At 68.6% G+C, this 115343-nt stretch carries 88 protein-coding genes and 1 pseudogene (2 of these 89 running past the window's edge); 45 read left to right on the top strand and 44 right to left on the bottom strand.

Annotated features, from left to right (window positions below; translation table 11 throughout):
- Together D7Y04_RS20410 and D7Y04_RS20405 are read right to left on the bottom strand one after the other, a co-directional pair.
- Positions 1-1068: the 5' portion of a hypothetical protein gene (locus D7Y04_RS20410; protein WP_120598605.1), read on the bottom strand. 207 nt of this gene lie to the left of the window's left edge; 1068 of the gene's 1275 nt are visible here — the first part of the coding sequence; its start codon is at positions 1066-1068; its stop codon lies off the left edge, out of view.
- Entirely contained in the window at positions 1050-2096 is a 1047-nt protein-coding gene (locus D7Y04_RS20405) for a hypothetical protein (RefSeq protein ID WP_147454746.1), read from the bottom strand. Before D7Y04_RS20405 ends, D7Y04_RS20410 begins: the two co-directional genes overlap by 19 nt.
- A 216-nt stretch (positions 2097-2312) precedes the next feature.
- Between D7Y04_RS20405 and D7Y04_RS20400 the strand changes: the two genes are divergently transcribed.
- The 5 genes from D7Y04_RS20400 (at position 2313) to D7Y04_RS20380 (ending at position 8948) form a co-directional block, all read left to right on the top strand.
- Positions 2313-4649 carry a DUF1588 domain-containing protein gene (locus D7Y04_RS20400; RefSeq protein ID WP_121760410.1) on the top strand — a complete coding sequence of 779 codons (2337 nt, stop codon included), beginning with the start codon at positions 2313-2315 and terminating at the stop codon, positions 4647-4649.
- Between the two features lie 5 nt (positions 4650-4654).
- Positions 4655-6052 (top strand): DUF1552 domain-containing protein, encoded by a 1398-nt coding sequence (locus D7Y04_RS20395; RefSeq protein ID WP_121760409.1) that lies wholly within the window; start codon positions 4655-4657, stop codon positions 6050-6052.
- A 160-nt stretch (positions 6053-6212) separates the two neighbouring features.
- A complete protein-coding gene (locus tag D7Y04_RS20390) occupies positions 6213-6677 on the top strand; it encodes a hypothetical protein (RefSeq protein WP_121760408.1) in 465 nt (154 codons plus the stop codon).
- 29 nt (positions 6678-6706) lie between these two features.
- Positions 6707-8155 carry a carotenoid oxygenase family protein gene (locus D7Y04_RS20385; RefSeq protein ID WP_121760407.1) on the top strand — a complete coding sequence of 483 codons (1449 nt, stop codon included), beginning with the start codon at positions 6707-6709 and terminating at the stop codon, positions 8153-8155.
- A 241-nt stretch (positions 8156-8396) separates the two neighbouring features.
- On the top strand, positions 8397-8948 hold the full coding sequence (locus D7Y04_RS20380) for a DUF1993 family protein (protein WP_121760406.1): 552 nt from the start codon (positions 8397-8399) through the stop codon (positions 8946-8948).
- 28 nt (positions 8949-8976) lie between these two features.
- On the opposite strand, the gene D7Y04_RS20375 is transcribed toward D7Y04_RS20380, so the two are convergent.
- From D7Y04_RS20375 to D7Y04_RS45150, 3 genes are all read right to left on the bottom strand, one after another.
- Positions 8977-9624: an RICIN domain-containing protein gene (locus tag D7Y04_RS20375; RefSeq protein ID WP_147477164.1), complete on the bottom strand. Its 648-nt coding sequence runs from the start codon at positions 9622-9624 to the stop codon at positions 8977-8979.
- Between the two features lie 6 nt (positions 9625-9630).
- The gene (locus D7Y04_RS20370; RefSeq protein ID WP_121760404.1) at positions 9631-9936 is read right to left on the bottom strand and encodes a hypothetical protein; all 306 of its coding nucleotides are present in this window, start codon (positions 9934-9936) and stop codon (positions 9631-9633) included.
- Between the two features lie 73 nt (positions 9937-10009).
- Positions 10010-11524 carry a Cof-type HAD-IIB family hydrolase gene (locus D7Y04_RS45150; protein ID WP_233601515.1) on the bottom strand — a complete coding sequence of 505 codons (1515 nt, stop codon included), beginning with the start codon at positions 11522-11524 and terminating at the stop codon, positions 10010-10012.
- Positions 11525-11730: 206 nt separating this feature from the next.
- Here D7Y04_RS45150 and D7Y04_RS20360 point away from each other — a divergent pair, with 206 nt between their 5' ends.
- The gene (locus D7Y04_RS20360; RefSeq protein WP_121760403.1) at positions 11731-12795 is read left to right on the top strand and encodes a class I fructose-bisphosphate aldolase; all 1065 of its coding nucleotides are present in this window, start codon (positions 11731-11733) and stop codon (positions 12793-12795) included.
- A gap of 12 nt (positions 12796-12807) precedes the next feature.
- Positions 12808-15276, top strand: coding sequence for a phosphoketolase (locus D7Y04_RS20355; protein WP_171809947.1), 2469 nt, complete (start codon positions 12808-12810; stop codon positions 15274-15276).
- A 62-nt stretch (positions 15277-15338) separates the two neighbouring features.
- On the opposite strand, the gene D7Y04_RS20350 is transcribed toward D7Y04_RS20355, so the two are convergent.
- The 4 genes from D7Y04_RS20350 to D7Y04_RS20330 form a co-directional block, all read right to left on the bottom strand.
- Positions 15339-17177: a glycoside hydrolase family 15 protein gene (locus D7Y04_RS20350; RefSeq protein WP_121760402.1), complete on the bottom strand. Its 1839-nt coding sequence runs from the start codon at positions 17175-17177 to the stop codon at positions 15339-15341.
- Between the two features lie 377 nt (positions 17178-17554).
- Entirely contained in the window at positions 17555-17848 is a 294-nt protein-coding gene (locus D7Y04_RS20345; RefSeq protein WP_120598457.1) for a hypothetical protein, read from the bottom strand.
- Positions 17849-17940: 92 nt separating this feature from the next.
- Entirely contained in the window at positions 17941-21762 is a 3822-nt protein-coding gene (xopAJ, locus tag D7Y04_RS20340) for a XopAJ/AvrRxo1 family type III secretion system effector zeta toxin (protein WP_158627565.1), read from the bottom strand.
- Positions 21763-21927: 165 nt separating this feature from the next.
- The gene (locus D7Y04_RS20330; protein WP_121760399.1) at positions 21928-22791 is read right to left on the bottom strand and encodes a hypothetical protein; all 864 of its coding nucleotides are present in this window, start codon (positions 22789-22791) and stop codon (positions 21928-21930) included.
- Positions 22792-23248: 457 nt separating this feature from the next.
- On the opposite strand from D7Y04_RS20330, the gene D7Y04_RS20325 reads away from it, so the two are divergent.
- A complete protein-coding gene (locus tag D7Y04_RS20325; protein ID WP_158627564.1) occupies positions 23249-25162 on the top strand; it encodes a DUF4157 domain-containing protein in 1914 nt (637 codons plus the stop codon).
- A gap of 150 nt (positions 25163-25312) precedes the next feature.
- On the opposite strand, the gene D7Y04_RS20320 is transcribed toward D7Y04_RS20325, so the two are convergent.
- On the bottom strand, positions 25313-25645 hold the full coding sequence (locus tag D7Y04_RS20320) for a hypothetical protein (RefSeq protein WP_147477161.1): 333 nt from the start codon (positions 25643-25645) through the stop codon (positions 25313-25315).
- Positions 25646-25837: 192 nt separating this feature from the next.
- On the opposite strand from D7Y04_RS20320, the gene D7Y04_RS20315 reads away from it, so the two are divergent.
- The 3 genes from D7Y04_RS20315 (at position 25838) to D7Y04_RS20305 (ending at position 28780) form a co-directional block, all read left to right on the top strand.
- Positions 25838-26491 carry a hypothetical protein gene (locus tag D7Y04_RS20315; protein ID WP_121760396.1) on the top strand — a complete coding sequence of 218 codons (654 nt, stop codon included), beginning with the start codon at positions 25838-25840 and terminating at the stop codon, positions 26489-26491.
- 103 nt (positions 26492-26594) lie between these two features.
- Positions 26595-27836: a hypothetical protein gene (locus D7Y04_RS20310; protein WP_121760395.1), complete on the top strand. Its 1242-nt coding sequence runs from the start codon at positions 26595-26597 to the stop codon at positions 27834-27836.
- Positions 27837-27946: 110 nt separating this feature from the next.
- Complete coding sequence (locus D7Y04_RS20305) at positions 27947-28780, top strand: hypothetical protein (RefSeq protein WP_121760394.1); 834 nt, start codon at positions 27947-27949, stop codon at positions 28778-28780.
- On the opposite strand, the gene D7Y04_RS20300 is transcribed toward D7Y04_RS20305, so the two are convergent.
- Genes D7Y04_RS20300 through D7Y04_RS20280 form a run of 5 tightly spaced genes read right to left on the bottom strand, consistent with a single transcriptional unit; the run spans position 28752 to position 34814 of the window.
- Positions 28752-29732, bottom strand: a complete 981-nt coding sequence (locus D7Y04_RS20300) for an ABC transporter substrate-binding protein (protein WP_126936247.1) — start codon at positions 29730-29732, stop codon at positions 28752-28754. The genes D7Y04_RS20305 and D7Y04_RS20300 overlap by 29 nt on opposite strands.
- A complete protein-coding gene (locus D7Y04_RS20295; RefSeq protein WP_120598466.1) occupies positions 29729-30781 on the bottom strand; it encodes a hypothetical protein in 1053 nt (350 codons plus the stop codon). The genes D7Y04_RS20300 and D7Y04_RS20295 overlap by 4 nt, the downstream gene beginning before the upstream one ends.
- Positions 30778-32841: an MFS transporter gene (locus D7Y04_RS20290; protein WP_121760393.1), complete on the bottom strand. Its 2064-nt coding sequence runs from the start codon at positions 32839-32841 to the stop codon at positions 30778-30780. Before D7Y04_RS20290 ends, D7Y04_RS20295 begins: the two co-directional genes overlap by 4 nt.
- Positions 32838-33596 carry a cache domain-containing protein gene (locus D7Y04_RS20285; protein WP_120598468.1) on the bottom strand — a complete coding sequence of 253 codons (759 nt, stop codon included), beginning with the start codon at positions 33594-33596 and terminating at the stop codon, positions 32838-32840. The genes D7Y04_RS20290 and D7Y04_RS20285 overlap by 4 nt, the downstream gene beginning before the upstream one ends.
- A gap of 15 nt (positions 33597-33611) precedes the next feature.
- Positions 33612-34814: an OprO/OprP family phosphate-selective porin gene (locus D7Y04_RS20280; RefSeq protein WP_158620774.1), complete on the bottom strand. Its 1203-nt coding sequence runs from the start codon at positions 34812-34814 to the stop codon at positions 33612-33614.
- A 162-nt stretch (positions 34815-34976) separates the two neighbouring features.
- Between D7Y04_RS20280 and D7Y04_RS20275 the strand changes: the two genes are divergently transcribed.
- From D7Y04_RS20275 to D7Y04_RS20260, 4 genes are all read left to right on the top strand, one after another.
- Positions 34977-37292 (top strand): MFS transporter, encoded by a 2316-nt coding sequence (locus D7Y04_RS20275; RefSeq protein ID WP_121760391.1) that lies wholly within the window; start codon positions 34977-34979, stop codon positions 37290-37292.
- Positions 37285-38469: an ABC transporter substrate-binding protein gene (locus D7Y04_RS20270; protein WP_121760390.1), complete on the top strand. Its 1185-nt coding sequence runs from the start codon at positions 37285-37287 to the stop codon at positions 38467-38469. Before D7Y04_RS20275 ends, D7Y04_RS20270 begins: the two co-directional genes overlap by 8 nt.
- Entirely contained in the window at positions 38466-43202 is a 4737-nt protein-coding gene (locus tag D7Y04_RS20265; protein WP_121760389.1) for a CHAT domain-containing protein, read from the top strand. The genes D7Y04_RS20270 and D7Y04_RS20265 overlap by 4 nt, the downstream gene beginning before the upstream one ends.
- Positions 43203-43299: 97 nt before the next feature.
- Entirely contained in the window at positions 43300-43911 is a 612-nt protein-coding gene (locus D7Y04_RS20260) for a glycoside hydrolase family 19 protein (protein WP_121760388.1), read from the top strand.
- A 61-nt stretch (positions 43912-43972) separates the two neighbouring features.
- On the opposite strand, the gene D7Y04_RS20255 is transcribed toward D7Y04_RS20260, so the two are convergent.
- Together D7Y04_RS20255 and D7Y04_RS20250 are read right to left on the bottom strand one after the other, a co-directional pair.
- The gene (locus D7Y04_RS20255; protein ID WP_120597973.1) at positions 43973-44395 is read right to left on the bottom strand and encodes a hypothetical protein; all 423 of its coding nucleotides are present in this window, start codon (positions 44393-44395) and stop codon (positions 43973-43975) included.
- A 122-nt stretch (positions 44396-44517) separates the two neighbouring features.
- Entirely contained in the window at positions 44518-44823 is a 306-nt protein-coding gene (locus D7Y04_RS20250; RefSeq protein ID WP_120565777.1) for a hypothetical protein, read from the bottom strand.
- A 183-nt stretch (positions 44824-45006) separates the two neighbouring features.
- Between D7Y04_RS20250 and D7Y04_RS20245 the strand changes: the two genes are divergently transcribed.
- Positions 45007-46458 (top strand): hypothetical protein, encoded by a 1452-nt coding sequence (locus tag D7Y04_RS20245; protein WP_120597974.1) that lies wholly within the window; start codon positions 45007-45009, stop codon positions 46456-46458.
- 73 nt (positions 46459-46531) lie between these two features.
- Here D7Y04_RS20245 and D7Y04_RS20240 read toward each other — a convergent pair whose 3' ends face one another.
- Positions 46532-46858: a hypothetical protein gene (locus D7Y04_RS20240; RefSeq protein ID WP_120576498.1), complete on the bottom strand. Its 327-nt coding sequence runs from the start codon at positions 46856-46858 to the stop codon at positions 46532-46534.
- A gap of 36 nt (positions 46859-46894) precedes the next feature.
- On the bottom strand, positions 46895-48037 hold the full coding sequence (locus tag D7Y04_RS20235) for a patatin-like phospholipase family protein (protein ID WP_158627563.1): 1143 nt from the start codon (positions 48035-48037) through the stop codon (positions 46895-46897).
- A 221-nt stretch (positions 48038-48258) separates the two neighbouring features.
- On the opposite strand from D7Y04_RS20235, the gene phbB reads away from it, so the two are divergent.
- The gene (gene phbB, locus D7Y04_RS20230) at positions 48259-48984 is read left to right on the top strand and encodes an acetoacetyl-CoA reductase (RefSeq protein WP_120576496.1); all 726 of its coding nucleotides are present in this window, start codon (positions 48259-48261) and stop codon (positions 48982-48984) included.
- Between the two features lie 12 nt (positions 48985-48996).
- Entirely contained in the window at positions 48997-50814 is a 1818-nt protein-coding gene (locus D7Y04_RS20225; protein ID WP_121760386.1) for an alpha/beta hydrolase, read from the top strand.
- A gap of 51 nt (positions 50815-50865) precedes the next feature.
- Here D7Y04_RS20225 and D7Y04_RS20220 read toward each other — a convergent pair whose 3' ends face one another.
- On the bottom strand, positions 50866-51399 hold the full coding sequence (locus tag D7Y04_RS20220) for an RNA polymerase sigma factor (RefSeq protein ID WP_158620752.1): 534 nt from the start codon (positions 51397-51399) through the stop codon (positions 50866-50868).
- A 164-nt stretch (positions 51400-51563) separates the two neighbouring features.
- Here D7Y04_RS20220 and D7Y04_RS20215 point away from each other — a divergent pair, with 164 nt between their 5' ends.
- Both D7Y04_RS20215 and D7Y04_RS20210 read left to right on the top strand, forming a co-directional pair.
- A complete protein-coding gene (locus tag D7Y04_RS20215; protein WP_158627562.1) occupies positions 51564-52850 on the top strand; it encodes an SET domain-containing histone-lysine N-methyltransferase in 1287 nt (428 codons plus the stop codon).
- 35 nt (positions 52851-52885) lie between these two features.
- A complete protein-coding gene (locus D7Y04_RS20210; protein WP_199749704.1) occupies positions 52886-53845 on the top strand; it encodes an NmrA/HSCARG family protein in 960 nt (319 codons plus the stop codon).
- 48 nt (positions 53846-53893) lie between these two features.
- Here D7Y04_RS20210 and D7Y04_RS20205 read toward each other — a convergent pair whose 3' ends face one another.
- From D7Y04_RS20205 to D7Y04_RS20195, 3 genes are all read right to left on the bottom strand, one after another.
- Entirely contained in the window at positions 53894-54397 is a 504-nt protein-coding gene (locus D7Y04_RS20205) for a hypothetical protein (RefSeq protein ID WP_121760384.1), read from the bottom strand.
- A 77-nt stretch (positions 54398-54474) separates the two neighbouring features.
- Positions 54475-55269, bottom strand: a complete 795-nt coding sequence (locus D7Y04_RS20200; protein ID WP_120599434.1) for an alpha/beta fold hydrolase — start codon at positions 55267-55269, stop codon at positions 54475-54477.
- Positions 55270-55279: 10 nt separating this feature from the next.
- Complete coding sequence (locus D7Y04_RS20195; RefSeq protein ID WP_121760383.1) at positions 55280-56182, bottom strand: sigma-70 family RNA polymerase sigma factor; 903 nt, start codon at positions 56180-56182, stop codon at positions 55280-55282.
- A 126-nt stretch (positions 56183-56308) separates the two neighbouring features.
- On the opposite strand from D7Y04_RS20195, the gene D7Y04_RS45745 reads away from it, so the two are divergent.
- From D7Y04_RS45745 to D7Y04_RS20185, 3 genes are read left to right on the top strand one after another with little or no spacing between them, the layout of a single operon-like run.
- A complete protein-coding gene (locus D7Y04_RS45745) occupies positions 56309-56500 on the top strand; it encodes a hypothetical protein (protein ID WP_233601514.1) in 192 nt (63 codons plus the stop codon).
- Entirely contained in the window at positions 56461-57264 is an 804-nt protein-coding gene (locus D7Y04_RS20190; protein WP_233601513.1) for a hypothetical protein, read from the top strand. The genes D7Y04_RS45745 and D7Y04_RS20190 overlap by 40 nt, the downstream gene beginning before the upstream one ends.
- Positions 57264-58667, top strand: a complete 1404-nt coding sequence (locus D7Y04_RS20185) for a UdgX family uracil-DNA binding protein (RefSeq protein ID WP_121760382.1) — start codon at positions 57264-57266, stop codon at positions 58665-58667. Before D7Y04_RS20190 ends, D7Y04_RS20185 begins: the two co-directional genes overlap by 1 nt.
- A 194-nt stretch (positions 58668-58861) precedes the next feature.
- Here D7Y04_RS20185 and D7Y04_RS44075 read toward each other — a convergent pair whose 3' ends face one another.
- The 6 genes from D7Y04_RS44075 to D7Y04_RS20160 form a co-directional block, all read right to left on the bottom strand.
- Positions 58862-59428 (bottom strand): hypothetical protein, encoded by a 567-nt coding sequence (locus D7Y04_RS44075; protein WP_147477157.1) that lies wholly within the window; start codon positions 59426-59428, stop codon positions 58862-58864.
- Positions 59425-59733 (bottom strand): PadR family transcriptional regulator, encoded by a 309-nt coding sequence (locus D7Y04_RS20180; RefSeq protein WP_158627561.1) that lies wholly within the window; start codon positions 59731-59733, stop codon positions 59425-59427. Before D7Y04_RS20180 ends, D7Y04_RS44075 begins: the two co-directional genes overlap by 4 nt.
- 273 nt (positions 59734-60006) lie before the next feature.
- On the bottom strand, positions 60007-60450 hold the full coding sequence (locus D7Y04_RS20175) for a ribosomal protein L7/L12 (protein ID WP_121760380.1): 444 nt from the start codon (positions 60448-60450) through the stop codon (positions 60007-60009).
- A gap of 24 nt (positions 60451-60474) precedes the next feature.
- Positions 60475-62226, bottom strand: a complete 1752-nt coding sequence (locus tag D7Y04_RS20170) for a hypothetical protein (RefSeq protein WP_121760379.1) — start codon at positions 62224-62226, stop codon at positions 60475-60477.
- Between the two features lie 196 nt (positions 62227-62422).
- Positions 62423-63232 (bottom strand): class I SAM-dependent methyltransferase, encoded by an 810-nt coding sequence (locus D7Y04_RS20165; RefSeq protein ID WP_121760378.1) that lies wholly within the window; start codon positions 63230-63232, stop codon positions 62423-62425.
- Between the two features lie 58 nt (positions 63233-63290).
- A complete protein-coding gene (locus D7Y04_RS20160) occupies positions 63291-63848 on the bottom strand; it encodes a hypothetical protein (protein ID WP_120595805.1) in 558 nt (185 codons plus the stop codon).
- Between the two features lie 114 nt (positions 63849-63962).
- Here D7Y04_RS20160 and D7Y04_RS20155 point away from each other — a divergent pair, with 114 nt between their 5' ends.
- Positions 63963-65861, top strand: coding sequence for a DUF5829 family protein (locus D7Y04_RS20155; protein ID WP_121760377.1), 1899 nt, complete (start codon positions 63963-63965; stop codon positions 65859-65861).
- A gap of 199 nt (positions 65862-66060) precedes the next feature.
- Here the strand turns inward: D7Y04_RS20155 and D7Y04_RS20150 are convergent, their stop codons facing one another.
- Positions 66061-67635, bottom strand: coding sequence for an SAM-dependent methyltransferase (locus tag D7Y04_RS20150; RefSeq protein ID WP_120595803.1), 1575 nt, complete (start codon positions 67633-67635; stop codon positions 66061-66063).
- Complete coding sequence (locus D7Y04_RS20145; RefSeq protein WP_147477156.1) at positions 67632-69353, bottom strand: hypothetical protein; 1722 nt, start codon at positions 69351-69353, stop codon at positions 67632-67634. Before D7Y04_RS20145 ends, D7Y04_RS20150 begins: the two co-directional genes overlap by 4 nt.
- Here D7Y04_RS20145 and D7Y04_RS20140 point away from each other — a divergent pair.
- Positions 69352-69636, top strand: a complete 285-nt coding sequence (locus tag D7Y04_RS20140) for a hypothetical protein (protein ID WP_120595801.1) — start codon at positions 69352-69354, stop codon at positions 69634-69636. The two genes, D7Y04_RS20145 and D7Y04_RS20140, sit on opposite strands and share 2 nt — an antisense overlap.
- A 49-nt stretch (positions 69637-69685) precedes the next feature.
- Here D7Y04_RS20140 and D7Y04_RS20135 read toward each other — a convergent pair whose 3' ends face one another.
- The 3 genes from D7Y04_RS20135 to D7Y04_RS20125 all read right to left on the bottom strand — a co-directional run bounded on the left by D7Y04_RS20135 (position 69686) and on the right by D7Y04_RS20125 (position 71855).
- Positions 69686-70345, bottom strand: coding sequence for a hypothetical protein (locus D7Y04_RS20135; protein ID WP_147477155.1), 660 nt, complete (start codon positions 70343-70345; stop codon positions 69686-69688).
- Between the two features lie 5 nt (positions 70346-70350).
- Positions 70351-71139, bottom strand: a complete 789-nt coding sequence (locus D7Y04_RS20130; protein ID WP_147477154.1) for a hypothetical protein — start codon at positions 71137-71139, stop codon at positions 70351-70353.
- A 233-nt stretch (positions 71140-71372) separates the two neighbouring features.
- Complete coding sequence (locus tag D7Y04_RS20125) at positions 71373-71855, bottom strand: hypothetical protein (RefSeq protein WP_120595798.1); 483 nt, start codon at positions 71853-71855, stop codon at positions 71373-71375.
- Positions 71856-71977: 122 nt separating this feature from the next.
- Between D7Y04_RS20125 and D7Y04_RS20120 the strand changes: the two genes are divergently transcribed.
- From D7Y04_RS20120 to D7Y04_RS20100, 5 genes are all read left to right on the top strand, one after another.
- Positions 71978-73591, top strand: a complete 1614-nt coding sequence (locus D7Y04_RS20120; protein WP_120595797.1) for an LVIVD repeat-containing protein — start codon at positions 71978-71980, stop codon at positions 73589-73591.
- 63 nt (positions 73592-73654) lie between these two features.
- Positions 73655-77803, top strand: coding sequence for an MG2 domain-containing protein (locus tag D7Y04_RS20115; RefSeq protein ID WP_121760373.1), 4149 nt, complete (start codon positions 73655-73657; stop codon positions 77801-77803).
- A 42-nt stretch (positions 77804-77845) separates the two neighbouring features.
- Positions 77846-79675: a hypothetical protein gene (locus D7Y04_RS20110; protein ID WP_147477153.1), complete on the top strand. Its 1830-nt coding sequence runs from the start codon at positions 77846-77848 to the stop codon at positions 79673-79675.
- 57 nt (positions 79676-79732) lie between these two features.
- Positions 79733-81025 (top strand): hypothetical protein, encoded by a 1293-nt coding sequence (locus D7Y04_RS20105; protein ID WP_121760371.1) that lies wholly within the window; start codon positions 79733-79735, stop codon positions 81023-81025.
- A gap of 66 nt (positions 81026-81091) precedes the next feature.
- On the top strand, positions 81092-82126 hold the full coding sequence (locus tag D7Y04_RS20100) for a hypothetical protein (RefSeq protein ID WP_121760370.1): 1035 nt from the start codon (positions 81092-81094) through the stop codon (positions 82124-82126).
- Here D7Y04_RS20100 and D7Y04_RS20095 read toward each other — a convergent pair whose 3' ends face one another.
- The 3 genes from D7Y04_RS20095 to D7Y04_RS20085 all read right to left on the bottom strand — a co-directional run bounded on the left by D7Y04_RS20095 (position 82127) and on the right by D7Y04_RS20085 (position 84522).
- Positions 82127-82636 carry a GNAT family N-acetyltransferase gene (locus tag D7Y04_RS20095; RefSeq protein WP_121760369.1) on the bottom strand — a complete coding sequence of 170 codons (510 nt, stop codon included), beginning with the start codon at positions 82634-82636 and terminating at the stop codon, positions 82127-82129. It abuts the gene before it with no gap.
- Positions 82633-83622: an alpha/beta hydrolase gene (locus D7Y04_RS20090; protein WP_121760368.1), complete on the bottom strand. Its 990-nt coding sequence runs from the start codon at positions 83620-83622 to the stop codon at positions 82633-82635. The genes D7Y04_RS20095 and D7Y04_RS20090 overlap by 4 nt, the downstream gene beginning before the upstream one ends.
- Positions 83623-83724: 102 nt before the next feature.
- Positions 83725-84522, bottom strand: coding sequence for an endonuclease/exonuclease/phosphatase family protein (locus tag D7Y04_RS20085; RefSeq protein ID WP_121760367.1), 798 nt, complete (start codon positions 84520-84522; stop codon positions 83725-83727).
- Positions 84523-84758: 236 nt separating this feature from the next.
- On the opposite strand from D7Y04_RS20085, the gene D7Y04_RS20080 reads away from it, so the two are divergent.
- Both D7Y04_RS20080 and D7Y04_RS20075 read left to right on the top strand, forming a co-directional pair.
- Positions 84759-85304, top strand: coding sequence for a hypothetical protein (locus D7Y04_RS20080; protein WP_121760366.1), 546 nt, complete (start codon positions 84759-84761; stop codon positions 85302-85304).
- A gap of 103 nt (positions 85305-85407) precedes the next feature.
- Positions 85408-85944 (top strand): DinB family protein, encoded by a 537-nt coding sequence (locus D7Y04_RS20075; protein WP_121760365.1) that lies wholly within the window; start codon positions 85408-85410, stop codon positions 85942-85944.
- Positions 85945-85949: 5 nt separating this feature from the next.
- Here D7Y04_RS20075 and D7Y04_RS44070 read toward each other — a convergent pair whose 3' ends face one another.
- Positions 85950-86585, bottom strand: coding sequence for a collagen-like protein (locus D7Y04_RS44070; RefSeq protein ID WP_147477152.1), 636 nt, complete (start codon positions 86583-86585; stop codon positions 85950-85952).
- A 190-nt stretch (positions 86586-86775) separates the two neighbouring features.
- Here D7Y04_RS44070 and D7Y04_RS20070 point away from each other — a divergent pair, with 190 nt between their 5' ends.
- From D7Y04_RS20070 to D7Y04_RS20060, 3 genes are all read left to right on the top strand, one after another.
- Positions 86776-87105, top strand: a complete 330-nt coding sequence (locus tag D7Y04_RS20070; RefSeq protein WP_120595786.1) for a helix-turn-helix transcriptional regulator — start codon at positions 86776-86778, stop codon at positions 87103-87105.
- Positions 87102-89552, top strand: coding sequence for an excinuclease ABC subunit UvrA (locus tag D7Y04_RS20065; RefSeq protein ID WP_121760364.1), 2451 nt, complete (start codon positions 87102-87104; stop codon positions 89550-89552). Before D7Y04_RS20070 ends, D7Y04_RS20065 begins: the two co-directional genes overlap by 4 nt.
- A 77-nt stretch (positions 89553-89629) precedes the next feature.
- Entirely contained in the window at positions 89630-90382 is a 753-nt protein-coding gene (locus D7Y04_RS20060; RefSeq protein ID WP_121760363.1) for a bifunctional 2-polyprenyl-6-hydroxyphenol methylase/3-demethylubiquinol 3-O-methyltransferase UbiG, read from the top strand.
- Here the strand turns inward: D7Y04_RS20060 and D7Y04_RS20055 are convergent.
- Entirely contained in the window at positions 90369-90947 is a 579-nt protein-coding gene (locus tag D7Y04_RS20055; protein ID WP_121760362.1) for a hypothetical protein, read from the bottom strand. The two genes, D7Y04_RS20060 and D7Y04_RS20055, sit on opposite strands and share 14 nt — an antisense overlap.
- A gap of 86 nt (positions 90948-91033) precedes the next feature.
- Between D7Y04_RS20055 and D7Y04_RS20050 the strand changes: the two genes are divergently transcribed.
- A complete protein-coding gene (locus D7Y04_RS20050) occupies positions 91034-91537 on the top strand; it encodes a hypothetical protein (protein ID WP_120595782.1) in 504 nt (167 codons plus the stop codon).
- 295 nt (positions 91538-91832) lie between these two features.
- Here D7Y04_RS20050 and D7Y04_RS20040 read toward each other — a convergent pair whose 3' ends face one another.
- Positions 91833-93017 (bottom strand): serine/threonine-protein kinase, encoded by a 1185-nt coding sequence (locus D7Y04_RS20040; protein WP_158627560.1) that lies wholly within the window; start codon positions 93015-93017, stop codon positions 91833-91835.
- Between the two features lie 154 nt (positions 93018-93171).
- On the opposite strand from D7Y04_RS20040, the gene D7Y04_RS20035 reads away from it, so the two are divergent.
- The 5 genes from D7Y04_RS20035 to D7Y04_RS20015 all read left to right on the top strand — a co-directional run bounded on the left by D7Y04_RS20035 (position 93172) and on the right by D7Y04_RS20015 (position 105450).
- Positions 93172-94062: a sigma-70 family RNA polymerase sigma factor gene (locus tag D7Y04_RS20035; RefSeq protein WP_120598157.1), complete on the top strand. Its 891-nt coding sequence runs from the start codon at positions 93172-93174 to the stop codon at positions 94060-94062.
- A 268-nt stretch (positions 94063-94330) separates the two neighbouring features.
- Complete coding sequence (locus D7Y04_RS20030) at positions 94331-95722, top strand: S8 family serine peptidase (RefSeq protein WP_120598158.1); 1392 nt, start codon at positions 94331-94333, stop codon at positions 95720-95722.
- Between the two features lie 60 nt (positions 95723-95782).
- Positions 95783-97636 carry a Hint domain-containing protein gene (locus D7Y04_RS20025; protein WP_120598159.1) on the top strand — a complete coding sequence of 618 codons (1854 nt, stop codon included), beginning with the start codon at positions 95783-95785 and terminating at the stop codon, positions 97634-97636.
- 135 nt (positions 97637-97771) lie between these two features.
- Positions 97772-101401: a choice-of-anchor A family protein gene (locus tag D7Y04_RS20020; RefSeq protein WP_121760360.1), complete on the top strand. Its 3630-nt coding sequence runs from the start codon at positions 97772-97774 to the stop codon at positions 101399-101401.
- A gap of 89 nt (positions 101402-101490) precedes the next feature.
- Positions 101491-105450: a M36 family metallopeptidase gene (locus D7Y04_RS20015; RefSeq protein WP_158627559.1), complete on the top strand. Its 3960-nt coding sequence runs from the start codon at positions 101491-101493 to the stop codon at positions 105448-105450.
- A 20-nt stretch (positions 105451-105470) separates the two neighbouring features.
- Here the strand turns inward: D7Y04_RS20015 and D7Y04_RS20010 are convergent, their stop codons facing one another.
- From D7Y04_RS20010 to D7Y04_RS20000, 4 genes and pseudogenes are all read right to left on the bottom strand, one after another.
- Entirely contained in the window at positions 105471-106646 is a 1176-nt protein-coding gene (locus tag D7Y04_RS20010) for a hypothetical protein (protein ID WP_233601512.1), read from the bottom strand.
- Positions 106647-106802, bottom strand: a pseudogene (locus D7Y04_RS46815) (DUF4236 domain-containing protein); the annotation flags it as partial.
- A 702-nt stretch (positions 106803-107504) separates the two neighbouring features.
- The gene (locus D7Y04_RS20005) at positions 107505-109472 is read right to left on the bottom strand and encodes a discoidin domain-containing protein (protein ID WP_121760357.1); all 1968 of its coding nucleotides are present in this window, start codon (positions 109470-109472) and stop codon (positions 107505-107507) included.
- A gap of 53 nt (positions 109473-109525) precedes the next feature.
- Positions 109526-110302, bottom strand: coding sequence for a hypothetical protein (locus tag D7Y04_RS20000; RefSeq protein ID WP_120598164.1), 777 nt, complete (start codon positions 110300-110302; stop codon positions 109526-109528).
- Positions 110303-110461: 159 nt separating this feature from the next.
- Between D7Y04_RS20000 and D7Y04_RS19995 the strand changes: the two genes are divergently transcribed.
- The 4 genes from D7Y04_RS19995 to D7Y04_RS19980 all read left to right on the top strand — a co-directional run.
- Complete coding sequence (locus tag D7Y04_RS19995) at positions 110462-111280, top strand: class I SAM-dependent methyltransferase (RefSeq protein ID WP_121760356.1); 819 nt, start codon at positions 110462-110464, stop codon at positions 111278-111280.
- Positions 111281-111313: 33 nt separating this feature from the next.
- Complete coding sequence (locus tag D7Y04_RS19990; RefSeq protein ID WP_147477150.1) at positions 111314-111928, top strand: hypothetical protein; 615 nt, start codon at positions 111314-111316, stop codon at positions 111926-111928.
- A 129-nt stretch (positions 111929-112057) separates the two neighbouring features.
- Positions 112058-114808 (top strand): TonB family protein, encoded by a 2751-nt coding sequence (locus tag D7Y04_RS19985; RefSeq protein WP_121760354.1) that lies wholly within the window; start codon positions 112058-112060, stop codon positions 114806-114808.
- A 1-nt stretch (position 114809) separates the two neighbouring features.
- Positions 114810-115343, top strand: partial view of a hypothetical protein gene (locus D7Y04_RS19980; protein WP_121760353.1) — the 5' portion only. The gene runs 390 nt beyond the window's last position; 534 of the gene's 924 nt are visible here — the first part of the coding sequence; the start codon lies at positions 114810-114812; its stop codon lies off the right edge, out of view.

Below are 115343 nucleotides of genomic sequence, written 5' to 3'. Positions count from 1 at the left end.
GAAATGCTTGTCCATCCGTCCCAGGTAGGTGACGACGAGCGTGTTCGTCCGGGGCTCGGCGATGAGCCCGGGACGCGCGTGCTTGCGCAGCACCCGCGCCGGTGCGAGCCGGGCCACCGCCATGCACTCCAGCGCCGTCGTCCAGTGCACGCCCTCATCGAGCACCCGCTGCACCTCGGAGCGGAGGAAGCGGGCCAGCTCGCGCGGGGCCTCCAGCCGGGCGCGGACCTCCTTCAGGGAGATCTCAATCGGCACCGCGGAGCAGCCATTGCCCAGCGTCCGCCCGAGCCCCAGCATCCGCCGCAGGTCCACCGGCATGCGCAAGCGGATGAGTCCGTCCGCCGGGGACTCTCGCAGCGCCACGCCCGCGAGCAGCGCGGAGAAGAAGACCTCCGACGCCTGGAGGTCCGTGTCTCCTTGGGAAAGCGTGAGCCGTGCCGTGGCCGATAGCGCGTGTCCGGCGGTGTCCCCACTGCGGCGCAGCCCCATTCCCCGCTGTGCCAGGAGCCGCCGGCGCGGACTCGTGAGCCCCAGCACCCGGCCAGGCTGGCGCAGCGCCGCGAGCAGCACCTTGCCATCCGTGAGCGTCGAGGGCTCCAGCGGGCGCGACTCCGACCCGCGTCCCGCGCAGAGCAACCACAGCCGCTCCAGCAGGTGCGCCAGCGCCTTCGCGTCCCCGATGGCGTGGTGCAACTGGATGCCCAGCAGCCAGGGCCCCTGGGCCGCGTCCACCATGGGATGCAGGTGCAGCCGCAGCGGCACGTCGCGCGTGAGGTCCACCCGCGTGTTGATGATTCGCGCCACGGCGTCGGGCTCGGACAGGGGCGCTGCGCCTTCCACCAGGGCCGCGTCCACCTCCGCGTCCCCGCGCACCGCGGGCACCCATGCGCGGCGCGCGTCGTTCCACGCCACGTTGAGGCGTTCGCTCTCCCGCACCAGCGCGCGCAGCCCCCGGCGCAGGAGCGCCACGTCGGGCCTGTCCTCCAGCCGCAGCAGCACCGTGGCCCAGATGGTGGCGACCTCGCCGTCCAGCCGCGCCATCACCGTGTCTACGAAGTTCGCGCGCATCGCTCCATCCATCCCGCGAAGAGTTCCCGGGCCCGCGCGCAGTCCAGCCGGGCGCGGCTCACGACCTCGCACGCGGCCCTCGCGTCCGCCACGTATTGGAAGACGAGTTCATCAGGCTCGTGCTGGCGGAGGCGGATGCCTGTTGGAAGAAAGCCGGCCGCGAGGAGCACCGGCGTCCCCTCGGCCACCCACTGGGGCTCGCCCATGGGCAGGTGGATGAGGTCCACGCGCGCCCGCTCCGACGTGAGCGCCGGGGTGCCCTCCGCGCTGAAGCCCACGAGGACCCGCCGCTCCAGGCGCAGCGACGCGTTCCAGTCGAGCGGACGCAGCACTGCGCCCTCCTTCCATACCCGGCGCTCCAGCGGCGTGAAGACCACCGACTCCGCGAGCCCCACCCCGGCCAGGATGGACGCGAGCCACTCCCCCCAGGGGCCCTCGGGCAGGTGGCGCCGGCGTGGCGGCGGGGGCGCGAGCACCGTCGTCATCGCCAGTGCCTGCATGGGCACGCCCAAGCCCTCCTCCACGCCAATCACCGTCTCGCCCCGCGTGTAGTTGACGACGAGGCCCATGGGCCTCGCCCGCATGAAGCGCGAGGCGTAGCGCTGCGCCATGACGTGCAGCGTGGAGGTGTTCTGGTGCAGGAAGCCCACCCAGCGCCCGAGCCGTTCCAGCAGCGAGCCCCACAGCGCCTCGTGCTCGGCGCGGCCCATGATGGTGCGGCGGCTCCGCAGCGCCACGGAGAGCCCCGAGTCCAGCGAGTCCCGCCCCGGTTTGCTCCACAGGCCCGTGTGCCACAGCAGCGCCCCCCGCGCGTCGAACTCGCCGAGGCTCAGCAGCGCCCCGTCCCTCCAGAGCCGTCCGGCGCCGCCGGGCTCGTAGAGGAACGGGTAGGAATACGTCTCCGCATAGCGCGCGTGAAGCAGCTCGCGGAAGGCCGGCTCATCGGGCTCGGCCAGCCAGCGCGTGTGCTCGCTGGGGTTGGCGGCGCGAAGGTCGTCCATCAGGGAAACAGCTCGGTCCCGGCCCATGTGCATTAGCAATGCATCCTTGAGGCCAGCCGGGAAGGCCCCGCTCCCGCCCGGACGCAACCTCGCTCGCCCAGCCCCCCGTGCAGCGCCTGGCACACGGGTGTGAAGCCCCCTGCACAGCCGAGGCGCATAAGAGGGATGGGGGCCAGTCCCGGCTGAGCCCGTTTGGCAGGACCCGCTTGCTGTTTCACCCGCCGTCCGTGCCAGACTGGCCGGATGAACCGCGTCCTCCTGCTGGCCGGACTGCTGAGCCTCGTTGCGTGCAAGGGCAACATCGGGCCAAACACCAACGACGGAGGCCCCAACAAACCAGTGGATCCAGTTGATCCAGTGGATCCCGTTGAGCCCGTGGGCGCCGCGTGCGTGGTGCAGTCGGTGCTCACCCATCGCTGCGCCAGCTGTCACGGCGCGCTGCCGACCCAGGGGGCGACGATGCCGCTGCGCACCCTGCACGACATGCGGGTGAGCTCGGCGATGGATGGGAAGCTCAGCAACGCCCAGCGCGCGCTCACCCGCATGCGCGACGACGCGTCGCCGATGCCGCCAGCCCCGCATGAGCGCGCGAGCGCGGCCGAGCGCACCGCGCTCGAGACCTGGATCAAGGAGGGGATGCCCCTCTGCAGCGGCACGGACGGGCCGCCCGTGACCGTCGTGCCCGAGCCCAACCTGCTCGAGCAGTCCTCGCTCTTCACCTGCACCGAAGGAGTGCGCTCGGATGCGCCGACGCGCCTCCGCCGCATGAACCGGCGCGAGTTCACCCGCAACGTCGGTGGCTCGGTCGAGCGCAGCTGGACCGGGTTCAGCTTCTACGACAACCCGCTCGATCCCAGCGCCATCGAGCAGTACAGCTCCTGGGCCACGGACGAGACGCTGGACGAGTCCTCGGTGGAGCTCTTCCTGCCGGTGGTCGGCGAGGCCGCCTCGCCGTGGACGATGAACTACCCGGACGGCAACCGGATGGAGCGCGTCTTCACCAACAACCGCTTCAGCTGCATGTTCAACGACGCGAACCCGAGCGACACCTGCAAGCGCTTCCACCTCGGCCAGATGCTCGAGTTCGGCGTCTTCTTCCGCCCGCCCACCGAGGATGAGCTCACCCGCCTCACCGCCTTCGCGACCTCGGTCATCGCGCAGGAACCGAGCCAATCCCCACGAAACCGCGCGGACTCCATCACGCGGATCTCCAACGCCGCGTGGATGATGACCGGCGCCATGTTCCGCCGCGAGATGGGCGGCGATCCGGCAGACGGCCGCGTGGAACTGACCAGCCTCGAGCTGGGCTCGCAGCTGGCCTACGCGCTGGCAGGGCGCGCGCCCTCGGCCACGCCGAGCTTCGTGTGGCCGTACTACTCCGCGCCCCTCGAGGGGCATCTGGCGGACGTGGCCATTGCCGCGAAGGATGGCTCGCTCACGCAGGATGCGACGACCACCGCCCTGCTCAAGAAGCACCTGGGCGGCGTCGACGCCAGCCAGAACGGGACACCGCGCTTCGATCTGGTGCAGGACTACAACGAGGAGCAGCGCTCCAAGCGCGGGCAGTACTGGCTGGGTGACGGCGTCGCGGGCTTCTTCCGCGAGTGGCTCGGCTACGGGCACGTGTCCGCGGTGTTCAAGGAATCCCCGGCGGCGACCTCGCGCTTCGAACTCGAGGGGCTCGGCTACATCAGCTCGGTCTCGTACGACAACCTGCTCACCAACTTCCATCCGCTGGAGCCGACCTTCATCCAGCAGTTCGACGATCTGATCGCGCGGGTGGTGGTCGAGGATCAGAACGTGCTGGCGAACCTGCTCACCACGCGCACCTTCTACGTGCCCTCCATGCAGAACGCGGCATACGACTCGCATAAGGGCCTCTCGCACCCCTACAACGTCAGCGAGATCCTCCCGGCGACCGTCGCGGGCCGCTGGAAGTCGCTGCCTGCCACGGAGCGCGCGGGAGTGCTGACCCACCCGGTGTGGCTGGCCGCGCACGGCGGCAACTTCGAGGACGATCCGTCCATCGTCCACCGCGGCAAGTGGGTGCGCGAGAACCTCCTGTGCGGCTTCGTCCCGCCGCTCAGCAGCGTGCAGGTGGCAGCCCAGGTCGGCGCTCACGCCGCCGACAAGAACGCGCGCCGCCGCCTGCAGGAGGCGACCGCCGGTGCGCAGTGTCAGGGCTGCCACCGTCTGATGGAACCGCTCGGCCTGCCCTTCGAGATCTACAACCACGCGGGCTTCCTGCGCGCGCGGGATCGCTCGCCCAGCGGAGGCTGGACCACGCCGGACGGAAGCTCGACGCTCACGTCGATGCCGGACCCCGCGTTGGACGGTCCGGTGCGCGACGCGGTGGAGTTGAGCGAGCGCCTGGCGACCTCGCGGCACGTGAAACGCTGCTTCGTGCGACAGGCCTTCCGCTACTTCATGGGACGCCCGGAGAACGTGAGCGACGCCTGCACGCTGACGCAGATGGAGCAGTCGTATGATCAGAACAACGGCTCGTTCTCCAAGATGCTGACCACGCTGATGACAAGCGACACCTGGAAGACGCGGCGTGTGCCGCAGGCTGGAGAGTGACTGCCATGTTCTCGCGACGAACCGTCCTGAAGGGCATGGCCGCCGGCCTCTTCGCGCCCTACTTCCACGACGTCTACGCCCAGTCGTCAGCGTTGCCGGCGCGCGTGGTGCTGGTCCTCGAGTGCAATGGCGTCTACCCCCGCGCGCTCCTGAGCACGGGCACCCGCACGGCGCTGGGGGGACGCGCCAACACCTCCGACCGCCTCTTCTGGGACGCGTACAAGGACACGCCGCTGGTGCGTGAGGGCGACAATCTCGCCAGCGCGATCAGTCTCGGGCCGCTGGCGGCGTCTTCCGGCAACCTCGACCTGGTGAACCGCTCCGCCGTGCTGCTGGGGCTCTCGAACCTCATCGCGGGCGGCGGGCACTCCAGCGGGACGGGCGGGCTGAGCTGCGCGGTGAACGGCGCGGGCGCGACCTTCGACGCGGTGATCGCACCTCGCCTGCGCCGGGGTGCACCGTTCGACGTGCTGCGCCTGGGCACCAGCTCCGCGCGCGTGTCGATCGTGTACGAAACCTGCGCGCTCGGACCCCGCAAGCCCGCGGGCATCATCGTCAACCCGTCGCTCGCGTTCGACAGCACCTTCGGCTCGCTGCTCGGCGGCTCGACGAATGGGCGCGATCGCAAGATGCTCTTCGACTTCGCGCTGGCCGACTCGCGCAAGGCGCTGGCGGAGTTCAAGGGCAACTCCAACGAGCGGCTGAAACTGGAGCGATACCTCTCCTCGCTCGAGTCGCTGCGCACGCGGGAGGATCAGCTCGCGGGCATGGCGGACCGCGTGCGGCCCTTCCTGCCGCTGGCGCCGAAGGACAACCCGCTCCTCACCGGCGCGGGCTCACCGCCCGACTCGCTGAAGTGGTTCGAGGCGCAATTCCAGATCGCCACGGCGGCCCTCCTGGGGGGGCTGACGAACACGGTCGTGCTGGCGACGGGCACCTCGGGCTTCGACGTGGCCTACGGCCCGGACGTGAGCGACGTCCCGCGACACAGCTTGCAGCACGGCCTGGATGCGGGGCAGAACTGGGAGAAGGTCGCCGAGGTCACCCGCCGCCACGTGCAGCTGGTGGCGAACCTGGCGAGGACGCTGGCCGCCACGCCCGAGGTCGGCGCGAGCGGCTCGATGCTGGATCACACGGCGATCGTCTTCATGTCCGACAACGGCGAGCAGCACCACTCCACCTCGCGGGAGTGGCCGAAGCTCGTGGTGGGCGGCAACGCGCTGGGCCTGAAGACCGACGGGCGCACGGTCGTGTACCCGAAGTACGACGCGGCCCGGAACCGGCAGGTCTCCAACCTCTTCAACACGCTCGGCCACGCGTTCGGAGACGCGGACTTCAACACCTTCGGGCAGGAGGGCAGCACGCGCATCGCGCCGGGACCGCTGAGCGAGCTGTACGGCTGAGCCGCGAGGGCGGGCCGCGGAAACCTGTCCATGTGAACGAGACAGTCAGGCGCTGTGTCAAGAGAGGGGTTGGCGCACCCCCGGTGCGGGATGCGTGCCGCCTGTGCTTTCCTCTACGCTGCCGTTACCGCCTCAAGCCTGACCGCCGGAGTCCGTCCACATGATGCTGTTCGCCCCGAAGGTGTTCCCCAAGCTATCCACGCTGAGCCACGCGGGCCGGTCCATGTACGTGTGGGTCTTCTACACGTTCCCACTGGCCTTCACGCTGCTGCTGGTGCCGGGCCTGTTCCTCCAGGTGATGGGCATCTCGCCCGGGGCGGCGGATGGGAACCTGTTCTTCATGCGCATGGCGGGCGGACTGCTGGTGTCCATGTCGTTCATGTCCCACCAGGCCGCCGTCCTGAACATGCGCCAGTTCTTCATCTGGGCGGTGATGGGGCGCACCTTCATCACGCTGGTGCTGATCGTCTGCACGGTGCTGGGCCTGTGCGAGCCCATCATCATGTTCTTCGGATGCATCGACTTCAGCGGGGGCATGTGGACGCTGATGGGGATTCGCCGTGACGAGGCCGAGGAGCAGGCCCGGGCGCTCGGACCGCAGGTCATCGCCCAGCCCTCGCCCTGACCCTTCGCCCTGCTCTTCCCGGACCCGCCATGACCACCGCGCTCCCTCCGCCGGTCGCTGCTCCCCTTCCAGCCTGGAAACGGGCCTTCCGCAACATCTCCCGTCAGCATGACTTCCAGCCCCTGCGGGTGGAGGGACGGATTCCCGAAGGACTGCGCGGGACGCTGTTCCGCGCGGGCGCGTGGACATTCGACGTGCACGGGCTTCCGGTCCAGCACTGGTTCGACGGCGACGGCGGCGTGATGGGCGTGCGCTTCGGGCCAGACGGTGTCCAGGGCGCGGCGAAGCTCCTGGACACGCGCACCATGGTCACGGAGCGCAAGGCGGGTCGGCACCTCTACGGCAGCTACGCCATGCCCACGCCGCTGCGCAACAAGCTGCTCAACCCCCAGAAGAACAACGCGAACACGGCGGTGATGCCGTGGAACGGCCGGCTGTACGCGCTGCACGAGCCGAACCTCCCCGTGGAGCTGTCCCCGGACGACCTGTCCAGCCTGGGCGAGACGAACCTCGACGGCGTGGTGATGAAGTCGTTCTCCGCGCACCCGCGCCGCGTCCACTCGCGCAAGACCCTCTACAATTTCGGCCAGCACCACGGCCGGGTGAACACGCTGGAGCTGTACGCCCTGCCGGACGGCGCCGGAGCGCGGCACCTGGGGTCCGTGCCGCTGCCCGGCGCGACCATGGTCCATGACTTCATGGCCACGGACCGCTACCTCGTCTTCTTCCTGCCGGCCATGCGCATCGACGTGCTGAAGATGCTGCTGCGCATCGGGGCATTCTCGGACAACGTCTCCTTCCGGCCAGGGGCGGCGGCGGAGGTGGTGGTGGTGCCCATCGACGACGTGGCGCACCCCATCCGCATCCCCGCCGACTCCTTCTTCAACTGGCACTTCTGCAACGCGTACGAGGAAGGCGACACGCTGGTGGTGGACTACGTGCGCTACCCCGACTTCGCCTCCAACCAGTGGCTGGGAGAGCTGGTGCGCGCCACCCCGTCCATCGAGGCCGACGGCATGCTCCACCGCGCGATCATCGACCTGAAGGCCCGCACGTTCCGCAGCGAGCAACTGATGGACCTGAGCTGCGAGTTCCCCCGCGTGGCCCCCAGCGTGGAGTGCCGGCCGTACCAGGCGGCCTACATGGGCGCGCACTCCACCCGCGCGGCCCGGCGCGGCATGTACGACGCGATGGTGCGCGTGGACGTCACCACCGGCCGCGTGACACGCGCCGAGCTGGGCGAGAGCCAGTACCCCTCCGAGGGCGTCTTCGTACCCCGCCCCGGCTCGAAGGCCGAGGACGATGGCTGGGTCCTCACCCAGGTCTACGACACGAAGACGGACACCACCCACGTGGCCGTGCTGGACGCCGAGCGGCTGGACGCGGGGCCCGTGGCGCGCTGTCACTTCGAACACGGCCTGCCGCCCACGTTCCACGGCGAGTTCCTGCCCCCCAGGAACGGCGCGGCCCACGGTTAGGGGCCGCACGCCGGGCTGGCGCAGAAGCCTTTCATCTCCAGCAGACACACGCCTGCCCAGCCACACCACGCGCTCTGGGGCGGCCCTCGCGCAGGGGCCAGGTGCGCACTCGCCGTGGGCAAGCGAACCTCGTTTTCAGCAGCCCGGCCCGGTCCTCTCCGCGGGCTTCGCGGCGGAGCGCGCGCCCAGACCTGATCGAATAGCATCAGCACCGTCGCATGAAGCAAATGAAAGGTGCGCCATGTCTATGAATGTCTATGATTCATCTGCTGGCCTGTTCATCCGCGGTCTGACCAACTTGAAAACGTTATTGACGAAGGCGGAAGCCCATATCGCCGCCAACGGCAGCGGTGAAACCGCGCTGCTGGACGCACAACTCGACACAGAAGGTCGCGTGCGCGGCGTTGCAGGTCATCCGAATGACGTGCACATGTACACGCTCGCGGCTCAAGTCCACTGGGCTGCGGAGGGAGCCAGGTTGGCGGTGGCGAACCTGATGGGTGCGGCACCGGTGCCGGCCGCAAGCGATGAAAAGAGCTTTGCGGATCTGTACCAACGCCTTGATGCGACGATCGCATCTCTCCGAGAGATCGCGCCGAGCGACCTCGAAGCGGGCATTGAGCGAGCGATCGTGATCAAGAACCGCGGTGGCTCAATGAGCTTCAGCGGCAGCCAGTTTTTGATCGAATTCGCGATCCCCCACTTCTTCTATCACGTGACCACCGCCTACGGCATCTTGCGCAACCACGGCGTGCACCTCACCATGGGCGACTTCCTGGGCGGCAAGGGGTGAATTGAACGGGACGAGACATGTTCCTGGCTCACGGCGAATCCTTCACTTCAGGATCAGGGTTCGCGGGGACGGGGGTCACCTTCCACAGTTGCCCCGAGTCATTGCAGCCTGTCTTGGCGAGGATGGGGACGTTGTTGGCCCTGCTGTCATTGACGATGTCCAGTGACAGCGCGTCGCCCTGCGCCTGGGTCGTCAACCGGTAGTAGCAGCGGGCATCGAAGGCGGCGGACACCGGCGGCGGGGTGGGTGTCGTGGGCGGGGTGGGTGTCGTGGTCGTGGTCACCTGCCACTCCTGCTGGAGCAGCGCGAGCATGCCTGGGTCGTGCTTTCCCAGCTCTTCACGTGTGAAGGGATAGAAGTCGTTGCGGCCGAAGAGCGCCTCCGAGTTCTCCGCGAAGTACTCCCCCACGTCGGTCATGGCATAGGCACGCTCGAACGTGTGGGCCAGCTTGGGCCCACGCGAGCGCTCCACGCAGTCATAGCCTTTGCTTGTCATCGCGCGCGCATAGACAGCCGCGAGGCCGGCGTGCTCCCAGCCGAGCACCAGGTCATGATAGGCGTGGCTGAGCTCGTGGAGCACGAACACGGGCATCCGCTTGGATTCCTTCTCGAAGATGAAGACGTTCGAGAATTCGACGCTCTTCAACATCGCCAGGTTGCGACCATTCTGTCTCATCCAGGATTATGAAACATGGTACGTCGCCCTCGGGTCCTCGTTGGGATAGGGCGGCGACAGCCACAGCGTCACCTTGCGGAGCTGAGCCACGGGGCCCGCAGGGACGATCCGGACGACATCCTTGAGCTGCGCCGCCAGGAGCACCAGGGCCTTGTTCGTCGCGGGCTTGTTCGCCGATGTCAGCAGGCGCTCATCGATGCGAACCGTCCAGCCCTCGAGGATCTGGGTCTGGTAGGTGGGAACGGGGCTGGCCGCGGAGGCGCCACAAGCGAATGCCAGGGCGGCCAGGAGGAGCCATTTGGCAGAGGACATGCCTCATCGTACTCCCCGCGTGGCAGCCAGCGCCCACCCTCCACGACGCCCCGCGCCGGGACGAGGCGCGCCTTCAGGAGGCTTCGTCCTGCCCGAGGAGGGCGGCGGGGTCCGCCACCACGAGGTCCGCACCGTGGCGGCGCAGTTCGGCGGGCCGCCCCACCCTGTCGACGCCAATGACATAGGCGAAGTGGGCTGCCCGCGCGGCCGCGACGCCGGCGGGCGTGTCCTCGAAGATGACCGCTTCCTCGGCGTCGGCACCCAGGGCCCGAACGGCCGCGAGGTAGAGCTCGGGGGGCTGCGTGGCGTCCAGCCGCGCGTCGAAGAGGTCTGGGATGCCGGCTGACTGGAGCAGCTCCGCGCCGTGCCTGCTCGCGGAGACGGCCGCGGTCCGGAGTCCCGCGGCGCGCGCCGCCTGGACGTAGCGGACCGTCCCCTCATACGTCTCCACCCGCTCCTGCCGGAGCAGCTCCACCAGGAGCTCTCCCTTGCGGTCGTTCAGCGCGTGGACCGTGCTCTCCGGCAATTCGATGCCGCGGGCGTCGAGGAACGCATGGAGGCCTTCCAGGGGCGGCTTGCCGTCGAAGTCGCGGCTGTAGTCGCGCACCAGGTCAAAGGGGATGAAGGGCTGCCGCGAGGAGCGCGCCCGCTGCCGCAGGTAGTAGTCGCACAGCTGCTTCCAGGCCCGGGCGTGGAGGCTGGCGGTCTGGGTGAGGACGCCGTCGAGGCCGAAGAGGCAGGCGCGCGCGCGCGGCGGAAGCCCCAGCTTCGTTCGCGCGAGGGGCGGCTGGCCCAGGATGAAGGTGTCCACCGCGTGGGCGAACCCCTCCTCGTCGTTGGTGCGCGTGACGTGGCGCGCGGGCCGTTGGACCTCCGGGCTGGCGTTGCCCATGGCGATGCCCATGCCGGCGATGCTCAACATGGGCAGGTCGTTGGCCATGTCCCCGATGGCCGCTATCTGCTCCAGGGGAAGCCCGAGCAGACGCGCGGCCTCGCGCACGACCATCCCCTTGTTCGCTTCTGGGTGCGTGACGTCGACATAGTAGGGCGTCGAACGCGCCGCCGACGCATCGGTGCCCAGCCGCAAGGCGAGCTCCGCCTCGCAGCGCGCGACCCGCGCCGTGTCCTCGCTCACCCCGACGAGCTTGATGACTGCATCGAGCACGCCGTGCAGGTCCGCGATGACGACCGGGTCGAACCCGACGTTGCTCCGCTCGCGCGCCACGCGGAAGGCCTCGGGGACGCGGAGGAACCACTCCGCCCCCTGGTAGACCCAGACATCCAGGCCTGCCTGGAGCATGAAGTCGACGGCCTGTCTGGCAATGGCGGGCGGCAGGGTCCGCTGCGCCAGCACCGTCGTGAGATCGGGTTTGACGTACACGCCGCCGTTGAAGGCCGCCAGGGGTGCGGTGAGCTTCAGCGGGGCCACCAGCGCTGCCATCCCACGCGGCGGCCGCCCGCTCGTCAGGGTGAACTGGATGCCGCTGGCGCGCAGCCGGGCGACAGCCTCGCAGGTTCGCGGGGTGAGGATCTTGTCCCGCGTCACCATGGTCCCGTCGACGTCCGCGATGAGCAACTTGATGGTCATGGCCGTCTCCGCCCGCCTGCCCGCTCGCCGCCTCCGAACACCGGGCGTCATCCGTGACAGTGGGGGCCTGCATCAAGATGGCATCGCGACGAGGGCCGCACCATCCAGCCCGGTGCGCAAAGGCAGACCCGTTGCCAAGCGCCCCACCGCCAGTTGTTGGTGCACCGGTGCGCCCTCACGTTTCCCTCCGGGGATGGGAGGAACACATGCCGACGAGGCCAGGGCTCGGTGAAACCGCGCGAGCCATCATTGCAGACGGAATGGGCATCCTGGCGGCGGATGAGACGGTCTCCACGATCACGAAGCGCCTGACCGCGCGCGCAATCGAGTCGACCGCGGACAGCCGCCGCGCCTACCGGGAGCTGCTCTTCAGTACACCCGATGTCACCGAGTTCATCGGCGGTGTCATCATGCAGGATGAGACGATCCATCAACGCAGCGCGGCTGGCATTCCGCTGGTCAAGCTGCTGGCGGACCGAGGCATCATCCCCGGCATCAAGGTCGACGCCGGCGTCCACCCCCTGGCTGGCGCGCCGGGAGAGTCCGTCACGGAAGGGCTCGACGGGCTCCGCGAGCGGCTCGAGAAGTACCGCGAGCTGGGCGCGCGCTTCGCCAAGTGGCGCGCGGTCTTCGTCATCCGCGCCGGGCTACCCACCGCGGCATGCATCCACGCGAACGCGCACGCGCTCGCGCGCTATGCCGTCCTCTGCCAGGAGCAGGGCCTGGTGCCCATCGTGGAGCCCGAGGTCCTGATGGAGGGCGCGCACGCACTCGAGCAGTGCGAGGACGTGACGGGGCGCGTGCTGCAGGCGGTCTTCAATGAGCTCTTCGCCGCGGGGGCGTCCCTGGAAGGGATGTTGCTCAAGCCGAACATGGTCACCGCGGGCCACGGCTTCGCGAGGCACGTCCCGGTGACGGAGGTGGCGGAGGCGACGTTGCGTGTCCTGACGCGACACGTGCCGCCCGCGGTCCCCGGAATCGTCTTCCTGTCCGGCGGACAGGACGCGGTCCTGGCCACGGAGCACCTCAACGCCATCAACGCGATGGAAGGCCCGAAGCCCTGGACGCTGAGCTTCTCCTACGGACGCGCGCTGCAGGACGAGGCGCTCGACGCCTGGCGGGGCCAGAGCGCGCAGGTGCCCGCCGCCCAGCAGGCGTTCCACCACCGCGCCTGGTGCGACAGCGCGGCGGTCCAGGGCGCGTACAGCGCGGACATGGAGGGCGAAGCGGGTTTCGCCCCATCCGAATCCACACTCCACACCCACCACTGATGGGAGACACGCATGGCACACCCCGAAGGAACGGAAGCGTCGGAGTATGGGTCGCCGTTGTCCGCCAGGGAGCACGGCCAGGGGCCCTCCGCTCCAGGCCGCGAGCAGACCCGCGGAGGAGGACCGCTCACCGCCAGGGAAGTGGAGTTGATGAACGCGTACTGGCGGGCGTGCAACTACCTGGCGGTGGGGATGATCTACCTCCAGGACAACCCGCTGCTGCACCGGCCCCTGGTGCCGAAGGACGTGAAGCACCGGCTGCTCGGCCACTGGGGCGCGAGCCCGGCGCTCTCGTTCACCTGGGTCCACCTGAACCGGCTCATCGTAGAGCAGAACCTCGACGTCATCTTCGTGGCCGGGCCGGGCCACGGCGCCCCGGGCGTGCTCGGGCCGGCGTACCTGGAGGGCACCTACTCGGAGGTCTATCCAGACAAGAGCATGGACGCGGAGGGGATGCGGAAGTTCTTCAAGCAGTTCTCCTTCCCCGGGCACATCGGCAGTCACGTCACCCCGGAGACGCCAGGCTCCATCCACGAAGGCGGCGAGCTGGGCTACAGCCTCTCCCACGCGTACGGCATGGCCTTCGACAACCCGGACCTCATCGTCGCCTGCGTCGTGGGTGACGGCGAGGCCGAGACGGGGCCGCTCGCGACGGCCTGGCACTCGAACAAGTTCCTCAACCCCGTGCGGGACGGCGCAGTGCTGCCCATCCTGAACCTCAACGGGTACAAGATCGCCAACCCGACCATCCTCGCCCGCATCAGCCCGGAGGAGCTGGAGGCGCTGTTCGTCGGCTACGGCTACAAGCCCTACTTCGTCGAGGGCAGCGACCCCGCCCAGATGCACCAGAAGATGGCGCAGACCCTGGAGCAGGCCGTCGAGGAGATCCGCGCCCTGCAGAAGACGGCACGGCTGACGGACACCCCGACGCGTCCGCGCTGGCCCATGATCATCCTGCGCTCGCCCAAGGGCTGGACCGGTCCGAAGGAGCTGGACGGACACAAGCTGGAGGGGACGTGGCGCTCACACCAGGTCCCCTTCGGCGACGTGCGAGGCAACCCGGCGCACCTGAAGGCGCTCGAGGACTGGATGCGCAGCTACCGGCCCGAGGAGCTGTTCGACGCGGAGGGACGGCTGATGCCAGAGCTCCGGTCGCTCGCGCCCAAGGGGGCCCGGCGGATGAGCGCGAACCCCCACGCCAACGGCGGACTGCTCCGCAAGGCGCTCAGGCTGCCTGACTTCCGCGACTACGCGGTCAAGGTCGGCTCGCGCGGCACCACGCTGCATGAGAACACGAAGCCGCTCGGCGAGTTCCTGCGCGACATCATGCGCGACAACCCGACGAGCTTCCGCGTCTTCGGTCCGGACGAAACCGCCTCCAATCGGCTCCAGGCCCTCTACGAGGTGAGCGGAAAGACGTGGATGGCCAACCTGGTGCCGGAGGATGCCGACGGGGGCTACCTCGCGCGGGACGGCCGCGTCATGGAGATGCTGTCGGAGCACACGCTGCTGGGCTGGCTGGAGGGGTACCTGCTCACGGGGCGCCACGGCCTCTTCCACACCTACGAGGCGTTCGCCCACGTCGTGGACTCCATGTTCAACCAGCACGCCAAGTGGTTGGACATCAGCAAGAACCACGTGAGCTGGCGGGCACCCGTTGCCTCGGAGAACATCCTGCTGTCCTCGACCGTGTGGCGTCAGGACCACAACGGGTTCTCACATCAGGACCCGGGCTTCATCGACCTGGTGACGAACAAGTCCGGCTCGGTCACGCGCATCTACCTGCCGCCGGATGCCAACACGCTGCTGGTGGTGGCGGACCAGTGCCTGCGCAGCACCGACTGCGTCAACGTCATCGTCGCGGACAAGCAGAAGCACCTGCAGTTCACCAGCATCGACGAGGCCGTCGCCCACTGCGCCAAGGGGTTCGGCATCTGGAAGCGGGCCAGCACGGACGAGGACGCGGAGCCGGATGTCATCCTGGCCTGCTGCGGTGACGTCGCGACGCAGGAGGCCCTGGCCGCCGCCTCCATCCTGCGCGCGCGCGCACCGAACCTGAAGCTGCGCTTCGTCAACGTCGTCGACCTGTTCAAGCTCCAGTCGTCGGCGGATCACCCGCACGGGTCCACGCAACGCGAGCTCCAGAGCCTGTTCCCGCCGGGCAAGCCCATCATCTTCAGCTTCCACGGCTATGCGTCACTCATCCACAAGCTGGCCTATCGCTTCATCGACCACGAAGACCTGCACGTGCATGGCTACCGGGAGAAGGGCAACATCAACACGCCCTTCGAGCTGGCGATCCTCAACGAGACGTCCCGCTACCACCTGGTCATCGACGTCATCGACCGCGTGCCGGAGCTGCACGCGAAGGCGGGGCACCTGAAGGAGGAGATGAAGAACGCCATCCTCGACAACCTGGCCTACGCGCACGAGCACGGCCGGGACCGGCCTGAGATCGCGGACTGGACCTGGCCGGACTGAGGTTCGCGCCATGAAGAGGGCCCCTCAGCCTTGATGGATGAGGGGCCTTCTCGCGCACAGGGTCAGGCGCGGGGCTCGGTGAGGGTGTAGGCCGCGTTGACGAGCGAGAAGTGGCTGAACGCCTGCGGGAAGTTGCCCAGCTGCGCGTGCAGCTTCGGCATGTACTCCTCCGCGAGCAGGCCCAGGTCGTTGCTCAAGGACAGCAGGTGTTCGAACAGCCGCCGTGCGTCCTCGAAGCGCCCCATCATCTGGTACGTGTCGGCGAGCCAGAACGAGCACGCGAGGAAGGTGCCCTCCTCCCCGCTGAGCCCGTCCACGGAGCCGGTGGCGTCCGGCTTGAAGCGGAGCACCAGCCCGTCCTGGAGCAGTTCGCGCTCGATGCTCTCCACCGTGCCCACCACCCGTGGGTCCGTTGCCGGAAGGAAGCCGGTCAGCGGGATGTAGAGCAGGCTCGCGTCCATGTCCTTGCCGCCGTAGTACTGCGTGAAGCTGTTCAGCTCGCGATTGAACCCCTGCGCGCAGACCTCCTCGAAGATGGTCTCCCGGGCTTCCAGCAGCCGCTCCATCGGGGCCGCCATCTTCGTCTCATCCGAGGCCTTGATGGCCCGGTCGAGCGCCGCCCACGCGGCCACCTTGGAGGCGGTGAAGTGGCGATTGGGTCCGCGCATCTCCCAGATGCCCTTGTCGGGATTCTGCCAGACCTTCATCGCGTGCTCGGCGACGTTGAGCAGCGCGCGCTGCGCGACGGGGCCGACCTCGCCGAAGTATTTCGCGCCCGCGTAGAGCACCGCGGCTACCTCGCCGAGCACGTCGAGCTGGAACTGGTTGTAGGCCCCGTTGCCGATGCGCACGGGCTTCGCGCCACCGTAACCGTCGAGCCAGTCCAGCGAGGACTCCGTGAGGCGGCGCTCGCCTCGGATTCCGTACATGATCTGCATCTGGGCGGGGTCTCCCGCGATGGCGCGCATCACCCACTTCCAGAACGAGGATGCCTCGTCGCGCAAGCCCGCGCGTGACAGGGCGTTGTGCGCGAGCACGGCGTCGCGCAGCCACGTGAAGCGGTAGTCCCAGTTGCGTTCGCCTCCCGGCGTCTCCGGGAGCGACGTGGTGGGCGCGGCCACGATTCCGCCCGTGCTCTCGTAGCTGCAGGCCTTGATGGTGATGAGGGAGCGGACGACCTCGTCGCGGTACCTCGGCGGCGGGACGATTTTCGACGCCCACTGGGTCCAGTAGCGGTCGGTCTCCTGTTCGGCATGGTCCGCATCCAGGTTCGGCGGGACCTGATCCAACCACGAGTAGTTCCAGCTCATCACCCAGGAGAACCGCTGCCCCTCGGTCACCTCGAAGTTCGAGACCAGTGGGGACGCGGTATCCCGGTCCGTGCGCCGGAGGAAGATGGCGTCCGGGCCGGCGAACGCACGGAGCGAGCCGCCCACGCTTTCTACCTTGGGGATGGAGCGGCCAAAGGCGAAGCGTGGCGTCAGCTTCGAGTGCATCGCCACCGTCCCCTTCACTCCCACGACGGTCCGGACGATCCTGGGGAACTCCTGGCCGACAGGCATGAAGTCGATCAACCGGACGGAGCCCGAGGCGCAGGTGAACTCCGTCTCGAGGATCAGGGTGTCCTTCCGATAGCGGCGGGTGATCTTCTGGATGGACTCCCTCGGTGCGAGCGCCCACTCGCCGTTCTCCTCCGTCCCGAGCAGGCTTGCGAAGCAGGCGTCCGAGTCGAAGTCTGGCAGGCACAACCAGTCGATGGTCCCGTCCCGGGCGACCAATGCCGCCGAGCGCATGTTTCCGATGAGCGCGTGGTCCTCGATCCTGCGGTTCGTCTGGATTCCCAGCTGCGCCGGGACGACAGGCTTCTGGGCCTTCTGTTTCTGCGTGATTTGTTCCGCCATTGCGTTGGCTCCCCTATGCCTCACGTTCAATCCTTGACGCTGGCGCCCGGGGCGCGGAGGCGCAACCGCCACGGCGGAGGGAGAGCGACCGCCTGGTGCTCCGGGGGCGAGGAGCCACTGTCGCGGGTAGGTGGGTGCGCAACCGTTTCGCCCCCAGGCGCTGCTCGAGCAGCACGGGGGACATGCACGGGCGGCGCTGCGCTAGAAGCGAGCGGCTTTACGTCCGCGATGAGAGCATCGGCGCCATCGAGGTGCCGCCGCCCGACTGCCCACCACCGGCCGCAGGCGCTGCGGGACGATCCCCTGCCCTCCGGCCCCTGAGCGCGGTCCCCCGCCCGGCACAAGACCCGGGCGGAGGAATGCCATGCCTGGGAGCGTCAGGTCGCGTCGTTGTCGCGCAGGAAGGCCAGGCGCTCCGCGAACTGCTGGAGCGTCTTCACCTGGGGCGACTCCAGGTAGTACCGCCGCTCGTAGTCTTCGATGGCGGAGGGCGTGAGGGGCGCGTCACCGCGATCCCACGCGGGGTTGTAGAGGGCGCTGAGCTTCTCCATGTCGAAGGGCTCCTTGCCAGACGTGGCCCGGGCCTTCGCGACCTGCTCCCGCTCGGTCGCCTTGCGCTGCTGCTGAGCGGCGCGGAGTTGCTTCAGGGTGTCTTCGGCGGATGTCGGCATGCGAGTTCCTCGAGGGTACAACACTCTTTTTCAGGCTAGGGCCGCGAGCGGCCCGCTTCAACCCATGGATGAAGCGGGCACGCGCCGCGGGCTCACTCTGTCTTCTTCGAGTGTTGTTCCAGGGCCTCTCCCAGCGTCTTGCCTTTGTACTCGGTGAGGCGGGCCCGCATCTTCTGCGCGAACCCGGGGTCGGTGATGGCGCCCACCTGCCGGTCGATGAAGGCATCGTCGATGACCGTGTTCTTCACGCGCGCGGCCTCGGCGACGGGGCTCTCCGTGACGGCCCTGTCGAAGAGCGCCTGCTTCTCCGCCGTGTCCGGCCCGTGCCACACGCCGTTGCGCTTCTCCGCCACCAGCACCTGCTTGCCGGTGTTGTCCGTCACCATCAGCTTGTAGTCGGTGATCTTCGGGTTGTTGATGACGCCCTGGAACTCACCCTCGCGCCCCATGAGCAGCTCGAGCCGGTTCTGGCGCACGCCCTTGAAGCCACCCTCCACGGCCTCGAACGGGACGAGCGGGTCCGCGGTGCCCGGGTTGCGCATGAGCACGCGGACGCTGGACGTCTCCAGCGGGACCTCCAGGTCGACGATCTTCACGTTGCGGCCTTCCACGGCCTTCAACATGCGCGGGATGTCGCTCTCACCCGCGAAGCGCTTGTCGTAGACGACCGAGCTGCCCGGCCGGGAGAGCATCTCATTCTCCACCCGCTGCGAGATGATGGAGCCTTCCACGTGCGCCTGGGACGTGGAGATCTTCCCGTCGTGCGCCTCGGCGATCTTCGCCTTGATGGGGTCCGGGTTGAGGGCGCCGCTCAGCTCGCCGTGCTCGTCCAGGACCTTGGACTTGAGGTGCGGGTCGCTCTTCACGGCCGTCGTCTTGCCCGCGGCGGTGTTGCCGCGCAGCGCGTAGACGGTGTTGGGCTCCAGGCGGTCGGAGAGCGTCTGCGCCTTGTCCAGCTCCGTGTTGAGCAGCTTCTGCTGGAGCTCGCGCCGCTCCGGGACCCAGTTCTTGGGCTCCTCCAGCCACGTCCACAGCGAGCCGTCCTTGGGGGGCTCTCCGACGGTGAAGGCCTCGAAGGTGCTGACCTTTCCGCCCGAGCGCTCCAGGATGGCCTGACGGACCTCGTAGCTGCCGGCCGTCTTCCCCGTGCGCAGGTCCGCGGCCTTGACGAGCTTGAGGACGTCCTTGGCGTTCTCCGGCGTCACCGTGCCTTCGAAGACGCGGCCCTCGGAGGTCGTGAAGCGGATGTTCGGGCCGTTCGTCTCCAGGGTACCCTTGGCCCGCACCTCGCGGATGAGCTGACCGGCCTTGGCCGTGCCCGCGCCCACCACGCCACCGGTCACCGCGCCCGCCGTGCCGTCGATGGCGGCCCGCTTGCCCACCTCGACGAAGCCGTCGACGACGCCGTTCTCCCACGTCTCGCTCCGCGTGGCCGCGTCGAAGGCACCACCCGCGGCGCCGCCCACCGCGCCTTCCTTCGCGCCCTGGATGGCCGCGGCCTTGACGGACGTCTCCACCGTCTCGCGCACCGCGGTGCCCGCGACCTCCTTCGCCGCGGTGGTGGCGCCCGTGCGGGCCCCGGCCGTCACGGCCCCGGCGCCCTTGCCCACGGGCAGCACGGCCGTGCCGCCCTCCACCGCGCCAATGCCGGCCTGGCGCAGGAGCTCCTGGCCACCGGCCGCGTCACCCTGGAGGGCCGCGTACGTTCCCACGCGCGTCGCCGCGCCCAGGGCCGCGTAGCCCGCGATGGCCAGCGGCGTGGCCGCGCCACCCGTGCCGATGACGGCCGCGGTGGTGACCACGACGACGGCGGCGCTGGCCGCGCCGTCCGCCAGCGAGTCCTTGCTCGTCTGGAGCGACTTCACGTCGTCCGCGGCATAGCCGGTGAGCGTATTGGCCCGCTGCGTGTCGCCGGCCTGGATGGCGGTCTCCGCCCGCGCCAGGTTGTTGTTGATGCGGTCGTTGTCGGACTCGCCCTTGATGGTGCGCTGGACGCCACCGAGCACCCAGGAGCCGAAACCCGACTCGTTCGACTGCTGTTCACGCAGGCGGCGCGTGCGCTCCTGCGCGGCGTTGGGATCGTTGGCATCCACCGCGCCCAGGTCGTAGTTCTGCTTGAGCAGCTCCAGCTCGTCGCGCCCATCCAGCTCCGAGTCCAGCTCCGCGCGCAGGTCCTTGCCGTACTTCTCCTTGTAGGCCGCGGCGATGTCGTCGAGCTCGGGCTTGGACTTGCCCTCCAGCGTCTGGCGGATGGCGTCCTCGTCGGTGCCCAGGCCGTCCATGGCGAGGTGGAGCTTCTCGGCGGCGGCCTCGGCCTGCGCCTTCTTGTCACCCGGCGCGGGAGGGTTGAGCAGCCGCAACGTCACGTCCGCGTCAGCGCCGCCCCAGCCGCGGATCTCGCTCTCCAGCGACTTGCCGGTCTGCCGCTGGTATTCGCTCTTGATGGCGTCGAGCTGGGCGGGCGTCTTGCCCTCCAGCACCTTGCGGACGCCCTTTTCGTCCGCGCCCGTCCAGCCGCTCATGGCGTCGCGGATGCGCGCCGCGTCCGCCTGGCCGGGGGTGCCCTGGAGCAGGCCCATGGCGCGGTCATAGTCCTCGCTGCCCAGTTCGTCCTTGAGGCGGGCGGCGACGGCGGGGTCCTTGGCCAGGAGGGCGCGCTGTTCGGGCGTCGCCTTCTCCAGGCGCTCGAAGATGCGGTCCTCGTCGGTGCCCAGGCCGTCCATGTCCCGCTTCAGGCCGTCCTTGAGGGCCTGGGTCTCCAGCTCCAGCTTCTGCTGGGGCGTCTGGGCCTGGCTGGCGCCGAGCAGGCTCCGGGCGCGCGACATCTCGTCCGAGTCCAGGTCCTTGCCCAGCTTGGAGAGCATGAAGTCCTCGGCGGACTGGCCCGCCGGGGCGCCGCCGTTCTGCTCCGCGAACTTCTGGGCAATGGCCTTGCGCTCCTCGGGCGAGCGCTTCTCCAGCGTCTTGAGGACCGCTTCCGAGGAGCCGAACACGCCGTCCAGTTCGGACTGGATGACGACCGCGTCGTTCTTCGCGGTGTCCCCCTTCAGCATCGCCTGGGCGCGCGTCCAGTCGTCTCCGCCCAGTTCGTCCTGGAGCTTGGCGTCCAGGTCCTTGTTGTAGTGGTCCTTGTAGGCCTGGCGGATGAGGTTGACCTGCTCGGGCGTCTTGCCCTCGAGCGTCTGGAAGATCTTGTCCTCGTCCGTCCCCCACCCGGTGACGCCACCGTCCGTGGCCTCGTAGAGCGCGGTGGCGTCCTTGCTGGCCTGCTCGGCGGTGTACGCGGGGGCCGCGGGCGCCTTCGCGGGGCTGGCGGTCGTCGTGCCCGGGGGCGAGTCCGCGACCATCATGCGCTGGAGCTCGGGCGAGACCTTCGCGTCCGCGATGGCCTTCTGACGCTCCGGCGAGCCCGGGGGCGCGGAGAAGATCTTGTGGGCCGAGGTCCCCGACAGCGTCCCCGACTGCTTGTACTGCGGCTGCTCCTTCAGGAAGGCCTGGAGGTTGTCGTAGCTCTTGCCGCTGGAGGGGTCGACGACGCGCTCACCCTGCCGCACGATGACGTGGCCGGTCTGCCCCTCCTGGCCGGGACGCGTGTCCTTGAGGAACACCAGCTCCGAGCGGGCCCGCAGCGCGGGGGTCGCCGTGTCCACCCAGTCCGCGGCCTTGTCCAGGCAGTTGGCCTGCGAGTCCTGGGTGTTCTCCGTCAGCAGCGAGCTGGCCGGCGGGGCAATCTGCGGGCCTTCCCGGGGCGCGGTCCGGTCGAAGGTGGACTGCTCGTTCGCCGCGGGCCGGGTCGCGACGTTCGCGGGCGGAGCTGGAGGAGGAGGAGGAGGCGGCGGCGGTGGCGCCACCACGGGAGGCTGTGCCGTGACCGGCTGCCGAGGACGATTGTTACCAGTTCCGTCGATACCCATGCGCTTCCCCCAATCGGGCGCAGCGAAAATAAAAGAGGGCCGCATACCTCGGGCCCACAAAACCCCTCTGCTGATTATCCAGCAAAGGGGCTCGCGGTTGCGTCCCCTGTCGCGGCCGAACAGAAGCCCTGGAATTACGGGAGGTTGGACACCCTCAGGCCCCGCTCAACGCCGGCTGGCGCGGGTGGCGGCGGCCTGAGCCTTGGGGGGACTGAACGACAGCTCGCGCAGACGCATCTGGAGCGTCGCGAAGCTGTCCATGCGACGCGGTGAGTCCTTGTCCTCCGCGCGCAATGCCAGACGCGTCTCGACGTCCAGCTCGAAGCGCGTGGGCCACAGCCGGTCCAGGCTGAACGTGCAGCCGCCCTGACCTCGCACGTAGGTAATGAGGGATTCGCCGCCCTTCTTCGTGCGGAGGTTCCCCGGCGCGGGCTGGGGCTTCGAGGTGGAGTCCAGCTCCAACCGCAGGCCGAAGCCCGTGGCCTCCCGCTTCTTGAGCTCCAGGGTGGTCCGAGCCCCGGAGAGGGGCCCCTTGCCGGGCAAGGGAGGCGACCAGCGAGCCCCCAGCCCCACGGCTTCAGCAGGGAGCAGGCGCCCGAGGCCCGCGAGGGTGGCCGTCACCTGCTGGAGCTGGTCGCGCACGGGGGCGGCCATGTCCTTGGGCAGCTTCAGCGTGAAGCCCTGGGAGCGTCCATCCGAGCCCACGCGTCCCTCGCCTGTCAGTCCGGGCAGGGGTTCCAGCTGCGCGTGGAGCTTCTCCACGGCCTGGGGCGGCGTGCCGGGCTGGATGAGGAGCGCAGCGCTTTCGAGCGTGAACTGGAAGCGCACCTCCCCGGAAGCGGACACGCTGAGCACCTCCGCGGCGAGCACCATCTGGACGCCTGGAACCGGAGGGAGCGGCGTCTTCTGGCCCGCGTCCTTGATGGCGCCCTGGCTTTCGGAGCGGACGCGGATGCGTTGCACGCTCCCCACGAGGGGGCTGAGCCGCAGCGGCGCATGGGGAGCACTGCCTCGTTCGAGGACTTTCATGGGAGCGGGAGGATAGCCCTTCTGGAGTCTCCGCTGGCGAGCGTTGTCCTGGCGGAGGCCCTTCCCTCCCGGTCAGGGGTGAGACGCGGCTCTCTTTCCTGCCATGGGCATACAACGCCGCCACTCCAAGAAGCCCCTAACACGACCCACATGTTTGTCATTTCTTCCGCACCCATGAGAGGATGTCTTTCCCATGAACGCTGCGCCACCGCGTGTCATTCAAGCAAGCTTCCTCGATGATTCCACTGCCGGGGGGCCGATTATTCAAGGCCCGGGGCGGACGGTTCCCAATGCCTATCTCCTGACAGGTAGGGTCAAGCCCTCACCCTTTCCTCCAAGCAAGCGCACGCATTCACTGGAGCCTACACGGCTTGCACCCACTCCACAGGTCAAGCTGCTGACGGAGGCGGTGCTTGGTGCATTGCACCACAAGACAGGCAGGATGCTTCCGCCCCTGGTGAAGCGAAAGCTGGAGGCGATGCTGGGAGCGGATTTCTCTGACGTGCGCGTGCATGTTGGCTCCCAACCCGGCGCCATCGGGGCGGTTGCCTTCACCAGTGGCTCAGACCTCTACTTCGCGCCGGGCTATTTCCAGCCGGAGACCGCTGTCGGCACGCAGCTCCTGGTGTGCCAGTTGCGTCGGGTCTTGCAGCAGCGAACGGGCCGCGTGACCAACCCATTTGGTCGCGGGGTGGCGCTCGTACCAGACCTTCCGGAGACGCCTCCCTCGATGAAGTCCTCCTCGCGCGGACGCGTGGAAGGACAGTTGCGCGTGCAACCCAAGACGTTGCCTCCGCGACTCCAGCCCTTGTCTGGAAATGAAAAAAACACGGGGCGTGGCAGGCTGGGAAGCGCAGGGCCAGGCCGGATTCGCGCGCCTCTTCCCGGCTGGGCGAGCGGCACCACCAGGATGAGCGGACGCGCGGGTGGAACGTCGGGGGGCCAGGGCTCCTTGAAGCTCACCTTTCGCCTCCACAAGGACGGCACGGTTCAGCTCAAAGGGCCGAACGGAATCGGCAGGAGGGTGCCCGGGGGCAACGGCATCGACTTCAAGAAGGCTCCGTTGAAGCGTCGCAAGAAGCCGCAGGTCCGATACGAGACCGACACGGTGACCTTCCACGGGGAGATCGATGTCTATTATGCGCGGGTTCCCGTCCAGGGCCATGGCGGCCACCCTGCGTACCTTGTCTCGGGACAGGACGTGGCACGACACCACTTCAATCCACCGGAAGTGCGCCCTGCCAACTTGAACCCGCATTGGGTGGACGGGGGGGTGAGTTGGCCCGCCGTCTATGTGCGCGCCGGGGCCGCCAACGGGCCACACGCACGAGGGTTACAGGCCACGTTCTCGGCCACGGGCCGCTTTACTGGCCCCATGGAGATTCGTGCCGTCAGCCCGAACGGGATCGACACCAACACCGTCACCGTCAACTTCGTGGGGGGCCAGGGGAATGGGAACTTCACCTTGCGGAACCTCCCGGGAACGGTGCGCGTCCTCTCGGGCATGGAGCTGCACTGGCAATGCCGTCGGCCCGGACTCCAGCTCTTCAGGAACATGAACGAGAGCCGTCACACCCTCTACATCGTCGATGAGACGCCCCTGGTCGCCGTGGGACAGAACGAGCACCACTTCTTCGAGATGATCGATTGGGCGTGCCGTTGGGCTGACGGGCAAGTGGGCGCCGGCAACGTGCTCGCGCAGATCTGGAACAGGTTCAACCCCGTCGTGCAAGATCACGCGACCGGCTTCATGTACTGGCGCAATCATGCTTCAGCGGTAGCACCCGCCCAGAACGTGGCCACCGCCCTTCAGTATCAGGACCAGGGCATCAACGAGCGGCGGGCGGCGAGCTGTGTCGTGTTTGATCGCGTGTTGATGAACTGCCTGGCGGTGCATGGGATTCGGTCCGCCGAGGTCAGGCTCGAACCCGCGCAATATGCGACGCCCCTCCTGCCACTCCTACCACTGGGGCCGCCCGTTCATGGCTTCAGTTGGGGCATCTGGCCCTCCTACTACTTGAATCCCACGGCATGGGTCGCGACGACCGTGGCCGCCCACGGCAACATGGGGGGTGCACCGGATACGTGGCAGAACCACTGGATCGCGGCCATCCACACGGGAGCCGGCGGCACAGGATGGCAGCTGTACGATGCCTCGTACGGATTGGGGCCCTTCGACTGTGCCGCGCCAGGGCTCGTGAATGCGCTGCACCCGATTCCCCAGGCCTACGACGCCGCGGCGGTCGCGCATTTCCCGTGCAACCTCTGGTCCACGGACGGCGTCAATCTGGCCCCGGTGCAGGTGGATCACCTGGCCAGCGCCAGTCCGAATCCGCCGCACCTCATCGGAACAATCCTGGCCACGAACTGAGCAGGCAGGGGATTCACCCCTCGAGCAAAGACCCTGCAGACCGCGTGCACCTGCGTGGGCTCCAACCAGGACCGTACGGACGGCATCTGGACGGACTGCGTCTCCCAGAGCAGGCACGTCGCGGAGACGGACCGCGACGTGCCCCGAAGCTCAGTCGATGATGGGCCCCGGCGACCCGCCGCCGCAGCCCCGGCTCATCTCGCAGAAGTTGAGGGGGGCATACCCGATGCAACATTCATCGGCGCTGGTTCCACACGCGAGGCCACACTTCGGGCGGCAATCCGCGGTGCGGCTGGTCGGCGAGGGATAGACACAGACGCCGTTGCCCCCATTGCAGAGGGAATAGGGCGCGGCCCCCACGTTACAGGCGAAGATGGCGTCCTCCCGGGAGGTGAGCTCGGCCGGCGAATCCACATCCGCCTCCGTGCCACCACAGCCCGCCAGCAGGACAGCCGCCAACAATCCCTTCAGCATCTTTGACATGATTCCTCCATGAATCGCCGTCACCGACGAAGCTCCCATCCTACGGGGCGTCCGCCCCAGCTCAAACCCGGAGTCCCAGGCCCAGGAGCGCCTCCGCGCCCCAATCCCCTCCCCCACCGCGCCGCCCTCCTCTCCTGCCTTCTGCTCGCGGCGGCGTGTGGCCGGCGCGTGGAGTCCGACAGGACCGAAGCCGTGGGCTCCGCCATCATCCGCCACGTGAGGACCTGTAAGTGGCTGGACTGGGAGAACAACTCCTGCCGGATTGATTCCGTGTTGACGGCGGGATCCCGGCGCATCGACGGCGTCTACTCCACTTCGGTGAGCCCTCACGGAGAGCTGGCCCTCGTGAACCCGATGCAGGGGGACAGCCTGCTCATCGACACGCGCTCTGGAGCGATCCGCACAACGCTGCCCGCCCAAACCAGCGTCAAGGAGTGGTGCGGCGACGCGGAGCTCGTCGTCTCCCCGCTCGTGAAGGACACTGACGCCACCGGGGAGTTCGGGGGCTCCCACCTGGTGCACCTGTGGATTGAACACGGCACGGAGGTCCACCGCTCCACTGTCTACCAGGGCCCTCGCCACGTGCCCCGGGTCCTCTGCGGCCCCGAGCACACGGTGGCGCTCGCGCTCTCCACCATCCGCGAAGGGCCACCCATCGATCTGTTCCGCTGGAGCGCGGACCAGGGCCTCCAACTCGTGGAGACCTGGCCCGGGGAGATCCAGGGAGGAAGTGCCTCCGACCTCGTCCTCTCGTGGACCCCCGCGGGCCGGCCGGACTGGTGCGCGCGCAGCCGCCCCTACTCCCTCGACACCTGCGTGCCACCTCCCCGGCCCGCTGTCCCCTGAGGCCCTGAAGTCCCCCTCTCCTTCACAACGGGCTCCTGCTCCGCGTCCTGGCTCCAACGCCTATCGGAGCGGGCGCTCAAAGCTCCAGAGGGAGAGGTCTTCGATGAGCCTGGTGAAACAGCAGGGCATCCTGAGCCCGGGTACGCAATACGCCAAGGACGCGGATGTCATCATGACGGCGGCGGTCCTCGGGTGGGCCTGGAGCCGTCTCACGAACGCGGACGTGAACAAGCGGCACGCGCGCGTCGACTTCGAGGTGGAGGACAGCAACAAGATGTCCGAGCAGGAGCTGCGGGAGAAGCCGTTGGACCCCACCCACCTCTCCGCCATCCAGAAGCTCAACCAGCTGCTGCAGGCGTCAGGACTCAAGCCCGACCAGAAGGTGGTGCTGGGCAAGACGCCCATCTGGACGACCGGTGGCCGCATCACCGGCGGCAGCGGCGACGCGAGCTCCAACGACCCCAACCGCTACAACCCGCCGCTGCCGGACGGCACCGCCGCCAGGCTGTTCCTGCTGGCCACCCAGGCGGACACCGCGGACAAGCTGGGCTACCAGGGCCGCGGCGCCTACACGGGGTTCATCGATGGCCGGACGGATGGGCAGACCGGCTTGATGAGCACCTTCCGGCGCAACGTGCCGTTCGACATCACCTACGGGCGGCGGTGGCATCCCCCGGAGGCGCTCCCGGACAAGCCCTGGGGGATGATCGGCGCCGCCAATGAGCAGGACAACAACGACCCGGCGAAGCCCGGGCTCAAGCAGCAGGGCATGCACTTCGAGGGCCCGGCGCCCCAGCGCAACCGCGACATCTGCGCGTACACGCACGGGATGATCCAGGCCATCTACGACGTGCGCGTCAACAAGCTGGCCAACGACCTCAGCCCGAACAAGAAGACGCCCTACAACCCCGGCACGCCGTATGAAATCGCCGTGGGCAAGAAGACGACGAAGCTGGCCTCGTGCTTCCCCTGCAGCATCTTCATGGAGGCCACCGGCCACCCGGCCTCCTCCACGCACCTGGGCCGCGGCGAGTCCTGGAGCCCGATGTATCCGCCCCCCAACTCCACCACCACGCAGCACAAGGCGTGGCAGGCGTGCAACACGCAGTGGCAGGACTACTGCAAGACCATCATCGACGCCGGGCTCCAGTGCCTGAAGAAGGCCCCGGCCCAACTGAAGGACGAGTGGAAGCTCAGCGTGGGCGCGCTCGACCTCTACCTCAACGGTCCGAACGGGGTGAACAAGACGCCGGCCACCGCGGCCCAGGCCTACGCCAACCTCATCCTCGACGCCGTGACGGTCCACGACTCCGAGGTGAGTCGCATCAACCGGACCCTCAAGTAATCACACGCATGCGGTGACTTCAGACAGGCCTCACGGGGTAAGCGCCCCGTGGGGCTTCTTTTATTTCCGCAAAGGAATCACAGCCTCGCCGCCGGTGCCGTCCTGGCCGCATGATCCGAACGCACATCGCAGAGGCTTGTGAAGCAAGGGACCTGGCGCTGTTGGACGCGGTGGTCTTCGTCATCCGGACGCAGGGACCCCTCACCCGGGCGAATCACCTGGAGGCCTGGCGCGGCGTGCTGGGCGACCCGGAGGTCATCGATCCACGGCGCGAGTTGCTCGCGGATCGCCTGGCGCGCCGGACCGCCGCCTCGCTGGAGGGCGACGCCTTCTTCGCGTCGCTGCGCGTGCGACTGCCGGACGTCCCCAACCGCCTGCTGGCCTACGGACTGGCGCTGCGGGCCGCGACCGCGCACGGCGGCCACCCGGGTCCGGCGCAGCTGCCGCTGGCCCAGCTGTGCCGCGAACTGGGACTGACACAGGCCCAGGCCCGCGACATGCGCCTGGGCATCATGGATGGCATGTCCCCCGTCGCGCTGGCGGCGGAGCCCGCCCACCCGCGGCACGCTCGCGTGCTGGAGGCGGTGCTGCTGGCGGCGGGGATGGAGGCCCACCTGACGGAGGCGGAGACGTTGGCGCTGGAGGCGTCACGGGAGGATGCGTCCTTCCTCCAGGAGCTCACCGGCCAGCTGCTGCGTCGCATCGCCTTCGGTTCCCAGGTGGCTTCGCCGTTGGAGGCGCTGTGCCAGCGGCTGACGGACATCGCGCTCGCACCCGCGACCCTCGCGCAGCGCTGGGGCACCCTGCGGCTGGCGTACTGCTTCTCTCACGCGGTGGGCCACGACCTGGGACAGCAGCTCCTGCTTGACCTGCTGCAGGAGCTGCTGCACCTGGGGACCGTGGAGGCGGCCCGCGCTACCGCTCGCGAATCCGCGCGTACCTGAGGATGTGCATGGGCGGGTACAGCCCCAGCGCGTGCGCGGCCGGCATGTTCACCTCGAAGGAGAAGCGGGACAGCGTCTCCACGGGCAGCTCCGCCGGTGAGCGGTGCTCACGCAATATCTGCGTGGCCTTGAAGCCCGCCAGGCCCCCGACATTGTAGAAGGGCGCCACCAGACCCATCATGCCGCCCGCCTCCAGTTGCACCTCGATGGCGCAGAAGGTGGGCAGGCCCAGGCGGATCGCTTCATCCATCAGCAGCTGGCTGTGCGGCGCGAAGAAGTTCACCGGAGGCAGGTACACCAGGTCCGGCCTCCGGGCCGCCAGCGCCTGCATCATCGCCGGCAGGCGCGCCGCGTCCGGCTTCCCGTCCTTGCCGAGCGGGTGCACCGCCACCAGTTCGATGCCCGCCTGCGCGGTGAGCTGCGTGAGCTTGTCGAACATGTTGCGCTGGGATGGCTCGGACGGGTTGTAGGCGACGCCCAGCCGCTTGAGCGGCATGAAGGACTGCATGGCCTTGAGCTGCACCGGCAGCGATGCCACGTGGATGGCGCCGGTGAGGTTGCGCCCGGAGCCCTCCAACCGCGTCACCAGCCCCGAGGCAATGGGGTCCGACACCATGGCGAAGACCACCGGGACGTCGGTGATGTGCCGCGCGGGGTCCACCTCGCCCAGCCGGCCCACGAGCCCCTCCGTCACCAGCGTGCTCTGGGCGTAGATGAGGTCCGGACGCCGCGCGCGAATCTCCTGGATGACCGCCGGCAGCCGGTTCGCGTCGCCTTCGATGTTGCGGACGGTGAACTCCACCTCCAGCCCCGCGCTGAGCAGGTAGTCCCGGAAGCCCTGGTCCGCCTCCGCGCCGGTGCGGTGGATCACCATGAAGACGCGGTACGGCGCGGCGGAGGCGGAGACCGCCGACAGCAGGACGAGCGCGGCGAGGAACGCGCGGGCCGTCATCGCCCCGCCTCCGTCCGGGCGGACGCGCTCCGCCACATCCGGCCCTGCCGGTCCAGGCTGTGCCGCAGGATGTGCTCGATGACGTCCGCCTGCTGGAAGCCCGCGTTGCGCGCGGTGAACATCACCGCCGCGTGGCTGCCCAGATTGCAGCCGATGTTGAACTCCAGGAGGAACAGCTCGCCGGTGTCGCGGTGCTGGCGGAAGTCGACGCGCAGGTAGTCGAAATCCCGCACCGCGGCGCACAGCCGGAGCGCGTACGTCCGCAGGGTCTCCGCCAGCGGCCCCTGGGGCGCCATGCGGCGTTCACGCCCGCCGTCCAGCATCCGCTTCTGCCGGTGGGTGACGATGCCGTGCGGCAGCGAGGAGGTCTCCTCCGCGACGCCCAGCACGATGGGCTCCTCGCCGCCCAGCACCGGCACCGTCAGGTCCAGGCCAGGCACCAGTTGCTCCACGAGACAGGCCTGGCCCAGGTCCTGGAACAGACGCAGGCGCTCGTGCAGCCCGGCCTCCGTCTCCTGGATGCTGTCCTCGGAGATGCCCACGGACGCGGCGCCGAAGCGCGGCTTGATGATCCACGGCCCCCGGAAGTCCGGCGCGGGCGGCAGCTTCCCCTCCGCCGGGCACGTCACCCAGGGCGCCGTCGGGATGCCCAGCGAGCGCGCCATCAGCTTGGTGAGGTGCTTGTCCTCCGCCAGCGCGCGGATGTTGGGCGGCGCGCCCAGGTAGGGGACCTGCAACCATTCACAGAACGCCGACGTGAAGACCTCCGAGTTGCGGACCGGCGCGCGGTTGAGGAGCGTGAAGACGTAGTTGGGTTCGCTGCGGATGTGGACCAGGTCCTCCAGCGAGCGGCACGGCGAGCACCGCAGCCCCAGTCCGGTCAGCGTGTGGAACAGCTCGTGGTTGTAGCGTGGGAGCACACCGTGCTCCGGGTGCAGTTCGGGCCACGGAGCTCCGGGGTCCGGCGCGTACTGCGCGAGGAACAACACGTCCAGGTGCTCGCGCTGCGTGGGCGTCAGCTTCAACAGGTTCTGGGTGATGGCGGTCATGGAGTTTTCGGAGTGGGAGTGGTGGGTGGAAGGGAACGAAGGAAGAGGTAGGCGGCGAGGCCCGCGGTGAGCGCGAGCATCCCGACGCCGATGACGTGGGTGCTGCGCACGAAGCCGCTGGCGCCCAGCAGCGCGGCGGCGAGCAGCGGGCCGACGAGGCTGCCCACCCGCTCGATCATCCGGAAGACAGACAGGAGCGAGTCCAGGCCGAACCCGGCGCACTCCTCGGCGAAGAGCGGCGGGATGCTGGCAAGCAGCGGCGTGGCCGCCAACGCCTGTCCCAGGCCCACCAGCAGCACCGCGGCCAACAACGGCCACGAGCCACCGGCCGACGCGAACAGCAGCACGCCCAGCCCGGAGAGCCCGCCGCCCACGAGCATCATCCCCCGGTGCCAGCCATGGCGGTCCGCCAGCAGCGACACCACCGGCGTGGCGAACACCGTGACGATGAAGTAGCCCATCATCAACCGGCCGATGGCGGCTTCCGTGAAGCCCATCGCATGCAGGCGCAGGGGCGTCAGGTAGAAGAGGAAGCCCGTCAGCACCAGGCGCGCCGGCATGGCCGCCAGCAAGATGAAGAGCAGCACGCGCCCGCGCTTGAGGATGCCCAGGTAGGCAGCCATCGCGCGGGGCTCGCCCTCCTCCCGCGCCCGGACGGGTCCCAGGTCCGGAGCCAGCAGCAACACCAGCGCCATGGCCAGGCCCACCAGCGCCGAGGCCACCCCGAACGTCGCCGCGTAGCCGATGCGGTCCGCGAGGATGCCGCCAATGGCGGTGCCACAGACGCTGGCGGCCGTGGACGCGCCCACGAACACACCCATGCTCCGCGCGCCGTGGCTCTGCTTCGACGTGCGCGCCACGTGCAAGAGCGCCGTGGTCGTCACGATGCCGTAGCCGCCCGCGGTGACGACGCGCCAGAAGAAGAGCTCCGTGAGGCTCGACGCGAGGCCTGTCATGAACAGGCCCAGGCCGGCGGGCACCATGCCCACCAGCATCGCCACGCGGCTGCTCTTGGTATTGAGCAGGCGCCCCGCCAGCGGCGTGCACACCACCATCGCGGTGACCCACAGCGACATGGGCAGCGCCACCATGAAGCTCTCGGAGAAGTAGGGGCCGGGCTGGTACAGCCGCTTGACGAAGAGCGGCCAGAACGAGCGCGACAGCTCCGAGCCGAAGAGGAAGACGAACAGCGGCAGCCGCAGGTCGCTCGTCCCGGGCTCCTCCAGCGCGGCGGGGGCCTTCGGGTCTCCGAAGCGGAAGCGCTCGCGCAGCGTCGCCAGCTCCGGCGCCGCGCGTTCGTCCAGCGCCGCGTGGCGGCGGTTGAGGCCGCGCACCAGCCTGCCCGCGGAGGCCAGCGCGCGGGTGGCCTCGTCGTGCAGCCGCACCCGGGCCTGCCGCGTGAAGTCCCCCGCCCCGCCCAGTTCCAGCAGGCGCCGCAACAGCCGCAGCGGCCGGATGACCAGCAGGCCCATCAGCGCCATGAGCACCTCCACGGTGACCAGCGCCGTCACGAACAGGGTGATGAGGACGTCGGTGTGGATTTCCTGGAGCCGCTGTTCGGCGTACGTCGTGTCGATGCCCAGGTGCAGCTGGCCGATGACGCGCCCCCGCGACACCACGGGGTGGACCAGGTCCAGGTCCCCGTCCAGGCGCGCCAGACCGCGCGCCTCCTCGAGCGCGTGGGCCTTGAGCACCTTGTCGAAGAAGGACGCGGGCTTCGCCTTCAGGTCCCTGGACGCGTACAGCAGGTGGCCGTCCGGCGAGGCGAAGCCGATGTAGCGGATCTCCTCGTGGCCCAGGGCCGCGTCATCCAGGTAGGCATCCGCCGCGCCCAGCCGGTTCACCGGGATGCCCAGGTCCGCGGCGCGGTGGAACTGGAGCGCCACGGTCTGGGCCAGCGTCTCCGCCTTGGCGCGCAGGTCCGGCCGCAATGACTGCTCGAACAGGCGCGAGGCCTGGATGGACGCAGCCACCAGCGTCGCCACGATGAGCAGCGTGGGCAGCAGGCTCACCTTCCAGATGCGGCTCCGGGACAGACTTCCGTCGTTCGTGGAGCTCATGCCGGGCCCTCCAGCGAGCGCTCCGCGCGGGCCAGGGCCAGGGAGGCCTCCTGGTAGCGCGCGTCGAAGGCACGCAGCGCCTCGTCGGCCGGGGGCGTGTGCACCGGACCGTCCATGTTCCGGAAGGCCTGCTCCATCGCCTGGAAGCGCTGGCCCAGCGGACGCAGCAACATCCACATCAGGGCGCAGACGAGCGAGAAGCCGATGGCCAGGGGCCACAGCGCCTGACGGGCGAAGGTGTGGAGAAAGGCGCTCGCGCGCGCATCCAGCGCCTTGCGGTCATAAGCGATGAGCACCAACCCCACGGGCTGGCTGAAGGGGTTGAGGATGGGCGCGCCCACCAGCAGGGCCTCGCGGTCCGAATGGCTCCAGGTGCCGCCATGCGCGGCGGCGGCGGCCTCGAACCAGGCGGCCCGCTCCCGGGCTGAGCCGGGCAGGTGGGTGGTGGCGTGCAGCCCACTCTGGAACAGCACCGTGCCCCGGCGGTCGAGGATGGCGACGCCCCGGATGTCCGGATCCATGCCGGACACGCGGGTGAGGATCTGCTGCGCGTCGCGGACGGCGGGCAGGGCCAGCCCCAGGTCGATGGCCGCCTCGGTGGAGGCCTTCGCGTCCAGCGCCAGCACGCGCAGCCGTGACTGCTGGAGTTCCCCGAGCGTCGTCTCGAACTTGGCGAAGTTGAGCAGGACGACCAGCGCGATGGAGAAGCTCAGGATGGCCGCCGTCGCGGCTCCCAGCTTGAAGAACAGACTCATGGCCCCGGCTCCCCTCTAGAAGAACCACTGGATGCGCATGAGGAACTCGTCGTAGGGCGCGCGCCCCCCGTCGAAGACGTACCGGCTGGCGTTGAACATCCAGCGGGTGTTGGTGTTGAGGTACCAGTTGAGGCCGGCGGTCACCTCCTGGAGGCGCTCCTCGGAGGGCCCGTCGTGGTCGGGCAGTCCCTCGAAGCGCAGCCGCGCGAAGCCGTAGCGCAGCCCCAGCTCCCAGGCGCCCGCGCCGTACTTGTCCGCGCCCGGATCAAACGGCCGCTCCGGGTCCACGCCCCGCTCCTGCTTCTTCTCGCCCGTCAGCACCCACGTGCTGGACACGTAGAAGGCCTGCGAGCGCAGCCCCGCCAGGTGCACGCGCCGGTCCTCCTTGCCCAGGTCCGCGGCGGTGAGCCAGCCCTCGCGCGAAGGAGAGAAGAGGCGGGCGTACTCCACCTTCAGCGACGTGGGCCCCTGGAAGGAGACGAAGTCCGCGCCCAGGCGCCATTCGGGTGGAACGACGAACAGGCCCGTGGCGCCCGTGGCGTACGTCAGCTTGTATTGGGGCGCCGTCAGGAAGGAGAAGCCCGTGGGCAGCTTGCCGCGCGCCTCCTCCGGCAGGTTGTCGCCCAGCGCGCGGGTGGCGCTCACCGCGACGGAGATGCCCTCCGCCGGCACCACGGCGATACGGCCCGCCAGCATCTTCCCGCGATCCTCGTCGCGCGCCTTGCTGCTCGCCTCGTTGAAGAGGCCCAGCCAGTACTCCACTCGGTTGCCGGCCAACTCTCCGTGGAGCGCCAGGCCCTGGTCGTACCGGGGCAGCACCAGGGAGAAGAGGAGGGATTGCTCGACGAAGTCCAGGAAGGTGGAGGAGGTCTCCAGCCACTCGTAGCCGAAGGGGACCTTGAGCCGGCCCGCGCGCAGCCGCAGCCAGGGCGCGGCGCGCAATTCCAACCATGCGTCCTGGTAGAGGGGCGTGTCGCGCAGGCCCACGTCGGTGATGAGCCGCACGTCCGCGAAGGGCGCCAGCGTGCCGGACAGGTTGATGCGCGCGCGGCGGACGTAGAAGGTGCTCGCGAGCCCATCGTCGGTGGGCGTCAGCCGCAGGTCCGTCTGCAGGCCCATGCCCAAGCGCAGCGCGGACCGACCGTCGCGGCTCTGGAGCACGGTGGCTCCCGTGGGCGGCGGAGGTTCCGCTCCGGCCTGGGGGGCCAGCAGGAACATTGATACAAAAACAGACATCAAGACAAAGGCACGCATCTGGGGTGTGGGCATGCCCGTGGGACGGCGGCATGGATGCCTTTGTGAACCGTTCACACCGGCAGGGGCCGGACCGTCCTTGGAGACAGGGCGCGGCGCATGAAGCCGCTCATTCGCGAGTGAACCATGTCTGTCCATTCCCTCCGGCACGGGCGCGGGTTGCGCCGGGCCCGGCTTGGCGCCCTCCTCCTGGTGCTGGCCGCCTCGCTCGGAGGAGTCGTCGCCCTGGGGCTGGGCGAGGCGTGGCGCGGGGATGCCCGCCTCCAGTTCGAGCGGCTCGCGGCGCAGGGCGCGATCCTCCAGGGGCCGGTGGAGATGTTCCTGCGCGTGGGCATGGCGCTGGAGCAGTTCACCGGCTTCACGCAACTGGCGCGTACGCTGCGCCAGGCGGACCCCACATTGGAGGCGGTCCGCGTCCTGGATGACCAGGGCCGGCTGCTCTTCTCCGAGCCCCCCGGCCCGGAGGTTCCTGCCACCGCGGCCCGCCGCGTGCCTCCCCTGCCCCACCAGCGCTTCGCGGTGACGGAGGACGCGCACTCCTTCCGCGTGTCGCTGCCGCTGTCAGACCGCTTCGGGGAGGTGGGACGGCTGGAGCTGGTGATGTCCCGAGAGGCGGTGTCCCAGCGGGTGCTGCGGCGCTGCCAGCCCCTCTTCACCCTGCTGGGGGGATGTCTGCTGTTCCTGGGGGCCTTCGTGACGGGCGCGCAGCGGCTGTGGATGCGGCATCCCCGGCGCTGGCTGGGCGCGGCGTTCTCCTTGAGCTTCCTGGTCCTGACGGTGGCCACGTCCCTGGCGCTGGCGGACCTCTATTCGGATGGGCTGCACCAGCGCACCAGCAGCCTGGCGCATTCGCTGGCGCGGCGGCTGAACGAGGCGGCGCGGCTGGGCCTGACGCTCTCCCACCTGCGCGGCCTGGACACCCTGCTGGAGGAGTACCAGCGCACCAACGCGGACCTGGGCTCGCTGGCGCTCATCGCGGATGAGCGGGTGCTCGTTCAGGTGGACGCGGGCGCAGGAAGCACGGGGGACGAGCGCTTCGAATACACCATCGACCTGGAGCTCACGGAGGGCCCGTGGAACCTCCCCGTGCGCCTGGAGGTGGACGCCGCGAAGGGCGCGCTTCAGGCGCGGCTGTGGCGCACCGTCCCTGGCTTCCTCTTCCTCTTCGCCGCCTCGAGCCTGTTGGGCCTGCTGGTGCTCGGAGCACTGTCGCCCCTGCGCCGGCGTGGCTCGGGCTCGCGTGGCTTCGAGCAGCGGACGGCGGGCCGGCTCCAGCCCCTCGCCTTCCTCGGAGGCTTCCTGGAGGGGCTCCCGTTCGCCTTCCTCCCCGTCGCCGCGGAGGCCCTCCTCCCGGGCGGAGGCGCCGCGCTGCTCGCCGTCGTCTTCCAGGGGGCCTGCGCGCTCGCGCTCGTTCCTTCCGAGCGTTACGCGCGGAAGGGTCACCTCGGGCGCTGGCTCGTGGTGGCCCTGGGTGTGTCCACCGCGGCCTTCGCGTTGATGGCGTTCACTTCGGACCTGCGCTCGTGGCTGGTGCTGCGCGGGCTCTGCGGGTTCGGGTTGGGGGCGCTGGCCGCCGGGACGCGGGCTTATCTGCTCGCCGCGCTTCCCTCGGGACAGCCGCCCCGGCGCATGGCGCGTCTCACCCTGGCCCGAGGTGGCGGCCTGCTCGCCGGCACGGTGCTGGGCGCGCTCGTGGCGGCCCACCTGGGACCGTCCCCGGTGTTCCTGTTCGCGGCCCTCTGTGGCCTGGGCGCGCTCGCGTATTCGCGGTTCTGGCTGCCCCCGCTGGAGGCGCGGGATCGGTCCGCCGCGCCTCGTGCCTTCCGGGCCTCCCTCACGCTTCCGCCCCTGCCTCCGGGGGCGTGGAGTCCGCGCGAGCACCGTCGCGCGCTGCTGTTCGTCGGGCTGCCGTCGTGGCTTTCGCGCGGGGGCGTGCTGGGCCTCGTGTTGCCCCTGTGGCTCGTGGGTGAGGGCCAGGACACGGACCGCATCGGGCAGCTGCTCGCCCTCGTCACGCTGGGCGCGTTGCTTCCCCATGCCCTGCCGGCGCGTCTCGACGGGAGCCGGAGGCTGCTTCAGGGGGGCGTGCTGGGCACCGGGCTGTCACTGCTCGCGCTCGCGGCCTTCGGTTCGCTGGAGCCCGTCCGCGCGCTGGCGCTCTGCCTGCTGGGAATGTCCCTCGGGCTCGTCCACGCCCCGCTCGACCACCACGTCGAAAGCCAGCCGGCGGAGAGCACACGCAGGCGCTCCTGGGCCGCCATCACTCCGCTGCTCGGCGCGCTCGGGCAGTGCGTGGGGCCGCTCCTCGTCAGCGCCTTCTGGAGGCCCCCGGAGGATCCGCTCCCGGTGCTCGGCGGGCTGGGCGTCGGGGTGCTGCTGCTGGGGGCCGCCCATTCCTGGATGACCCGGGCCTCGCCCGGTCGCGAGGTGCGCCATGCGTGAGTGGCTGCTGGGCCTGCTGTTGCTGCTGTGCGTGCCTCGTCCGGTCCAGGCACAGCCGGACGACATCTCCACCTGGGTGGCCCTGCCGCCGGAGACACTTCGCGGCTGGCGGGTGGAGGCGACCGCGCAGCGGATCCTCATCACTCCTGAACAGCCCCCCACGCCCCAGCTCCAGGTGCGCGAGGTGCTGGTGTTGCTCACCGTGGCCCAGAGCAGCCTCAACTGGATCCTGGAGGGCATGCTGCCCGTGCTGCGCAATCAACGCGTGCGAGTGGGCCTCACGCTCTACAAGCTCGGCACGGGCCGCGAGGAACAGGAGCGGATGCTGGCGCTGGCGGACTCCGGCCAGTTCGACCTCATCGTCGCCATGGGCTCGGACGCGACGCGCTTTCTCTACAACCGCTTCGGCAACCAGCCCACGCCGGTGGTGGCGCTGTGCAAGGCGCCGGAGCTGTGGCTGGGCTTCGAGGAAGGTGCTTCACAGCAGGCCAAGCCGGACAACATGGCCTTCGTCTCGCTGTCGCTCTCCCCCGACGTGCAGCTGCACTACCTCCAGGAGCTGCTGGGTCCGTTGAAGGCGCTGACGGTGGTGTACGACCGCCGCAACCAGAGCACGGTGGAGGTGGAGGCGGAGGCCATGCGGCGGCTGTCCGCGCGCGACGGTTTCCAACTGTTGGAGCTGGCTGTGGAGGGCAAACGCGGCGCGGAGGAGACGCTCTCCGAACAGCTTCCGCGCATGGCCCGCGCGATGCGGCAGATAGACCCTGACGGCCGGCACAGCCTCTTCTGGGTCACCACCTCCTCCGCGGTGTACGACGAGCTGGAGCGCATCGACCGGTACTCCGAAGGCATCCCGGTGCTGGGCTCCGTGCGCGAGGCCGTGCGCGAGGGCAACTCCAGCGCGGTCATGTCCATTGGCGTGCCCTTCAAGAGCGCCGGCCAGCTGAGCGCGCGCTACATGCTGGAGGTGCTGGGCTCGCGCCTCCCTGCGTCGCGGCTGCCCATGGGGATCATCTCCCCGCCGGACCTCGCCATCCACCTGAGGCGAGCGCGACAGCTGGACATCAAGCTGCCCTTCCACTTCCTGGAGCAGGCCAGCTCCCTCTATGACCTGGATGGACGGCTGGTGCGTCAGGACGGACAGCCCGCAGTGTCCGCCCCCGCGGCCTCACCATGAGCGCCGCTGTCGCGAGGCCCGCGCCGCTGGAGCTGCTGCTGGAGTTGGTGCGCGCGCAGGAGGCGGGCGACCCCTTCCACTTCCGGATGGAGCCACAGGAGTACCTCCTGCGACGCGCCCAGGGCAGCTACGCGCGCGCGGCGCTCGACTGGGAGCCGGCGCTCCTGTCGGACCTCGCGGAGTTGGAGAAGCCCCAGCCGGACCGCAACGTGGTGCAGCGCCTGGGGGAACGGCTGCGCGCGTTCCTGGAAGGCGTGGGCTGGGACGCGCAGGCCAACGACATCACCGCCGCCGTCCAGATGGGGCGCCCGGTGCACCTCACCTTCCGCTTCGCAGCGGCGGAGCTCTTCGCGCTTCCCTGGGAGCTGCTCACGCTGGGCACTTCCGGGCGCACCGTGGCGGAGCTGCCCGGCGTCTTCATCCGCTACGAATGGCCCGCGACCGGAGACGTGCCCACGCAGGGCACTTCCCAACAGGGCCGCGTCCTCTTCGCCTGGTCCGCCGCTGGAGGCCAGGTGCCGGCCCGCGCGCATCAGCGCGAGCTGAGCGGAGCCTGCCGGCAGGGCGCGTACCCATTCGAGCCGGAGCGGGACGTCTTGCCACACGTCTCGCTGGCGTCGCTGTCGGAGGCGCTCAACCGGCCCGGCGAACCCGTGTCCGTGCTCCATCTGCTGTGCCATGGCGGCCGGCGCGGGCAGACGTATGGATTGCTCTGGGACGCGTCATGGGAGGGCGGAGAACCGGAGCTGGTGGATGGCGCGACGCTGCGTCAGCTGCTCATGCCCCACGCGGCGACGTTGCGGCTGGTGGTGCTGTGCGCGTGCCAGAGTGGCGCGGGCGCGACGGACAACCACCTGGGCAGCGTGGCCCAGGCGCTCCATCGCGCGGGACTGCCCGCGGTGGTGGCCTCGCGCCTGCTGCTCTCCGTGCCGGGCTCCGTGGTGCTCACGCGAGCCCTCTACCGCGCGCTGCTGGTGACGCCCGCGTCGCTGGAGGAGGCAGTGGGGCACGCCCGGCGCCTGCTGGCGCTGGACACCACCGCGGTGGATCACGTCTCGCTCCAGCTCTACGCGCGCGCGGAGCACGGCGGAGACACGCGCCCGGTGGCGCTCAGACCCTACCGGGGCCTCTTACCCTTCCAGCAGGAGGACCGCCGCTTCTTCTTCGGCCGCGAGTCGCTCCAGCAGGAGCTGCTCCAGCGCGTCCACGAAGCCGTGGAGGGCCAGCGTCCCCGCTTCCAGGTGCTGGCCGGGGTCTCCGGCAGCGGCAAGTCCTCGCTCGCCCTCGCGGGTCTGCCCCAGGAGCTTCGGGCCGCGGACTGGGAGGTGCGGCTGCTCAAGCCCGGACAGGGCGCGGCGGAGGCACTCCACGAGGTGCGCCAGGTTCCACCGGAGCGCCGGCAGCTCTTGCTGGTGGACCCCTTCGAGGACCTCTTCACCGCGATGGAGCCGACAGCGCGCCGCGACCTGGCCACCGCGTTGTGGAGCCTCGCGAAGGATCCGGAGCGCCGGGTGGTGGTGCTGGCCACGCTCCAGGTGGACTACCTGGGACGCTGCGGTGACCTGGTGGTGGACACGGAGGGCACGCGCCTGGACGCGGCCGTGTATTCGGACGCCCACCGCCTCTTCGTCACGGAGCTCCAGGGCGATGCGCTGCGAGCGGCCATCGAGGGCCCCGCGCACAAGGTGGGGCTGCGCTTCGAAGCAGGGCTGGTGGACCGGCTCCTCCAGGAGGTGGGGCAGGAGCCCGGGTCGCTGCCGCTGCTCCAGTACGCGTTGGATCAACTCTGGGAGGAACGCGAGGGACAGCAACTCACCCACCGCGCCTACGCGGCCCTGGGTGGCGTCGCGGGGGCTCTGAAGCGGGCGGCGAACCGGCTCTATGAATCATTGCCCACGAGCGCCCAGGAGCAGGCGCGCCGGCTGCTGGTGGAGCTGGTGGACTTCCAGGGCGGGCCCTCGCACGGCAGGCGCCGGCGGGTGCGCTCGCAGCAGCTGCGCCCCACTCCGCCGGAGCCCCGCGCCGACTTCGACCGGGTGCTGGGCGTGCTGCTCACCGCGCGGCTGCTGACCCGGGAAGAGGACGCGTCGGGCGTGGAGTGGTTGCAGCTGTCGCACGAGTCACTGCTGCGCACCTGGCCGGAGCTGGCGGAGTGGGCCCGCGCGGACCGCGAACGCATCCAACACTTCCGCGAGCTGGAGTCCTGGGCCCGGGACTGGATCGCGCACCGGAGCGCCTCCGACGGCGGCGCGCCCTACCTCCTGTCTGGAAGTCGGCTGGGCTACGCGCAGGACATCCTGCGGCGCTACAGCGAGGAGCCGGGCGAGGACGTCCTCCAACTGCTGGACGCCAGCGAGGCCTCCGCCGAGGCCCAGGACGCGTCAGCGCGCCAGCGCCTGGTGAGGCTGCTGGTGGCCGCGCTGGTGGTGGCGGGAGGGATGGCGGCGCTCGCATGGAACGCGCGCCAGTTGGAGGCTCGGGCCCAGAGTGAGCGGCAGGAGGCGCAGCACCACGCCCAGCGCGCTCGGGACCTGGTGCTGCTGGACGTCGCCCGGAAGCTGCGGCGGGACAATCCCACGCTGGCCCTGCTCATGCTTCGCGAGGTCCAGGAGCCCGGCCGGCTCCGGGGCTGGGCCCAGGATGTGTCCGCGGTCCTCCAGGAGCCGCTGAGCCGAGCGGTGCTGCGCGGCCACGCCCAGGCCGTGGTCCACGTGGAGGTCAGCTCGGACGGGCAGCGCGTGGTGACGGCGTCGAAGGACGGCACCGCGCGGCTATGGCGGACCAGTGGCGAGGGCGCGCCGGTCGTGCTCACCGGCCACGCGGGGCCCGTCTACCACGCCACCTTCAGCCCGGCGGGAGGACAGCGCGTGCTCACCTCCTCGCACGACGGCACGGCGCGGCTGTGGAACACGGCGGACGGCGCGTTGCTGCACACGTTCCGGCACCGCGGCGTCGTGCAGTGGGGCGCCTTCAGCCCGGACGGCCAGCGCGTGGCCACGGCCTCGCGAGACGGGCTGGCGCGGCTGTGGCGGGTGGACGGCACCGGCGAGCCGCGCGAGGTGCGGCACCGGGGCGCCGTGCAGACCGTGGCCTTCAGTCCGGATGGGCGGTGGCTGCTGACGGCCTCGCTGGACGGCACCGCGCGCCTGGTTCGCGTGGAGGGGACGGAAGGCCCGCGCGAGCTGCCCCACCCTGCCCCTGTCACCTCCGCCACGTTCGACCCGGAAGGCACCCACGTGCTGACGGTGGCCCGGGACGGCGTCGCGCGCGTCTGGCCCGTCAACGGCGCCACCTCCCCCGTGGCACTGAAGGGACACCAGGGCGAGCTGACCACCGCGCGCTTCAGTCCAGACGGGCAATGGGTGGTGACCGCGTCGGTGGACACCACGGCGCGCCTCTTCCGGGCCGATGGGCGAGGCGAGCCTCGCGTGCTGCGCGGCCACCAGGGCGCCGTGCGCCTGGCCACCTTCGGGGGACCGCTGGGCGAATGGATCCTCACCGTCTCCTCGGACACCACGGCGCGGCTGTGGTCCGCGCGCGAGGACACACCGCCCCGGCTGCTGCTCGGCCACCGGTCCACCCTGCTGTGGGGCGGCTTCGGTCCGGACGGCAAGCAGGTCGTCACCGCCTCCGTCGACACCACCGCGCGAGTGTGGCGCCTGGACGCGCCCCAGGACTCACTCTCGCTGCAGACGTCCGCCGGTTTCCTCTGGTCCGTGGCCTTCAGCCCGGACGGCACGCAGGTGGCCACGGCGTCGCAGGACGGAGCGGTGCGCCTCTGGTCAGAGGACGGCCGGGCCACGCACGTCCTCAGGGGCCATGCGCAGGACGTGCGCTCCGTGGTCTTCAGTCCAGATGGCCGGTGGCTGCTGACGGCCTCGCTGGATGGCACCGCGCGCCTGTGGCCGACGGACGGAAGCACGGCGGGCCGGCGCGTGCTGGCGTCCCAGCGCGAGCCCTTCTTCGGCGCCGCCTTCAGCCCCGATGGACAGCGCGTGGCGCTCGCCTCCAGCCCGCGTGCCACCCGAATCGTGAGCGTGGCTGGGACGCGGCCGCCCGTCGCGCTGGAGGGCCACGGCGACCAGGTCCGCTCCGTGGCCTTCAGCCCCGACGGCCAGCGCCTCATCACCGCATCTCAAGACGGCACCGCCCGCATCTGGAGCGCGGAGGGGCGCCTCACCGCCACGCTCTACAGCCACGACGACTGGGTCCTCTCCGCCGCCTTCCATCCGAAGGACCCCACCCAGGTGCTCACCTCCTCGCAGGACGGCACGGCGCGACTCTGGACCGTGGAGAACGGCCGCGTGCGAGGCGTGCGCGCGCTCCTGCGCCACGACGCGCCGGTGCCCTGGGCCGCCTGGAGCCCGGATGGCGGCCGCGTCGTCACCGCGTGCGCGGACGGCCGTGCCCGCGTCTGGCTCACGGATGCGCCCGGAGAGCCGTACCTCGTCCTCTCCGCGCACGAGGGTGAGGTGACCTCGGCCGTGTTCAGCCCCCGCGCGGAGGAGCCCCGGCTCGTCACCGGCTCCACGGACGGCAGCGCCCGGGTGTGGCGTCCGCGCGAGCCGCTCCCCATCGAGCGGCTCCAGGAGAAGCTCCAGGCGACCAGCTCCGCGTGCCTGACACCCAGCGAGCGGCGCGGCCTCTTGGGCGACCTGCCCGCGAAGGCGCTGGAGGCCAACGCCGCGTGTGAGCAGCGGCACGGGCGCGCACCGCTCCCGGACGAGCCCTGAAGTCATCCAACGGGGCTCACAAATCCCAGACACCCGGCGTCTTCCAGGCACCCACGGCCCGGCCTCCGCCGGGGCCGGCAACCCGGGAGTCCACCCGATGGCCCTCTTTGGCTTTGGTTCCAAGTCCCCCAAGTCCTCGCAGTCCGACGAAACCCCCGAGCCGAAAGGCGAAACATTCCAGGCGTTGACGCTGGAGCAGATGCGTTCGTTCCTGCCCCGGCTGCCCAGGGCGCGCGCGCAAGAGGTACTGCCGCACCTGAACGACGCCATGTCCGAGGCCGGCATCAACACCCCGCGCCGCCAGGCCGCGTTTCTGGCGCAGCTGGCGCACGAGAGCGGCGAGTTCCGCTACTTCGAGGAGCTGGCGACTGGCCGCGCCTACGAGCGGCGCAAGGACCTGGGCAACATCAAGCCGGGCGACGGCGCGCGCTACAAGGGCCGAGGGCCCATCCAAATCACCGGCCGCACCAACTACCGCGCCGCGGGCAAGGCGCTGGAGCTGGAGCTGGAGGAGACGCCCGCCCGCGCGGCCGACCTGGACGTGGGCTTCCGCACCGCCGCCTGGTTCTGGAACAGCCGCAACCTCAACAAGCACGCCGACAAGGGCGAGTTCGACGCCATCACCCGGCGCATCAACGGCGGCTACAACGGCAAGGCCTCGCGCGAGGCCTACTACCAGCGCGCGCTGCGGCTGCTGGGCAAGAAGTGACCTGAAACACAAAGAGCCCGCGACCTTCGGAAGGCCGCGGGCTCCTTTGTCGTCATGGTGTCTACTTGCGCTTGGACGGAGTGGACGCGGGCTCGGTCGTCGCATCCTCTTCCGTGGAGGCGCTGCCGTCGGAGGACTCGACGGTGTCGCCCACCAGGTGCTTGCCTCCGGGGCGGAACAGCATGCGCACCGTGAGCTTGCTGGAGTCCTTCTCGTTGAGGTCGTGCAGGCGCGTGTGCTCCTTCTTGGTGCCGCCGCCAAAGAGGGAGAACCAGCGCTTGGGCTGCGGCTTGTCCTCGGGGATGTCGCTGTCCTGCTCCGTCATCTCGAAGTCGAAGCTGGCGGAGACCTCCAGCTCCGTCACGGAGAAGGAATAGTGCTTGCGGGCCGTCTCCTCCGCGATGTCCAGCGAGGACTGGACGGCCAGGATGAGGTCGTGGATGAGGACTTGCGCGTGGTCAGGCGTGGGATTGGGCTTTGCCATGGGATGGGATTGAGGAAGGAAGGGTGGATGGCGAACCGCCACCGCCGGTGCTCCAGAACGAAGCACCGGCGGCGACGGGTGTGTCTTGCTTCAGCGTGTTCCGGTCAGACAGACGGCTGGCTTCAGGCGCCGCCGCCGGTGCTGCCACCCTGGGCCGCGAGCAACGCCGCGGGCTTGATGGTGCACTTCACGGTGAGCCCCATGTGCTCCTTGTAGTCGAGCGTGAGCTTCTCCTTGATGCTCATGCGCCAGACGTTGAGGGCAACGTCCGTCTCGCTCTTGATCTCGAAGTCGCTCGTGAGGTTCACCTCGAAGTAGTACTCGGCGATCGTCATCGGATCCATGCCGGACGACATGAGGCGCTGCGCGGTGCGGGCGGCACCCGCGAAGGCGATGATGTAAGCGGACAGCTGGGCGGCGGACTGCATGGGCGTGCTCCTGGGATTGGGTTGACGGCGGATGTGCCGGGCACTGCGTCCACAGGACGTCGCACGCCATTTGTGTGTGAATGCCAACGCCAGACATCCCCGGCTCACACGGCCGCCCTCCGCCGCGTCCTGCCGTCACGCGCACGACTTCCCGGGCGCGCACGCCAGGAGCCATCCCCAAAGATGAGCACGCAGAACGTCGAGCTGTTGTTGTCCCACGCCGATTCACACGAGCCGGTGGCCCCCGACGGCCTGCCCGCCGACGCCGCGATGCAGGTTCCGCGCGACGACGACGCGCAGGGGCGCGAGGAGCGCCACCTGTGGGACGACGGGGAAGACCCCAACTCCCTGCCCGCGCAGCGCTGGGGGCTGGTCGCGCCGGAGGGGCCTGAAGGAGACCGGCTGCTCGCGCTGATGGAGCCGCTGCGCCGGCACCGGCAGGAGCAGCAGGACGGCCACCCGGTGCGCGTCTACCGGGTGAGCCCGGAGCTGGCGGCGGAGGGGCGAAACCTGGAGGACTTCACCCGCTGGGTGCGCGTCGTGCTGGATGACGAAGCGGTGCCCGTGGCGGACCGGCCCCGCTACCTGCTCTTCCTGGGGGACTTCCACCAGGTGCCTTTCGAGCTGCAGCAGGCCGCGGCCCACGACGCCTACGTGGGGCGGTTGGCCTTCCGGCGCGACGAGGACTACGCGGCCTACGTGGACAAGGTGCTGCGCTGGGAGAACGCGCCCTCCGCCGAGCGCCAGCCCCGCTCGCTCTTCTTCACCGTCCACGACGGCACCGCCGCGACGCGGACGGGCTACCAATCATTGGTCGCCCCGGCCATCGCGTCGGCCCGGCAGGCGCGGGAGCTGGGCCGCTTCCCCGCGCGGGACGTGCTGGAGCTGGGCGTGCCGGGAGAGCCCGGCGCCAACGCGCTGCTGGAGCAGGCCGCGCTCCAGGAACCCACCCTGCTCTTCTCCATGAGCCACGGCCTGGGCAGTCCCCGCGCGGGCTGGCGGAGCACCGACGCGAAGCTCGCGCTCCAAGGGGCGCTCAACCTGGGCGAAGGCCAGCACCTGGATGGCGCGGCGCTGGCCCAGCGGCCCTTCCTGCCCGGCGGCATCTGGTTCCTCTTCGCGTGCTTCGGCGCGGGCACGCCGTCGCGCAGCGCCTTCCATCACTGGCTGAAGCAGTTGCAGGCGGGAGGCCATTTCAGCGGGAGGCTGGAGTCACTCACCGCGGCGCTGCCCCGGCCCGGGGAACGCCCCTTCGTCGCCGCGCTGCCGCAGTCCGTGCTGGCCAACCCCCAGGGACCGCTGGCGGTCATCGGCCACGTGGACCTGGCGTGGACGTATGGCTTCCAGGACCGCGACCACCGCCAGGGAAAGGTGTCCCGCTTCATGGAGCCGCTCCAGCAGCTGGCGCGGGGCCGGCGCGTGGGCCTGGGCCTGAGCTGGCTGCTGCGCGGGAGCCACCAGGCCAACCTGGAGCTGACCACGCTGTATGACCAGGAGGAGGCGGCCCGGAGCGCCGGGAAGCCCTCCACGGTGGATCCGCTGCGGCGCTCGCACCTGTGGATGCTCCGTCAGGACCTGGGCGGCTACGTGCTCCTGGGCGACCCGGCCGTGCGTCTGCCATTGGCTCCGCGCTGACGGTTTGAAACAACAAGAACCCCGGGCGGCGCGCAAGGGCCCCCCGGGGTTCGAGCTTCGCGACGCCCAGGGCTCAGGTCGAGCGGTGCCCGCGGCGCTCCACACCGTGCAGCGTGAGGTTGCGCAGGGTGTCGTCGGCCAGCTCGAAGATGCTGGCCTGCGCCTTCAGCAGTTGGTCGTGCACCAGCTGCTCCAGCGCGTAGAACGGCGCCAGGGTCTCCAGCGCCTTGCGCGCCCACTCCTCGTGCTGCGAGCGCAGCGGCCGCGCGGCGGCGTCCCCCTCCACGAACTGGCGGGAGTATTCGAGCGCGGAGCGCTGGGCGGCGATGGCCTGGTGCAGGGCGCCCCGCCCCAGGTCCATCAGGTGGGCGTACGGATCGACTCTCTTCGCTTCGGTCATGGCATTGCTCCTTCGGGTCAAGACAGGTGGGTTCTTCTAGAGGCGGTGGACGACGGCGCCCCCTTCGGCCGGCGCCAGGTCCTCGTCACCGAACGCCTGGGGCCCGTTCGCCATGGGCTGCGTCCACGGCGAGGTCGCCAGGGCACGCTTCATGTCCCGGTAGCCGTCCGCCTGGCGCTCCGCGATGGAGGCGCGGGAGAACTCCGCATCGCTGCTGGAGATCTGGTGCTCACCGCGCTGGTACGTCAGGTGGATGATGTCCAGCCGGGGCGCGGGCTTCGCCAGGGGCTCGTCGCTGAACGCGAGCGGCGAGGACGCTGACATATGCCGCGTCACCCGGCTCGAGGTCTGGCGCAGGTTCCACACGGTCGCGAACTGGTCCACCTGCTGCGACGTGCGGCCCGCGAACTGGATGGACTTCATGCGCCAGCTCGCCTCGTCCATGTTCTGGGGCAGCGGCGCGCGCGCCTCGAACAAATCGATCATGAAGACGAGGGAGTGCCGCTGGGGCGGGTCGTCCAGGATGGCGTTGAGCGGCGTGTTGGTGACGCAGCCGCCGTCCCAGTACAGCTCCCCGTCAATGAGGCTGGGCGGGAAGGCGGGCGGCAGCGCGCCGCTGGCGAGCACATGGTCCGGCCCCAGGGCGCTTCGCGTGTTGTCGAAGAACACCAGGTGGCCGTCGCTCACGCGGGTGGCCCCCAGGCTCAGCCGCGTCGCACGGGAGTTGATGTATTCGAAGTCCACCAGCCGTCGCAGCGTCGAGCGCATGGGCCGGGTGGAATAGAAGCTCAGCGCCTCCGGAGAGCCCGGCGGCGCGAGCAGCGGGGACAGCGCGCGGGGCGCGTAGAAGCCGGGCTGGCCGAAGAGCAGGCTGGTCATGTGGCTGCCCAGGTTGAAGAGCTGGCGCAGACGGCCCTTGAAGAGCGAGCCCCACTCACTGCCCGGCCAGGACACCTCGCGCCAGAACGCCTCCAGCCGCTCGAGCCGCTGCTCCGGGCGGTTGCCCGCGACCAGCGCGGCGGTGAAGGCGCCAATGGAGATGCCGGAGACCCAGTCCGGATGCAGGCCAGCCTCCTCCAGGGCCTGATAGGCCCCCACGTGGTAGGCGCCCAGGGCCCCGCCGCCTTGAAAGACGACGATGACCTGCGGGCGCTCCTGGGGTGCTTGCGGCTGTGTCATGGATGTCCTCTCGCGAATGCTGCGGTGGAGTGCTGCCCCGGAGGAGCGGGGGGCTGATGGATCCCAATCCACCCTTCCCAGTCCCCCGCTCCCCGAGGCAGCGCTCCAGGGACGGCCGCGGCCACGCGGTTGTGAATCCACGCCGGCCTCCGAGGTCATGAATTTCACACCCGGCGGGCGTCCGCGTCCTTCAGGCGCAACTTTCAACCCTGGAGACAGACATGAGTGGACGCGTGGCAGTGGTGACAGGAGGAACGCGCGGCATTGGCGCGGCGAGCGCCGACGCCCTGCGGCAGCAGGGTTACCGCGTGGCGGTCACCTATTATGCGAATGAGCAGGCGGCGCAGAACTTCACGGGGCGCACCGGCATCCCGGCGTTCCGCTTCGACGCCGCCAACACCGCCCAGTGTGTCGCGGGCGTGAAGAAGATCGTCGAAGCGCTGGGTCCCATCGAGGTGCTGGTGAACAACGCCGGCATCACCCGGGACGCCATGCTGCACAAGATGACGTCCGAGCAGTGGAACGAGGTCATCCAGACGAACCTCACCTCGTGCTTCAACCTGTGCAACGTCGTGGTGGGTCCGATGCGCGAGCGTGGCTTCGGCCGCATCATCAACATCGGGTCCATCAACGGGCAGACGGGCCAGCTGGGACAGACGGCCTACGCGGCGGCCAAGGCGGGCATGCATGGCTTCACCGTGGCGCTGGCGCGCGAGGGCGCCGCCCGCGGCGTCACCGCCAACCTCATCGCGCCGGGCTACATCGACACGGACCTGGTGCGCACCGTGCCTCCGGAGGAACTGGTGCGCATTCGCACGCGCATCCCCGTGGGCCGCCTGGGGCGCGCCGACGAAATCGCCCGCGCCGTGACGTTCCTCGCCTCCGACAAGGCCGGCTTCATCACCGGCTCCACGCTCACCATCAATGGTGGGCAGCACATGTACTGAAGGAGGCCGCGAATGAACGCATCCCTGGAGCCCATGCGGCGCGCCTTCCTGGAAGTCCTCCTCCGGCTGGCGATGGACCCCCAGCGGATGCTCGCGGCGGGAATCGACCTGTGGGAACGCTCCCTGCGCGGGGGCGTCCCACAGGAAACCGCCCCTTCCGCGCCGGACCGCCGCTTCCGAGACCCGGCGTGGAGGGAGCAGCCCTTCTTCGACGGCCTGCGCCGCGCGTACCTCACCGGCGCGGACTGGCTGGAGCACCTGGTGGCCCAAGCGCCGGGCGTGGACCGGCACACGGCACACCAGGCGCGCTTCTACGCGCGCCAGCTCACCGACGCGCTGTCACCGTCCAACTTCCCCGCGCTCAATCCGGAGGTGCTCCGCGCCGCGCGCGAGTCCCACGGCATGAGCCTGATCAAGGGAATGGAGGCGCTGTGCCAGGACCTGGCGCGGGGCCAGGGCCAGTTGGCGACGCGCATGACGGACCGGCGGACGTTCCGGCTGGGGGAGAACCTGGCCACCACGCCGGGCGACGTGGTCCATGAGGAGCGCCTGTTCCAGCTCATCCAGTACCGGCCCACTACGCCCACCGTCCACCGCCAGCCGCTGCTGGTAGTGCCGCCGTGGATCAACAAGTTCTACATCCTGGACCTGCGCCCGGAGAACTCGTTCGTCCGCTGGGCGGTGGAGCGCGGGTACACGGTGTTCCTCATCTCCTGGGTGAACCCCGACGAAACGCACGCGGACGTGGATTGGGAGGACTACCTCGTGCACGGACTGATTGCCGCGCTGGAGGCCGTCTGCCGCGCCACCGGCGAGGAGCGGGTCTCCACGCTGGGCTACTGCATCGGAGGAACGCTGCTGGCGTCGGGGCTCGCGTGGCTCGCCGCCCAGAATGATTCGCTCATCGCCAGCGCGACGCTGCTCACCACGCAGGTGGACTTCAGCGAACCGGGGGACCTGGGGGCCTTCATCGACGCGCCGCGGTTGGAGCGGCTGGAGGCCCACATGCGCGAGCGCGGCTATCTGGAGGGGCTGGAGTTGATGACCACCTTCAACCTGCTCCGGGCGAAGGACCTGGTCTGGCCTTTCGTGGTGAACAACTACCTGCTCGGCCGGGAGCCGGCCCCCAGTGACTTCCTCGCGTGGAGCACCGACCCCACGCGCATGCCCGCGCGCGCGCACGCGACGTACCTGCGGGAGCTGTACCTGCACAACCGCCTGGTCCAGCCGGGCGCGCTGTCGCTCGCTGGCGTCCCCCTGGACCTGGGACAGGTGAAGACGCCCCTCTACGTGCAAGCCTGCCGGGAGGACCACATCGCGCCCTTCCGCTCGGTGTACCGGGGAGCGAGGAACTACCAGGGTCCCGTGCGGTTCGTGCTCGCGGGCTCGGGCCACGTCGCTGGCGTCATCAACCCGCCGTCCGCGAACCGGTATCGCTATTGGGTCCCGAAGCCCCGTCCGGGCGCGTCACCTGGAAACGCGCCTGCGTCCGCCCCAAACGCGGATGTATTTGCGTCGCATTCAAACGCAGTCGCGTCACCCCAGGACGCGGATGAGATTGCGCTCCGCGGCAAGACGGATGTGATTGCGTCGACACCGGACGCATCGGCGTCCTCCATGGACGCGGATGGAATTGCGTCGCACGCGGACGCCGATGCGTGGCTTCAGGACGCAAGAGAACACTCAGGGTCCTGGTGGACAGACTGGGAGTATTGGCAATCCGAGCGTTCGGGAGAACGCGTCCCGGCTCGGCGCCCCGGCGAGGGAGGGCTTCGCGTCATTGAAGCGGCTCCGGGGCGCTACGTGCGCTCGCGCACCCTCCCGGAATGAGTCGCGCGAGCCGTGCTCCGCCGGCCTGCCCGGACGGAGCACGGCTCGCGCTCAGCGGGGGCACGGCTCTTGCGAAAGGGTGGTCCGAAGGATTCCGTACGCGAGCTGGATGCGCTTTCTCACGTTGCAACTGGTCAACCGGAGCTGTTCAGCAATGTCGGCATAGGACATGTCCTGGAGGTAGCGCATCACCAGGGGCACCCTCAGATTGGGGGGCAGCGCCTCGATGCATTCGCGGACCGCCGCGGCGCTCTCGCGCTGGAGCAGGCCCGCGTCGGGCAGCTGCTCCTGGGACTGAGGCTCCGCGGACTCCAGGTCTTCCATCCACTCCTCGGTGTCGCCCCAGCGCTGGCGCTCGCGGTGGATGTCCATGCAGACGTTGTGGAGGATGCGTCCCAGCCACGCCCTCGGGTTGAGGATCTTCCCGGGCGACACGTAGTTCTGGTGGGCCCGGAGCATCGCGGTGTCCACCGCGTCCTCCGCGTCCACCACGTTCCCGCCCATCAGCCGCAGCGCCTGCTGCAACAACGGCTCCTTGTGCTGCTCCCATACACGCCAGAAAGAGGGATTGGTGTTTTCGCTCACGGTTTCCAGGGCTCCAAAAGTGCATCTGGAAACGGAGCAGCGAGATGTCTGTGAACAACCCTTGATCATCTCCAAAAAGGGCAGCCCGGAAATCCACGGGAAATCACAAGCCGTAGCGACCAGCGTCTTCCTGGCGTTCACCCCCCGAACGCATGGCGGAGCCAATGAGCGCGCGACAGGAAGCGGAGCAGGACACCCTCGAGGAAGCGAACCCCCTGAAGGAACACCTCGCACTCCAGTGGAGCAGGCAGGCGGGCGCGAGCTTCCCCAAGTTGTGGGTGGGTCATCTGGAGGGCGACGAGCGTGGCGTCTTCGCCAAGGTGCCCATCGCGGCGGGAGAAGAGGTGCTGCGGGTGCCACGCGCGTGCCTGGTGACGCTGGACGTCGCGAGAGCGTCGGACATCGGCCGGCTCATCGACGCGCACGCGCCGGACACGAGCGAGGAGTGCTACCTGGCGGCATTCCTGCTCCAGGAGAAGGAGCGCGAGGACTCAGCCTGGAAGCCGTACCTGGACGTGCTGCCCCAGTCCTTCCCCCACCTGCCGCTGTTCTTCGACGCGCAGGAACTGTCGCTGCTCCAGGGCTCCTCCGCGCTGCGCGAGGTGGCGCGGTGGAAGGAGATGCTGCTCGCGCGCTACGCCATGCTGGCGCAGCGGGTGCCGGGCTTCGAGCGCTTCACGCCCGACGCGTACCTCTGGGCGCAGCACGTGTTGATCAGCCGCAGCTTCGGCCTGACGGTGGCGGGCAAGCTCACGCGGTGCTTCGTACCGGTGGCGGACATGCTCAACCACCGGGCCTCGCCGCGCCTGGTGTGGGGCAACACGGAGGACGGTGAGGCCTTCGTGCTGGTGGCGCACGAGCCCGTGGCCGCGCGCGAGGAACTGCACATCAGCTATGGCATCAAGTCCAGCTGCCGGTTCCTGCTGAGCTACGGCTTCGTGCCGGAGGACAACCCGGACGACACGCTGGTGCTCTACCTGGGCGTGCCCGAGGACACGGTGGAGGCGGAGGGAAAGCGGGAGCTGCTCGCGCTGGCGACTCCGCCGTCGCGGCGCCGCTTCGAGGTGCCGCTGCACTACGGGCATGCCTCCACGGTGGCGATGTTCTCCTTCCTGCGCGTGGCGTGCGCGAACGCGCGGGAGCTGGCCCGGCTCGCCGAGGAGGCCCGCGAGGAGCAGGGCCTGGGCGAAGTGCCACCGCTGAGCGCGGAGACGGAGGAGCGCGTCTTCCGCTACCTCCACGACGCGTGCGAGGCACGGCTCGCGGGCTTCGAGACGACGCTGGAGGAGGACGAGCAATTGCTCCAGGAGGCGGACCTGTCGCGCAACGCGCGCAACTGCCTGCTCTTGCGGCGCGGTGAGAAGCGGCTGCTGCGGGCCTACGCGGGCCTGGCGCTCGCCTTCCTCCCCGCGCTGAGCCCAACCCCGCCCGGCCCCGTCGTGGGCGGATGAGCCGGCTTCATTCCCAGACTTCAGGACGACAGGACATGACCATGGACAAGAAGATCATCGCGGTGGTGGGAGCAACGGGCGAAGAGGGAGGCGGCCTCGCGCGCGCCATCCTCGCGGACACGCAGAGCGGCTTCACGGTGCGCGCGCTCACGCGCAAGCCAGGCTCGGAGCTGGCGCGCCGGCTGGCGAAGCTGGGCGCGGAGGTCGTCGCGGCGGACGTGAGCGACGCGAAGAGCCTGAAGGCCGCGTTCACCGGAGCGCACGGCGCCTTCTGCGTCACCAGCTATTGGGAGAAGCCCGACCCGGAGCGCGAGCTGGCACAGGCGCGGACGATGGCGCACGCCGCGAAGGAGGCGGAGGTGGCGCACGTCATCTGGTCCACCCAGGAAGACACCCGGCGCCTCATCCCTCCGGAAGACACGCGGATGCCCATGCTCAAGAGGCACTACCGCGTGCCGCAGTTCGACGTGAAGGGCGCGAGCGATGCGTACTTCAGCGGACTGGACCTGCCGGTGACGTTCGTGCGCACCTCGTTCTCGTGGGAGAACCTGCTGTCGTTCGGATTGGGAGGAAAGCGCAACGCCGACGGCACGTTCGACTTCGTGCTGCCCACGGACGACCAGAAGCTGCCCGGCATCGCCACGGAGGACGTGGGCGGATGCGTCCACACCCTCTTCCAGCGCGGGCCGGAGGCATGGGCGGGCCGGACGGTGGGGCTGGCCAGCGAACACCTGACGGGCCAGGAGATCGCCCTGACGCTGCAGCAGGTGCTGGGACAGGAGGTGCGCTTCCACTCCATGGAGCCGGAGGTCTACCGGACGTTCAACTTCCCCGGCGCGTCGGAGCTCGCGAACATGTTCCAGTTCATGCGGGACTTTTCAGAGGGGTACTGCGCCGCCCGGGACCCCGGGCTCACGCGTGAGCTGAATCCGCAGGTGCAGTCGCTGGCCCGGTGGATCGAACGCAACAAGGCCCGCTTCGTGCGCGCGGCGTGAAGGGCGCCAGGCCCTGCCTCCCGGTCCACGGAAGGCAGGGCCTGTTTTTCAGACTGAGATCTCCCGGCCTCCCCCACCCACCCCGGGAGGAGGCGGCGGAGGCCCCTTGTCCCAGCCATCCTTCCAGAAGAGCCCCATCGCGCCCTGGCAGCTGAGGAAGAACAGCGCGGGGGTGACGATCTTCTTGGGCAGGTACTTCACGAGCCCCTTGCCGAGGACCCAGCTGAACGCCGAGCCGCCGATGAACTGCCCCACCTGCTGCTGTCCCCAGTCGAGGGTGTTCTGCTGAGCCTCGGGAGGCAGTGCTTTCCAGAGGGTCGCGACGGTCGCCGGATCGACTTTCAGCCCCGCGGCGTACCGGAGCCCCGCCCGGATCGCCCGGGCCGTGAGCAGGTTGTGGTACTGGATCACCTGCTGCTGCTGCGGGCCCTGCAAACCCAACTGCCCGAGCGTGCGAAGCCCACCGACGAACAGCTGGGGAGGCTTGCTCGCGAGGCCGTAGTAGATGCCCCAGAAGAAGGGATACTGCTTCTGCTTGTCGTCGCCGCTCACGGTCTTGTCTCCTTGGATATGGGAGATGGCTCCCTCGGAGGAGACGGAGGAACTGGTCGCGCGTGAAGCCCGGGGCTTCAGTCGCCCAGGAACTCCTCCAGCGCTCGGGCGAGCGCCTTGGGGTCCACGGCATGCGTCTGTCCCTCCAGCGTCCGGTGGCGTGCGCTGGGAATGGCCCGTGCCAGGGTCTGGATCGCCTCGCGCATCCAGCCCGGGCTCGCGCTTCCGTCCATGACGAGCGTCGCCGCGCGGACGGCCGACACCTGCTCGAGCCGCGAGGGGCCACGGGCCGTGATGAGCAGGTCGTAACTCAGCGTGTGAGCGAGGTGCTCGAGGCCCGTCCACATCGGCGCCTTCCGCGCCTGCGCGACGGCTGGCGCGGGCATCTGCATCACCTTCGTGAAGTACAGCTCGACGGCCTCCGCACGCCGATTCCCCGCGGCGGCCTCATCCAGTTGCTTCGCGAGGTCTTCGAATGCCCGGGCCCGCCCCGCATCGAGGATGACGGGAGGCTCATAGACGGCCAGCTTCGGAATCGGCACGCCTCGCGCCGCGGCATCGAGGGCCAGGAGGCCGCCCGACGAGTTGCCGAACACAGCGGCGGATCCGCCGGCGGCGGTGATGAGTGCCGCCAGGTCCTCCCCTTCCCGCTCGGGCGCATGGGGCGGTGAGTCCCCGCTGTCCCCTCGGCCGCGCCGGTCATAGGAGAACACGGTGAAGCGATGGGACAGCAGGGCCGCCAGCGGTGTCCCCGAGGTTGGCGCCGTGCGGTCGCAGAACGCTCCGCCCACCAGGATGAGCGGTGGTCCCTTGCCGGTGGTCTCGAACGCGATGCGCGTCCCATCGGCGGACGTGACGGTGTGGAGGGTCATGGCAGTTCCTTCAGGGTGAGGCCGCGGGATGGTAGCCGTGCGTGCGGAAGGGCACGTCGAGCTCGCGACAGACCTCGGTCACGACCTCGGGCGAGTGGTAGTAGTTCCGCAGCCGCGCGATGCGGTCGCCGTCCAGCTCGACCCGTACGACGGCATGCACTTCGGCCCCCGACCACCACAGGAAGAGCGATTCGCCGCGGTGCGCGCGGAGCTCGCAGCGAGGCGGATCCACGACCACGTAGCCGGCCTCGGGACAGCCGAAGAGCGTTCCCGAGAACGAACCGTCCCGGACCGCTCGGGCCCCGGACTCGATCTTGAAGCCCGGATACTCCAGGGTCGCCCTCTCAAGCAGGAGCGCCGTGAGACGATCGAGGTCCCGCGCGTTGAAGGCGTCGCAGAAGGCGCTGAGGACGGCGGGAGCCACCGGCGCTGGCGCATCCAGTTCCGGCGCTACCAGCTTCGCCCGCCCCCGGTGCAGGGCTGCCTTGATGGCTCCGGTCGTGGTGGAGAGCACCTCGGCGGTCTCCTCGAGTGACAGCCCGAAGGCATCCTTGAGCACGACCGCGGCACGCTCTTGCGGCGAGAGCTGCGAGAGCAGCGTCCCGGCGGCTTCCCGCGTCGCGCGAGGTTCAGCGTGCGTCGCCGGCTCCGGGACCTCGACGCCATCGGAGGCCGGTGACTCTCGCACCTGCCGCATCCGGTTGAGCCACAGGTTGCTCGCGACCCGGAAGAGCCACGCCCGCGGGCTGCGCGGCGGCTCCGCCAAGAGGGCGAGGCTCGCGAACGCCCGGGCCATCGTCTCCTGGGCCATGTCCTCGGCATCCCAGGGGCTGCGCGTCAGCTGCCGGCAGTACCGGTAGAGGTCCGGACGCAGGGGTTCGTAGATATCGAGGAAACGGCGCTCGGTGCTCATGCCGGAGAGACACGCGACGGACAAAAAAGGATACGTCGGGCCAGCGGAGAAAAAGAGCCCTCGCTTACTTGCCTGCCCCTACCCCTCAGGGCGTGCGCGTCAGGAGCGATTGCCAGGGTTGTCTCCATGGACGTGCGCAAGAAGCTGGAGATCCTCGCCGATGCCGCCAAGTACGACGCCTCCTGTTCGAGCAGCGGCGGCAAACGCAAGGCGGACAAGGAGGGGCTCGGAAGCGTCGAGGGCATGGGCATCTGTCACAGCTACACGCCGGACGGTCGGTGTGTGTCGTTGCTCAAGATCCTGCTCACCAACTGCTGAGCGCCAACATCGAACTGCCGACGGACGGCGACCTGAAGAAGCTCGCGCCGGAGAAGAGCTTCGCCGTCACCGGCGGGACGATGAAGGAGATCTCCGCCCGCGTGGAGCAATCCAGGGCCGAGCGCCAGGAGAGCCCCAAGGCGCCGAAGTTCGCCCCCGCGGGCCAGAGCACGCAGATGATCGTCGGCGCCACGTCCACGCCGGACGCGGCCATCCTCGACACCGCGAACCGCCTCTACACGCGCTTCAAGCTCAAGCGTGTGTACTACTCGGGCTACAGCCCCATCCCGCTCGTCGACGCCCGCCTTCCCGCGAAGTCGCCGCCGCTCGTGCGCGAGCACCGGCTGTACCAGGCGGACTGGCTCCTGCGCTTCTACGGCTTTCGCGTGGAAGAGCTCACGCCGCCCGAACAGCCGGACCTGTCCCTGGAGCTGGACCCGAAGCTCGCGTGGGCATTGCGTCGGCGTGAGCTGTTCCCCGTGGACGTGAACCGCGCCCCGCGCGAATCCCTGCTGCGCGTGCCGGGCATGGGCGTGCGCACGGTGGACCGGATCCTCCGCATCCGCCGCTGGCACCGCGTCACGCTCGCGGACCTGGGGCGGCTGCGCGTGCCTCTGACGCGCATGAAGCCCTTCATCGTGACGGCGGACCACCGGCCCACGGGGCTCATCGACTCCGCCCGGCTCGCCGAGCGGGTGACACCTGCCGCCACCCAGCTCTCCCTGTTCACCTCCGCTCGGGAAGCGCTCACCGGAGAGCTCTGATGCGGGTGGAGGTGGGACCGGACCTGGAGTCGTTCCGCGCGGTGGCGCGTGGACTGCTCGCGCGCGGAGTGTCCCCGGAGCAGGTGCTGTTCACCGAGGAGGGGCACGGACAGGGCTCGCTGCTCGCGCCAGACGTGGTGCCCGCGAGCGCACCCATGGCGGTGCTGTCCGTGCCTCCGGCGTTCCTGGAGCTGGCGGAGAAAGTGGCCTGCCACCGCTCGCCCGAGCGCTGGGGGCTGCTCTACCGGGTGCTGTGGCGGCTGACGCACGGGGAGCACAAGTTGCTGGAGGTGGAGAGCGACGCGGACGTGTACCGCGTGCTCACGCTGGCCAAGGGCGTGCAGCGCGACGCGCACAAGATGAAGGCCTTCGTGCGCTTCCGGCGGGTGGAGCGTGAGGGCGAGGAGTACTTCATCGCGTGGCACCGGCCCGAGCACCTCATCGTGCGCCACGTGGCGCCCTTCTTCGCGCGGCGCTTTCCCTCCATGCGCTGGAGCATCCTCACGCCGGACGCGAGCGTGTCCTGGGACCTGGAGCAACTCACGTACGGGCCGGGCGTGCCGCGCTCGCAAGCCCCCGAGGAGGATGCGCTGGAGGAGATGTGGGGGACGTACTACGCGTCGACCTTCAATCAGGCGCGGCTCAACGTGCGGGCCATGCGCGCGGAGATGCCCAAGAAGCACTGGGCCACGCTGCCCGAGACCCGGCTCATTCCAGAGCTGGTGCGCCAGGCGCCCGAGCGCACCTCGCGCATGGTGAGCCCGAAGTTGGAGCACTCCGAATCGAGCCGCTTCCTGCCCGAGCACCGGGACCTCGCGTCGCTCGCCCAGGCGGCGCGAGGCTGCAGGGCCTGTCCGCTGCATGAGCGGGCCACGCACACGGTGTTCGGCAAAGGGCCGGCGGGGGCGCGACTGATGCTCGTGGGTGAGCAACCCGGCGACATGGAGGACCGGGAGGGCAGGCCCTTCATCGGTCCGGCGGGCCAGCTGCTCGACACGGTGCTCGCCAGCGTGGGCCTCGAGCGCGGGCAGCTCTACGTCACCAACGCGGTGAAGCACTTCGGCTGGGTGGCGGGTGAAGAGAAGCAGCGCCTGCACGCGAAGCCCGGACGGAGCGAGGTGCTCGCATGCAAGGGGTGGCTGGACGCCGAGGTGGCGCAGGTGAAGCCGAAGATGATCCTCTGCCTGGGGGCCACGGCGGCGCAGGCCTTCCTCGGGCCGGGCTTCCGCATCAACCTGAGCCGGGGGCAGATTTTCGAGACGCCCTGGGCGAAGGCGTGGATGGCGACCTTCCACCCCTCGGCGCTCCTGCGCATGCCGGATGAGCGGGCGCGGGCGCAGGCACGCATCCACTTCGAGGAGGACCTGCGCCGGGTGGCGGACACGCTGCGCGCACTGGGGTGAAGGCGCGGGTCTGACTCCCGCCGCCACCTTCAATGCCGGGCGAAAATCCGGTGGAGCCGGTACTTGCCCTTCAGCGTTTGCGTGTCTCCACAGAACGGGCACCGGAACTGGGCTGGGTGGGGACTGGGCTTCGGAACCGCCGCAGGATTCGCCAAGGCCACCCCCGGCAGTGCCAGATCATAGCGGTAGGGACCTTACTTGCCGGTCGTTCCTTTGAAAATACTTGCGATCCGCTCGGCATAATGAAGGAACGTGTGGATCGTAACCCAAAACCAAGTTGTTGCGACTTTGAGATGTACCAGCCATTTGGACCGACGCTCCTTCTCCATTCGAGCGATGAACTCCAAGGCGTCGCCTATTTCTTCGTTCGAAACGCGCTTGGGCACCAATGCGGAAAGGATGTTGAGCGTGGTTCGCGAGCGTTCAATGGAACGATAGAACGCGGCCCTGTGCGTGTGCTCCTTCAGCAATTCAGCCAGCGCACCGCGAAGCAAGGCAGTAACCCATGGGTCGTATGCCTTAATGGTCAGAATTGGGGTGCTGGGGATGCATTTAACCTTGCCATCAGCAGTCTTTGCATTTTCGATCTTGTTATTGGCGGGATGTGTGGGATCGATGTTGATGAAGTTGGCGGCATCTTCATCGGCTTCGAACAGGTATCTTCGTTGTGGTGGAGTGTTCTTAATGAGAAACGCATGTACGGGAGTGACTGCAAGCAAGAGCAGCGAAGCAATGAGCGCGCCCAGTTCAATCGGGATCATTTCGACACCGCCGAGGCTGGGATGAGCATCAGATCCGCCATTGCCTGACGCTGCTCGGTGGCCAACCGTCGACCTTCTCCCGTGAGTTCGTAGTACCTCCGTGGGCGACCGCCACGCTCAGGTAAAGGCTCGCCGTCAAAGCTACGCAGCAGCCCTTCTCGCTCCATCGATTTGAGCGCCGGATAGACGCTTCCTTCATTGAGGACAATGCGCCCTTTGGTTCGGTCGCGGACCTTGTCGATGACCTCCAGGCCGAAACTCTTCCCACTCATCAGCACGGTCAGAATGGCCGCTTTGGCCGTCATGGGTGAATCCATGGCGGCAGGATAACCTCGGGATTTGAGGTTGCAACCTAGGTTCTTGAGGAAACGTTCGGAAGATCGCCCTCACTTCATGGCCCTGGTCCGCCTGCGGCGCCGAAGTATCGCTGAGAATGAGAAAATGGGTTGGCGATGCCCTGGGCTCGACGGCGCGCTCTACCTGCTCACGGATGATTCAAACTGCCACTTGTGGAAGCGCCCCCCGGGGTGACCCCGGCAGGCCGCGCCCCCTGAAGGACTCTTGCCTCCGGCGGCCTCTCATCCCCGCCGGAGCAGGTCGGCCCGCATCGCCTCCACCGCGTCCTTGGCCTCCTTCAGGCCCACGCCGTGCTGAGCGCGATAGAGCTTGATGGCCTGGATGAGGTTGTTGCTTCGAACCGCGCGCTCGATGGCGTCGTTCGCGTCCGACTCGGGCAACTCACGGCGCACGGGAGGCTCCATGGGCGCACGGCCATCGCGCATCGCCTCCACGGCGTCCTTCGCCTCTTTCAGGCCCACGCCGTGAAGCTCCCGGTAGAGCTTGATGGCGTTGATCATCTGCCCGGACCGGATCAACTCCGCGAGGCTCTTCTGCCCCTCCTCGGGAGACCGATGCGTAGGCGGCTCCGAGGGCTGCTCACGATTCGAGGACCGCAACCAGAAGCCAATGAGGGCTCCCATGACCACTGCGATCAGCAGCAACACCAGGAATGACGGGGACATCCCCCAAGCATACAGATGTATTGCTCAATGCCGGTCCCAGATCCGGTGGAGCCGGTACCGGGCCTTCATGGGCTGCGTGTCGCCGCAGGTCGGGCACCGGAACTGGGCGGCATGGGGACTGGGCTTCGGATTCGCCGCGGGATTCGCCAATGCCACCCCCGGCATCGCGCCACGGGCCCGGGTGGCCTCCCTGCAGGCCCGGTCGCTGACGATCTGCTCGGACAGGTTCTCCGTCGTTCCAAGCTGGGCGGAGGCCATGGCCCCCGCTGTGCCACCTTGAAAGGAGGCGCGGCCTACCTCCGCGTTGCGCATCGCCAGGCTCTCGGCACCCGCGACCGCGGTCGCTGGACCGGCGGGAAGAATGGCATTGCGGACCAGGCCTGGCCCTCCTCCGTTGAGCAGCCCGGTCAGCCTCGCGGCGATATCTCCTGCCTCGGCGTCGCCGCCGTTGCGGCGGTCCGACGCGATGGGCGCCAGGGTGGCGAGGCTCAGGCCGCTGTTCCCACCGGGGCCTGCTTGTTGCTGGAGCCGATCCACTTCGGGATCACGACGTGCTGCCCCGGCGATGTCCCAACACAACCCTCCACCGGTGGGCTCCTCCCCCGCGTGGTAGGCGATGTCAAAGGTTCCACTCCGGCCACCGACAATCACGACATCGCGTCCCAACTGCCGCATCGTCGCCTTGAGGGCGGCCCAGAAATAGACGCGCTGCCGATCGGTGCGGGCATGGTTCGTATAGAGGTCGATGTGATTGGCTCCGCCGCCCACCGGCGGGCGCCCGAAGGTCACCACCCTGCGAGCGCCACGGGACAGGTTGATCGCGGCGAGGCGCGCCGGAGTGGTGTTGTGCTGGCAGTTGTAATCCTCGACGCGGTTGGCCACCAGGATGTAGCCAGCGTGCGTGCTCAGGCAGCCAGCCCCCTGGGTCAGGGCCTGGATCGCACCGTCAATGGCATTCCTCTCCGCGGTCATCAGGCGGTCCGCATAGGCCTCCTTGAACAACTGACAGGCGACGTCCGCGACCGAGCGCTGATCATCCAGCGCCTGTTCCAGCGCGGCCTCGAAGACCCGGCGTGACGTACTCAAGCAGCTTTCAACATTCGTCCCTGCCGGCAGGCTCGCGCGTGCCAGGTGCACAGGATGCCAGTGCGTCGCCTTGGCCCCCCTCGCCCAGGGCGGGACCGGGGCGCCCTGGGGCGGCACGGGTCCGGTGATGAGGATGGTCCGCCGGCCCAGGCGTTCATCGATCAGCTGTTCAATCATCACGGTGCAGAACCGCAGGTTCTTCTCGGTCGGCGCGATGCGGATCGCCACCGCGAGCTCGGGGCAGAGCTTCATGGCGGCGATGAGCCAACACAGGTCGCCGGTCATGTCGCCGTTGATCGCGATCGCGCTCGTCGTCCCATCCGGCATGACGGCCAACCGCGCCGTGGGCGTCGCGGTGGGCAGGACACTGTCCGCGCTCTCCGCCTGGCGGACAGCGTCCGCCAGTTCCTCGAAGACGCGACCGGACTCAGGCGCCCGGCTCACCCAGGCGCGCAGCGTGTTGTAGCGCGCGTTGGGGGCGACGCCGCCAGGCCGCAGGGGAGCCCCCCCGGCGGATTCACGCGGATCGATGGCGGTAGCCCAATCCTTCGCGCTGAGCTGGGTGGCCGCACGCCCCCCTCCCGTGGCGACGCCACCGATCGCCTGGATGCGGTTGTTGACTGCGGCGGTCGGACCGTTGGTCCAGGTGTATTGGATGGGATAGGTCCCATCAACGGCTGTGAACGGCATCGAACCTCCAGCACCAAGGGAGCGACGAGCGCGGCGCCGGAGTATAGGTGGAAAGCCAGGTGAGAATGAGGACGCGTGAGGTCATGTGGCTCACCGCCACGGCCCGGAGAGGAAGGGGTCGAGCTTGCTCTGGAAGAGCTGCGGCACGGGGAGCGGGACGACGCCAGCCACAGCGCTCCTGGGAGTCCAGGTACGCCTACCCGGGCACCCTCGCCCAGGCGCCAAAGGCCAGCTCCCCGATGTAGGTCGCACCCGCCTTCACGCGCTCCTCCGTGAGCCGGTGCTCCAGCGTGTCCACATCGAGTTCCGCCTCCGTCGCGACTCCGTGCTTCACGATTCGGGGCACCATCGCGCGGACGATGGCGCCCGTGGGATGCGCCTGCGTCGGCGTCTGCACGACGGCCACCGCCCGGACCTGTTCGACCGTGAGTCCCGCCTGCGTGAAGACCTCCGCCAGGTCGAAGCCCATGTGGATGTTCGCGCCTTCGCGCTCCACCGTGCGCCAGATCCACTCACGCACCTGCGCGTGAAGCGGCAAGGGCTTGAGGCTCACCGGTCCCACCGTCGAGTCGTGCTCCTGGAAGACCACCAGCCCCCCGGGCTTCACGGCCCTCGCGAGCCTCCGCACGGCGTCGACGGCGTCCGCCTGGTACATGAGCACCCGCCGTCCCACGACCGCGTCGAACAGGCCCTGCTCCTTCGAAAGCGCATGGAGGTCTCCCTCCACGAACGTGACGTTCGACAGGCCCTGCTCCCGAGCCCTCACGCGGGCCTGTTCAATCGCTCCGGAATCGCGGTCCACGCCCACGACCTGTCCCTGCGCGCCCACCTGGCTCGCGGCCATGAAGGTCACGTCGCCCCTTCCACAGCCGACATCGAGCACCCGCATTCCCGCCCGGAGTCCCGCGTCCGCCAGCAGCCTCTCCGTCATCGTCGCCACGTTGTCCATGCGACCGACGGTAGACAGCCCACGTCGCCCCCGGAAGGGCGCGGCTTCGGATGGCATCGGCGAATCTTTCGATCCGTGGGCCAACACCAGCCGAGCCACCCACGCACGCCGAGCGTCACTCCGGATACGAGCCCTTCGCGCGCTCCTTGCGCTCCTGCTCCATGCGCCGCTGCTCGTTCAGCTGGCGTTCCATCTCACTCGCGCCCCCGCGTCGCTCACGAAGCCTCTCGGGGTAGCTCGCGACGATGAGGGGGGCGAAGTGCTCGAGGGCCTCCTTGAGGTCGGGGAAGGGAACCTCCTGCTTCTCGACCAGGATCTCCCATGGCTCCGTCATGGAGCCACGGGTCATCTCGAAGCCAACTCCCCTGGCCGCCCAGGTCTTCGGGACGTCGATGACAACGCTGATGTACTCACCCCGCGTGCACGGCTGGATGAAGACCGCGTCCGGGTGCTTGCGCTGTCCTCGCTTGTCGCGCATTTGGTAGGTGAGCGAACAGGCCTCGAGCGGCCGGAGCTGCTCCTGGACCTGGGCCAGCTCAGGCAGTCCGCCCACGTCCGAGGTCGTCAGGAAGCCCCCCTTCTTGAGGCCGATGCTCACCACGCCCACGCCAATGCCAAGGGCGACCGTGGCGCTGATGATGACGAATACCTTCGTGCTGGAGTGCTTGTTCACAGGCCGATGCTATATCCCAGCCCGCCCGTCAAAAACGCAACACAATTGCAATAATACCCCAGGCCCCGCTACATCCCAAGGAACATCCGGGCGCTCGCCCGGGGAGGCGGGAACGTGCTGGCGACGATGGTGGTGTTGAACCTGGTGCTGGCCGCGCAGGCCCCCGTGGACCTGGCGGCGGGGACCTGGGGAAGCGCGGTGGCGATGCCTGGACAACGGTCCCATGGCTACCTGCCCGTGCCCGGCGGCGAAGGAGACGTGCCTCCCCTGCCCGTCACGGTGATCCGCGGCGCGAAGCCGGGCCCCGTGGTCGCGGTGGTGGCGGGGGTCCATGGCGCGGAGTACGTGCCCATCCTCACGCTCCAGCGGCTCGCGGGACGACTCACACCGGAGGCGATGCGCGGCACGGTGGTCCTCGTCCACATCGCCAACGTGCCCGCCTTCCAGAAGCGCACGGTGTACTACGGGCCTTCCGACTGGAAGAACCTCAACCGGGTCTTCCCAGGCGCGGCCACGGGCTCACCCACGGAGCGCATCGCGCATGTGCTCACGCAGGAGGTATTCGCCCGGGCAGACGCGGTCATGGACGTGCACGCGGGTGACGGCAACGAAGCCCTCTTCCCCTACGTCACGTATTTTGGCCACGCGCCGGACCCGAAGGTGGCGGAACGCTCGCGCGCCATGGCGCTGGCCTTCGGGGCGCCGCTCGTGAAGCCCCTCTGGCCGGACTTCTCCACTCCTCCCACCTACAGCACCGCCACGGCCGTGGCCCGAGGCGTGCCCGCCATCGACGTCGAATGGGGCGGTGAGGCGCGCTTCCCTCCAGCGGACATCACGCGGACGGAAGCCGGCCTGCTGCGCGTCCTCCAGCAGCTTGGAGTCCTCGCGGGAGCCGCTCCGGCTCCGGGCAAGCCCCGCTTCGTCACGGGATCCGAATCGGTGATGAGTCCCGTGCACGGCCTCTTCACCCTGGACGTGAAGCCGGGCCAGCGCGTGAAGGCCGGGGCCCGGCTGGGCGAGATTCGAGACGCGTTCGGCCGCACGCTGGCGGTCCCGGTCGCGCCCTTCGACGGCATGGTCATCTACGCCGTCAGCACGCCTCCCGTGAGCCCGGGGGAGCCGCTGGTGTCCCTGGGACAGGTGGCGGACAAGGCACCCACGCGTCCTCCGGAGAAGCTGCCGCGAGCGCCTGCCGTGATGCTCAACCACCTCTACGTCGTCCTCCCCCAGGATGCGTTTGAAGCACTGCGCTCCCTGGATTTCCTCTCGCGTGACTTCGCCCGGGTCGACACGGGCCTGCCGGACTTCAAGGCGCCCGAGGCCAGCGCGCAGGCCCTGTACGTGCGGGGACAGGACACGTACGTGGAGCTGCTGGGCCCGGGGAACACGTTCAAGGAGCCCGTGGGCAAGGTGGGCGTGGGGCTGAGCGTGGAGCAGGAGGGAGGCCTGTCGCGGCTCGTCACTCCGATGCGGATGGCTTTGGGCGGAGCACCAGGCCAGGAACGCACGACGTGGACGTTCGAGGGCAAGGGCAAGGTCCCCTGGTACGACGTCCTCTACCGGAAGTCCTCCACGCCGGACGCCGACCTGTCGCTGTGGGTCAGCGAATACGTCCCCGGTTTCTTCCAGGCCCTGTATCCCGACCGGGCCTGGGACGCGCACGACGTTGGCCGGAGGGCCTTCCTGGGGCCGCTCTTCCAACCGGAGCGGCTGCTGCGGAACGTGGAGCGCGTGTCCCTGGAGCTGTCCCCCGAGCGCACCGCCACGTTCATCCGGGAGCTGGTCGCGCTGGGCTACCAGCAGTCCGCCCCTCCAGGAGACGTGTTCGTCCTCCAGGGCGGCGGCGTCCAGTGGCACGTCCGCGAGGCTGCGCGGCCCCGCGGACTCCTGGAGGTCGGCTTCTCGCTGACGCGGGTGAAGAACGGGCCGCTCGTCTACGAACCAGGCCCGGGCGCGAAGCTGGAGTTCTCCAAGGACCGGCCGGAGGCCCGCTGGGTGACGGGCCTCCCGTGAGGCGGATGCGGTCCGTCAAGGCGCGGTCCAGATGGCGGCGATGCCCTCGTTCTGCGAGACGCCGCCCGTTGCGTCGATGAAGATGGACCGGATGCGCTAGAAGAGCCCCAAGGCGTCGAAGTTCCCTCCGCAACGTGGGCTCGTCGCACTGGCAGAAGACCTTCACCATCGAGTCCAGCCTTTGACGAGGGCAACTCCTTCACCCCGTCTTCGGCAGCAACCCGATGTGCGCGTGAAGCAGAGGGAACGATTCGCCTGCCTTCACGAGCGCGCGCGCCGCATCCTCCGGGCGCCCCAGCGCGAACAGGCACATCGCGAGGTTCCACAACGTGCGCGGATCCTCTCCGTACAGGACGAGCGACTCCTCGAACAGCGCGAGTGCCGAGGCAGATTCGCCAAGCTGGTACAGGCAAGCCGCGAAGGCGAACGCCAGGTCCCGGCTCTCGCCAATGTGGAAGTAGTTCGCCCACGCTCGCCCGATGGCCTGCGCGAGCGCCACGCGCTCCTGCGCTGACAGCGTAGTCATCTTCTGGCTGAACGCTGGGAGGCAGTCGCCGAGGATGCGAGCGTCGTACCGACTCAGGCGCACGTGCGCGAGGAGTTGCTCGAATTCAAGCATCTCGTAGTGCGCCTCGAGGCCCTGCCGCAATCGGAAGAAACCATCGGGACTGGGGCCGTTGAAGGCGAGGTGATAGGCGAGGCGCGCCTCGGGCATGCCTCGGGCTGGCGCGCCGAGGATGAACGCGGCGACGACGAGGCTCGACTGCCGGTGGTCCGCGCAGATGTGCTCACCGCCCTTGCGAAGAAACCACTGCTGGAAGGCGTGGTAGTTCACCGGCAGGGAGAAACTCCCATGCACCGTCACCTGAGGATCCACCTCCAGGGCGAGTGAGGCCTCGTCGAGGTGCCCCTTGTCGGCGGAGAGGAGGAAGAGGCTTCCGCTCGAGAGCGCAGAAAGCTTCTCGAGGCACCTCAGGGCGGGGGCCGGAAAGAGCACCGAGCCCCCATCGAGCCGGTCGGTATAACCTCGCAGCAGCCCATTGAGTTCCGGCTCGGGATAATAGTCGGGATGCACGGCACGCCGGGAGGACGCGAGGCGCAATCGCGTGAGGACGTTCGCCGCACTCAGGTCGAGTTCCGGGGTCTCGGTGGCGACCGTGAAGAGGCACTCGGAGAGCTGCCCCTTCTCGATGAAGAAGGCATCCTGCGCAACGCCATCGAAGACGTAGTTCGCGATGACCGTGAGCGGCCGCTCCAGGCTTCCGGCCCCAAGCATCGTCTTGGACTCCAGGAGCTCGAGGGTGCCGTCCATGCGCTCCACGTCGACGAGCGCGAAGTCCAGCAAGCCCGCGGTGACGAATGGACGAAGGGCCGGATGTGCCCGCCAGAACCGCAGATTGGACTCTGTGAAATCACTCATCACGTAGCGGATGGGGACGTGGCTCCAGCCCATGACCTCGCGCAGTTCGGCGAGCGCCCGGAGGAAGAGAAAGGCAAAGCGCCCGCTCCCCGCTCCAAGCTCCAGCACATGGAACGGTTCACTGCCTGCGCGGGCCTCTCCTGCGTTGCAGTCCCGAAGGAAGCCGAGCACCACCTGGGCCATGGCGTGCGCGAGCGCCGGGTTGCACGTGACATAGTGTGGCACCGTGGCATCACGCCAGGCGTCAATTCCCACACGCTCGAAGTAGCTGCGCTGGGCTCGCCACAGCACCGACTCCGAGAGGGGCTTGTTCGTCTCGAGCGTCGTCAAGCTGTCCTCGGCGCCAGTCGTCATGCCCTCTTCCTGAGCGGTTCGAAGTGAGGGCCATACCAGAGGATGTTGATCTCACGAGGCTGCCCCACCATGCCGCCCATGCCGCCCAGGCGGCACACCTCGTAGAGTTGGTTGGTGGCTGAATTGAAGCCCCATATCAAGATGAGGCACCTATGGAAGTTTGCGAGCTGATGCACTTCCTCGCGTGTGAAAGCATTCTCCAGGTTGAGATCCTGGCCTTTCACCGCGGCTCCGATCACATTCCAATTACGGCGAATCCTCAAAACTTCGCCTATAAGTGTGTAATTGGGATCGTCCGGCATGTTGTGGAAGAGCTGAAGGAAGCTGTGCAGGAAACAGTTGAGCCCCTGCGAGGAGGCCGCCCCTCGGACGAAATTCTTCGCTGCAAGCGCCCCCTTGAGTGCCGGGCTCGGTACCGCGGAGAGATCCGGTGCGGGCGCGACGATTGACTTGCCATCACTCGCTTTTGAATCGCTCTTCAAGTGCACCACGGAGAAGGGAGCGGCGGGGTGCGCCGCCACTGCGGCAAATGATGATGCCGCGGCTGCCGCCGCTGGAGCTGGAGTCTTCGGGACGGCAGGGGGCGAGGGAAGGAGCGAGAAGGGATTTCCTGAACCCGCCGCGGACAGCGCGCCGTCATCTTCCATAGGGCCGTCATCCTCCATGGCGCTGCCAGCCAGCTCGTCGTCATCCCCATCGTCGTCATCCCCATCGTCGTCATCCCCATCGTCGTCATCCGGATCGCTATCCGATGGCGAATCGTAGCCGGTGTGGCGGGGATCGACTTTCCCCAGGGCAACGAACTGTGCTTTCGCGTCCTGAAGCATCGAGCGCTTCTCGTCAGCGCCCAGGTATTGTGTCTGGTGCGTCACCAGTGCAGCGACCTGGTCGTGGAGCCACGTGCATACGTCTCCAGGGGAATTGGATTGCATGTGGCCCTTGGCCTGGTCGAACAGCGCGCGAAACCCCTTTAAAGCGGGCCCCCAGAAGCCGCCCGGGTGACGGTTGAATTCAATCTTCAGTCCGAGTCTCTCCTCCGCGAAAAGGAGTGTGAGATAGCAACCCGCGCAGGGCCGCTTCTTTCCGTAAATCGTTGCTACCGTCGACTTACTTGTACCCGAGCGAAGCAGAGCGAGGAGGAGCTTCTGCTCGGCGTGGATGCTGTCTCCACCGGCGTTCACGAAGATGAGCCGCCCGTGGTGCGCCGCCCCAACGATCTTGGCCGCGCAGTCGGCTGCATTCGAATAGTCCAGCCGCTGGAGGAGGCGCTCGTTGTCATTGCCCAGCACGTTCATCGCCGTGGGGATGTTGGAGAGGGACCTCGTCCCCGAGAAGAGCCCACCGAGCTTCTTCGCCGCCCCCTCGGCCCGTTTGTCATCGGGATTCTGGACCGACTGCAGCAGGTTCTGGACGGCGTTGGAGGGCGGCCCTCCAGTGTCATCCTGGCGCAGCGCCTTGAACAAAGCATTGATCGAGTCGTCGAGGTTCGCGGCAATGACGATTCGATCATTCACGAGCATTGCCTGGACCTCCTGTTCGCCTTTCATATTGAGCGTGTTTCGGATGTAGTGGAAAAACTGCACCGAGAGATGGCGCAGGACCTGGATGTCTCGGCGTCCTGAGAATGAGGCGGCGCCGCTGAGCCACACTTCGGGCGTCCACCGCCCGGCGAAGGTGACATTCGCTTTGCTGGTGACGGCCTTGAGTTCCCGGTCCATGAAGGCCACCGAGGGTCGAGGCTTGCGCGACGCGGCGCGTTTCTTCTTCGCGGGTTTCGCCGCGGGGGCGGACAACAAGGAGAACGAAGCCCCTGCAGGGGCCGCGGCGGCAGCCGGGCTGCTCGAAGCCATCTCGTCGACTGAACCCGCGCAACCCTTCCACTTGTGCACGAAGCGACGCATGGAAGGGCCTGTGGCGGCACACATACTGCATCGGTACATGGTGCTCCGCTCCTTGCAGCAAGGCTGGCCCGGGCAACAGTCCAGTGAGGCTTATCGGTGAGTCTCCACCCGCGACTGGCATGGGCCCCGCGGCTACAGGCCGCGGTCCGCTACGGCGCGGTCCAGATGGCGGCGATGCCCTCGTTCTGCGAGGAGCCGCCCATTGAGTCGATGAAGATGGACCGGATGCGCTTGGTGGACTGGAACCCCACGAACTCGAAGGCATTGGCACCCGTATCGAGCACCGCGTCCTCGAAGACTTCCTGAGTGGCGTCCGTGAAGGTCAGGGTCACCTTATGCTGGGCCTGGCTGTTCGTGAGCAGCTCCAGGCCCACGGCGGAGACGGGACGCAGGAAGGCGATCTCGAAGTCATCCTCACCGTTGGCGATGATCGTGGGCTTCACGGGCAGGGGGTTCGTGTTGTTGTGGTTCCAGCCGGGTCCCACGAAGCAGAGCCAGGTCTTGGCGCGAGGCGCCAGGACGTTGACGGTGGGCGCGCTGGAGCCCCACGGCAGGTCGACGCCCCGCTGCGTCTGGACGCAGCTCGACGCCGCACCTGAGGGATGGTCGGGATACGCGTCGAACGCATTCGCGGGGAACGGGAGCTGGGTGGCCCCGGTGGCCACGGTGAAGTCCGCCTGCTGGGTGAAGACCTGGGCAAGGCCCTCCTGCCGTGTGCCGAGCACCGCCGCCTCTTCGTCCTGCATCGGGGCGCCGCACGAAAGCAGGACTCCACAGCCAAGGACATACATCGACCTGAACATGTTCATCGCGGTCACTCCCCCTCCAGGTCGAATTTGCAACATGAGAAAAGGCAGTTAACAATCCTGCCCGGTCTGGGCGCCGCACCTTGAGGGGCGACCACACGCTGCACTTCCACCCGGTTGAACCTCAACAGCCCATTGCCTGTCACCAACTGAGCCGGCTGAGCCGGCTGAGCCGGCTGATTGAGCCCCATCGCTGCTTGAAGCGCATTCCACTGGTGCCGGTTGACCACCACACTCTGCGGCCCCAGTTGGGTCGAATACACGTAGCGGACCCCAGCCAGGTTCGCCAGGTTGATGGCTTGCTGGACCAACTGCGCAAGGAACCAGTTCAGGGATTGAGCACTGGGCACGTAATGCCCGGAGTTGTTGTCAACGGAGGTCAAGAATCCCTGGGCGTTCGTCGAGAAGCAACCGACAGCCAACGCCTGACCTCCCGCCAACATGCTGCTGTGCTTCTTCCTCGTTTCCACGCCCACGCCCGTCGCCCCTTCGTTCTTCGTGACAAGGACCCGGCCGTCCATTCCAACCGCGAAGAGCCCATTGTAATTGTGGAACTCCCGGGTGCTGCTCCAGAAGTGGCGATCCCTGGTGCGGACGATCTTTCCCCCCACGATCTCCACCTCGGCATGGGATTGCCGATCGGCATCGTAGTAGTGGACGTTGTTTCGAAAGATCCCCATCTGGTCCAGCCGTGAGAGGGCTTGATCCACCGTGAACGACGGACGGTCATGGCTGGCACCGCCAGGAATGGCCAGGTCAAACAGGTCCCGCGCGGCAACGTTGAGACGCATCGGCATGGAAGGCTCCCCCTCTGCAACACCCCCTTCGAAACCAGGATATCGGGTGCTCGTGGACTTCCAGCCTGAGGCAGCAACCCAGACATTGCAAGAAGATCAAAACATGTTGAAGACACTGGAAAGGCAGCCCCAACCCATCCAGTCTCGTGGCTCAGGGTGACGATGAAACCCTGTCGGTCAACTCTGGACGCAGGATGGCGAGCTCGAAGTCGTCCTGCGTCCGGATTGCGTTCTCAGGGCTCGCTGAAGCCGCCGCGCACCCACGCGTTGGCGATGTCCCGGGTGAACTTGAAGTTCGCCGGCACGCGATGCTTCGCGACGGTCGCGCCAGCGTCGTCGATGGCTGACAGCAGCGCGTGGGGGTCATACTCATCGGCCACCATCTCGAGCCGGACCTCGTACCAGAGGCCCTCCCAGGCGATGGAGAGCTTCTTGGTCATGGCCTGCTCGTGCTGTCGCGCGGAGCGATCCAGGACCTCCGAGGCCGTCTTCACGAAGGTCGCGAACGCCGGCGCATCAAACGGCTTGGGATTCTTCTTGTCGCGGCCCATCACCCACGGGCTGATGAGTACGGGCTCGGGGATTCCCTGCTTGCGGATCTCCACGGCCCAGCCGTCGTCGTCCTCGTTCTTGATGACCTTGGCCGACCAGCCGTTCTTCCGCCAGAACGTGGGCTCCATCACTTCAGGTTCGGCGGGCGTCTGCTCGTTGCTCATGGCATTGCTCATACTCCCCCGGGTGACACCTCGCCAGGACACAATCCTGGAACCGGATGCATCACTGCGGCGGCGCGGGGCTCCTATCCATTCAGAGAACAACGCTGCAAGGGAGCCCATCGATGACCTTTCTTCCCCGTGGTATGGGGGTGCGGCTGCTTGCCTGCTCCCTGGTGCTGACGGCCTGCGCTGAAACCCGGGGGACACCGGACGCCGGCACGCCCCCTGTCGTGGCCTGGGATGGCACCTCCACCCCCATCGAAGAGAAGAGCGATTGGATTGACCGCGGTGTCTTCGCTCCTTGCGAGTTCACCCCGCCACTGGGAACCGAGATCGACTGCGACACCCCGGCCCTCTTCAACCTGTCGCAATGCAACCCGAGCGCGCTCCGCACGGCGTCACGGCACGGCATCTACCAGACCGAGCTGCGACCGGACACCGGCGAGTACCCTTGGGGCGGAGCTGGCCTCCTGCTTCCGGAAGGGGGCGGCACGGGAACCTCGAACTTCGATCGCTTCACCCGGCAGCAGTTCGATGACCAGGGCATGCTCCTCACGAGCGTCTTCACCACGACCCGGGGCGTGGCCATCAAGACCGCGCTGGCGGGCTGTGACGTGCCCCAGCCCCACCACATCACCGGCTGCTATGCGGTCTGCACCAACGGCGTGCTCACGGAGAAGGGGACGTTCGACGCGGACCGCCTGGTCTTGAGCCGCGGTGAGGCCGAGTCCTCCGGGGGCCTGAACCTCGTCTCCGAGTCCGTCGTCGGGATTGGCCATCCGGTGGATGTCTACGTCACGAAGAACCATGCCTACGTGGTGTCCATCCAGCTCAAGCCGGACATGCCCTCGGGAGGCCTGACGGTCTTCGACGTCAGCGACCGCAACCACCCCGTGTTGAAGAAGGTCATCTCCCTGCCGGGCGACGGGTACTGGAACGCCGCGTGGGCCAAGGACGACGTCCTCTACGTCGCCACCAAGGCTTCCGGCGTCATCCTGTATGACATTTCAAACCCGGGGGATCCGACCTACCTCCGCAGCGTGCCCAGCGGCGCGCCCCCGAATGTCCACACCCTGTTCGTGGATGGCAACCGGCTCTACGCCATGGCGCTGCGGCCCGCGCAGACGATCATCTTCGACATCACGTCCCCGCGAGACCCCGTCCTGCTCAACCGCGTCGTCTTCTCATCCGAGGAGTTCGTCACCAGCTATCCGCACGACTCCTTCGCCTACGAGGGCCGCCTCTACATCAACCACACGGACATCGGCTTCCTGGTCACCGACCCGAGCGACCCGATGCAGGTCAAGGAGCTGGGCAAGTACCACTACAACCGGCAGTACAGCCATGCCAGCGCGGTGGGGACCTTCGCGGGCCGCACCATCGCGTTCGAGGGCAGTGAGCAGGAGGGCGCGCACCTTCGCGTGCTGGATGTCACCGACCCTGCGAACATCCAGCTCATCGGCGAGCACCGGCTGCGTCCCACCACCTCCATCCACAACATGATCCTGAAGGGCACGAAGCTGTACGTCGCCTGGTACCAGGAAGGCGTGCGAGTGTTCGACGTGGCCAACCCCACGCTCCCCAAGGAGATTGCCTGGTTCAACGCCTACCGTGAGACCGACCCGAAGCGGCTGGGCGTCGTCTACGAGGGCGTCATGGGGATGCGCGTCCCGGGCGACGGGTTTGTCTACGCGGTGGACACCTCGCGCGGTCTGCTCATCTTCAACGAGCCCTGAGTGCGCCATGACCTCCTGGGGGAGGGCTAGAACTTCTGGCGTGCCTGGCCGTTGAATGCCGCCATGGCCCACTTCGTACCGTTTGCCCTGCGCGCGCTCCTGCCGCTGGGATTCGCAGCCGTCTTCGTGACGTTATCGCCCCAGGTCCTCGCGGCCCGGGCGGCCTCACGCTCCCTGGGTGGCGAAAACCGCTACCTGACCCATGTCACCACCGACAAGCCGCTCTACCGCCCCGGGGAGCAGGTGCTGGTGCGGGGCCTGGTGCTGGACGCCCTGAACCGCAAGCCGTATGCGGGCTCACTCCATGCGCAGGTGGAGGTGCGCGGGCCCAAGGGGGACGTCGTCACCACCAGCACGGCTTCCACGGCGGACTCCGTCTGGGGCTACGCCTGGCCCATCCCCGCTGGTCAGGCCGGCGGCGAGTACACCCTGCGCGTCACCTACCCGTGGACGGGCGCGGCCCCCGCGGAGCGGAAGTTCGACGTGCGCGCCTACCGGGCCCCCCGGCTCAAGTCACAGATTGAGTTCCTCCGGGATGGCTACGGACCGGGCGACACCGTCACCGCCACGCTGGACGTGAAGCGCGCGGAGGGCGGCGTGCCCGCGGGCGCGAAGGTGACGGCCAACGCGCTCGTGGATGGCGCCAGCGTGGCGCAGGTGCCGTGCACGGTGGACGCGAAGGGGCGCTGCACGGTGAGCTTCCCGCTGCCCGCCGCCATGGAGCGCGGCGAGGGCACGCTGGCCTTCACCATCCAGGACGGCGGCGTGGTGGAGACCGCGGCGAAGACGATTCCCATCCTCCTCCAGACGCTGGACCTGGCCATGTACCCGGAAGGCGGCGACCTGGTGGCGGGGCTCGCCTCGCGCGTCTACTTCGAGGCGCGCACGCCCGCGCGCAAGCCGGCGGACCTGATGGGCCGGATCGTGGAGGTGGAGAGCGGCAAGGTCGTCGCCCGCGTGAGCTCCGAGCACGAGGGCCGTGGCCGCTTCGAGCTGACCCCGCAGGCGGGGGTGCGGTACGCGCTGCGCATCGACTCGCCGTCGGGCATCCGCAAGAGCTTCCCGCTGCCGGAGGTGAAGCCGAGGGGCGCCGTCATCCGCGTGCGCGAGGACGTGGTTCCCGCGGGCAAGCTGGTGCAGCTCGTCGTGGGCCTGACCAACGTCGGCCGCGCGACGGTGACGCTGAGCCAGCGCGAGGTGCGCGTCGCCTCCGCGGTGCTGGAGGACGTGAAGGGCGGGCCGGTGACGTTGAACCCCGGCCAGGCGGACGGCGTGCTCGTCGCCACGGTGTGGGACCACGACGGGCGGCCCCTCGCGGAGCGGCTGGTGTTCCGTCAGCCCTCGAAGGAGCTGTCGGTGGAGCTGAAGGCGGACCGCACGCGCTACGTGCCCGGTGGCCCCGTGCAGCTCACGGCCCGGACGACGCGCGGCGGACAGCCGGTCTCCGCGCTGGTGATGCTCACCGTGACGGATGACGCGGTGCTGGAGCTCCAGGAGAAGCGCGACCAGGCGCCGCAGCTCCCGGTCATGGTGCTGCTGGAGCCGGAGGTGAAGGAGCTGGCCGACGCGCAGCTCTACCTCGACTCGAAGAATCCGAAGTCCAAGCTGGCGGTGGACCTGCTGCTGGGGACACAGGGCTGGCGGCGCTTCGCGCTGACCGACACGAAGGCCTTCCTCGCCCGGCACGGTGACGCGGCGATGCGCGTGCTCGCGGTGCGCTGGCCGCAGGAGCCCGTCCGCAAGCCCCGGCCGTCCATCAGCAGGTCCGGACGCGGCGCCGCCGTGGCGGGGATGCCGCGAATGGAAGAGCCCCTGATGGACCGGAACGTCGTGGACGAGGATGACGCCTTCGCCGGACAGGCCGAGGGCGCGGTCCTCAACCAGATGGCCCCCGTCGCCGCGGCGGCTCCGCCTCCCATGCCCCCGGCGGAGGCAGCCCCGGAGGTGGAGGCCCCGGCCCCCGTGCTCCAACTGGCGAAGGAGGAAGAGGCGCCGATGGAGCGGAAGGCCCTTCGCGCGAAGAGGGACATCAACCGCGACGACAAGCGGGTCATCCAGGGGCAGATGATCTACCTCCGCGAGTTCGCGCACACCGCGCGGCCCCACCGCAAGTCGGGAGACCGGGTCGACTTCGCGGAGACGCTCTACTGGAACGCCGGGGTGCGCACGGATGCCCGCACCGGCGAGGCGCGGGTGTCCTTCGCGATGAGCGACTCGGTGACGACGTTCAAGGCGTTCGCGGGAGCGGTGGGCGGTGACGGCGCGCTCGGTTCGGCGGTGGCGGAGCTGGAGTCCGTGCAGCCGTTCTACGCGGAGCCCAAGCTGCCGCTCGAGGTGACGTCGGGAGACGTGGTGCGGCTGCCGGTGGCGCTGGTGAACGGGACGGAGGCGCGGCTTTCGGGCGCGGGGGTGAAGGTGGAGCTGAAGGGAGACGTGAAGGTCTCCGGCGGCTCCACGCTGGACCTGGCCTCGCAGGCGCGCGGCCGGCAGCTCTTCTCCCTGGAGATTGGCCAGGAAGCCAAGCCGGTGGACGTGAAGCTCACGGCGAGCGCGGGCGAGTTCACGGACGTCGTCACCCGCACGCTGTCCATCAAGCCCCGGGGCTTCCCGGGCCGCGTGTCCTACGGCGGGCTGGTGTCCGCGAAGGCACCGGCGGTGCACCAGGTGGTGCTGCCCAAGAGCCTGGTGCCCGGCACCGTGCGGACGTCCATCGCCGTGTACCCGGGCCCGCTGGCCAACATGACGGAGTCGCTGGCCCGCCTCATCCAGGAGCCCTCCGGCTGCTTCGAGCAGACCAGCTCCACGACGTACCCCATGACGATGGCGCAGCAGTACTTCCAGACGCACACCGGCGTGAACCCGGAACTGGTGGCGAGCGCGAAAGAGAAGCTGGAGCGCGGCTACCAGCGGCTGGTGGGCTACGAGACCTCCGAGAAGGGCTACGAGTGGTTCGGGCAGAACCCCGGCCATGAGGCGCTGACCGCGTTCGGCCTGCTGCACTTCACGGACATGCGCCAGGTGCGCGACGTGGACACCGCGATGATGGAGCGCACGCGCGAGTGGCTGCTCCAGCAGCGGGACGGCCAGGGCGGCTTCAATCGCAAGCGCCGCGCGCTGCACGTGTGGGTGGAGGACCCGGACACGTCGAACGCATACATCGTCTGGACGCTGCTGGAGAGCGCGGGCCAGCCGGCCTCGCAGGCGAAGGAGCTGTCGCGCGAGGTGGCCTCGGTGAAGGCCGCCGCCGCGAAGAGCACCAACAGCTACGTGGTGGCCCTGGCGGCCAACGTGCTGGCGCTCGCCGGTGACACCGCGGAGGCCCGGAAGCTGATGGGCCGGCTCGCCTCCTCGCAGGGGAAGGAAGGCGTGGTGGACGGCGCGACGCAGTCCATCGTGGGCAGCTCCGGAGAGACGCTGAACATCGAGACCACCGCGCTGGCGACGCTGGCGTGGATGCGCGACCCCGCCTACGTGGGCAACGTGGAGCGCGCGATGAAGTTCCTCGCGGAGTCCAGCGACGGTGGCCGCTACGGCGCGACGCAGAGCACGGTACTCGCGCTGCGCGCCATCATCGCCTACGACAAGGCGCGCGCGTCCAAGCTCACCCCGGGGCTGGTGCGCGTCTACGTGGACGGCCGTCCGGTGGGCGAACCGGTCCGCTTCGACGGCTCCTCCCAGGAAGCCCTCAAGCTGCCCGACGTGAGCGCGCTGCTGGGCACGGGCGAGCGCCGCGTGGAGCTGCGGATGGAGGGCGGCGCGGAGCTGCCGTACTCGGTGGAGGTCACCTACAACATGCTGACGCCGGACAGCTCCAAGGACACGGCGGTGACGCTGGAGGTGGCGCTGGCGAAGACGGCCCTCACCGAGGGTGAGCCCACGGAGGCGCGCGTGATGGTGGCCAACCGCACGGGCCAGAAGCTGCCCACGGCGGTGGCCATCTTCGGCGTGCCGGGCGGACTGGAAGTGCGCCACGACCAGCTCAAGGAGCTGGTGAAGCGCCAGGTGGTGGATGCGTACGAGGTGATCGGGCGCGACGTCGTCCTGTACTGGCGTGGCATGGAGCCGAACAAGCGCATCGACGTGCCGTTGTCCCTGGTGGCCGCGGTGCCCGGCACCTACACGGGCCCGTCCAGCCGCGCGTACCTGTACTACGCGGACGAGCACAAGGTGTGGAGCGAGGGCGTGAAGGTCTCCATCGCACCGAAGCCGTAGCCGGACCGAATCGACCGGGCCTCCGACCAGGGACCGGTGGGCATGACGTATAGGCAGGTACACCCGTACCTGCTCCCGTCCATGACCCACCGGCCCCAGCCCTCCCGTCCTCCCCAGTGCCGGCGCGCCCTCTTCGTGGCGCTCGCCCTCCTCCTCCCCGTCGCCACCGCTTGTGGTGACGAGGAGCCCATCCCGAAGCCCGGCCCCGTCGAAACCCAGGCCGATGCGGGCGGTCAGGATGCGTCCACCGTGACGACTCCCGACGCCTCGTGTGCCGGCGCCACCTGTGATGCGGGGGTCATCGTCGAATCCCCGGATGCTGGCCCCGCGGATGGCGGTGTAACGGATGCCGGCGCAGCGGATGCCGGCGCTCCGGACGCCGGCCCGGACGTGCTCCTGCCCCTGCCTGTCGACCTGAGCGCCCCGTCCGAGCTGCTCGTGCGCAGCGACGACTTCGCGGTCTTGCGCGTCGGCGTCGAGCGGCACGAGGGCTTCACCGGTCCCGTCACCCTCTCCATTCGCGGCCTGCCCTCCGAGTTCTTCGTGGCCGACCGGAGTGTGTCGGAGGGCACGAGCGCGGCGGCGCTGGTCGTGAGTGTGTCCGGGCGTGTCGGGCCGGGGACCCGCCTTGACGCCACGCTGGTGGCCACCGCGGAGGGCCGGTCCACCTCGCGTCCGTTGCGGATGCTGGTCGCGGGCCCCTCCTTCACGCTGGACCCCACCTTCCCCGTGGTGCCCCTGGGCTGGACGGATGGGTCGCGGTTCCTCGATGTATCGCCGGACGGCAAGCTGCTCACGGCCTATCCCATCGCCAACGCCTCCTGGCCGAGCGCCCAGGGCTTCGTGCTCGAGCGCCACCATGCGGACGGCATCCCGGACCTGACGTTCGGGATGCTCGGGTCGGCGACGCACACGCGTCCGGCGATGTCACGCATGCTCGCGTTCAAGGCCCTGCCCACGGGAGGAAGCCTCGTGGCGGGCACAGCCGCCGACTGCCACGATGGCGACAACGCGACCCCCTGCACCTTCCTCGTCTCGCGCCACCTCGCCACGGGCATGCTCGATACGAGCTTCGGGGACGAGGGCGTCGTTTCGACGCGGTTCAATGCCGCGCCCCGCTCCCTCGTGAAGCTCCTAGCGGACGAGGCGGGCCGGGTGTCGGTGGCCCTGACGTACTACGACCCGACCCAAAGCAGCCCCTACGTCTACGCCGTGCAACGGTGGGAGGCGGATGGCAGGCCCGTCGCGGGATTCGGGACGGAGGGGCGGGCAACGTCCGCGCTCCCGGCCTATGAACAGCGCTTCGACCAGCTCCGCGAGGCCCTCCAGTGGAAGGACGGCACCATCGTCATCGCCGTCACGCTCTTCGACAGTGGCAGCCCGGGCAACCACGGACTGGGGTTCGTCCGCATGGACGGAAAGACCGGGCAGGCCGGGTGGTTGGTGGAAAACAGCCCCAATCTCCATCGGAACGTCGCCACGGACGGGCACGGCCGGTTCGTCTCGCTCCTCAACACGTATGCCCCCGGTTATGACCTCCTCGTGCAGTGGTACAACGAGGCCGGCACGCGCATCTACTTCGGCACGGGAAGCACCACGATGCCGCCGCGCCAGCTCGCCATCGGCTCGGCCAATGAGCTGTTCTTCGATGACGTGGGCACGCCCTACACGGAGGGACAGATTGAGGGGGGTGGAGGGCTGGCGGTGGTGCGCTTCACCCGGCACGGGGCGGTGGACCCGGGGTTTGGCACCAACGGTCTCGTCCGGTTGGACGCCCGGCTGAACTCCGTGTCTGGCTTCATCCGTGAGCCCAATGGCTGTCTGCTCGCGCAGACGGTGCCGGAGCCGGGGCTGGTCCGCATCTGGCCGTGACGCGCCAGCCGCTCTCCACGATAGAACGGGGGCTTCTTCCCGCGCCGCACCCTTGAGATGACCCAGCCCGACACCTCCGTCATGGCCCTGCTGGCCCGCGTCTACGACTCCCGCAACAGCCACTTCGATGCGGAGGGCCGCTACAGCCATCGGGTCCCCTCCACCTTCACGGAGGCGGAGCATCAGCAACTGAGGGACACCGGGCTGGTGCCCAATGTCTTCATCCAGTGGGGACATGACGAGGTCATCACCCAATTGCGCAAGTCCGCCGCGGCGTGCGACCTGCGTCCCGCGGCGGATGCGTTCGCGGCCTCGATGGGGTCCGCCGACCTCGCCTGGTTGACCGTACTGCCCGCCGCTGTCCTCGGACGCGCCATGCCGGTCCACACCGAGGACCCCATGGGCGGCGGCAGCTGCCGTGTCTGCTTCTTCAAGGCGGACGCCATCGACGCCACCCAGGCCGCGTACTTCCGTCACCTGGAGGGCGCGGGCTGGGGTGACGCCCAACCGGCCGACGGCGTCCTCGCACTGAACGCCGCCATTGCCAGTCCACCGTCCGACTGGCCGAAGCCCACGCCGCGAGACGTCTGGGTGTTCCACCAGGTGCTCGACCTGCTGCGTGGCCTTCCCTCCACGGCACGCTACAGCCAGGCGCGCACCGCGCTCCACAAGGCTGGACTCCTGAGTGCCAGCCGTCCCTCGCGCTGCGGGACCGTGCTGGAAGCGCTCGCGTTCATCGGCATCCTGCAGACGCCCGAGCACCCGGGCCTGATGACCCGCTTCACGACCGCCATCGAGCGCGACCAGCGCCCATCGGTCCGCGTGGAGGTGCCAGCGCCGCTGGCGTGGTGGTCGGCGAAGGAGGGCCTCCAGGAGGCGCTGGTGGCCACGCTGTTCGGCCATCTCGAGCGACCGAAGGCGGAGCCCACCCCTCCGCCAGCAGCGCCCACCGCGCGCCGCAAGACGGCCAGCCCGGCTGGCGCCCGGCCCAAGTCCATCCCCGGCCCGCCAACCCCGGGCAGCGTGTACGCCATCCGCTTCCGTGAGGATTTGTGGGGTGCCGCCTATTGCCACGAGGTGCGCACCGACGGCCGAGGCCGGATGGAGTTCCTCGACCTGCTCTCCCCCACTCCGCCCACGGCGGACCAGCTGACAGGCATCGGCTTCCGGGACCGCCTGAATGGCGAGCGCTGGCAGACCTGGTGCGGTGGTCTCGACAAGACTCCTGGGGTCAAACGCATCGCGATGGATGTCCCCGCCCCCGCGCACGGCCAGCCCGTGCCGGAGCGCATCCCCCACGGCGGCGCGCGCGACCTGCAGCACCTGGCCGGGTGGAACTTCAGATTCTGAGCGCGTTTCCCGCGCAACTTCCGCGCGCGGTCCGGGTTCATGGGGGCTTTCCTGGAGGAATTCCCCATGAAGCGAAGCGGAACGACGCAGTTCATCTGGGCGTGCGCGCTGTGGGCCCTGGGCACCGCCGGCTGTGGAAACCCGGAGGACACGCTCGACTCCAGTGATGGCGTGACCTGGGGAACGTCCCAGGCGGCCCTCACCGTGTACGAGCAGGCCGCGCTGGATACGGCCAACAACGCGGCGGGCTGCAAGCCGCTCGGGAACTTCTACTGGGAGATTGGCAACGGGTCCGGGCTGCTCTACGGCCTCACGAAGGGCAGCGGCGTCACGGCCACGACGGTGATGCCCATCGCGTCCGCGAGCAAGTGGCTCTACGCAGGGGCCTACGTGCAGTCCAAGGGGTACGCGAACCTCACCGCGGATGAGAAGAAGCGGCTCAACTTCACCAGCGGCTACATCGACGAGAACACCACCCTTTGTGACGCCGCCGGGACGACCGTCTCCGCGTGCTACGGGCCTTCCTTCAAGGACGTCACCTATCGCCCGCTCCAGAACGGCCGCTTCTTCTACAACGGCGGGCACATGCAGAAGCTGGCCCTGGATGACATCGGTGCGCGCAAGGGCACGGGCCTCCTGAGCGTCATGGATTGGCTCAATCCCCTGCTGGGCACCACCTTCCCGGAGTCCGACAGCGACGTCGCCGTGGCGGGAGGTTTCTCCGGCAGCGCGGCGCAGTACCGCGTCTTCCTGCTGAAGATGATCAACACCCAGTACGCGCTGTCCTCCAAGCTGACCGTGGACTCCGTCCCCGCCTGGTCGGGAGGCCCCAACGTGGCCTACACACCGTGGTCCGCCACGGGCGAGGCGTACTACGGGCTCGGGCACTGGATTGAAGGAGAGACCGTCGGCAGCTCCTGGACCGTGACGGGCCACTCGTCGGCGGGGGCATTCGGCTTCTATCCCTGGGTGAACGCGGCCAGGACCCAGTACATGGTCCTGGCGCGCAGCCGTCAGCTCGGCAGCGAGGAGGGCGAGAAGTCACGCGCCTGTGCCCAGACCGTCCGCAAGGCGTACGAGACGGGCGTGGCACAACCGTGATCAGGGCACCCCGTCCTTGCGCATGAACACCCGCCGGCTCTCGTCGAGCCCCCGTGCAAGATGCTCGGCCCGGATGACCTCCATGGCCGGCGTCAGGGTCTCGACGACCCGGAAGCCCAGCCGCGCGTAGTAGGGCGCGTTCCACGGCACGTCGCGGAAGGTGGAGAGCAACAGGGCGGGCCATGCCGGCTCGAGGGCCGAAATCAGCGCGGCGCCCAACCGCCGTCCGGCATGGGTCGGCAGAACGTCCAGTTGCTCGATGTAACCGCAACCCTCCACGGGTCGCGCCATCAGGAAGGCGACCGGACGCCCATCCTCCCCTTCAGCGACGGTCAGCCCGCCCGTGGCGATGCGGGCCGCGAGCGTGGCCGAGTCGGTGGGTTCATCCTCCACCAGGGCCGCGAGGTCCGTGCCCAGGAAACGGCGCGCGGAGAGACGCTCGATTTCGCGCACACGCGCGATCTCGTCGAGGCGGGCGGGGCGCAGGCGCGCAGGGGGATGCACAATCATGGGACAGGCAGTGTGCCCCCGCTCGCAACACCGCGGGCGAACATCCGTCCCAGCCACGCGTCGCGCGTCGCAATGCAGGCGCGCGCCACGTCGGACTGGGGGGCGATGTCGTAGAAGCCATGGAAGGCTCCGCCCCAGACGTGCAGTTCGCACTCGCCGCCCGCATCGAGGATGCCACGCGCATAGGCGACGGCTTCATCCCGGAACGTCTCCCCTGCCGCGACGTCGATGAAGGTCGGCGGCAGCCCCCGCAGGTCCGTGGCGCGCGCGGGCGCGGAATAGGGAGACACGTCCGGGCCCCCGCAGCGCTCGCCCAGCACCGCGCGCCATGCCGTCAGATTGCTGGTGCGGTCCCAGACTCCGACGCCGTCATACCGACGGGCGGATTCCGTCTCGTTGCGGTCATCCAGCATCGGGCATTGCAGCAGTTGACCCAACAGCTTCGGGCCGTGCCGATCCCGGGCCAGGAGCGTGGTTCCGGCCGCGAGCCCGCCACCGCCGCTCCCGCCGAAGATGACCAACTGCTTCGGATCAAACCGCAGCCGGTCGGCGTTCGCCGCCATCCAGAGCAGCCCGGCGTAACAGTCCTCCACCAGGGTCGGCGCCGGATGCTCGGGCGCCAGCCGGTACTCGACCGTCACGCAGACCGCGTCATGACGGAGCGCCCAGTCCACGAGCGGCTTCGCTCCCGCGAAGCGGGTCCCCATCACCATCCCGCCGCCATGGATGAAATAGACGGCAGGCCCCGGAACCGAGTGGCCCTGCCGGGCAATGACGGAGACCGTGATCTCTGCGCCTTGATAACCGGGGATGCTGTAATCGACGCAGTGGACCTTCGCGTCGCCAAGCAGGTCCTCCCGGGTCACGCGGCTCAAGCCACGGAAATGCTCCAGCTGCGCCAGCGTCATCTGCCGGGGCACATACCCCTCCAGCGCGGGCAGGAGGGCGGCCAGCTGTGGGTCGAACTCAATGGGGTGAGCGCTCATCCTCGGAGAGGATCAAGCCTCGACGCTCGCGTCAAACGATCTCTGCGTCGGAACGCTGGGCGGAGAGGCTGAGGTTGCTCGTCTTGTTCACGAGGAGCCGCCTCACGCGTCGCTGAAGCTCGCGGTCAGGGCGTGGTGATCGGAGGCCGTGCCCACGTCCACCACATGAGCAGCGAGCAGCCGCTGGGCCAGCGCGGGCGAAGCGAAGACGTAGTCCGTGCGGAAGTCGAGGGCCTCCCCATCACGTTGGCGCCGGGCGGTGGCCCACTGGGAAGAGCCCGGCTTGAGGCGGAGTGTGTCCAGCCAGCCGAAGCCCTCCAGGTCGTCGCTGACGTCGAAGCGTGGCGGATGTCCGTACTTGTCCACCCGCGCACGGCGGACGCGGTCGGCCAGGTCCACCGGATAGGGGTCCGCGCGGGATAGGGAGTTGAGGTCCCCAGCCAGGATGAAATCCCGATCACCGAAGACCGCGGGCTCGATGAGGGAGCGCAGATAGCGCGCCTCCACGAAGCGCAGGGACTCATGGTGGGAGTCGAAGTGGGCGGCGAAGAGGGTCAGCGGCTCCGTGCCCGTCTCCAGTTCGCACTCGAGGAGGCAGTGGCCGATGAAGTGGGCATTGGCGTGGGCGCGAACCGAGCGCAGGGGCAAGCGGCTCACGACGGCCACGTGGTAGCGGCTGCCACTGGGACGGGGACGCGCGATGCCCAGTCTCACGTGGGCGTCGGTGGCGGGGAGGTTGAGCGCGGCGGCGACCTGCCTGAGCCGCTCACCGTCCTCCCACCCCATGCACTCCTGCAGCACGAGCACGTCCGGGCGCTCACGGGCGATGAGGGCCAGGAGCAGCGGCATCCGCTCCTCGCCTCCCATCAGGATGTTGAGCGTCATCACCTTCAGCGGCATGCCGGACAGACTATCGCTACGGGCATCATGCGAATACGGCTCCGTCTGGGATACTCCGGAAGGAGGTAGAACCGGACCACCCCGCCGCGACCCCAGACAGCGACACACAGCAGCGCGTCACAAGGCATCACGGCATGGTGGCAGCTTCAGTTCCAACACGGATATGTGCCGCTCGTCACCCGAATCGCCTTCGAGCGGGAGTTCAGAGTCCCCGTTCCTCCTGGAGGTACACGCCGATGACCGCCGCACGTTGGAAGGACACGGGCGCGGTTGGACTCAGCGCGCTGCTGTTGGGCCTGCTCGTCGCGCCGTGGGTCTATGTCGTCGGATTCAATGCACTCTTCGCGTTTCCGACACCCTTCGCGTTGATGGTGGCCCCCCTGTTGCTCGTAGCGACGCTGGACCTCGGACTCGAAGCGTTCGCACGTCTTCATGGGTTCACGTGGCTCCGGCGACTGGGAGCGACGCTGTCGGTGGGAGGCTTGCTCACGATCCTCTGGGCATTATCAGGCTTCACGCTGATGACTGGCTCCGAGCGGCTGGGATTGCTGGCGACCGTCTGGCTCGGGACGTCACTGACCTGTGTCGTCATCTCATTGGCGAGGGGTGTTGCCGGCCCTGCGGCGCTCCTCCGTTCGCGCCTGGATTCACCACTGAGACGGCGAGCCGCGCTGGCCGTGGCGTTACTGCTGTTCGGTGGCCTTTTCGCGCTCTGCCTTCACTACTTGTTGACGCCCGCGAGCTTCATCGGGGGTCCGCCTTCGCCAGTTCCCATCGGATGAAGGACTCCGCGGGCCACCTCCCCTTCCGCCCGCTTCTCCATGACCCGTCGGTGGGGTCCAGCTGGGTCTTGAGGCACGTGCTCCGCCATGGAAGGCTCGATGGATGGAAACCCAGGAGAACAGCAGCCTTCGAAGCGTGTTGCTGACCCAGTTGGACACAGCCTGGGCGCTCACCCAATACCATCTCAACGGACTCACCACGCAGGAGTGCCTGCTCCGGCCCGCACGAAAGGGCCTGCACGTGGAGCAAGGCACGGACGGCGTCTGGCGCGCGGAGTGGCCGGAGTCAGAGGGCTATGACATCGGGCCCGCGTCCATCGCCTGGCTGACCTGGCACATGGGGTTCTGGTGGTCGATGGTGCATGACCACTCGTTTGGTACCGGCGCACTGAAGCGCGAGGACGTGCACTGGCCTGGAACCGCCGAAGGCGTGCAGGCATGGATCACACGCCTGCACGCCCAGTGGCGAAGCGCCGTCATGGGACTGGACGACTCCGAACTGCACGCGTCGAAGCGCACCCGGTGGCCCCTGGAGGGCCGGCCCTTCGCGGACATCGTCGCGTGGGTGAACCTGGAGCTGATGAAGAACGCGGCGGAGCTGGGCTACGCGCGCTTCGTCCTGGCCGTGGCGGACAGGTAGTTGAATCAGACGTCGCCGCTGGCGGTTCCCACGATGCGGATATCGCTCGACCCCGGATTGCTGCACGTTGCATCAATGCTGACCCGCCAACTGGGAACATCCGAATGGACGATGAGCGTCCCTCTCCATGCGGAGCAGGCGGTCGTAGCGCTGCCGGAATGAATGATGACTCTCGAATCCGGCAGCGTCACGACTTGCCCAGCCAGCGGAAGCGGGCGGCCGATGATGACATGGACGGAGCGGCCGACCATCTCCGGGCAGCTTCCCGTCGTCTTGGGCGGAGCAATGTAGAAGGTGAAACTGTTCTGATCGCAGGTCGAAGGCGCCACGCAATAGTTTTCCTTGTCCCTTTTCTCATCGAAGGCATAGGTCTGACCCGAGATGGCGGGGCTCGTGAACGACCAGTCACAAGTGGCCTTCGCGGGCCGACAGCAAGCCGTGGCGCCACCGGGACAATCCGACGTGAAGCAGCCCACCGGGTTGCTTTCCGAGCCTCCAGCACAAGCGCCAAGGCTGAACGCATCCCTGCCGGAGCGGCTGCACGAGAAAAGGTGCGCGCCGTCGCAGAAGGTCCTGCCGGGCTCGCAGACAACCGGGCCCACGAGGCTGTCGGAAGCGGTGACAAGGGACTCCGGAGACATCTGGGGTCCCAGGGACCCTTCATCCCCCAGACAGGCAGTGACGAGAGACAGGAAGACACACAATGAAACGACGACAAGGGAGCGCGTTGGCATGGCCGGACAAATAGGCCTCCGCACCCTCTCCGGTGAATCCCTCCGGAGGGGTATCCCCGCGCTTGACTATCCATAAGCCTCAACTTATGCGTCGCGCATGCAGCGCGTGGCCGTGGCCGAGAACAAGATCTTCCAGGCGCTGGCGGACCCGAACCGCCGGGCGATTCTCGTGTCACTCACGCGTGGCGAAGCGGCGGTGAAGGACCTCACGGCGCGATTCGACATCTCGCAGCCCGCGGTCTCCCAGCACCTCGCTGCCTTGAAGGGCGCTGGCCTGGTGAAGGGCCGGCGTGAAGGGCGTTGCACCTACTACCGGGTGGATCCACGCGGAATGAAGCCGCTCATCGACTGGATCGCGCACTACCGCGCGTTCTGGTCGGAGCACGTCGACCGCCTCGAACAACTGCTGGAGAAAATGGACCCATGACCTCCTCCGACAAGACCGCCGCTCAGCGCCGCTCGAACCCCGCGGACAGCCATGACCTCATCCGCGTCCAGGGTGCTCGCGAGAACAACCTGAAGGACGTCAGCGTGGAGTTGCCCAAGCGGCGGCTCACCGTCTTCACCGGCGTCTCCGGCTCCGGCAAGTCGTCGCTCGTGTTCGGCACCATCGCCGCGGAGTCGCAGCGGTTGATCAACGAGACCTACAGCGCGTTCGTCCAGGGCTTCATGCCCACGCTGGGCCGCCCCGAGGTCGACGTCCTGGAAGGACTGACCACCGCCATCATCGTCGACCAGGAGCGCATGGGCGCGAACTCCCGCTCGACCGTCGGCACCGCGACGGACGCCAACGCCATGCTGCGCGTGCTGTTCAGCCGCCTGGGCAAGCCGTACATCGGTTCGTCCAACGCCTTCTCCTTCAACGTCCCGTCGGTCCGCGCCACCGGCGAGATGACCGTCGAGAAGGGCGAGGGCAGCAAGACCGAGAAGAAGGTCTTCAACGTCACCGGCGGCATGTGTCCGAAGTGCGAGGGCATGGGGCAGGTCAGCGACATCGACCTGACCCAGCTGTATGACGACAGCAAGTCGCTCAACGAGGGCGCCCTCACCATCCCCGGCTACAACGTGGACGGCTGGCTCGTGCGCATCTTCGGGGCCTCGGGCTTCATCGACCCGGACAAGCCGATCCGCAAGTACACCAAGCAGGAGCTTCACGACTTCCTCTACAAGGAACAGACCAAGGTGAAGGTCGACAAGATGAACCTCACCTACGAGGGGCTCATCCTGCGGATCCAGAAGTCGTTCCTGTCCAAGGACGTGGACGCCATGCAGCCGCACATCCGTGCGTTCGTGGAGCGCGCGGTCACGTTCACCTCCTGCCCCGAATGCAAGGGCACCCGGCTCAGCGCGCCCGCCCGGTCCTCCAAGATCAAGGGCATCAACATCGCCGACGCCTGCGCGATGCAGATCAGCGACCTGGCCGAGTGGGTGCGCGGCCTGGACTCGCCATCCGTCGCCCCGCTGCTGGCGTCGCTGCGGCACACGCTCGAATCGTTCGTGGAGATCGGCCTGGGTTACCTCAGCCTCGACCGGCCCGCCGGCACGCTGTCGGGCGGTGAGGCGCAGCGCACCAAGATGATCCGCCACCTCGGGTCCTCGCTCACGGACGTGACCTACGTCTTCGACGAGCCGACGGTCGGACTGCATCCGCACGACATCCAGCGGATGAACGAGCTGCTGCTGCGGCTGCGCGACAAGGGCAACACCGTGCTCGTGGTCGAGCACAAGCCGGAGATGATCGCGATCGCAGACCACGTCGTCGACCTGGGCCCCGGAGCCGGCACCGCTGGCGGCGAGGTGGTCTTCGAAGGCACCGTCGAGGCGCTGCGCGCGAGCGACACGCTCACCGGGCGCCACCTGAGCGACCGGGTCGCCCTGAAGTCGTCCGTGCGCAAGCCGTCCGGCGTACTGAAGGTGCGCGGCGCCGGTACGCACAACCTGAAGAAGGTCGACGTCGACATCCCGCTCGGCGTGCTGGTGGTGGTGACCGGCGTGGCCGGGTCCGGCAAGAGCTCGCTGATCCACGGCTCGGTGGGCAACCGGGACGGGGTTGTGTCCATCGACCAGGCTCCGATTCGCGGCTCGCGGCGGAGCAACCCTGCGACGTACACCGACCTGCTGGAGCCGATCCGCAAGGCGTTCGCGAAGGCCAACGGCGTGAAGCCCGCCCTGTTCAGCGCCAACTCCGAAGGCGCCTGCCCGACCTGCAATGGCGCCGGTGTCATCTACACCGACCTGGCGATGATGGCCGGCGTCAGCACGGTCTGCGAGGACTGCGAAGGCCGGCGGTTCCAGGCGTCGGTGCTGGAGTACAAGCTCGGCGGGCTCAACATCGCCCAGGTGCTCGACCTGCCCGTGAAGGACGCAGTCGCCTTCTTCGGCTCGGGCAAGGCGCAGACGCCGGCCGCGTCCGCCATCCTTCAGCGCATGGCCGATGTGGGCCTCAGCTACCTCCGGCTTGGCCAGCCGCTCACCACGCTGTCGGGTGGCGAGCGGCAGCGGCTCAAGCTCGCGACGCACATGGGGGACGAAGGCGGCGTCTACGTGCTCGATGAGCCGACCACCGGTCTGCATCTGGCCGACCTCGAGCAGCTGCTCGGGCTGTTGGACCGGTTGGTCGACGCCGGGAAGTCCGTCATCGTGATCGAGCACAACCAGGCGGTGATGGCGCACGCGGACTGGATCATCGACCTGGGGCCGGGCGCGGGCCATGACGGCGGACGCATCGTGTTCGAAGGCACCCCGGCCGACCTGGTGGCGGCGAAGTCGACGCTGACCGGCAAGCACCTGGCGGAATTCGTCAGTGGCACTGCGAAGGCTGCCTCTGGGAAGGCGTCCGAGCCGACCCGGGCTCGTTCCCAGAAGAAGTCCTAGCAAGACGGGTCTCCGAGCCCCCCGCGCGACGGAATGGTAGCCTCTCTCCGGCAGTCGTCCTGACACCGGGGAGAATCATGGCAATCACGATGTCACCGCAGGAGTACGCCACGGCGTTCCGCATTCTCGCGGCGTCCGCAAGGCATCCCACGAACCTCCACCAGATCGTCACGGAGAGACTACTCCCAGGTCTCTCCAAGCACCCCACCCTGCTGGACGTCGGAGCGGGGGCGGGCAAGGTCGCGGAACGGCTCGCGCCGCATTTCGACTCGCTTACCCTGCTCGAACCCCACCCCGAGCAGAGCTCCGGCTTCCATCATGAGAAGGCGACGGTCATCCCTGTCCCCCTGGAGCGGTACGCTTCCAATGACAGATATGACCTCGTCGTCTGCTCGCACGTCCTGTATCACGTGCCTGTGTCTGAATGGGGCGGCTTCATTGACAGACTGCTCGGCTTCGTGCGGCCCGGCGGCAGTTGTCTGATTGTGATGGCCGCCGCCCGCGGGCCGACCCATGCGATGTGCCGTGAGTTCTCCGACACCCTGCATTTCAGCGAGGAGGTCGTCGCCGAAGTGCAGCGGAAGCACTTGCCCCACGAGACGATCCCGACGATGAGCGGGTTCGCCGCGCAGACCTTCGAGGAGATGTACACACTCTGCCGCTTCCTCGTGCTGGAGGGGTGTTACACGGCCGCGCAACTGGCAGTCCTGAACCCGGACGAGGCGGGAAGGCTCGATGCGCGAATCCGTGCGCATGCCGAGCGTTGCCAGCAGCCTGACGGAACGTACCGGCTGGAACAGGATGAGGATGTGATCCTCATCTCCCGGTAGCCGTCACGCCCACCTTGGAGGCGACGTCTTCCAGGACGTCGCGGGGAAGTTTCAGGGCCTGGCTGAACTCCGCCTTCAGGGCATCAGTCACCGGAGGCTCGCGCGCGTCGAGCGCCGCGAGCACCCGCTCCGCCCACGCAAGGAACGCAAGCCCCTGCCGCGCCAGGGATTGGGCGAAGGGAAGAAACGCCACTTCGACCCGGGGCGTGAGGGGTTTCTCCGAGGCGCTCCGGTCCTCCATGCTCAAGACGTCCCCCTGGCGCCAGAGCCGCATGTGGGACTCTTCCCAGGGGTGGGCGCCCGTCTCCGCCGCGCCATCGAGCAGCGCCTTCAGCGCGAAGAACCAGCTCCAGGTCATCCAGAACTCGTCCACCGAGCCGTCATCGCTGAAGGGGTGGCCGCCCACGTCGATGAAGAATCCGCCCTGGAAGCTGCAACAGGTCACGGACGGGCGACGGAGGTACATGTCCACCGCTTCGGCCTCCAGCCCCCCCAGGTCCTGAAGCGGCACCCAGTCCGGACCGATGAGAACGCGGAACTCCGCCTGAAAGGGTGAGGGAGCCATGGGGAAGAGCGTAACGCATCCCCGTGCATGGACAGTGTCTGGAGGGGAACCGGGGTGATGGCGGGTCTGCCGCGTATCCTGGCGCGATGAACGCCTTTGCCCTGCTCGCCCTGATGGTCCCAGCCGCGTCTACTGACCACGACGGCTCGCCGCAACCCTGGTTCACGGTGGGCCCGCTGCTGAGCGTGAGCCGCCGCCAGGAGGACACCACCTGGGGCGTGGGCCTGGAGTCCACGATCAACGTGGTGATGCACAACAACAGCATGCGCTCCTTCAGGTCGGGCGCCTTGGGCGTCTTCGGGCAGGGTCAGTGGATGGACGGCAATCACGCGCGGCTGTGTGGCGGAGTCCAGGGCACCTTCCTGCTCTTCGGACTGGAGACCGGCGTGGCCCACGAAACGGGGACTGCGGCCCACCGGCCCACGACGTCGCTCCACGTGGGGCCCTTCCTCGGCTTCGGCTACGGCTCCGTGGGCCTCCGCTTCAACGTCCCCTTCCAGGAGGGGCGCGACCTGTCGGGGCGACTCCCGTATGGCCGGGAGATTGGCCTCACGCTGACCCTCAAGAAGCCCTTCTCCCCCATGCTCTGATCGTGCCCCCATGAAGACCGAACCGACCGAAGAGCTCCTCCTCCTCTTCGATGAACAGGGCCAGCGGGTGGGCGACGTGGCGCCGGTGAAGTGTGGCCTGTGCGGCGCACCCGCGCACGGACGGACGCTCGCCTCGGGCATGTTGGAGGGCGGTGTCGGCTGGGATTGTCCCTGTGGGGCCCGGGGCATCCGTGTCGAATTGATGGACCTGGACGAGGTGTATCCGGACGTCCTGGTGGAATGGCGGCTCAAGCCCGCCGAGCCAGGCCTCTCCCCGCCCGAGCCCGTGGGGGAGTCAGGCATGCTGTTCGCGAGCTACGTGGACGTGCCCGGCCTGCGCACCCAGCTGTTCGATGAAGCGCGACGACAGGGCGCCCAGGTCACCGCCACTCAGCTGCGGGTGCGGATCACCCGACCCGGGCAGACCTTCCCGGAGTGGACCTGGGATGTGCTCTGGGCACGGCGGGACTGAGGACCACCACGGTCGCAGGTGCTCCAGCACGGCGCAGAGCACGTCCGCCTGCGCGAATCGCTCCGAGGGGTCCTCCGCGAGACAGCACGCGATGACGGCGGCGAAGCCCGGATTGATTCCAGGGAGCCACTCCGTCAGCAGCGCCGCCGGGCCGCGCCGCGACGGAGGCAACCGGCCCGTGCACAGCTCGAACAACAGCAACCCCAGCGCGTGGAGGTCACTCCGCGGGGTCGCGGACTCGCCCATGCGGATCTCCGGCGCCATGTAACGCGGCGTCCCCACCACCTCCCGCACCACTCGCGGCGCCGTGACTCCGCGCCCCACGAACGTCGCGAGCCCGAAATCGATCAGCTTCACCGTGCCGTCAGGTTTCAGGATGGCGTTGCCGGGCTTGAGGTCGCGGTGCAGCACCCCACCCTGGTGCGCGGCGCGCAGCCCTGACGCGAGCCCCTCCGCGATGTCGAGCACCCGCTGCCATGGCAGTGGCGTCCGCAGCTCCGCCAGGCTCTTTCCGTCCACGTATTCGTAGACGAGGTACGGCCGCCCGTCGAATTCACCCGCGCCATACATGGTCACCACGTTCGGGTGCTGGATCCGTGCGATGGCGCGCGCCTCGGTGGCGAAGCTCGCGAGCATTCCCGCATCCGGCTGGAGCGCGACACACACCTTCAGCGCCACCCGTCGCTCCCCCGTCGCATCCCGCGCCAGGTAGACGGCCCCCATGCCGCCCCGCCCCAACAACCGCTCCAACCGGAACCCGTCCAGGACCTCCGGCGGCGTCCAGGTGGCGCCTGTCTCGCAAGGTCGACGCGAACAGCGCCCTCCTCCCTCCAGCGGCTGGGCCTCCGGCGGCAGGGCATCTCCATGCGCGAGCGTCACCAGCAGCGCCCGGCACGCGGTGCAGCGAGCCGCATGCTGATGCGCCAGGACGTTCGCCGTCACCGGCAGCCGGCCCTCGAACAGGGCAACCACGTCCTCATCGCACAGGCAATTGGACGGCAATCTCATCCCCCCCTCGAAACAGCCAGCAGCAGCCTCGCATGTAACGTTCATGTTCCGGAACCATTGCGATGTTTCGTGGTTCCAGAGGGCCATGAGCATACGACTAGCCTTAAAACGAGAACTCAAGGCATAATCAGGTCGTCGTGTGAAGGGGGGGAACATGAAACTCGCACCAGCGTTCCTGTCGCGCGCGAGCTGGCACGTCGAAGAGGCAGTGCAACTCGAAGCCCTGGAGGGCCTGCTGCGACAGGTCTGGGCGGAGGGATGTCGGCCCTGGCCGGACATTCCCCTCTCCCAGGACGCCTTCGTTGCCTCCCTGGCTACACACACTCCCAGTCCGTCAGTCCGAACCGGCATCGCAGGGGTCTTCGCTCAGCTCACTCCCGGCGACCTCTACCTGGCCTGCGCCTGTGCCGAGGGCATCCCCGTGGCGCTGGCCGCGTTCGAGCGGCGCCACATCGCGAGCATCCCCGCGACGCTGGGGCACATGAAGCTGACGGAGGCCGTGCTCGATGACGTCCGGCAACAGGTGCGTGAACACCTGCTGGTGCGCACCGACAGGCCTCCGCGGATTTCGGAGTACTCCGGCCGCAGCCCGCTCGCCAACTGGCTGCGCGTCGTGTCCGTGCGCACCGCCCTCAGCCTTCTGCGCACGGCGCGCGAGGAGGACGCGACGGGCGACGAGGCCATCCTCGAGTCGCTGCCCGCCTCCGTGGGAGACCCTGAGACGGAGGCCATCCAGCGGCGCTACGAGGGCGAGTTCCGCCAGGCCATGGAGGACGCCTTCGCCGCCCTGTCCAGCAAGCCCCGGTACCTGCTGCGCCTCCACTTCGTGGACCGGCTGTCCACCACCAAGATTGGCGCCCTCTTCAACGTCAACCAATCCACCGCGTCCCGGTGGCTCCAGAGCGCCCAGCAGGACGTCCATGACGAGACGCGGCGCCTGTTGAAGGAACGCCTGGACCTCTCCTCCCAGGACTTCACCAGCGTCCTGCGCTCCGTGGAGAGCCAGCTCGACTTGAGCCTCAGCCGCATCCTCACGGAAGCCTGATGCGGTTTTCCACGATGCGCCGCCGCACAGCCACGCAACAACAATTCACTGTCCGTGAATTCTGATAAAGTTTGCATAGCTTGATTCCGGGTCGCGTCTTTAAGACGCAAGCACCCGGTCTGTGCCGGACAGCACACAGCATCGCCCTGGTGGAGCACGGCACCCGCCCCTGCCCCACCGCACCCATCACCCACCTACCGCCCAAGCGCGTTCGGCCCCACGGCCACGACGCCGGAGGCACATCCACACCTGCAGCACAGGAGGCCACATGTCGACAATCCAGACACGCCCCAGCCGCGCCACCGCCATGAGAAGCCAACTCCTGCCCTGGATGGGCATGCTCACGCTGGCGCTGGGCGGATGCAGCGACCCGATCGCCCAGGACGTCGGCACGCCGCCGCCGGCGAAGCTCATGAGCCGCGTGGCGCCCCTGAACGCGGCGCCGCCGGGCCTGGCCATCTCCGGTGAGTACATCGTGGTCTTCGAGTCGGAGGTGAACACGTCCGCCATCGACACCGCGGTGGCGGAGGTCGTCCAGGCGGGCGGCGCCAACGCGCTGATGCACCAGTACTCCATCGTGCCCGGGTTCTCCGCGAAGCTGGACGCCACGGAGCTCGCCAGGCTCCGCGCCAACCCGGCCGTCGCCTATATCGAAGAGAACGCGGCCGTCAGCATCAACACCACCTTCCCCAGCCCCGCGGACGGCACCGACCGCGTGGATCAGCGACTGGGCCGCGACGGCATCTACAACGACCACGGCCGCACCGGCTTCGGCGTGCACCTCTACGTCGTCGACACCGGCATCAACTCCACCCACACCGAGTTCACCGGCCGCATCGGCAACGGCTTCAGCGCCATCAACGATGGGCGCGGCGTGGAGGACTGCCACGGCCACGGCACGCACGTGAGCAGCACGGCCGCGGGCACCCAGTACGGCATGGCCAAGAAGGCCCGCATCCACCCCGTCCGCGTGCTGAACTGTGGCGGCGGCGGAACGTGGGAAGGCGTCATCGCCGGTGTGGACTTCGTCCGCGCCAACTGCGCCACCCAGAACGGCCCCTGCGTCGCCAACATGAGCCTGGGCGGCGGGGTGTCCCCCACCGTCAACGCCGCCGTCACCAACGCCATCAACGCGGGCGTGACCTTCGTCGTCGCCGCGGGCAATGAGTCCACGGACGCGTGCACCCGCTCTCCGGCGAGCACGCCCGGGGCCATCACCGTGGCCGCCACGGACGACAGTGATCGGCGCGCGTGGTTCTCCAACTTCGGCAATTGCGTGGACATCTTCGCGCCGGGCGTCACCATCCTCGGCGCCTGGATTGGGAGCACCACCGCCACCAACGTCATCGACGGCACGTCCATGGCCAGCCCCCACGTCGCGGGCGTCGCCGCGCAATACCTGACGGACCACCTCAACGCCCGCACCACCCAGGTGGAGGCCAACGTCAAGGGCTCCGCGAGCCTGGAGTGCGTCACGGACACGCGCGGCTCCCCGAACACCTTCCTCTTCAGCGACCTGAACCAGGGCAACTACACCTGCAGCAACACGGTCGCCAGCTGCAGGGGCCTGTGCGGTGGCCCCGGCTACGGCTGCTTCTGCGAGGAGAGCTGCGTCCAGTACGGCGACTGCTGCCCGGACTACGCCGACGCCTGCCAGTGACCTGATGCCGTCCCGTCTCTCGCGTCCCTACCCCATCGTCTGAAGCAAGGAGGATGCAACATGATGCGCATGCGTCGTTATCTGGTGCTCGCGGGCACCGGCTTGAGCCTGCTGTCCGGCTGCACGTCGAATCCCCAGGAGTCCACGCCGGAGTTCCACGGCCGCAACCAGCAGGGCCTGGGTGAGCCGGGCCGGCTGAGCCGGGCCGAGTGGACCACCTACCTCTCCGACCAGAAGTACCTGCACTCCATCGCGAAGCCGGACGTGCGGATCCGCCTGAACCTGGCGGACCCGGCGCAGCACCGCTTCGCCCTGTCCCGCCTCAAGCTCGCGGGCAAGACGCCGGAGAACTCGCCCTACCTGTTCAAGGCCCTGGAGCAGCGGCGCCAGGACCAGGTGGCCCGTGGCTACGCGCCCGGCCTGCTGCCCCCGGAGGCCAACAGCCTGGTGGGGACCGCGGACCGCCAGGAGATGCACCTCATCGAGGAGGCCAGCACGGGTGAGACGACCGCGGTGGCCAATGACGGCCTGGGCACCGCCAGCTCCACCTTCCCGGGCGGCGCCGTCTACACCTACGTCGACACCAGCTACTCGGACTCCAGCGGCAACGCGCTGGGCGACCTGGCGTGGCGCGAGGAGTTCGACGGTGGCTACAACGTCACCATCAACGCCACGGGCAACCTGGCGCTGACGACCCTCAAGCGCTACCGCGTGTCCTCCTACAAGGTCGAGGAGGCCGCTGGCCAGCCCGTCACGGACTCGTACATCTTCACGGAGATGGGCGTCGAAGGCGGCCCTGTCGTCAACGAGGCGCCCCGCCTGGGCGGCCTCACGGTGCTCGCGCCGCTCGACGTCGCGTTCAACGACAACCTCATCTCCGTGTGCCTCAACCGCACCTGGACCCAGGACTGCGACTACGACCTGACGGGCAACCCGAGCTCCGTCAAGCTGCCGCTGCAGGGCTCCATCTCCGTCACCAGCAGCCACGTCTTCGACGACGGGTTCATCACCCAGCTCAAGGCGGACCTGAACACGGGCGTGGCCCGCCCGGACGCCGGCCACCTCAAGCTCATCCTCACCAACACGGGCGGCGGCTGCGACGTCACCGACGGCAACACGCTCGTGGGCAAGATGAACCAGTTCTGGAACCGCGTCACCCTGAGCACGGACAAGAAGACCTTCTCCTGGGACCTCACGGGCACCAACGCCGCCTTCTTCGATGACGGCTGCCGCCAGATGCAGGACTCCGCGAAGCTGACCGCGCTCATCTCCCTGCCGCTCATCTCCGCGGGCACCCGGTACCGCTCCTCCATCACCCTGAGCAACGACCCGGCCGCCGTCCGCCCGGACTACGTCTTCAAGAAGATCACCGTCACCAACAGCTGCCTGGCCGAGGGCACCGAAATCGCCATGGCCGAAGGCAAGCCGGCCGCCATCGAGTCCCTGAAGGCCGGCGACCACGTCAGCAATCCCTACAACCCGTCGCTCACCATCATGGACACGGCCGTCGGCATCGAGACGACCCCCATGGTGCGCATCCACGACGAGGCGGGCCGCAGCCTGCTGATGACGGAGATGCACCCCATCCAGGCCGTGGCGCGCGGCATGGTGCAGGCCCGCGACCTGCGCACGGGGGACCTGGTGATGACCCGCACGGGACCCAGCAAGCTCACCGCGGTGACCCGCGAGGCGTTCACCGGCAAGGTCTACAACGTCAAGGTCGGCTCCAAGGCGGAGAAGGCCCTGCTCGGTGAAGACCAGACGGCGGTGTACGCCAACGGCTTCCTGGTGGGCGACGGGCAGATCCAGAAGAAGTACGAGGCCATCGCGCAGCAGCCCAAGACGGGCGACATGCTGGCCCGGCTCCCCAGCCGCTGGCACCGCGACTACCAGCTGTCGCTCCAGCGCAAGTAGCCCCAGCCCCCACGGCATGGCTGATGCGGCCACCCCACGGCTTTCGAGCGTGGGGTGGCCGTGCCGTTGCCGCCGTGGGGACGCCCTTCCCTTTTCGCGAAGCATCCACGCGTTCAACGTCACGGAGTGAACCCGATGCAGCCGTTCAAGACCTACCTGCTCCCGCTGTTCGTCGCCCTGGCGGCGTGCGGAGATCCTCCCGAGCCCGCCACTCCCGAGAAGCCCCTCCGGGTCTTGAGCGCGGAGGCCCTGGCCGAGCGCCAGCGCATCGCGAAAAAGGCCCTGGCGAAGCCAGGCACCGTCAAGGCCTCGCTCGCCACCATCGCGGAGGTCAACTCCGCGCTGGACCTGCCGGCGGGGGTGGTGGCGAGCGCGGCGCTCACGAGCCCCAATCCGCAGGCGAGCATGGTTGCGCCGTCGTACGGCAACATCACGCCGCGCAAGGGCAGCTCGCTGTTCATCATGAGCACGGGCAACATCAACGTCGCCAACCTGCCGGAGCCGGGCACGGACTACCCGCCCGAGGGCGTCGAGGGCGACAAGGTCCTCTACCGCGTCACGCTCAACGTGCCGGCCAGCAGCAACCGGGTGACCTTCGACTTCCGGTTCCTCAGCGCCGAGTCCCCCGAGTATGTCGGGACGCAGTACAACGACACGTTCACCGCGCGCGTCATCGACGGGTTGGGCACGCGCACCGTCGCGGACTCGTCGGTGAACAGCGCGCAGTTCTTCGACGTCTCCTCCACTCGCGCGGCGGGCACCGGCTACGACACGCTGTTCTCGGACGACCCGTCCGGCGTGGACTTCTTCCCGGCCACCTACCCGCCTGAAATCATGCTGTTCCCCGATGCGGGCATCACCGACTTCCGCACCGTCAACTTCGAGGTCCTGCGCGGCGGGCAGGTCACCATCGAGTTCGAGATCAGCGACCTGGGTGACGGCGTCCTGGACTCCGCGGTGGTCATCGACAACATCACCTTCTCCAGCATGGAGGTGGTCAACCCGAACCCGACCCTCATCCACTCGTATACGGGCGCCGTGGTGACGGACGTCACGCAGTTGTCGGCGCCGTCGTCCGCGGCGATTCCCCCGGTCCAGGGCGTGGCCGCGGACGGCGTGACGCAGGTCCTGGTGCGAGCGAAGATGCCCTCCGCCGGGTCCATGACCTTCTCGCTCAGCGGGACCAGCCCGGCCAACGGCGGCCTGGGCGCGGTCGGGACCTCCACCCGGGCGGCCTCCGTCACCGTCCCCACCGTTCCCGTGGGCGGCGTGCACTACGCGTTCGCGCTCTACACCAGCCCCCCGGACTTCAACAGCGGGGGCTTCGAGAACGCCACCTCACGGCCCGTGACGCTCTCCGGCCTCTTCACACCCGCGTCGGGGGCGAGCTACACGTCGACGGTCGAGCTCTCCATCGTCCGGCCGCCGCTGGTGCTCGTCCACGACCTCTGGTCCTCGTGCTCCGCCTGGCAGGGGACGGATGGCATCGCCGCGAGCACCCTCTTCCAGACGACGTGCGCGGACTACTCCTCGACGAACTCGGCCAGCCTGACCCTGGAGGCCAACGAGCTCGCGGTCCCCAACGCCATCTATTCGGCGCTGACCAAGATGCGTCAGGGCCAGAACGCCGTCACCCAGGTGGACGTCGTCGCCCACGGCGCGGGCGGCCTGCTGACCCGCAAGTACGTCGACTCGGCCAACTACCGGAGCGTCGCGACCTTCAAGGAGGGTGACATCAACCGGCTCATCAGCCTGAACACGCCCCATGAGGGGACGCGCATGGCCACCGAGCTCGTCCGCATGCGCGACGACCTCAAGGCCAATCTCCCCGCCACCTGGGATGTGGTGCGGGACGCCATCGCGATTCCCCACAAGATCGTGCTCGACGCCCCCGGGGGCGCGGCCATTGACGACCTCAAGGTGGGCAGCGCGCTCATCAACGACATCCGGCAGACGGACGTCCCCACGCACTTCATCACCGGCCAGGGTGCACAGCCCCTGCCTCGGACCCCCACGCTGGGCCTCCTCCCGGACGGCATCAAGGTCCTCTACCAGCAGACGGAGACCCACCACCCGTTCTCCCGCGGCCTGCCCACGATGGATCGGCAGAAGCTCATCCTGGGTCCCAACAGCACGCTGTTCTGCAACGACCCTCACGACATCTTCGCCGGGACCGCGGAACAACTGGGAGGCACGGCGGCGGGCAGCCAGGCCATCAGCTCCTTCAACGTGGTGGGGACCCTCCGGAATACGGAGCACTTCAAGGTCCAGATCAACGCGGCCCATCGGGACCGGATCCTCCAGTTGCTCAACAGCCCGGTCAGCGGACCGAGCTTCGTCGCCTCCATTCCCAGGCCCAGCACCGTTCCCCCGGTGAACAGCTGCGCGGGCTTCACCGCGCTGCCAACCCCGCAGCGCGCCCGCGAGGCCGTCGCCACCGCCGCCACGGGCACCGTGGTCATCACGTCGCCCCAGCCCGGCACCGCGGTATCGCCGGGCGGCACCGTGACGGTGAGCGTCGCCGGAGCGGGGGGCTTCCAGCCAGAGACCGTCCTCATCGTGAGCGAGGGCGCGGCCTCCATCCTCGAGTCGGGGCCATTCACGACCCCGTTCCAGGTTCCGGCGCAGGCGCTCGGCGCGTTGGAAATCGTCGCGTTCGGCATCGACAGCCAGGGCCGGATGGTGCGCTCCGCCACCATCCCCTTGACCGTCAGCAGCTCCGCCCAGCTGAGCTCCATCCAGATCCTCAACGGGGACGCCGCCCTGAGAGGCCCTGGTGCGAAGCTGAAGCTGGTGGCGAACGGCAAGTACACGGACGGCGTGGTGAGGGACATCTCCTCGCCCTCGCGCGGCACGCTCTACTCGGTCTCCAACACGGGCATCGCCACCATCACCGCTGACGGAACGCTGACGGGCGTCTCCAAGGGCATGGCCACCGTCATGATCCGCAACGGCACGGTGCTCACCAGCATCACCGTCACGGTGGGGGACGAAAGCTCCGCGTCCTGCATCCCGATCCGGCTGGGCGAGTACAACCTCTTCGTGCTGGAGGACTACCAGCAGGGCAACGAGGTCCAGGGCAAGCTGGCCGCGGGCCGCAACATCTCCCTCCAGAACTTCTCCGTGGGCGAGAAGCTGCCCGCGAATGACCTCGCCAACACCCTGGTCGCGGGAGGAAGCCTCTCCCTGGCCAATGGCTACGTCTGGGGTGAAGCCCGGTACGGCGGGAAGCTCATCCAGGAGCCCAACGTCTACTACCCCCGTGGGAACGTAGCCCGGGCGACGCCCATCAACTTCACCAACCAGGGCAATGCCCTGAAGGCGCTCTCCGCTGAGTTGGGCGCCCTGCCCTCCAACGGCACCGTCACGCGCGAGTCCTGGGGTGGCGTCACGCTCACCGGCACGGACAAGAAGGTGAATGTCTTCGAGCTCAAGGCCTCGTACTTCACCGGTGCCACGCTGCTGTCCATCAACGCTCCCGCCAACAGCCTGGCCGTCATCAACGTCCGGGGTACGTCCGCGACCTTCATCAACTTCGGCCACGCCTTCAGCGGAGGCATCGACGAGCACGGCGTCCTCTTCAACCTGCCGGATGCCACCAGCCTCACTGCCTCTGACTATGGCTTCTACGGCACGGTTCTTGCCCCGAATGCCAACGTCAACTTCTCCGGCGGGAGCTGGGTGGGCGGAATCTACGCACGCTCACTGAAAGGCAATGCCGTCGGACAGCTCAGCCGGCTGCGGGACACCGACATCTGCAATTGATGGCAGGATTCACGCGTCCGCGAGAAACCGCGACAGTGGGGGCCAAGGTGCTCAAAAATCTGAGGAGCAGCCGTACAGCCGCGGGAGGGATGTTGCTCGCCTTCTGGATGGGCTGCGCGGCGGAAGCCCCCGCTGACAATGCCCCCGGCCTGGGAACCCAGGCCGGGGACGTCACGAACGCATCACAGCCCCTCACCGTCGTCGCCAGGGACGAGGAGCGCGGCGTCCCGACGTTGGCGTGGGCACCGCCGGGACAGCCTGCCTCCCGCATGGGGCAGCAGACGCCCGAAGCCGCCGCGCGGCGCTACCTGGAGCAGCACGCGGCCCTGTACCGGCTGTCTCCGGCCGCGCTGCAGGCCGCCTTCGTGCACCGGGTCCACGACACGGGCCGTGGCGGCATCATCGTGGCCTTCCGCCAGCGCGTGGGCGGCATCGACGTGGTCCGCAACGAGCTGAAGGTGCTGATGGCGCGCGACCTGTCGCTCGTCGCCGTCACCGGCAGCCTGCATGACGGCGTGGAGGGTGCACGGGCGACAGCCCTGAGCCCCTTCCGGACGTCCGCGTCCCAGGCGGTGGCCACCGCGCTGGGTGACCTCTACGGCATCACGCTGGATGACAAGGCCGTGGTCGCTCAGGCGGGGGCCACGACGTCGGGCCGTCAGCGGTTCGACCTCGCCCCCGGCCGGAGCACGAAGCGCGCGGGCGTGTCATTGGTCGTCCCCGCCGAGGTCCGGCAGGTGTACTTCCCCCAGGCGGACCGGCTCGTGCCCGCATGGGCCGTGGACGTGCTCACGGAGCGCACCGGGCAGGAAGGCCGGCGCGGCTTCGAATACCTGGTGGATGCCGACCAGGGTGGCACGCTCCAGCGCGGCAATCGCATCTTCCATGACAGCTATTCCTACCGCGTCTGGGCGGACGCGGACGGGACGCCCCGGGATGGACCCCTGCGGGACTTCACGCCGCATCCCACGGGCATTCCCGACGCGACGTTCGAGCCGGCCTTCGAGTCCCCGCGAAACATCACCGTGGATGGACGCGTCCATGCGGGCGGAGTGGATTCCTGGCTGCCTCCGGGCGCGACCACCAGCTCCGGCAACAACGTGTCCGCCTACGCGGACCACTTCAACCCGGATGGCTATACCGAGGGCTCCGATACCTGGGCCTTCGTGAACCCAGCCACCCGTGACTTCCATTACGACTACGAGCCCACGCTGGGGCCCCTGGCTCGCCCGTCGCAGACGCAGGCCGCCATCACCAGCCTCTTCTACACGACCAACTGGCTGCACGATTACTTCTACGCCTCTGGCTTCACGGAAGCCGCGGGCAATGCCCAACAGAGGAATCATGGCCGGGGTGGCCTGGAGGGGGACGCGCTGCTCGCCGAGGCCCAGAACCAGGGGCCCAATCCCCAGTCCCGCAACAACGTCGCCATCTACGTTCCGGACGACGGTCAGGCCCCCCGCCTGGAGATGTACCTCTTCACGATGCCCGAGACCCGGTCGTTCCAGGTCGCGGGGACGGACTACGCCACGGGCAAGGCCAACTTCGGCCCACGCACCTTCCAGCTGGATTCGCTCCGGCTCGTCGTGGCCCAGAGCGGTTCCGCGTCGGTGACCACCGCCTGCCAGGCGCTGACGAATGATGTCTCGGGCGCCATCGTCCTGGCCGACCGGGGTGGCAACTGTTCCTACGAGCTCAAGGCGGTGAATGCCCAGGCCGCGGGCGCGGCAGGGCTCATCGTCCTCAACAACACCGCGGGCTCCGCTCCACCCGACATGTCCGAGTCGGATCCGGCGCTCGACCCCACCCTTCCGCTGCTGTCCGTTTCGTATGAGACGGGGCAGACCTTGAAGGGCCTGCTTGCCAGCGGGACGGTGACCGGAACGGCGATCCGCGCGTCCGGCCCCGAACGGGACGGGACCATCGACAACACCCTGGTGTCGCACGAGTGGGGGCACCTGCTCCACCAGCGGCTGGTGGATTGCAACCTGCCCGTGTGCTTCGCGCAGAGCGAGGGCTGGGGGGACTTCATCGCGCTCCACCTGATGGTCCGGGAGGATGACGGCTTCGGCTACAACGGCACGTATGGAATTGGGGGATATGCCGCATATGTCTTTGGCGACAGCCCCTACTACGGCGTCCGCCGGGCCCCCTACTCCCGTGACCCCACGAAGAACGCGCTCCGCCTGCGCCACCTCAGCGACGAGGAGCCCCTGCCCTGGGAGGCGCATCCGATCCGCGACAACGGCGAGTTCAACTCCGAGCGGCACAACGCGGGTGAGGTCTGGGCCTCGATGCTCTTCGATGGCTATCTGGCGCTGCTCGACGAGGCCCGCAAGCCGGGCTCGCGCTTCGCGTCCTTCGCGGAGGCGAAGCGGCGCATGGCGGACTACGTCGTCGCCGGGATGATGCTGGCGCCCGTGGACCCCACGCTCACGGAGCAGCGCGACGCCCTGCTCATGGCGGCTGGCAGCTGGAATCCCCAGGACCCGCGCGACATGCTCCTCCTGGCCGAGGCCTTCGCCCAGCGAGGCGCGGGAACCTGCGCCCGTTCCCCTCCACGCAGGTCCCTGAACTTCACGGAGGTCCACGAGGCCTATGCGGTCCAGGCGGACCTGCGTTTCGAGTTCGTGAAGGTGGACGATGCCCGCCGCACATGCGACTCGGTGCCGGATGGCGTCCTGGATGCCGGGGAGGCGGGTTCCCTTCACCTCAAGGTCACGAACCTGGGGCCCGTGGCCTCCGCGGGGACCACCGTGACCGTCGCGAGCAGCCGGCCCGGCGAGGTGACTCTCCCCACGGGTGAGCTGTCCGTGCCACTGGTGCCACCGTTCGGGTCCATCTCCATGGCCATCCCCATCGAGTTGGCCGCCTCACCCACGCTCCCCCGGGACCTGGAGCTGACGTTCACGCCAGGGGGCTCCCACTTCTGCCAGGCCCCCGTCCCGCTCCGGCACATCCTCAAGGTGGACCACGACGAAGAGGCTTCCACGACGGACACGTTCGAGAGCCCCTCGACGGCGTGGAGCACGGTGGTGCTGAAGGGGGCCGCGGACCAGTCGTGGCAGCGGGTGCTGGCCCCGGACAGCACGGTGGATGCGGCCAATCATGTCTGGTTCATCGCGGACGGCCCTGACGTCGCGGACACGGCGCTGGTGTCGCCCCGTCTCACGGTGTCGGACTCAGCGCCCTTCACGGTGACGTTCGACCACCGGCATCGCTTCGCCTTCGACGTGGACTCCTGGTCGGGCCTGAAGACCTTCTGGACGGGCGGCGTCATCGAGCTCACCCAGGATGGTGGCAAGACCTGGGGGGACGTGAGCCTGTATGTCGAACCGGGCTATGGGGGGAAGATCGACGCGACCACGAGCAACACCCTGGGCGGACGTCAGGCGTTCGTCGCGCAGAGCAGCCTCTGGCCCCAGATGAACGTGGGCACGAAGTTGGATTTCGGCTCGCGGTTCGCCGGGAAGACGGTCCAGCTGCGGTTCCGGTTCGGCTCACCCTGGTACGTGGAAGCCCATGGCTGGGAGGTGGACAACGTCGTGCTGTCGGGCGTGGTCGGCAAGCCCTTCAAGGCCGTCATCCCCAACGCGGGCACGTGTCAGCCGGACGCCAACGCCGGTGAGGATCAGCTCGTCGACAGTGGCGCGGCGGTCACGCTCCAGGGCTCGGGGCACTCGACCGCCTCGGGGACCGTGATGACGTACAAGTGGCGGCAACTCGATGGCCCGCCCGTGGTGCTGACGGGCGGAGACACCGCGTCCGCGTGGTTCCTGGCGCCCATCGTTTCGAGCGAAACGCCGATGCACTTCGAGCTGACCGTGAGCGTCGGTCCGCGGCTCTTTGACACGGACACGCTGGAGATCCGGGTCAAGCCCGAGGACGTGACGACGGATCCCGACCCGGATCCGGATCCGGATCCGAACGTGGGGGGCGGGGGCTGCGCCAGTGCCACCCCCACCTCCGAGCCCTCCACCGCCTGGGTGGGCTGGCTGGTCGGAATGCTCGCGGCCCGGCGCCTTGCCTTGCGCCGGGCCGGGCGTTGAGGCGGTGCGTGGCTCACGCCCTACCCCGCAACTTCAGATCCGCCAGTCACATCGGCCGTCCAGTCTGGAGGGCTGATGGCTTTCAATTCCTGGTTGTCACGCAGGTCGTACCGCCCCTTTGCGACGTTGAAGACCTCAAGTGGGTCCACGGTGGCTGCTGCCCACCGCGCCGACTCCTTTCTCTCCAAGGCCACCTCGTAGACGTATTCATCCCGGACGGCGCCGGTCCCCCGCGACCTTCGCTGTGTGTATGCAGCGACATGGATGGTTTGAAGGGTCGGGCCGGCACAAAACGCGGAGCGTCCAATCTGAAGTGCGAGCCCGCTCACCAGCGTCAAGTAGTCAGCGTTGCGGTCCTGCCGGGTTCGCCGCACCTCCTTGACCGTGCCGTTCGCGAGCGCCCTCGATTTGACTTCGGGAATGACGTCCTCAATCTCCGGAAGGTCGAGCAGGATATAGGCCCGGAGGCTGTCGTCGACACCGACGCGGGCCTGTGTCTCGAAAGGAAAGTCGAGTTCCTCAAGGCAGGTTGAAACAGCCTCTTCAACGGCTTCCACCTCGCCATCCAGGATACGCCGCGCGAATTCGATCCGTTCCCGCTCCTCCAGGGGCCAGTCCAGCAGAGCCTGTTGCTTCGCCGCAAAGGCCCTCTGCGCAGCCTGCCAATGCTTTGGCCAATGTTCCTCGAAGCGCTCGGAGCAGAAGCGCTGAATTTCTAGAGAGCGCTTGAGCCCAAAGGCGATCACGGGTCCCAGGCCCAGCGACAGGCCCAGGACCGCAGCGCCCGACCCCATCGCTTCCTGCAGCTGATTGTCCACGCCTTTGAAGATCAGGATGGCCAGGACCCCCAAGAGGATGAAACGCCCGCCGTCGCTCCGATCGCTCAGGACACGCCGTTGGATCTCCTCGCGGAATTGGCGTCGCTCCTGGGCCTCGTCAGGCGCCTGGGGGACGGGCCACGCGAAAGGCCGCTCATTCAAAGAGGCACGGTACTCAGCGTCCGTGGGAAGCGCGGGCATCTGGCGCCAGCAGTTGATGAGGTCCTCATGCTCCCGCGCCTCCTCCATGACCTCCTGCTCCGCCTGGGCCTTGAGCGTTTCACGTTCAGCCCTGCGTTGCCGCGCGGCCAACTCGCGTCCGGAGGGGGCCTGAGAACCTCGGGGGTTGGAGCTTCGCGAACTCGACGTCCAGGACATCCCTGTTCCTGGGATGCCAACGGTCGTACGAACCCCTTTCGAGGAGAAGTTGACCCGTGCCCCACGCCCTCCCACGCTCACAGAGGAACGTCCCAGGCCCACGTTGAGTCGGACACCAGGCAACAGCTTCACACTTCGGCGAAACCGAAATCCCATGCGCGCTCGCCTCCGGACGTCGATGCCATGCTTCATGGCATCAGCCCAAGGGGGAGTCACGCACGCCGCTCAGGAGCGCGGCAATACCTCGAAGGTTGTAGTCGCCGGTGCCGTTGCATCGCGGAATCGTGGATGCGGAGGAAATCGCGCACGCAAACGCCCCGCACAAGGATCCCGGCAACCGCTGCTCAGCCATGACCGCAGGGGCTGCAGGCCACTTCGATGACTTCAGTGACAAGCCGGCTCGCACCGCTGCGCCGAGCCTCCCCCTGATTGCGTCAGGGCGAGACTCGGAGGGCCTGACTCAGCTCTCGACGGAAGCGGAGCCTTCCTGCTCCGGATGCTCCTCACTGCAGACCTGGCCGGATGCCTCGTCCCGCGGGTCCTCGTCGCGGATGGCTACCGAAGGCGTGGGTTCGGCTTGGAGGCAGTTGCCGATGCAATCTCCTCCCCACCGACCACACGTGATCCACCCGCCCAGATCATGGGTACAGGGCGTGCCGCAGGCAGTCGCGCAGGTACATGCGGTCTCACACGACTCCGCACGAACCGAGGCGATTGGGGCGAGTGTAAGGACGACGGAGGTGGCCAGCAGGACCCGCAAAAGCTTGCGCATCTGATTCCTCCCATCGGGGTGAGGCATTCACTTTGCGCCGCTGGCCACCTGAAATGCAAGTCATTGCCGGCGAGGATCCGGGACGCCTACTGCCGGTCGCTGATGCGCTGCTGCAACAGCCAGTCGTAGAGGGACAGGTCGGCGTAGGCCGTGTCCCAGGTCGCCCCGTTGTGGCCACCGTTGGGATAGACGGTGACGGGCCGCATCGCGCTCGCGCCCGCGCCGCACTTCGTGTCCAGCCAGACCTTGAGGTTGGTGGAGCGCCCGGGCGTGTCCAGGGCGCCGTGGAAGGCCCAGATGGGCAGCGGCTTCAGCACGCAGACATTCGGGTCGTTCGTCGGAGTGGAGGTCAGCGCGATGGGGACGATCGCCGCCAGGCGGTCCGTCTGCGTCATGCCCAGCTCGATGCTGGTGTTGGCTCCGCCGCTCAGGCCCGTGAAGTAGACGCGGTCCGCGTCCACCCGGTAGTTCTTCTTCGCGTCCTCCAGCAGGGCCATCAACGTGTTGGCGTTGAACCAGCCGTTGCCACTGTTGGTGACCGGCATGCGCTGATTGGGCGAGATGACAATGGCCTGCATCGCCGCGCGGAAGCTGGCCGAGTTGAACTGCTTCGCCAGACCCTCGGGGTTGCTCAGCACCGCCGTGTGTTCGAGGTTGAGCGTCGAGCCACCAATGCCGTGGAGCGCGATGATGAGCGGCCATTGCGTGGTGCGGTCGTCGTTGTAGTGCTCGGGGAGGAACACCGCCGCGTCATAGCGAGGGCCTCGCGCCACGGTCTGCTGGCCCGCGGCGCAGGTGGTGGGCCCCGTGGGCAGGACCGCGCCCGGCGTCCCCATCAACTTGAACTCCCGCAGCCGGCAGTACGGCGCGTCCTTGCACACCAGCCGGACCTTCGTGGTGATGACCGGGCTGGTGAAGGTCAGCGACTTCACCGTGCCGTTCAGCGGATTGCCCTCCACCACGGTGCCGGGGATGGTCCTCCAGCAGCCGCCGTCCCAGGACTGGAGCTCGAAGGCGGTCATCGCGGCCGACGCGGTCGCGGTGGTGGACAGGTGCAGCTCCGCGCTCAGCACTTCGTGCGGCCCCTGGAGGTCCACGTCGAAGGAGTTGTGCGTGAGGAAGCTGTAGGAGGACTCCCAACGGGTGGTGAGCGAGCCGTCCACCGCGAACGCCGGCACGTAGGTCGTGCTGCTGCTGCCCGCGGAGACGGGCTTGTTGAGCGCGATGTTGGACACCGCGACCGGAGCCGTCACCGTCACGCTCACGTCGTCGGAAGCGGTGGCCCCGTCGTCGTCGGTGGCGGTGAGCCGGAAGGTGGAGACTCCGGCGAAGAGGCCACTCACGCTCAAGGTCGCCGTGCTCGCGCCGCTCAGCGTCGCGGTGGGCCCCGCCACCTGCGTCCAGGCCAGCGAGGCGATGGTCCCATCCGAATCGGTCGCGCTCCCGCTCAGCGTCAGGCTGTTCGCGGGCAGCGTGAGCGACGCGTCCGGCCCCGCGTTGGCCACCGGAGGAAGGTTCGCGGTGCCGGTGTGGGGCGTGCCGAACACCCACAGCTCCTTCACCCGGCAGTTGTCCGCGAGCGGATCCAGACAGGTGAGCCGCACCTTCTTCGCCATCACCGTCTGCGTGAAGGTGGTGGCCACCGCGACGCTCGTGTTGGCGCTCTGACTGGCGCCCGGAATGAGCTTCCAGCCCGTCCCGTCGTCATACGCGAGCTCGTAGTTCTGGATGGGCTTGGTGTCCCTAAAGCCGGTGTAGAGCTCCATCCGGACCAGGTCGAACGTGCCCTGGAGATCGATGTCGAGCTGCCGCGTCGGGATGTAGATGCCCGGACACCAGCGCGAGTCATCGCCGGTGATGTTCCCGTCCACCGCGTACTCCGGAAGGAACAGGCCCTGGGTGGAGCTGGCCGTGGCCGGCTTGTTGAGGGTGACGTTGATCAACGCCGTCTCAACGCCCGCTCGCTGTCCGGTGAGTTCAACGCCTTCGGGTGCGCCACATCCCACGAGCGCGACCGTCACCAGTGCGCCCAATCGAGCCTGAAGCCTTCGCATGGAGCCTCCTTGCAAGAGATGAAGGCGCAATCATGCATTGCTCGATTTACTATTTAAACTAGCTTACGCGATGATTTCGGCAGCGGGCGCGTCACCCAGGCGCTCCACCACGCCAGGTGCCAGGGCGCGTATAGGGTGAAGAGGGACGGGCCGCTCCTGGCACAAGCGAAGCCGGCGAGCCCCGACCAGGCCAGCGCTTGCGCCAGGATGAGCAGCCAGCCGGTGTTCTGAAGCCATCTGCGCTTCAGGGCATGGCCGGCCAGCGACACGAGGCCCGGCAGCAAGCCGGTCAGCGTCATCAACGCCCACGGCACCACCCTTGCTCGCGTGAGCTGCTCGGGCGGCAGATGGATGGAGTGCTGGTTGTGCACCACGCCATCGTGCAGCAGCACCACGTAGAAGAGTCCCGTCTGGTAGAGCATGGAGGCCAGCGTGACGGCGACCCCGAACCCTCCAATCCGCGTCCGGCGGCGCGCTTCCCGCTCCAGCAGTTCCGGCGGCAACGCCAGCGCGTAGGGATGGCCCAGATCCAACAGGGCGTCCTTCGCCGCCTGCCGCACCGTCACCCCTTCGCGGCCCGCGCGGTCGCCCACCGGGTGGTCTGGCGCCAGCAACTCCAGCAGCAGATCCGCCCGTGCCCGGGGCGTCTCCTCTTCCGTGGGGCCATGGCCCAGCGCCGCGATGAGCCGGTCGGCGTCCTCCCAGGTCGCGTCCTGTGAGCGCGCCGCGTCCACCAGCGCATTCAGCGCGGATGCCGCTGCCGCGGGGACGACGACGTCCGTCTCCGCTTCGATGGAGGGATTCGCCTGACGTGGCTGTGACCGTGACATGGGGTGCGCTTCCTCCACTCGCTGACTCCAGTGCCGCGCGGCCCCCAGGATAGGTGACTGCCGCCAGGCACCCCACCCCGGTTGACATGCCGCCCCTCCAACCCCTTCAATGCAGATATTGATTATCATTTTCAATATTGAAATCCAAAAGAGGCAGGCATGAAGACCACCACCGTGAATCTCACCGGCGTCCCGGAGACGATGCTCTGGACACTCCACAACCGCGCCTCGGAGGCCCGGCGGCCGGACGGCTTCCTGCGCGATCCGGACTGCGTCCGCGTGGCAGACGCCATCGACTACGACTACGTGCGCAGCTTCGGAAAGGCAAACGCCTCGCACTCCTTGCGCTCGCGCGTCTTCGACGATGCCGTGCGGCCCTGGATGGCGGCCCACCCCGGGGGCGCGGTGGTGGAGTTGGCGGCGGGGCTGGAGACGCAGTTCCACCGCGTCGACGATGGACGGGTGCGTTGGTACTGCGTGGACCTCCCGGAGTCCCTGGAGGTTCGCGAGCGCCTCCTGCCTGCGTCGGAGCGGTGCCGCTTCATCGCTCGCAGCGCGCTGGACCTGACCTGGATGGACGAGGTGGATGTCTCCCATGGCGTGTTCATCACCGCCCAGGGGCTGCTCATGTACTTCCCCGAAATCGAGGTGCGGCGCCTGCTCACGGCGGTGATCGAACGCTTCCCCGGCGTCGAGCTGATGTTCGACACCATTCCCGAGTGGTTCTCCCGGGCGACGCTGAAGGGCATGAACGTGACGCCGCACTATCAGACGCCGCCCATGCCCTGGGGCGTGAGCCGGGCCGGATTGGAGCCCCTGCTGCGCAGCTGGAGCTCTCGCGTGACGCGCGTGGAGTTCGCCCCCTACCGCTACCCCCGGGGCGCCTGGCTGCGCTTCCTGCGTTTGGGCTCGAACGTGCCCGGGCTGCGAAACGTCCTGCCCATGATGGCCCACGTCTCGACCGCTCCGGGGAGCTGAGCCAACCCGCGGTGCGCGCGGTATCCTCGTGGGATGCCTGATCTCTACGCGGTCCGTGTCCTCGGTGTGTCCCGGCAGGCCGTCCGCCTGTCAGTGGCGCGCGTGCACCCTGACGCCGGGAAGCCCGCGCCTCACGCCGTGTTCGCATTGATGTTGATCTACGACCCCATCGAGAAGTCGGAGGACGCCGAGTTCAGCAACTACCGGCACCTGAAGGACGCGGCGCTCGTGCGGGAGGTGGGGGGGCGCAAGGTCTTCACCGCCGAGTGGATGAACGCGAATGCGCAGGCCTTCGTGTCGAAGGTGACGCGGTCCGGCCCCTTCCTGGACATCCAGCTGACGCACCCGGCGTGGGGGGAGCACCTGCGCAAGCGCATGGCCTGGCAGACGACCGCCCACGACGTCGGCCCGGGCCTGCCCGCCGAACCTCGGGTGCCCGCGATGGAGCAGGCGACCGTCCCGCGCTCACCGGGTGAACGGACTCCGAAGAACGTGGGCGCAGGAGCGAAGAAGGCAGCGACGGCGAAAAGCCCGGCGAAGAAGGCCGCGAAGGTGAAGAAGACCGCCGTGAAGAAGACCGTGGCGAAGAAGGCCACGAAGGTGAAGAGCGCGGCGAAGAAGACCGCGAGGGCGAAGCAAAGCGGCTGAGGGCCCCGGGCAAAAGCACCTTCGGTAGGAGCAGCCGGGCATCGCGGCGCGCACGGGCCGGTGACATTCAGTCCCGTGCTTGCTTCAGGCTGCGGAACCCGGGCCCTCATCCCGTATGCTCCGCGCCCCATGTCCCCGTCCCTGAACGCCCGAAGCGCGCTCGCCGCGGCCTCGCTCCTGCTGACGCCCCCGGCGCTGGCACAGGCACCGCAGGCCGGCGCGCCGCCCGCGGAAGCGGCCCCGCCCGCGCAGGCCCAGCCCGTCATCACCAAGCCTCCGGAGCTGCTGCAGCAGGTGGAGGCCACCTACCCTCCCGAAGCGCTCGCGGAAGGCGTCACCGCCTCCGTGCGCCTCATCATCACCATCGCCGCGGATGGCGCCGTGTCGGAGGTGTTGCCCACGGAGCCCGCGGGCCATGGCTTCGACGAGGCGGCCATCGCGGCGGTGCGCCAGTTCCGCTTCTCGCCCGCGGAGGTGGACGGTGTGCCCGCGCCGGTGCAGGTGGAATACATCTACCACTTCACCCTCAACGCCCCTCCGGAGGAGACCCCCGGACCCGACCAGGCCCAGGTGGCGCGGAAGGCAACGCTCAAGGGCCAGCTGATTTCGCGCGGCAGCCGCTCGCGCGTGGCCGGCGCCACGGTGCGCTGCGGTGACGACCCGGAGGCACCCGAGGCCCTCTCCGACGCGGACGGCCGCTTCAGCCTCGATGTGCCCCCTGGCGAGTGCGCGGTGCGCGTGGTGGCGTCCGGCTACCAGCTCTACCAGACGAAGGAGCTGCTCCAGGAGGACGAGACGACGGAGGTGAACTTCTTCCTCGCGCCCACCGGCGGCGCGCTGGAGACCGTCGTGCGCTCCGACCGGCCGAAGAAGGAGGTCGTGCGCCGGACCATCACGCGCCAGGAGGCGCAGCGGACGCCGGGCACCTTCGGCGACCCCATCCGCGTCATCCAGACCCTGCCGGGCGTGGCGCGTGCGCCCTTCATCTCCGGCCAGCTGCTGGTGCGCGGCTCCAACCCCGGTCAGACGGCGACGATGATGGACGGGGTCGGCATCCCCCTCCTCTTCCACCTGCTCGGCGGGCCCTCGGTGGTGAACGCGGAGTTCATCGACCAGCTCGACTTCTTCCCGGGCGGCTACGGCAGCCAGTACGGCCGCGCGGTGGGCGGCATCGTGGAGGTCGGCACGCGCAAGGGCGCCGCCGACACGTTCCATGGCTCGGTGAAGGTGGACCTGCTGGACGCGGGCTTCTTCCTGGAAGCCCCCGTGACGGACGGCATCAGCGTGGCCGCCGCCGCGCGCCGTTCGTACATCGACACCATCCTCCCCGCCGTCCTCCCCAAGAGCGAGGGCAGCACCCTGTCCGTGGTCCCCAAATACTGGGACTACCAGCTGCGCGTGGACTTCGGCGCGAAGCGGGATGCTCGTTCGGAGGAGGAGGCCCAGGCCCTGGCGGGCAGCGCGCGCAGCACCGGCTACGTCATGGCCTTCGGCAGTGACGACCAGCTCCGCCTGGTGACTGGAGGTCCGGAGACGGAGCGCGACCTGACGGTCGACACGCACACCCTCTTCCACCGCATCAAGGGTGACTGGACGTACCGCAAGGGCGCGCTCACGTCCGTCTTCACGCCGTACGTGGGCTACGACGGCACCAGCTTCAAGTTCGGCGCCGCGAAGCAGGACGGCGTGGGCTACACGGTGGGCGCGCGCGAGGTGCTGGGCCTGGAGCTGTCCTCCAGCCTCACCGTGCGCACCGGCCTGGACCTCGTCTACGAGCACCAGTCCTTCGACGTGGAGTTCCCCGCCCCGGAGAACTTCGAGTACGTGGCCTTCCCCGGCGCCGAGTCCGTGGGCGAGCTGCTGGTGGAGAAGATTGGCCTGGGCTCCTTCGACGGCGCGCTCTTCGTGGAGGCGGACTTGAAGGTGGGCAAGTTCACCTTCACCCCCGGCGTGCGCGGCAACTTCCAGCGCGCGGGCGCCGCCAGGAACGTGGCGTTGGATCCCCGGCTGTGGGTCAGCTTCGCGGCCACCGAGCGCACCCAGCTCAAGGGCTCGCTCGGCCTCTACAGCCAGCCGGCGGAGACGTTCCGCTTCATCTCCCTGCCGTACGGCAACCCGGACCTGGCCTACCAGCGCGCGTTCCAGAGCAGCCTGGGCGTGGATCACCGGCTGACCGACGTGATCAACGTGGACGTCACGGGCTTCTTCAACCGCCGCTTCGACAACATCGCGGCGCCCGGCGACATCCTCTCGCTCCCGGGTGGAGGCGTGGTCCAGCTGCCGTACTCCAACCAGGGCATCGGCCGCGCCCTGGGCCTGGAGGTGATGGTGAAGAAGCAGCGCGCGTCCGCGACGGACAAGTGGTCCGGATGGCTGTCGTACACCTTCAGCCAGTCACTCGACGGGCGCACGGGCCGCGCCCCCGAAGGGAATGGTGGAGACTTCGGCGGGGGCTTTGGTGGCAGCGGCGACGAGACGTATGGCCTCAGCCCCTTCGACCAGACACACATCCTCACGCTGGTGAGCACCTACGTGCTGGGCAACGGCTGGGAGCTGGGCGGTCGCTTCCGCTACACCACCGGCCGCCCGACGACGCCGCTCAACCACACGTTCGACCAGTACCAGGTGGACAGAAACCGCTTCAACGGCACGTACGGCCCCTACGCCTCGGCGCGCACGTCCGGGTTCCACCAGCTCGACATGCGGCTGGACAAGAGCTGGCAGTTCCAGAGCTGGACCCTGGGGGTCTACCTGGACGTGCAGAACCTCTACAACGCGGAGAACGTCGAGTTCACCTTCAACGACTACCGGCAGCGCCGGGAGTACGAGGTGCCCGGCATCCCCATCCTCCCCGTGGTGGGCGTGAAAGGAAGCTTCTGACATGAAAGCCTTGCTCAACACCGGAAGCCTGCTGCTGCTGGCGCTGACGGCCCTCGCGTGCGTCGAACCCGAGGACAAGCCGTCGAGCGTGCACGACCTTCGCGTGCTCGGCGTATCCACGGAACGGCCCGAGCTGATCGCCTCCACCTGCGAACAGACGCCGGAGGCCTTCGACGAGTTGGCGGAAGAGGTGACGTACCGCGCGCTGGTGGTGGACCCCGCAGGCGCGGGACGCACCATCCAGTACCAGCTGTGGGCCTGCGCGGATCAGGACGACCGCACGTGCGCGACGGAGGCGGACCGCGCCCTGCTCGCGGAGGGAACCACGACCGCGGGCGAGCTGACGCTCCCCATCCGTCCCGGCGCGGCCCGCGTCTCTCAGGACAAGCTCCTCCTGGAGCGCGTGCTGGCGGAGGACGTCTACCAGGGGCTGGGAGGCATCCGCATGCCGCTCGTCCTGAGGGTGTCAGCGGGCGACGAGGAGATCTACGCGCAGAAGCTGATGGTCTTCTGGTGCCCGGTGGTGGAGGGCATG

The organism is Corallococcus sp. AB038B (genome assembly GCF_003668955.1).
GTDB classification, from domain to species: Bacteria; Myxococcota; Myxococcia; order Myxococcales; family Myxococcaceae; genus Corallococcus; species Corallococcus exiguus.
This window is presented reverse-complemented; position numbering and strand designations above follow the sequence as displayed.

Bases quoted from the DNA above. Each gene is read 5' to 3' on its own strand.
- D7Y04_RS20405 (WP_147454746.1), bottom strand. From the start codon at position 2,096: ATGGGCCGGGACCGAGCTGTTTCCCTGATGGACGACCTTCGCGCCGCC.
- D7Y04_RS20400 (WP_121760410.1), top strand. From the start codon at position 2,313: ATGAACCGCGTCCTCCTGCTGGCCGGACTGCTGAGCCTCGTTGCGTGC.
- D7Y04_RS20395 (WP_121760409.1), top strand. From the start codon at position 4,655: ATGTTCTCGCGACGAACCGTCCTGAAGGGCATGGCCGCCGGCCTCTTC.
- D7Y04_RS20390 (WP_121760408.1), top strand. From the start codon at position 6,213: ATGATGCTGTTCGCCCCGAAGGTGTTCCCCAAGCTATCCACGCTGAGC.
- D7Y04_RS20385 (WP_121760407.1), top strand. From the start codon at position 6,707: ATGACCACCGCGCTCCCTCCGCCGGTCGCTGCTCCCCTTCCAGCCTGG.
- D7Y04_RS20380 (WP_121760406.1), top strand. From the start codon at position 8,397: ATGTCTATGAATGTCTATGATTCATCTGCTGGCCTGTTCATCCGCGGT.
- D7Y04_RS20375 (WP_147477164.1), bottom strand. From the start codon at position 9,624: ATGAGACAGAATGGTCGCAACCTGGCGATGTTGAAGAGCGTCGAATTC.
- D7Y04_RS20370 (WP_121760404.1), bottom strand. From the start codon at position 9,936: ATGTCCTCTGCCAAATGGCTCCTCCTGGCCGCCCTGGCATTCGCTTGT.
- D7Y04_RS45150 (WP_233601515.1), bottom strand. From the start codon at position 11,524: ATGACCATCAAGTTGCTCATCGCGGACGTCGACGGGACCATGGTGACG.
- D7Y04_RS20360 (WP_121760403.1), top strand. From the start codon at position 11,731: ATGCCGACGAGGCCAGGGCTCGGTGAAACCGCGCGAGCCATCATTGCA.
- D7Y04_RS20355 (WP_171809947.1), top strand. From the start codon at position 12,808: ATGGCACACCCCGAAGGAACGGAAGCGTCGGAGTATGGGTCGCCGTTG.
- D7Y04_RS20350 (WP_121760402.1), bottom strand. From the start codon at position 17,177: ATGGCGGAACAAATCACGCAGAAACAGAAGGCCCAGAAGCCTGTCGTC.
- D7Y04_RS20345 (WP_120598457.1), bottom strand. From the start codon at position 17,848: ATGCCGACATCCGCCGAAGACACCCTGAAGCAACTCCGCGCCGCTCAG.
- xopAJ (WP_158627565.1), bottom strand. From the start codon at position 21,762: ATGGGTATCGACGGAACTGGTAACAATCGTCCTCGGCAGCCGGTCACG.
- D7Y04_RS20330 (WP_121760399.1), bottom strand. From the start codon at position 22,791: ATGAAAGTCCTCGAACGAGGCAGTGCTCCCCATGCGCCGCTGCGGCTC.
- D7Y04_RS20320 (WP_147477161.1), bottom strand. From the start codon at position 25,645: ATGTCAAAGATGCTGAAGGGATTGTTGGCGGCTGTCCTGCTGGCGGGC.
- D7Y04_RS20310 (WP_121760395.1), top strand. From the start codon at position 26,595: ATGAGCCTGGTGAAACAGCAGGGCATCCTGAGCCCGGGTACGCAATAC.
- D7Y04_RS20305 (WP_121760394.1), top strand. From the start codon at position 27,947: ATGATCCGAACGCACATCGCAGAGGCTTGTGAAGCAAGGGACCTGGCG.
- D7Y04_RS20300 (WP_126936247.1), bottom strand. From the start codon at position 29,732: ATGACGGCCCGCGCGTTCCTCGCCGCGCTCGTCCTGCTGTCGGCGGTC.
- D7Y04_RS20295 (WP_120598466.1), bottom strand. From the start codon at position 30,781: ATGACCGCCATCACCCAGAACCTGTTGAAGCTGACGCCCACGCAGCGC.
- D7Y04_RS20290 (WP_121760393.1), bottom strand. From the start codon at position 32,841: ATGAGCTCCACGAACGACGGAAGTCTGTCCCGGAGCCGCATCTGGAAG.
- D7Y04_RS20285 (WP_120598468.1), bottom strand. From the start codon at position 33,596: ATGAGTCTGTTCTTCAAGCTGGGAGCCGCGACGGCGGCCATCCTGAGC.
- D7Y04_RS20280 (WP_158620774.1), bottom strand. From the start codon at position 34,814: ATGTTCCTGCTGGCCCCCCAGGCCGGAGCGGAACCTCCGCCGCCCACG.
- D7Y04_RS20275 (WP_121760391.1), top strand. From the start codon at position 34,977: ATGTCTGTCCATTCCCTCCGGCACGGGCGCGGGTTGCGCCGGGCCCGG.
- D7Y04_RS20270 (WP_121760390.1), top strand. From the start codon at position 37,285: ATGCGTGAGTGGCTGCTGGGCCTGCTGTTGCTGCTGTGCGTGCCTCGT.
- D7Y04_RS20265 (WP_121760389.1), top strand. From the start codon at position 38,466: ATGAGCGCCGCTGTCGCGAGGCCCGCGCCGCTGGAGCTGCTGCTGGAG.
- D7Y04_RS20260 (WP_121760388.1), top strand. From the start codon at position 43,300: ATGGCCCTCTTTGGCTTTGGTTCCAAGTCCCCCAAGTCCTCGCAGTCC.
- D7Y04_RS20255 (WP_120597973.1), bottom strand. From the start codon at position 44,395: ATGGCAAAGCCCAATCCCACGCCTGACCACGCGCAAGTCCTCATCCAC.
- D7Y04_RS20250 (WP_120565777.1), bottom strand. From the start codon at position 44,823: ATGCAGTCCGCCGCCCAGCTGTCCGCTTACATCATCGCCTTCGCGGGT.
- D7Y04_RS20245 (WP_120597974.1), top strand. From the start codon at position 45,007: ATGAGCACGCAGAACGTCGAGCTGTTGTTGTCCCACGCCGATTCACAC.
- D7Y04_RS20240 (WP_120576498.1), bottom strand. From the start codon at position 46,858: ATGACCGAAGCGAAGAGAGTCGATCCGTACGCCCACCTGATGGACCTG.
- D7Y04_RS20235 (WP_158627563.1), bottom strand. From the start codon at position 48,037: ATGACACAGCCGCAAGCACCCCAGGAGCGCCCGCAGGTCATCGTCGTC.
- phbB (WP_120576496.1), top strand. From the start codon at position 48,259: ATGAGTGGACGCGTGGCAGTGGTGACAGGAGGAACGCGCGGCATTGGC.
- D7Y04_RS20225 (WP_121760386.1), top strand. From the start codon at position 48,997: ATGAACGCATCCCTGGAGCCCATGCGGCGCGCCTTCCTGGAAGTCCTC.
- D7Y04_RS20215 (WP_158627562.1), top strand. From the start codon at position 51,564: ATGAGCGCGCGACAGGAAGCGGAGCAGGACACCCTCGAGGAAGCGAAC.
- D7Y04_RS20210 (WP_199749704.1), top strand. From the start codon at position 52,886: ATGACCATGGACAAGAAGATCATCGCGGTGGTGGGAGCAACGGGCGAA.
- D7Y04_RS20200 (WP_120599434.1), bottom strand. From the start codon at position 55,269: ATGACCCTCCACACCGTCACGTCCGCCGATGGGACGCGCATCGCGTTC.
- D7Y04_RS20195 (WP_121760383.1), bottom strand. From the start codon at position 56,182: ATGAGCACCGAGCGCCGTTTCCTCGATATCTACGAACCCCTGCGTCCG.
- D7Y04_RS45745 (WP_233601514.1), top strand. From the start codon at position 56,309: ATGGACGTGCGCAAGAAGCTGGAGATCCTCGCCGATGCCGCCAAGTAC.
- D7Y04_RS20185 (WP_121760382.1), top strand. From the start codon at position 57,264: ATGCGGGTGGAGGTGGGACCGGACCTGGAGTCGTTCCGCGCGGTGGCG.
- D7Y04_RS44075 (WP_147477157.1), bottom strand. From the start codon at position 59,428: ATGATCCCGATTGAACTGGGCGCGCTCATTGCTTCGCTGCTCTTGCTT.
- D7Y04_RS20180 (WP_158627561.1), bottom strand. From the start codon at position 59,733: ATGACGGCCAAAGCGGCCATTCTGACCGTGCTGATGAGTGGGAAGAGT.
- D7Y04_RS20175 (WP_121760380.1), bottom strand. From the start codon at position 60,450: ATGTCCCCGTCATTCCTGGTGTTGCTGCTGATCGCAGTGGTCATGGGA.
- D7Y04_RS20170 (WP_121760379.1), bottom strand. From the start codon at position 62,226: ATGCCGTTCACAGCCGTTGATGGGACCTATCCCATCCAATACACCTGG.
- D7Y04_RS20165 (WP_121760378.1), bottom strand. From the start codon at position 63,232: ATGCCATCCGAAGCCGCGCCCTTCCGGGGGCGACGTGGGCTGTCTACC.
- D7Y04_RS20150 (WP_120595803.1), bottom strand. From the start codon at position 67,635: ATGACGACTGGCGCCGAGGACAGCTTGACGACGCTCGAGACGAACAAG.
- D7Y04_RS20140 (WP_120595801.1), top strand. From the start codon at position 69,352: ATGAAGGCCACCGAGGGTCGAGGCTTGCGCGACGCGGCGCGTTTCTTC.
- D7Y04_RS20145 (WP_147477156.1), bottom strand. From the start codon at position 69,353: ATGGACCGGGAACTCAAGGCCGTCACCAGCAAAGCGAATGTCACCTTC.
- D7Y04_RS20135 (WP_147477155.1), bottom strand. From the start codon at position 70,345: ATGAACATGTTCAGGTCGATGTATGTCCTTGGCTGTGGAGTCCTGCTT.
- D7Y04_RS20130 (WP_147477154.1), bottom strand. From the start codon at position 71,139: ATGCCGATGCGTCTCAACGTTGCCGCGCGGGACCTGTTTGACCTGGCC.
- D7Y04_RS20125 (WP_120595798.1), bottom strand. From the start codon at position 71,855: ATGAGCAACGAGCAGACGCCCGCCGAACCTGAAGTGATGGAGCCCACG.
- D7Y04_RS20120 (WP_120595797.1), top strand. From the start codon at position 71,978: ATGACCTTTCTTCCCCGTGGTATGGGGGTGCGGCTGCTTGCCTGCTCC.
- D7Y04_RS20115 (WP_121760373.1), top strand. From the start codon at position 73,655: ATGGCCCACTTCGTACCGTTTGCCCTGCGCGCGCTCCTGCCGCTGGGA.
- D7Y04_RS20110 (WP_147477153.1), top strand. From the start codon at position 77,846: ATGACGTATAGGCAGGTACACCCGTACCTGCTCCCGTCCATGACCCAC.
- D7Y04_RS20105 (WP_121760371.1), top strand. From the start codon at position 79,733: ATGACCCAGCCCGACACCTCCGTCATGGCCCTGCTGGCCCGCGTCTAC.
- D7Y04_RS20100 (WP_121760370.1), top strand. From the start codon at position 81,092: ATGAAGCGAAGCGGAACGACGCAGTTCATCTGGGCGTGCGCGCTGTGG.
- D7Y04_RS20095 (WP_121760369.1), bottom strand. From the start codon at position 82,636: ATGATTGTGCATCCCCCTGCGCGCCTGCGCCCCGCCCGCCTCGACGAG.
- D7Y04_RS20090 (WP_121760368.1), bottom strand. From the start codon at position 83,622: ATGAGCGCTCACCCCATTGAGTTCGACCCACAGCTGGCCGCCCTCCTG.
- D7Y04_RS20085 (WP_121760367.1), bottom strand. From the start codon at position 84,522: ATGCCGCTGAAGGTGATGACGCTCAACATCCTGATGGGAGGCGAGGAG.
- D7Y04_RS20080 (WP_121760366.1), top strand. From the start codon at position 84,759: ATGACCGCCGCACGTTGGAAGGACACGGGCGCGGTTGGACTCAGCGCG.
- D7Y04_RS20075 (WP_121760365.1), top strand. From the start codon at position 85,408: ATGGAAACCCAGGAGAACAGCAGCCTTCGAAGCGTGTTGCTGACCCAG.
- D7Y04_RS44070 (WP_147477152.1), bottom strand. From the start codon at position 86,585: ATGTCTCCGGAGTCCCTTGTCACCGCTTCCGACAGCCTCGTGGGCCCG.
- D7Y04_RS20070 (WP_120595786.1), top strand. From the start codon at position 86,776: ATGCAGCGCGTGGCCGTGGCCGAGAACAAGATCTTCCAGGCGCTGGCG.
- D7Y04_RS20065 (WP_121760364.1), top strand. From the start codon at position 87,102: ATGACCTCCTCCGACAAGACCGCCGCTCAGCGCCGCTCGAACCCCGCG.
- D7Y04_RS20060 (WP_121760363.1), top strand. From the start codon at position 89,630: ATGGCAATCACGATGTCACCGCAGGAGTACGCCACGGCGTTCCGCATT.
- D7Y04_RS20055 (WP_121760362.1), bottom strand. From the start codon at position 90,947: ATGGCTCCCTCACCCTTTCAGGCGGAGTTCCGCGTTCTCATCGGTCCG.
- D7Y04_RS20050 (WP_120595782.1), top strand. From the start codon at position 91,034: ATGAACGCCTTTGCCCTGCTCGCCCTGATGGTCCCAGCCGCGTCTACT.
- D7Y04_RS20040 (WP_158627560.1), bottom strand. From the start codon at position 93,017: ATGAGATTGCCGTCCAATTGCCTGTGCGATGAGGACGTGGTTGCCCTG.
- D7Y04_RS20035 (WP_120598157.1), top strand. From the start codon at position 93,172: ATGAAACTCGCACCAGCGTTCCTGTCGCGCGCGAGCTGGCACGTCGAA.
- D7Y04_RS20030 (WP_120598158.1), top strand. From the start codon at position 94,331: ATGTCGACAATCCAGACACGCCCCAGCCGCGCCACCGCCATGAGAAGC.
- D7Y04_RS20025 (WP_120598159.1), top strand. From the start codon at position 95,783: ATGATGCGCATGCGTCGTTATCTGGTGCTCGCGGGCACCGGCTTGAGC.
- D7Y04_RS20020 (WP_121760360.1), top strand. From the start codon at position 97,772: ATGCAGCCGTTCAAGACCTACCTGCTCCCGCTGTTCGTCGCCCTGGCG.
- D7Y04_RS20015 (WP_158627559.1), top strand. From the start codon at position 101,491: ATGTTGCTCGCCTTCTGGATGGGCTGCGCGGCGGAAGCCCCCGCTGAC.
- D7Y04_RS20010 (WP_233601512.1), bottom strand. From the start codon at position 106,646: ATGTCCTGGACGTCGAGTTCGCGAAGCTCCAACCCCCGAGGTTCTCAG.
- D7Y04_RS20005 (WP_121760357.1), bottom strand. From the start codon at position 109,472: ATGCGAAGGCTTCAGGCTCGATTGGGCGCACTGGTGACGGTCGCGCTC.
- D7Y04_RS20000 (WP_120598164.1), bottom strand. From the start codon at position 110,302: ATGTCACGGTCACAGCCACGTCAGGCGAATCCCTCCATCGAAGCGGAG.
- D7Y04_RS19995 (WP_121760356.1), top strand. From the start codon at position 110,462: ATGAAGACCACCACCGTGAATCTCACCGGCGTCCCGGAGACGATGCTC.
- D7Y04_RS19990 (WP_147477150.1), top strand. From the start codon at position 111,314: ATGCCTGATCTCTACGCGGTCCGTGTCCTCGGTGTGTCCCGGCAGGCC.
- D7Y04_RS19985 (WP_121760354.1), top strand. From the start codon at position 112,058: ATGTCCCCGTCCCTGAACGCCCGAAGCGCGCTCGCCGCGGCCTCGCTC.